This is a genomic window from Neoroseomonas eburnea, from assembly GCF_018129005.1.
Classification (GTDB): Bacteria; Pseudomonadota; Alphaproteobacteria; order Acetobacterales; family Acetobacteraceae; genus Neoroseomonas; species Neoroseomonas eburnea.
The window spans coordinates 55,449-153,383 of sequence record NZ_JAAEDL010000013.1 but is presented as its reverse complement, the minus strand read 5'-3'; the positions used below and the strand labels follow the sequence as shown (position 1 = coordinate 153,383).

General features: G+C 71.8%; 89 protein-coding genes, 2 tRNA genes and 2 pseudogenes (1 of these 93 cut by a window edge). 25 read left to right on the top strand and 68 right to left on the bottom strand.

Annotated features, from left to right (window positions below; translation table 11 throughout):
* A pseudogene (locus GXW74_RS14735) lies at positions 1-538 on the bottom strand (hypothetical protein); the annotation flags it as partial.
* Positions 539-772: 234 nt separating this feature from the next.
* On the opposite strand from GXW74_RS14735, the gene GXW74_RS14730 reads away from it, so the two are divergent.
* Positions 773-1,126 (top strand): hypothetical protein, encoded by a 354-nt coding sequence (locus GXW74_RS14730; protein WP_211847271.1) that lies wholly within the window; start codon positions 773-775, stop codon positions 1,124-1,126.
* Positions 1,127-1,360: 234 nt separating this feature from the next.
* Here GXW74_RS14730 and GXW74_RS14725 read toward each other — a convergent pair whose 3' ends face one another.
* Genes GXW74_RS14725 through GXW74_RS14715 form a run of 3 tightly spaced genes read right to left on the bottom strand, consistent with a single transcriptional unit; the run spans position 1,361 to position 3,938 of the window.
* Positions 1,361-1,774, bottom strand: a complete 414-nt coding sequence (locus tag GXW74_RS14725) for a Rieske (2Fe-2S) protein (RefSeq protein ID WP_211847270.1) — start codon at positions 1,772-1,774, stop codon at positions 1,361-1,363.
* Positions 1,774-2,880, bottom strand: a complete 1,107-nt coding sequence (locus GXW74_RS14720; RefSeq protein ID WP_211847269.1) for an amidohydrolase family protein — start codon at positions 2,878-2,880, stop codon at positions 1,774-1,776. Before GXW74_RS14720 ends, GXW74_RS14725 begins: the two co-directional genes overlap by 1 nt.
* Positions 2,877-3,938: an amidohydrolase family protein gene (locus tag GXW74_RS14715; RefSeq protein ID WP_211847268.1), complete on the bottom strand. Its 1,062-nt coding sequence runs from the start codon at positions 3,936-3,938 to the stop codon at positions 2,877-2,879. Before GXW74_RS14715 ends, GXW74_RS14720 begins: the two co-directional genes overlap by 4 nt.
* A gap of 98 nt (positions 3,939-4,036) precedes the next feature.
* Here GXW74_RS14715 and GXW74_RS14710 point away from each other — a divergent pair, with 98 nt between their 5' ends.
* The 5 genes from GXW74_RS14710 to GXW74_RS14690 all read left to right on the top strand — a co-directional run bounded on the left by GXW74_RS14710 (position 4,037) and on the right by GXW74_RS14690 (position 9,757).
* Positions 4,037-4,783, top strand: a complete 747-nt coding sequence (locus GXW74_RS14710; protein WP_211847267.1) for a tyrosine-protein phosphatase — start codon at positions 4,037-4,039, stop codon at positions 4,781-4,783.
* 62 nt (positions 4,784-4,845) lie between these two features.
* Positions 4,846-5,853, top strand: coding sequence for an MBL fold metallo-hydrolase (locus GXW74_RS14705; protein WP_211847266.1), 1,008 nt, complete (start codon positions 4,846-4,848; stop codon positions 5,851-5,853).
* Positions 5,854-5,856: 3 nt separating this feature from the next.
* Positions 5,857-7,491: a gamma-glutamyltransferase family protein gene (locus GXW74_RS14700; RefSeq protein WP_246523359.1), complete on the top strand. Its 1,635-nt coding sequence runs from the start codon at positions 5,857-5,859 to the stop codon at positions 7,489-7,491.
* Positions 7,491-8,540: an adenosine deaminase gene (gene add / locus GXW74_RS14695; RefSeq protein ID WP_211847265.1), complete on the top strand. Its 1,050-nt coding sequence runs from the start codon at positions 7,491-7,493 to the stop codon at positions 8,538-8,540. The genes GXW74_RS14700 and add overlap by 1 nt, the downstream gene beginning before the upstream one ends.
* Positions 8,537-9,757 carry a M20/M25/M40 family metallo-hydrolase gene (locus GXW74_RS14690; protein ID WP_211847264.1) on the top strand — a complete coding sequence of 407 codons (1,221 nt, stop codon included), beginning with the start codon at positions 8,537-8,539 and terminating at the stop codon, positions 9,755-9,757. Before add ends, GXW74_RS14690 begins: the two co-directional genes overlap by 4 nt.
* Before the next feature lie 168 nt (positions 9,758-9,925).
* Here the strand turns inward: GXW74_RS14690 and GXW74_RS14685 are convergent, their stop codons facing one another.
* From GXW74_RS14685 to GXW74_RS14555, 27 genes are all read right to left on the bottom strand, one after another.
* Positions 9,926-10,189, bottom strand: a complete 264-nt coding sequence (locus GXW74_RS14685; protein ID WP_211847263.1) for a ubiquitin family protein — start codon at positions 10,187-10,189, stop codon at positions 9,926-9,928.
* 4 nt (positions 10,190-10,193) lie between these two features.
* Positions 10,194-11,276 carry a WD40/YVTN/BNR-like repeat-containing protein gene (locus GXW74_RS14680; RefSeq protein ID WP_211847262.1) on the bottom strand — a complete coding sequence of 361 codons (1,083 nt, stop codon included), beginning with the start codon at positions 11,274-11,276 and terminating at the stop codon, positions 10,194-10,196.
* A gap of 13 nt (positions 11,277-11,289) precedes the next feature.
* A complete protein-coding gene (locus tag GXW74_RS14675; RefSeq protein WP_211847261.1) occupies positions 11,290-11,775 on the bottom strand; it encodes a DUF1579 domain-containing protein in 486 nt (161 codons plus the stop codon).
* A 30-nt stretch (positions 11,776-11,805) separates the two neighbouring features.
* Positions 11,806-12,249 (bottom strand): SRPBCC family protein, encoded by a 444-nt coding sequence (locus GXW74_RS14670; RefSeq protein WP_211847260.1) that lies wholly within the window; start codon positions 12,247-12,249, stop codon positions 11,806-11,808.
* The gene (locus GXW74_RS14665) at positions 12,246-12,578 is read right to left on the bottom strand and encodes an ArsR/SmtB family transcription factor (protein WP_211847259.1); all 333 of its coding nucleotides are present in this window, start codon (positions 12,576-12,578) and stop codon (positions 12,246-12,248) included. The genes GXW74_RS14670 and GXW74_RS14665 overlap by 4 nt, the downstream gene beginning before the upstream one ends.
* A gap of 48 nt (positions 12,579-12,626) precedes the next feature.
* Positions 12,627-13,019 (bottom strand): DUF4150 domain-containing protein, encoded by a 393-nt coding sequence (locus tag GXW74_RS14660; RefSeq protein ID WP_211847258.1) that lies wholly within the window; start codon positions 13,017-13,019, stop codon positions 12,627-12,629.
* A gap of 10 nt (positions 13,020-13,029) precedes the next feature.
* Positions 13,030-13,629 carry a DUF3540 domain-containing protein gene (locus GXW74_RS14655; protein ID WP_211847257.1) on the bottom strand — a complete coding sequence of 200 codons (600 nt, stop codon included), beginning with the start codon at positions 13,627-13,629 and terminating at the stop codon, positions 13,030-13,032.
* 25 nt (positions 13,630-13,654) lie between these two features.
* Entirely contained in the window at positions 13,655-14,716 is a 1,062-nt protein-coding gene (locus GXW74_RS14650; RefSeq protein WP_211847256.1) for a pentapeptide repeat-containing protein, read from the bottom strand.
* Positions 14,713-17,319 carry a DUF2169 family type VI secretion system accessory protein gene (locus tag GXW74_RS14645; protein ID WP_211847255.1) on the bottom strand — a complete coding sequence of 869 codons (2,607 nt, stop codon included), beginning with the start codon at positions 17,317-17,319 and terminating at the stop codon, positions 14,713-14,715. Before GXW74_RS14645 ends, GXW74_RS14650 begins: the two co-directional genes overlap by 4 nt.
* Positions 17,320-17,338: 19 nt before the next feature.
* Positions 17,339-17,692 (bottom strand): DUF3592 domain-containing protein, encoded by a 354-nt coding sequence (locus tag GXW74_RS14640; protein ID WP_211847254.1) that lies wholly within the window; start codon positions 17,690-17,692, stop codon positions 17,339-17,341.
* 14 nt (positions 17,693-17,706) lie between these two features.
* Positions 17,707-19,902, bottom strand: coding sequence for a type VI secretion system Vgr family protein (locus GXW74_RS14635; protein WP_211847253.1), 2,196 nt, complete (start codon positions 19,900-19,902; stop codon positions 17,707-17,709).
* A gap of 425 nt (positions 19,903-20,327) precedes the next feature.
* Positions 20,328-21,431 carry a glycoside hydrolase family 71/99 protein gene (locus GXW74_RS14630; protein ID WP_211847252.1) on the bottom strand — a complete coding sequence of 368 codons (1,104 nt, stop codon included), beginning with the start codon at positions 21,429-21,431 and terminating at the stop codon, positions 20,328-20,330.
* Positions 21,428-22,624: a polysaccharide pyruvyl transferase family protein gene (locus GXW74_RS14625; RefSeq protein WP_211847251.1), complete on the bottom strand. Its 1,197-nt coding sequence runs from the start codon at positions 22,622-22,624 to the stop codon at positions 21,428-21,430. Before GXW74_RS14625 ends, GXW74_RS14630 begins: the two co-directional genes overlap by 4 nt.
* Positions 22,625-22,705: 81 nt before the next feature.
* Positions 22,706-23,149 (bottom strand): hypothetical protein, encoded by a 444-nt coding sequence (locus GXW74_RS14620; protein WP_211847250.1) that lies wholly within the window; start codon positions 23,147-23,149, stop codon positions 22,706-22,708.
* Positions 23,150-23,196: 47 nt separating this feature from the next.
* Positions 23,197-27,078 (bottom strand): glycoside hydrolase family 99-like domain-containing protein, encoded by a 3,882-nt coding sequence (locus GXW74_RS14615; RefSeq protein WP_246523357.1) that lies wholly within the window; start codon positions 27,076-27,078, stop codon positions 23,197-23,199.
* 39 nt (positions 27,079-27,117) lie between these two features.
* Complete coding sequence (locus GXW74_RS14610; RefSeq protein ID WP_211847249.1) at positions 27,118-28,452, bottom strand: HlyD family type I secretion periplasmic adaptor subunit; 1,335 nt, start codon at positions 28,450-28,452, stop codon at positions 27,118-27,120.
* Positions 28,449-30,116, bottom strand: a complete 1,668-nt coding sequence (locus GXW74_RS14605; protein WP_211847248.1) for an ATP-binding cassette domain-containing protein — start codon at positions 30,114-30,116, stop codon at positions 28,449-28,451. The genes GXW74_RS14610 and GXW74_RS14605 overlap by 4 nt, the downstream gene beginning before the upstream one ends.
* Complete coding sequence (locus GXW74_RS14600; protein ID WP_211847247.1) at positions 30,113-31,834, bottom strand: ATP-binding cassette domain-containing protein; 1,722 nt, start codon at positions 31,832-31,834, stop codon at positions 30,113-30,115. Before GXW74_RS14600 ends, GXW74_RS14605 begins: the two co-directional genes overlap by 4 nt.
* Positions 31,835-31,836: 2 nt before the next feature.
* Positions 31,837-32,541, bottom strand: coding sequence for a hypothetical protein (locus GXW74_RS14595; protein ID WP_211847246.1), 705 nt, complete (start codon positions 32,539-32,541; stop codon positions 31,837-31,839).
* Positions 32,504-33,793 carry a glycosyltransferase family 4 protein gene (locus GXW74_RS14590; protein ID WP_211847245.1) on the bottom strand — a complete coding sequence of 430 codons (1,290 nt, stop codon included), beginning with the start codon at positions 33,791-33,793 and terminating at the stop codon, positions 32,504-32,506. Before GXW74_RS14590 ends, GXW74_RS14595 begins: the two co-directional genes overlap by 38 nt.
* Before the next feature lie 5 nt (positions 33,794-33,798).
* Positions 33,799-35,895 (bottom strand): glycosyltransferase, encoded by a 2,097-nt coding sequence (locus tag GXW74_RS14585; protein WP_211847244.1) that lies wholly within the window; start codon positions 35,893-35,895, stop codon positions 33,799-33,801.
* 89 nt (positions 35,896-35,984) lie between these two features.
* The gene (locus GXW74_RS14580) at positions 35,985-36,815 is read right to left on the bottom strand and encodes a calcium-binding protein (RefSeq protein WP_211847243.1); all 831 of its coding nucleotides are present in this window, start codon (positions 36,813-36,815) and stop codon (positions 35,985-35,987) included.
* Positions 36,816-36,918: 103 nt separating this feature from the next.
* Positions 36,919-37,626, bottom strand: a complete 708-nt coding sequence (locus GXW74_RS14575; RefSeq protein ID WP_211847242.1) for a response regulator transcription factor — start codon at positions 37,624-37,626, stop codon at positions 36,919-36,921.
* Between the two features lie 742 nt (positions 37,627-38,368).
* A complete protein-coding gene (locus GXW74_RS14570) occupies positions 38,369-41,563 on the bottom strand; it encodes a S8 family serine peptidase (protein ID WP_211847241.1) in 3,195 nt (1,064 codons plus the stop codon).
* Positions 41,564-41,678: 115 nt separating this feature from the next.
* The gene (locus tag GXW74_RS14565) at positions 41,679-42,377 is read right to left on the bottom strand and encodes a hypothetical protein (RefSeq protein ID WP_211847240.1); all 699 of its coding nucleotides are present in this window, start codon (positions 42,375-42,377) and stop codon (positions 41,679-41,681) included.
* Positions 42,370-42,702, bottom strand: coding sequence for a hypothetical protein (locus GXW74_RS14560; protein ID WP_211847239.1), 333 nt, complete (start codon positions 42,700-42,702; stop codon positions 42,370-42,372). Before GXW74_RS14560 ends, GXW74_RS14565 begins: the two co-directional genes overlap by 8 nt.
* A complete protein-coding gene (locus GXW74_RS14555) occupies positions 42,653-43,657 on the bottom strand; it encodes a radical SAM protein (RefSeq protein WP_211847238.1) in 1,005 nt (334 codons plus the stop codon). Before GXW74_RS14555 ends, GXW74_RS14560 begins: the two co-directional genes overlap by 50 nt.
* A 203-nt stretch (positions 43,658-43,860) precedes the next feature.
* Here GXW74_RS14555 and GXW74_RS14550 point away from each other — a divergent pair, with 203 nt between their 5' ends.
* The gene (locus tag GXW74_RS14550; RefSeq protein WP_211847237.1) at positions 43,861-46,740 is read left to right on the top strand and encodes an ATP-binding protein; all 2,880 of its coding nucleotides are present in this window, start codon (positions 43,861-43,863) and stop codon (positions 46,738-46,740) included.
* Positions 46,741-47,082: 342 nt separating this feature from the next.
* On the top strand, positions 47,083-47,970 hold the full coding sequence (locus GXW74_RS14545; RefSeq protein WP_211847280.1) for a LysR substrate-binding domain-containing protein: 888 nt from the start codon (positions 47,083-47,085) through the stop codon (positions 47,968-47,970).
* Between the two features lie 255 nt (positions 47,971-48,225).
* On the opposite strand, the gene GXW74_RS14540 is transcribed toward GXW74_RS14545, so the two are convergent.
* A complete protein-coding gene (locus GXW74_RS14540) occupies positions 48,226-49,257 on the bottom strand; it encodes a YeiH family protein (RefSeq protein WP_211847236.1) in 1,032 nt (343 codons plus the stop codon).
* A 463-nt stretch (positions 49,258-49,720) separates the two neighbouring features.
* Between GXW74_RS14540 and GXW74_RS14535 the strand changes: the two genes are divergently transcribed.
* A complete protein-coding gene (locus GXW74_RS14535; protein ID WP_211847235.1) occupies positions 49,721-50,530 on the top strand; it encodes a substrate-binding domain-containing protein in 810 nt (269 codons plus the stop codon).
* Positions 50,531-50,710: 180 nt separating this feature from the next.
* On the opposite strand, the gene GXW74_RS14530 is transcribed toward GXW74_RS14535, so the two are convergent.
* From GXW74_RS14530 to GXW74_RS14520, 3 genes are read right to left on the bottom strand one after another with little or no spacing between them, the layout of a single operon-like run.
* On the bottom strand, positions 50,711-51,193 hold the full coding sequence (locus tag GXW74_RS14530; RefSeq protein WP_211847234.1) for a periplasmic heavy metal sensor: 483 nt from the start codon (positions 51,191-51,193) through the stop codon (positions 50,711-50,713).
* Positions 51,193-51,600 carry a hypothetical protein gene (locus GXW74_RS14525; protein ID WP_211847233.1) on the bottom strand — a complete coding sequence of 136 codons (408 nt, stop codon included), beginning with the start codon at positions 51,598-51,600 and terminating at the stop codon, positions 51,193-51,195. The genes GXW74_RS14530 and GXW74_RS14525 overlap by 1 nt, the downstream gene beginning before the upstream one ends.
* 3 nt (positions 51,601-51,603) lie before the next feature.
* The gene (locus GXW74_RS14520) at positions 51,604-52,185 is read right to left on the bottom strand and encodes a sigma-70 family RNA polymerase sigma factor (protein ID WP_272877287.1); all 582 of its coding nucleotides are present in this window, start codon (positions 52,183-52,185) and stop codon (positions 51,604-51,606) included.
* Positions 52,186-52,360: 175 nt separating this feature from the next.
* Here GXW74_RS14520 and GXW74_RS14515 point away from each other — a divergent pair, with 175 nt between their 5' ends.
* The 6 genes from GXW74_RS14515 to GXW74_RS14490 are packed head-to-tail and all read left to right on the top strand — an operon-like array spanning position 52,361 to position 57,075.
* Positions 52,361-53,131: a DUF4410 domain-containing protein gene (locus GXW74_RS14515; RefSeq protein ID WP_211847231.1), complete on the top strand. Its 771-nt coding sequence runs from the start codon at positions 52,361-52,363 to the stop codon at positions 53,129-53,131.
* A 33-nt stretch (positions 53,132-53,164) separates the two neighbouring features.
* A complete protein-coding gene (locus GXW74_RS14510; RefSeq protein ID WP_211847230.1) occupies positions 53,165-53,416 on the top strand; it encodes a cysteine rich repeat-containing protein in 252 nt (83 codons plus the stop codon).
* 34 nt (positions 53,417-53,450) lie between these two features.
* A complete protein-coding gene (locus GXW74_RS14505) occupies positions 53,451-53,939 on the top strand; it encodes a hypothetical protein (RefSeq protein ID WP_211847229.1) in 489 nt (162 codons plus the stop codon).
* 60 nt (positions 53,940-53,999) lie between these two features.
* A complete protein-coding gene (locus GXW74_RS14500) occupies positions 54,000-55,226 on the top strand; it encodes an efflux RND transporter periplasmic adaptor subunit (RefSeq protein ID WP_211847228.1) in 1,227 nt (408 codons plus the stop codon).
* Positions 55,223-56,362, top strand: coding sequence for an ABC transporter permease (locus GXW74_RS14495; protein ID WP_211847227.1), 1,140 nt, complete (start codon positions 55,223-55,225; stop codon positions 56,360-56,362). Before GXW74_RS14500 ends, GXW74_RS14495 begins: the two co-directional genes overlap by 4 nt.
* Positions 56,359-57,075, top strand: coding sequence for an ABC transporter ATP-binding protein (locus tag GXW74_RS14490; protein ID WP_246523355.1), 717 nt, complete (start codon positions 56,359-56,361; stop codon positions 57,073-57,075). The genes GXW74_RS14495 and GXW74_RS14490 overlap by 4 nt, the downstream gene beginning before the upstream one ends.
* Before the next feature lie 266 nt (positions 57,076-57,341).
* Here the strand turns inward: GXW74_RS14490 and GXW74_RS27995 are convergent.
* From GXW74_RS27995 to gatC, 8 genes and pseudogenes are all read right to left on the bottom strand, one after another.
* A pseudogene (locus GXW74_RS27995) lies at positions 57,342-57,554 on the bottom strand (IS3 family transposase); the annotation flags it as partial.
* Between the two features lie 93 nt (positions 57,555-57,647).
* The gene (locus GXW74_RS14485; protein ID WP_211847226.1) at positions 57,648-58,196 is read right to left on the bottom strand and encodes a hypothetical protein; all 549 of its coding nucleotides are present in this window, start codon (positions 58,194-58,196) and stop codon (positions 57,648-57,650) included.
* A 119-nt stretch (positions 58,197-58,315) separates the two neighbouring features.
* Positions 58,316-58,408 (bottom strand) — tRNA-Ser (locus GXW74_RS14480).
* 93 nt (positions 58,409-58,501) lie between these two features.
* A complete protein-coding gene (locus GXW74_RS14475; protein ID WP_211847225.1) occupies positions 58,502-59,134 on the bottom strand; it encodes a glutathione S-transferase family protein in 633 nt (210 codons plus the stop codon).
* 73 nt (positions 59,135-59,207) lie between these two features.
* Positions 59,208-60,314, bottom strand: a complete 1,107-nt coding sequence (locus GXW74_RS14470) for an AI-2E family transporter (RefSeq protein ID WP_211847224.1) — start codon at positions 60,312-60,314, stop codon at positions 59,208-59,210.
* 62 nt (positions 60,315-60,376) lie between these two features.
* Entirely contained in the window at positions 60,377-61,828 is a 1,452-nt protein-coding gene (gene gatB / locus GXW74_RS14465) for an Asp-tRNA(Asn)/Glu-tRNA(Gln) amidotransferase subunit GatB (protein WP_211847223.1), read from the bottom strand.
* Positions 61,825-63,312 carry an Asp-tRNA(Asn)/Glu-tRNA(Gln) amidotransferase subunit GatA gene (gene gatA / locus GXW74_RS14460; RefSeq protein WP_211847222.1) on the bottom strand — a complete coding sequence of 496 codons (1,488 nt, stop codon included), beginning with the start codon at positions 63,310-63,312 and terminating at the stop codon, positions 61,825-61,827. Before gatA ends, gatB begins: the two co-directional genes overlap by 4 nt.
* Positions 63,312-63,608, bottom strand: a complete 297-nt coding sequence (gene gatC, locus GXW74_RS14455; protein WP_211847221.1) for an Asp-tRNA(Asn)/Glu-tRNA(Gln) amidotransferase subunit GatC — start codon at positions 63,606-63,608, stop codon at positions 63,312-63,314. The genes gatA and gatC overlap by 1 nt, the downstream gene beginning before the upstream one ends.
* Before the next feature lie 46 nt (positions 63,609-63,654).
* On the opposite strand from gatC, the gene ruvX reads away from it, so the two are divergent.
* The 4 genes from ruvX to GXW74_RS14435 all read left to right on the top strand — a co-directional run bounded on the left by ruvX (position 63,655) and on the right by GXW74_RS14435 (position 67,882).
* Positions 63,655-64,143, top strand: coding sequence for a Holliday junction resolvase RuvX (gene ruvX, locus GXW74_RS14450; protein WP_211847220.1), 489 nt, complete (start codon positions 63,655-63,657; stop codon positions 64,141-64,143).
* A 191-nt stretch (positions 64,144-64,334) separates the two neighbouring features.
* Positions 64,335-66,395 (top strand): methyl-accepting chemotaxis protein, encoded by a 2,061-nt coding sequence (locus GXW74_RS14445; protein ID WP_211847219.1) that lies wholly within the window; start codon positions 64,335-64,337, stop codon positions 66,393-66,395.
* 90 nt (positions 66,396-66,485) lie between these two features.
* A complete protein-coding gene (locus GXW74_RS14440; protein ID WP_211847218.1) occupies positions 66,486-67,424 on the top strand; it encodes an aspartate carbamoyltransferase catalytic subunit in 939 nt (312 codons plus the stop codon).
* On the top strand, positions 67,421-67,882 hold the full coding sequence (locus tag GXW74_RS14435) for a GNAT family N-acetyltransferase (protein ID WP_211847217.1): 462 nt from the start codon (positions 67,421-67,423) through the stop codon (positions 67,880-67,882). The genes GXW74_RS14440 and GXW74_RS14435 overlap by 4 nt, the downstream gene beginning before the upstream one ends.
* A gap of 318 nt (positions 67,883-68,200) precedes the next feature.
* On the opposite strand, the gene GXW74_RS14430 is transcribed toward GXW74_RS14435, so the two are convergent.
* From GXW74_RS14430 to ssb, 6 genes are all read right to left on the bottom strand, one after another.
* Positions 68,201-68,272 (bottom strand) — tRNA-Lys (locus GXW74_RS14430).
* Positions 68,273-68,395: 123 nt separating this feature from the next.
* The gene (locus tag GXW74_RS14425) at positions 68,396-68,899 is read right to left on the bottom strand and encodes a peptidylprolyl isomerase (RefSeq protein WP_211847216.1); all 504 of its coding nucleotides are present in this window, start codon (positions 68,897-68,899) and stop codon (positions 68,396-68,398) included.
* A 22-nt stretch (positions 68,900-68,921) separates the two neighbouring features.
* Positions 68,922-69,494: a peptidylprolyl isomerase gene (locus GXW74_RS14420; protein WP_211847215.1), complete on the bottom strand. Its 573-nt coding sequence runs from the start codon at positions 69,492-69,494 to the stop codon at positions 68,922-68,924.
* A gap of 14 nt (positions 69,495-69,508) precedes the next feature.
* Entirely contained in the window at positions 69,509-70,018 is a 510-nt protein-coding gene (gene coaD / locus GXW74_RS14415) for a pantetheine-phosphate adenylyltransferase (protein ID WP_211847214.1), read from the bottom strand.
* Positions 70,011-72,764, bottom strand: a complete 2,754-nt coding sequence (gene gyrA / locus GXW74_RS14410; RefSeq protein ID WP_211847213.1) for a DNA gyrase subunit A — start codon at positions 72,762-72,764, stop codon at positions 70,011-70,013. Before gyrA ends, coaD begins: the two co-directional genes overlap by 8 nt.
* A 117-nt stretch (positions 72,765-72,881) precedes the next feature.
* A complete protein-coding gene (gene ssb, locus GXW74_RS14405) occupies positions 72,882-73,403 on the bottom strand; it encodes a single-stranded DNA-binding protein (protein ID WP_211847212.1) in 522 nt (173 codons plus the stop codon).
* A 195-nt stretch (positions 73,404-73,598) separates the two neighbouring features.
* Here ssb and uvrA point away from each other — a divergent pair, with 195 nt between their 5' ends.
* On the top strand, positions 73,599-76,463 hold the full coding sequence (gene uvrA, locus GXW74_RS14400) for an excinuclease ABC subunit UvrA (protein ID WP_211847211.1): 2,865 nt from the start codon (positions 73,599-73,601) through the stop codon (positions 76,461-76,463).
* 137 nt (positions 76,464-76,600) lie between these two features.
* Here uvrA and GXW74_RS14395 read toward each other — a convergent pair whose 3' ends face one another.
* From GXW74_RS14395 to GXW74_RS14385, 3 genes are all read right to left on the bottom strand, one after another.
* Positions 76,601-77,392 (bottom strand): hypothetical protein, encoded by a 792-nt coding sequence (locus GXW74_RS14395; RefSeq protein WP_211847210.1) that lies wholly within the window; start codon positions 77,390-77,392, stop codon positions 76,601-76,603.
* 36 nt (positions 77,393-77,428) lie between these two features.
* Positions 77,429-78,052 (bottom strand): hypothetical protein, encoded by a 624-nt coding sequence (locus GXW74_RS14390; protein ID WP_211847209.1) that lies wholly within the window; start codon positions 78,050-78,052, stop codon positions 77,429-77,431.
* 76 nt (positions 78,053-78,128) lie between these two features.
* Positions 78,129-78,938, bottom strand: a complete 810-nt coding sequence (locus tag GXW74_RS14385) for a squalene/phytoene synthase family protein (RefSeq protein ID WP_211847208.1) — start codon at positions 78,936-78,938, stop codon at positions 78,129-78,131.
* A gap of 127 nt (positions 78,939-79,065) precedes the next feature.
* On the opposite strand from GXW74_RS14385, the gene GXW74_RS14380 reads away from it, so the two are divergent.
* Complete coding sequence (locus GXW74_RS14380; protein WP_211847207.1) at positions 79,066-79,707, top strand: superoxide dismutase; 642 nt, start codon at positions 79,066-79,068, stop codon at positions 79,705-79,707.
* A 77-nt stretch (positions 79,708-79,784) separates the two neighbouring features.
* Here GXW74_RS14380 and GXW74_RS14375 read toward each other — a convergent pair whose 3' ends face one another.
* Together GXW74_RS14375 and yajC are read right to left on the bottom strand one after the other, a co-directional pair.
* Positions 79,785-81,626 (bottom strand): ATP-binding protein, encoded by a 1,842-nt coding sequence (locus tag GXW74_RS14375; RefSeq protein ID WP_211847206.1) that lies wholly within the window; start codon positions 81,624-81,626, stop codon positions 79,785-79,787.
* 370 nt (positions 81,627-81,996) lie between these two features.
* The gene (yajC, locus tag GXW74_RS14370) at positions 81,997-82,350 is read right to left on the bottom strand and encodes a preprotein translocase subunit YajC (RefSeq protein WP_211847205.1); all 354 of its coding nucleotides are present in this window, start codon (positions 82,348-82,350) and stop codon (positions 81,997-81,999) included.
* 90 nt (positions 82,351-82,440) lie between these two features.
* Here yajC and GXW74_RS14365 point away from each other — a divergent pair, with 90 nt between their 5' ends.
* Both GXW74_RS14365 and GXW74_RS14360 read left to right on the top strand, forming a co-directional pair.
* Positions 82,441-83,304 (top strand): ATP-binding protein, encoded by an 864-nt coding sequence (locus GXW74_RS14365; protein ID WP_211847204.1) that lies wholly within the window; start codon positions 82,441-82,443, stop codon positions 83,302-83,304.
* Complete coding sequence (locus tag GXW74_RS14360) at positions 83,301-84,263, top strand: MBL fold metallo-hydrolase (protein ID WP_338148239.1); 963 nt, start codon at positions 83,301-83,303, stop codon at positions 84,261-84,263. The genes GXW74_RS14365 and GXW74_RS14360 overlap by 4 nt, the downstream gene beginning before the upstream one ends.
* Here the strand turns inward: GXW74_RS14360 and serS are convergent.
* From serS to GXW74_RS14305, 11 genes are all read right to left on the bottom strand, one after another.
* Entirely contained in the window at positions 84,247-85,515 is a 1,269-nt protein-coding gene (serS, locus tag GXW74_RS14355) for a serine--tRNA ligase (RefSeq protein ID WP_211847203.1), read from the bottom strand. The genes GXW74_RS14360 and serS overlap by 17 nt on opposite strands.
* Before the next feature lie 77 nt (positions 85,516-85,592).
* Positions 85,593-86,336 (bottom strand): twin-arginine translocase subunit TatC, encoded by a 744-nt coding sequence (tatC, locus tag GXW74_RS14350; RefSeq protein ID WP_211847277.1) that lies wholly within the window; start codon positions 86,334-86,336, stop codon positions 85,593-85,595.
* A 55-nt stretch (positions 86,337-86,391) separates the two neighbouring features.
* A complete protein-coding gene (gene tatB / locus GXW74_RS28405; protein ID WP_211847202.1) occupies positions 86,392-86,898 on the bottom strand; it encodes a Sec-independent protein translocase protein TatB in 507 nt (168 codons plus the stop codon).
* An 83-nt stretch (positions 86,899-86,981) separates the two neighbouring features.
* Positions 86,982-88,028 carry an ABC transporter ATP-binding protein gene (locus GXW74_RS14340; RefSeq protein WP_246523353.1) on the bottom strand — a complete coding sequence of 349 codons (1,047 nt, stop codon included), beginning with the start codon at positions 88,026-88,028 and terminating at the stop codon, positions 86,982-86,984.
* A gap of 13 nt (positions 88,029-88,041) precedes the next feature.
* Positions 88,042-89,055, bottom strand: coding sequence for an SMC-Scp complex subunit ScpB (scpB, locus tag GXW74_RS14335; protein ID WP_211847200.1), 1,014 nt, complete (start codon positions 89,053-89,055; stop codon positions 88,042-88,044).
* Positions 89,039-89,797, bottom strand: coding sequence for a segregation and condensation protein A (locus tag GXW74_RS14330; RefSeq protein WP_211847199.1), 759 nt, complete (start codon positions 89,795-89,797; stop codon positions 89,039-89,041). Before GXW74_RS14330 ends, scpB begins: the two co-directional genes overlap by 17 nt.
* A complete protein-coding gene (locus tag GXW74_RS14325; RefSeq protein WP_211847198.1) occupies positions 89,794-90,501 on the bottom strand; it encodes a site-2 protease family protein in 708 nt (235 codons plus the stop codon). Before GXW74_RS14325 ends, GXW74_RS14330 begins: the two co-directional genes overlap by 4 nt.
* A complete protein-coding gene (gene nagZ, locus GXW74_RS14320; RefSeq protein WP_338148238.1) occupies positions 90,501-91,532 on the bottom strand; it encodes a beta-N-acetylhexosaminidase in 1,032 nt (343 codons plus the stop codon). The genes GXW74_RS14325 and nagZ overlap by 1 nt, the downstream gene beginning before the upstream one ends.
* 16 nt (positions 91,533-91,548) lie before the next feature.
* Positions 91,549-92,277 carry an SPOR domain-containing protein gene (locus GXW74_RS14315; RefSeq protein WP_211847197.1) on the bottom strand — a complete coding sequence of 243 codons (729 nt, stop codon included), beginning with the start codon at positions 92,275-92,277 and terminating at the stop codon, positions 91,549-91,551.
* Between the two features lie 30 nt (positions 92,278-92,307).
* Positions 92,308-94,146, bottom strand: a complete 1,839-nt coding sequence (locus tag GXW74_RS14310) for an arginine--tRNA ligase (protein ID WP_211847196.1) — start codon at positions 94,144-94,146, stop codon at positions 92,308-92,310.
* A 7-nt stretch (positions 94,147-94,153) separates the two neighbouring features.
* Positions 94,154-95,302, bottom strand: coding sequence for a deoxyguanosinetriphosphate triphosphohydrolase (locus GXW74_RS14305; RefSeq protein WP_211847195.1), 1,149 nt, complete (start codon positions 95,300-95,302; stop codon positions 94,154-94,156).
* Positions 95,303-95,406: 104 nt separating this feature from the next.
* On the opposite strand from GXW74_RS14305, the gene GXW74_RS14300 reads away from it, so the two are divergent.
* Positions 95,407-95,760, top strand: a complete 354-nt coding sequence (locus tag GXW74_RS14300; protein WP_211847194.1) for a HesB/IscA family protein — start codon at positions 95,407-95,409, stop codon at positions 95,758-95,760.
* A gap of 141 nt (positions 95,761-95,901) precedes the next feature.
* Complete coding sequence (gene xth / locus GXW74_RS14295; protein ID WP_211847193.1) at positions 95,902-96,669, top strand: exodeoxyribonuclease III; 768 nt, start codon at positions 95,902-95,904, stop codon at positions 96,667-96,669.
* A gap of 110 nt (positions 96,670-96,779) precedes the next feature.
* Here the strand turns inward: xth and GXW74_RS14290 are convergent, their stop codons facing one another.
* The 3 genes from GXW74_RS14290 to ilvD form a co-directional block, all read right to left on the bottom strand.
* Positions 96,780-97,100, bottom strand: a complete 321-nt coding sequence (locus GXW74_RS14290) for a hypothetical protein (RefSeq protein WP_211847192.1) — start codon at positions 97,098-97,100, stop codon at positions 96,780-96,782.
* Positions 97,101-97,124: 24 nt separating this feature from the next.
* On the bottom strand, positions 97,125-97,355 hold the full coding sequence (locus GXW74_RS14285) for a hypothetical protein (RefSeq protein ID WP_211847191.1): 231 nt from the start codon (positions 97,353-97,355) through the stop codon (positions 97,125-97,127).
* 231 nt (positions 97,356-97,586) lie between these two features.
* On the bottom strand, positions 97,587-97,935 hold the end of the coding sequence (gene ilvD, locus GXW74_RS14280) for a dihydroxy-acid dehydratase (RefSeq protein ID WP_211847190.1). It continues 1,376 nt past the right edge of the window; 349 of the gene's 1,725 nt are visible here — the last part of the coding sequence; its start codon lies off the right edge, out of view; its stop codon occupies positions 97,587-97,589.

Below are 97,935 nucleotides of genomic sequence, written 5' to 3'. Positions count from 1 at the left end.
CGACGGGACGGGGCGGCGGCGGCGCGGCGCGCGGCGGCTCGGCGGCCGTAGCGCCCTCGGCGGCGAGCGCCGGCGGCAGGGCCGCGCCGTAGATTCCGCGCAGGTGCTGCAGCCGGGCAGCCGGGTCGCGCAGCGCGCCGGGTGGCGCCAGGCCCCATCCCGTCAGCAGCGGGCGGTCGTCGAGCGCGAGCACGGAGCCGGGACCGGCAAGCACCAGGGCAGCGCGCAGCAGCGGGTCCGCCATCAGCGGCGCCAGCGCGGCGAACTCGGCCTGGAGCTGCGCCTCCGCTGCCGCACGGCGCTGCGGCGGCAGGGCAGCGAGCGGCACCGGATCCCCAGCCCCTTCCGCATACCAGGACACCGAGCCGGCATTGCGCCCGTTGCCCCAGGTGACGACGGGCTCGGCGAACAGCGCCGCGCGCTCCGGCCCGAGCAGCGCGCGCAGCCGCGCATCCGCTTCCAGCACGGCGGTGCCGCCCACCGTGACGGGCTCGAGCCCCTGGAGGTCGGTCTTCAGGATGAAGCGCGGGCTCGCCATGGTTTCGTCGGCTCCGGGCGGTAGGCTGCAGGGGCGCGTCCGAATCCCGCGCCTCAGGTTGCGACTGTAGAGGCCAGGATGATGCGCGAGAATGGCGCCGCCGTGGCGATGGTCACCTTGCGACGGCGCAAGGCGGCCAGGCGGTGAAGCGCTTCACGCGGTGTGACGTGGTATCGTTGCGCTCGGCGGCGTGCCGACGCATCCCTTCGCACCGTCGCCTGAAGAGATCCGCCGATGCTTCGCATCCTTCCCCTGCTCCTGCTGTTGGCCGCACCGGCCTTCGGCCAGATGCTGCCGACGCAGAAGCCGGCGCCGCTCGGTGCCATGCAGGTGCCGCCGCCCGCGCTGGCCGCGCCGCCGCCCGCCATGGGCGCGCCCACGGAGCCGGCCGCGCCTGCCGCCGGCGGTCGCTGCGCGGCACCCCTCGCCCAGGGCTGCATGAGGATGCAGGCCTCCTGCCAGATGGCCTGCCCGGGGATCTGGAGCACCAACCCCGCCGCGCCGGCCTTCACGCCGACGGACCGCGCGGGGTGCATGCAGCGGTGCTTCCAGCAATACCTGTCGTGCCAGCGGACCTACGGGTGCTGACCAGGGAGGGCGCCGCCCTCCCCGGACCCCACCCGCCAAAGGCCGAAAGGCCTTTGGAAACCGGGACTTGGCACCGTGCGGTCAGGTCTCACCGAGCAGGCGAAGGCCATGGCGCGCGGCAAGCCAGGGCGCAGGCGGTCCGGTTCGGGTTCATCCGGGGATGATGCAAGGGGGTGGCGGCCGCCTCGGGCCATTGCTCCACAGTGACCAGGCGGCCGGGTCAGGGTCCAGGGCTCAGGCCTCGACCACGACATAGGCCTCCTCGACCCGCACCGACACTGTCTCGGCCTGGTAGGGGCCTTCGACCAGGGTCGCACCCTCCTCCACCCCGGCCGGGAAGGGCCGCACCTTGGTCCGGCGCGGATCGAACCAGGATTTCCCGGTGCGGATGTCGAATTCCCACTGGTGCCAGGGGCAGCGGATGAACTCCCCGGCGCGGGAGAAGCGATAGCTGCCCGGCTCCTCCGACTGCGTCAGCCCGCACAGGATCCCGCCCGAAAGCGGGCCGCCCTGGTGCGGGCAGCGGTCCAGCAGGGCGAAGAACTCGCCCTCCAGGTTGAAGACGACGATGCGCTTGCCCGCCGCCTCGACCACCTTGCGCCCGCCGGGCGGGATCTCCGCCACCGGCGCCACCACATGCTTCGCCATCAGGTGCCGTACAGCGCGCGCGCGTTGCCGCCGTAGATCGCCGCCCGCTTCTCCTCCGGGATGAAGGAGGGGATGGCGAGGCGCGGATCGTCGAAATCCCAGTGCGGGTAGTCGGAGGCGAAGAGGATCCGGTCCCACCCGATCCATTCCATGATGTCGAGCAGGTGCTCCGGCCGCTCCGGCTCCTCGATCGGCTGGGTGGAGACGAAGACGTGCTCGCGCATGTATTCCGACGGTGCCCGCCTCAGGTGCGGCACCTCGTCCTTCAGCCGCTTCCAGCTCGCGTCGAGCCGCCAGGCCAGCGACGGCATCCAGCCGAAGCCGCACTCGATCATCAGCACCCGCAGCTTCGGGAAGCGTTCGAAGATGCCCTCCACCACCATCGAGGCGACCTGCGCCTGCGCGCTGGTGGCGTGTTCCTGCACTTCCTCGACGTAGAAGGAAGGCCAGCCGCCATTGGTCATGGCATGGCCGGAATAGCCGAAGGCATGGATGCCGACCGGCAGCCCGGCCTCGGCCGCCGCCTGCCAGATCGGCCAGTAGCGCGTGCGGCCGAGCGGCTCGCAGGTGCGGCTCATCAGCAGCACCTGGCAGAAGCGCGGATCGCCGGCCCAGCGGCGGATCTCCTCGGCCGAGGCCGCGCCATCCTCGTAGGGCACGACGATCGAGGCCTTCAGCCGCGCATCATGGTCCACCCAATGCGCCACCTGCCACTCGTTCACCGCGCGGGCGAGCGCGATCGACAACCCATCGTTCACATCCCCCTGCCCCGAGGGCTGCAACGGGTTCAGCACGCCCATGTCGAGGCCGTAGCGGTCGAGCAATTGCTCCCGCAGGAAGGGCAGGTCCGAGGCCGGCGGCCCGCCGCCCGGCGGCCAGGCGTCCCGCCGGCAGGCGAGCGGCGCCGCCTTCGGGAAGGGATAGCCCTTGGCGAAGCCGTGCCGCGCATGGATGCCATAGGTCGCCAGCCTGTGCCAGGCGGCCTCCGACAGGAAGGGCCGGAACTCCGACAGGTCGCGCACGCGCGGATGGATGTCGCAGTCCACGAGGCCGAACGTGGCCGCCGCCGGGCGCCCCGGGGCGGCGATGGGCCGGACGAGGTTCATGCGCTTCCTCCCTCCCGCAGGCGAGCATAGGTCGCGCGCGGGTTGTCCACCATGATCTTCGGCAGCAGCCCCTCCGGGAAGCCGGGCGGGACCGTGGCGTCGCCCTCGAAATGCGCGTGCGGCCAGTCGGTCGCCCAGAGCAGCATCTCGTCCGAGCGCAGATGGTCGAGCAGGCGCCGGACGGTGTCGGCATCCTCCGGCGCGTCGAAGGGGCGGATGGTCATGCGGACGTGGTCGCGCACGATCTCGGCCGGCGCGCGGTCGATCCACGGGATCTCGAAACGCACGCCCTTCCAGGACTTGGTCAGCCGCCAGAGGAAGGCCGGCAGCCAGGAGACGCCGGATTCGATCAGCACCACCTTGAGCCCCGGGTACTTCTGGAACACGCCCTCGGTCACCAGGGAGGCCAGCGAGGCCTGGAAGCCGAAGGAATTCGAGGCGTATTCCTCGACATGCCAGGATGGCCAGCCCACCGAGGTCGGCGGATGCCGCCAGGCGCTGCCGGCGTGGATGCCGAGCGGCAGGCCGTGGCGTTCGAGCGCCGCATGCACCGGCCACCATTCGCGCCGGCCGAGCGGGATCTCCGCCATGCAGAGCACCATGCCCTGCACGAAGCGGGTATCGGGGGCGAGCCGCTCGATCTCCGCCACCGCCTCCTCCACCCCGTTGGGCAGCAGGATGGAGGCGCGCAGCCGGGCGTCGCGGTCGAGCCATTCGGCCCGCACCCAGTCGTTCACCGCGCGCGCCATCGCCGCGGACATGTCCCGGCTGAAAGGCAGTTGCACCGGGAAGAGCGGGTTCAGGATGCCGGCCGCCGCGCCCCAGCGGTCGAGCGCCTGGGACTGCACCTCGGCCACCGTGGACGGCGCGCCGCCCTTCGCCCCGCGCCAGTCCCGGCGCACCGTCGAGGGCGCGTTGGGCGGATAGGAGGCGCTCTCCAGCACCTCGATCCCGCGCTCGACCAGCGAGTGGCGCCAGTGCTCGTCCATGTAGGGCAGCAGCGCCGCCACACCGGGCACGCCCGGGTGCAGGTCGCAGTCGATGGCGGCCGTCGTCACGTTTCCTCCGCGCCGTTTGCTGGCGTCGCGCCCAGGTTCGACCCGATCGGCGCGCAGGGCAATGGGCAGGCGGGGCGCATCGGGCGATACTCGCGCCCATGGACCAGGACCTGCCTCGCGTGCTGCCCCTCGAAGGGGCTTCCAACCTGCGTGACCTCGGCGGCTGGCAGGCCGCCGGCGGGCGGCGCGTGCGCCACGGCATGGTGTTCCGCTCCGCCGCGCTGCACGGGCTCACGGATGTGGACCTCGCGCAGCTCGGGCGGACCGGCCTGCGCACCGTCTGCGACCTGCGCGGCGCGCGCGAGGCGACGCGCGCCCCGTCCCGCCTGCCTCCGGGCGCCGAGCCGCATCCCCTGCCGATCGAGCCCTTCGTCGGCGCCTCGCTCAAGGACATGCTGGAACGCGGCGCGGCGACCGGCGAAGGGGCGACGGACCTGCTGCGCCAGGCCTATCTCGCCTATGCCACCGACCACCTGCCGACCTATCGGCAGCTCTTCGCCCTCCTGCTGGAGGAAGAGCGCCGGCCGCTGCTGTTCCACTGCTCGGCCGGCAAGGACCGCACGGGGCTCGGCGCGGCGCTGATCCTGACGGTGCTCGGCGCGGACCGCGCCACGGTGATGGCGGACTACCAGGCGACGGACCGCTTCTGGCGCCGCGACCACCCGCTGCCGCAGGACGTGCCGCGCGCGGCGGCGGAGGCGATCCTCGCCACCCACCCCGCCCTGCTGCATGAGGCGCTGGACGCCGCCATCTCCCGCTTCGGCAGCGTCGAGGGCCTGGCACGGGAGGGCCTCGGCCTCGATCGCGCCGCCCTGGCCGAGTTGCACAGCGCCCTGCTGGACTGACGGCAGCCATGCCCGCGGGAGGGATTGAGCCCCCCGCCCCGGCGGGCCACGCTGCCGGGGACATGGACATCGACATCCCCCCGCCGGGCGAGGCCCGCACCATCCTGCCCGGCCTGCGATGGCTGCGCTTCCCGCTGCCCTTCGCGCCGCATCACGTGAATGTCTGGCTGCTGGAGGACGGCGCCGGCTGGCTGGCGGTCGACGCCGCCGTCGCCAATGACCAGACGCGGGACAACTGGCGTGCGGCGCTGACCGGCGAGGCCTTCGGCAACCGCGCGCTGACCGGCTTGCTGATCACCCATTTCCATCCGGATCACGCCGGGCTGATGGGCTGGCTCTCTGCCGGGCACGGCGTCACGCCGATGATGACGCGCATCGAATGGCTGCAGGCGCGGTCCCTGTGGTTCGACACCGGCGCGGAGATGCTGGAGCACCAGGCGGAATTCGCCCGCATCGCCGGCGCGCCGGCCGATTACTGCGCCTTCCTGCGCGGCCGCGGGCCGCTCTATGTCCGCGCCGTCTCGCCGCTGCCGCGCGCCTTCACCTGCATCGCCGACGGCGATGTCCTGCGCATCGGCGGACGGGAATGGCGCGTCATCACCGGCCAGGGGCATGCGCCGGACATGGCCTGCCTCTACTGCGCCGAGGCGAAGGTGCTGATCGCGGCCGACCAGATCCTGCCGCGCATCTCGCCCTATGTCGGGCTGCATGCGGGCGAGCCGATGGCCGATCCGCTCGGCGCCTTCCTCGCGTCGCTCACGCGCTTCCGCGACCTGCCGGAGGATACTCTGGTGCTGCCCTCCCATGGCGAGCCGTTCCGGCCGCTGCATGGGCGGCTCGATGCGCTGGACGCGCACCACGCGGACCGCCTGGCGGCGCTGGAGGAAGCCTGCCGCGCGCCGGCCACCGCGCATGCGCTGCTGCCGACGCTGTTCCGGCGGCCGCTCGACCAGGGCAGCCTGGGCTTCGGGCTGGGCGAGACGCTCGCGCATCTGCGCCGCCTGGAGGCCATGGGGCGGGTGGAACGCCTTCCCGATGCCGAGGGCATCATCGCCTGGGGCAGGAAGTAGCCCATGCCACGCCCCGCCCGCCGCATCCCGACACCACGCGCGATGATCGTCGCGCCGCAGCCCGAGGCGGTGGAGGCCGGCGCCGCCGTGCTCGCCGCCGGCGGCAATGCGATCGACGCGACGCTGGCCTGCGCCTTCACCCAGGGCGTGGTGGACCCGATGATGTGCGGGCTGGGCGGCCTCGGCGTGCTGACGGTCCATGATCCGCGCACCGGCACGCAGGTGGTGTTCGATGGGCTGTCCCCCTGCCCCGCCGGCGCGCATGCCGAGATGTGGTCGAACCTGTTCGAGCGCGAATGCAGCGACGGCTACGGCTTCGTGCTGAAGGGCGCGCCGAACGAGGTCGGGCACGGTTCGGTGACGGTGCCCTCCATCCTGCGCAGCTTCGCCGATGCGCATGCGGCCTTCGGGCGGCTGCCCTGGGGCGAGCTGTTCGGCGGCGCCATCGCCTGCGCGCGCGACGGCTGGATGGTCCGCCCGCATGTCCACATGATGATGGTGGCCGACGAGCGCGCCTATGGCCGGGTCAACATCGCGGACAAGCTCGCGGCGTCGGTCGACAGCGCGCGGCTGTACCTGCGCGCCGACGGCACGCCGAAGCGGCCGGGCGAGCGCGTGGTCAACCCGGACCTGGCGGCGACGCTCGGCATCATCGCGCGCGACGGCGCCGACGCCTTCTATACGGGCGAGATCGCCCGGCGCATCGCCGCCGACATGGCAGCGCATGGCGGGCTGGTCACCGAGGCCGACCTCGCCGCGATCCGCAGCCGCCGCGTGGAGCCGCTGCGCCTGCCCTATCGCGGTCGCACCCTGGTGCTGCCGCCGCCGCCGGCCGGCGGCATCTTCGTCGCCGAGGTGCTGCGCATCCTCGAACATTTCGACCTGCCGGCGATGGGCCACAACAGCCCGGCGATGATCGCCGCGCTGGCCGAGGCGCTGAAGATCGCCGGCATCGACAAGGATCGCCATGTCGGCGATCCGGATTTCGTCGCCATTCCGCTCCATCGGCTGCTCTCCGATGGCTACGCGGCCGAATGCGCGGCGCGCATCAAGGCGGGGGAACAGGCGTCGCTCGCGCGCCTGGGGGCGGAGCCGAAGGGGACGACCACCATTTCCTGCGTCGATGCGGACGGGCTGGTGGTGAGCGTCACCCACACGCTCGGCATGCCCTCCGGTGTCATTCCGCCGGGCCTCGGCTTCATGTTGAACGGGGCGATGAACTGGTACGATCCTCGGCCGGGGCGGGCGACCTCGATCGCGCCGGGCAAGCGGCGATTTTCGTCGATGTCGCCGCTGATCGTGATGGAGGGCGAGACGCCCGTCGCGACGCTCGGCGCGCCGGGCGGGGCCTGGATCGGGGTCGCGCTGGCGCAGGTGCTGGTGAACCTGCTCGATTTCGGCATGGGCATCCAGGAAGCGGTACTGGCGCCACGCATCAGCGCCACCAGCGAGACGCTGGACCTTTCGCTGCGCGTCCCGCGCGCGACGGAGGCGGCGCTCATGGCGGAGGGCTACAAGGTGAAGCGCGTGCCGACCACCTACGCCTTCGCGGGCGTGCATGGCATCGCCATGTGGGACGGCATGCTGGAGGGCGCCGCCGATCCGCAGCGGGACGGCTACGCGGCCGGCGTCGCCTGATGACCCTGTCGGAATTCTGCCGCGCGATGCCGAAGGTGGAACTGCATGTCCACCTGCTCGGCGCCATCCGCCTGGAGACCCTGGCCGAAATGGCCCAGCGCCAGGGCGCCGGCTATTCGCCGGAGGAGGTCGCCGAGCTGGCGCGGCGCGACGCCAGGCCGAAGGGCGTGCTGCACATCCTGCGCGCGCTGGAACAGCGCATCCTGCGCGGGCCCGAGGACCTGCACCGCATCGCCTACGAGTACCTCGAAGATGCGGCATCCCAGGGTGTCCGCCATGCCGAGATCTTCTGGAACCCGACCGGCACCGCGCGCGACAGCGGCATTTCCTTTGCCGCCGGCGCGGACGCCATCCTCGCCGCCTTCGACGACGCCAAGCACGACCACGGCATTTCCGCCCTGCTGATCCCGTCCATCGACCGCGAGGCCGACCCCGAGGACGCCGCGCAGATGGTGGAATGGATGGTCGCGCACCGCCACGACCGCATCATCGGCCTCGGCATCGACTACCGCGAGACCGACCACCCGCCCGAAGCCTTCTGGAAGGCATACCGGGCGGCGAAGCGCGCCGGCTTCCGCCTGACCGCCCATGCCGGCGAGTTCGGCTGCCACTGGCGCAACGTGGAAACCGCGATCGACCTGCTGGAGGTCGAGCGCATCGACCACGGCTACACCGTGCTGGACAACCCGGCGCTGGCGCGGCGCTGCGCCGAGCGCGGCATCGTCTTCACCGTGGTGCCGACCAATTCCTACTACCTGCGCACCCTGCCGGAGGACCGCTGGGCGCAGGACCACCCGATCCGCCGCATGCCGCAGGCCGGCCTGCTGATCCACCCGAACACCGACGATCCGCCGCTGCACCGCGTCGATCCGCAACGCTGCTGGCGCATGATGGTCGAGGATTTCGGCTTCGACCTCGACGATCTCCGCCGCTTCATGTTGAACGGCATCCTCGGCGCCTTCATCCCCGAGGACGACAAGCGCGGCCTCGCCGCCACCTTCACCGCCGAGTTCGATCACCTCCGCGCGCATATGGACCGCACTGCATGAACGCTTCCGAGACCATCGCCGCGATCCGCGCCGATGCCCGCTTCGCCAAGGCCGCCGAGACGCTCGCCGCGGAGCATGACCGCACCGTGGCCGACGTCATCACGCTCACGGAAATCCCCTCCCCACCCTTCGGCGAGGAGAAGCGCGCCGCGGCCTATCTCGGCATGCTCCGCGCCCACGGCCTTGAGGAGGTGGAGCAGGACGAGATCGGCAACGTCATGGGCATCCGCCGCGGTTTCGGCAACGGCGACATGCTGGTGGTCGCGGCGCATCTCGACACCGTCTTCCCCGCCGGCACCGATGTGCGCGTGCGGCGCGACGGCACGAAGCTGTTCGCCCCCGGCGTCAGCGACGACACCTGGTCGCTGGCGGTGAACCTCGCCTTCATCCGCGCGCTGGACGCGGCCGGCATCCGCACGCGGCACGACATCCTCTTCGTCGGCGATGTCGGCGAGGAAGGCCTCGGCGACCTGCGCGGGGTGCGGCACCTCTTCGCCCATTCGCGCCATCGCCCGCGCATCCGTGGCTTCCTGACGGTGGACAGCCCGCAGGTGGACCACATCGTCTCGGGCGGCGTCGGCTCCCGCCGCTACCGCGTGACCTTCCGCGGCCCCGGCGGGCATTCCTATGCCGCCTTCGGCCTGGTGAACCCGATGTACGCCATGGCGGAAGCCGCGCGCGGCCTCGCGGCGGTGGAGGTGCCGAAATCGCCGCCGACGACGCATTGCGTCAGCGTCGTCTCCGGCGGCACCTCGATCAACGCCATCGCCAATGCGGTGACCATCGAGGTGGACCTGCGCTCCGCCTCGGCCACCGAGCTCGACAGGCTCGACAGGCGCTTCCTGCAGATCGTGGACGAAGCCGTGGCGACCGAGAACGCCGCGCGCTCCACCAGCGCCGGGCTGATCACGGCCGAGCTCGTCCGCGTCGGCGACCGCCCGGCGGGCGAGACGCCGGCAGGCTCGCCGATCCGCGACGTCGCCGCCGCCTCGGTCGCGGCGGAGGGTTACACGCCGCAGTTCGAATTCTCCTCGACCGACGCCAACGTGCCGATGAGCCTCGGCATCCCGGCGCTCAAGGTCGGCGCCGGCGGGCGCAGCGGGCGGGCGCATTCGCTGGAGGAATGGCTCGACGTCGAGCCGCAGGAGAGCCTGCGCGGCATGCGCACCAGCCTCGCGACCATTCTCGCCCTGGCCGGCATGGACGGCATCGGCTGATGCCATCGGCCGCTATGTGCGGCCGCTGGTATCCGCCGTTTCGTGCCCTCAGGCGCCGGGCGCAAACCTCCGGCTTGCCGGGCTTCGCCGGACCACCGGCGGGCCGCAGTCGCGGCCTCGGCACGAGTCACAGCCTCGTGCCGCTGGTATGACGCGACGGCGGGGGGATCACCCCCCGCTCATCGCCGTCATCACCAGCATCTCCCCGCCGGGGCGCAGCGGGGTGGCGAGCGTCGCGCGCTCGCCCTCCACGAAGATGTTGAGGTGGCGCCGGATCGCCGGCGTGGAATCGCAGAGCCGGTCGCGCATGCCCGGCCAGCGCGCATCCAACGCGGCGATCGCCGCGGCGACGTCGCCCGCTTCGATCTCGACGACGCGCGGCGCGCCCGGGAACAGCCGCGCCAGTGCCGCCGGCAGCAGCACCGTCGCCACGGCGCTAGGCCTCGACCAGCAGCGTCTCGACCGAGGTGATGGTGGGCAGGTGCTGCGCGAGGCAGGTCCAGCTCTCGCCCTCATCCGCGCTGGCGTATAGTCCGCCGCCGCTGGTGCCGAAATAGACCCCCGCGGGCTCCAGCGTGTCGGTCGCCATGGCCTGGCGCAGCACGCCGAAGAAGGCGTTTTCCTGCGGCAGGCCATTCCGCAATGCCTGCCAGGTCGCCCCCGCATCCCGCGTGCGCCACACCGCCGCCTGCGCGTCCGGCACGAAGCGGCCGGCCGTGTCGCCGTTGAGCGGCAGCAGGAACAGCGTCTCCGGGTCGCGCGGGTGCGCCGCGGCGGGGAAGCCGAAGGTGGAGGGCAGCCCCTTCTCGATGCTGACCCATTGCCGGCCGCCATCCTCGCTGCGGTACATGCCGCAGTGGTTCTGCTGGTACAGCCGGTCGGGCCTGCCGGGGGCGAGCACCAGGGAATGCACGCATTGCCCGAACTCCGGATAGCGCTGGTCCTCCGGCGCGTAGTCCTGGCGCGTGCCGCGGTTGCGCGGTTCCCAGGTGGCGCCGCCGTCGCCGGTGTAGAAGACGCCGCCGGTCGAGATCGCCACCCAGACCCGGTCCGGATCCTCCGGATGCGGCACGATGTGGTGCAGGATCAGCCCGCCGCCGCCCGGCTGCCATTCGGGACGGGAGGGATGGTCGCGCAGCCCCGCCACATGCGACCAGGTGGCGCCGCCATCCTCGCTGCGGAACAGCCCGGCCGGCTCGACGCCGGCGAACAGACCGTCGGGCCCGCGCGCCAGACACCACACCGACTTGATCGGCGTCTCCCCGGCGGCATAAGCGAGGCCGGCGCTGGAATGCGTCCAGCTCGCCCCGAGATCGGGCGAGGTCCAGACCGCCGGCCCGAACCATTCATTGCCGCCGCCGGCGTGGATGGCGCCGGTCGCCGGGTCGGCGATCACGTGGTTGATCGGCCAGGCATCGCAGAAGGGGCCGCGCAGGCGCCACTCCTTCCGCGCCGCGTCGCCCTCCATGATGAAGGCGCCCTTCTTGGTGCCGATCAGCAGCAGGATGCGCTGTGCCATCTCCCTGCCCTCCTCAGCCCGCGCGGCGGTAGCGGGCGAAAATGATCTGCTGCCAGGTCCCGTCCGCGCCCTGCATGAGCGTCGTCAGCGTGCGGTTCCCCTCCGCATCCAGGGTGATGATGTCCTGGTAGGGCGCGATGCGGCCGGGCGTGCCCATGTCCGGCCCCTCGGTGTCGAGCGTCAGCGTCGTGCCGCCCGCGTCGAGGCTGCCGCGATAGATCCAGAGATACGTCATCATCGACGCCGCGAAGGTGCCGAGGAAGCGGCCCTGCGCCGGATCGTAGCCGAGCATCATGTGCGTGAGGCCGATGCCGCCGCCGGGCATCTCCGTCTCGCCCTCCGCGATGGCCCAGAACTCGCCGAGGCCGCGCACCCGCTCCCTCGCCTTCACCGCCATCGGCGGCTGGCCAGGGCCGGCGGGGCATTCGCCCTCCATGCTCCAGGCGCCGACCAGGCGCTGCAGCCAGCGATGCTCGGGGGTGCGTTCCGGTGCCTGCATGGTCGCCTTCCTGGCGTTGTTGGGGCTGTGTCAGGCCGCCGTTTCGAAGCTGGCGGCCAGGCGCTCGAAGGATTCCGTCCAGCCGCGGCGATGGCGCGTCGCGGTGGCTTCATTGGCGAAGCGGTCATGGACCAGCGTGACCTCGGTGCCCTCGGGCACGGGCCGGAAGGTCACGGTGACGCGGGAGACGAGCTCCGCCGTCGCCTCCCAGGCCCAGGAGAAGACCAGGCGCTGCTCCGGCACGATCTCGGCATAGGTGCCGGAGACGGTGTGGCGGGCGCCGCTGTCCTCGACCAGGCTGATGCGGAAATTCCCGCCGACCCGCGCATCGATCTCGGCGGTGTGCACCATGGTGTGGTGCGGGCCCCACCAGCGGGCGAGGATCTCCGGCCGGATCCAGGCCTCGAAGACCGCCGCCGGCGCCGCCTTGATCCGGCGGACCATGGTCAGGCTGGGAATGACGGCCTCGTTCACGCCTTGGCCTCCAGTTCGGCCGCGAGGCGGTCGAGGCTCTCCGACCAGAAGCGCGCATAGCGGGCGAGCCAGCCCATGGCGTCCTCCATCGGCTCCGCCACCAGGCGGCAGGAAACGGTGCGGCCGGATTTGTGGCGGGCGATCAGCCCGGCGCCCTCGAGCACGTCGAGGTGCTTCATCACCGCCGGCAGCGACATGGCGAAAGGCTTGGCCAGTTCGGAGACCGAAAGCCCGTCCTCGGCGGCCAGACGCTCGATCAACGCGCGCCGCGTCGGGTCGGCGAGCGCGCCGAAGACGCGATCCAGGGCGGGGCGTTGTAAGTCAACCATGCGGTTAACTTACGCCGCCACCCGCCCCCCGTCAAATGCCTTGCGCGGTCACGGTGCCAGGATCAGCACCAGGGTCTGGCTCGGCACCACCCGGCAGCCGGGGATGTTGGTGCTGTTCTGCAGCGACATCGAGGTCAGCCGGGTCGCCGGCATGCCCTCGATGAGAGTGGTGAAGGACCCGAGCAGGTGCCGCGACGGCCCCATCACAGTGCCGGAGGCGACGCCCAGCAGCACGCCGGGATTGTCACCATTGGTCATGGGAATCGTGGTGCCCATGTTGTGCATCGGCGCGCCGAGCACCAGCGTCGAGAACTGGTTCGGGATCGCCGTCGGCCCCATGGCGATGTTCGGATAGGGGATCGGCACCGGCGGCACGGCCGGCGTGATGCAGACATCGGGGAAGGCGAAGTCCATTCCCATCATCTGGGTGTTGGCGAACATCGGCCTGCCCTCAGCCCAGGTGGATCTGCGAGCCGTGCAGCTTCACCAGCACGCCGGCCTGCAGGTTCGCCGTCTCGCCGCGCAGGTGCAGGTGGCCGCTGGCGCGCTGGTCGATGTCGCGCGCGCGGAGCTGCTCGCTCTCCTCGATGAAGCGGTAGCTGCGGCGGAAGCGGCCGATGATGCGCTCGGCGAGGGATTCGATCGCCTCGGCGACCAGCGAGGCGCGGCCGAGATTCGCGTCCGCCTTGCGCGCTGTCACGCCGAGCGCCTTGGTGGCGAGCTGCGTGGTCTCCGCCTCCATCACCAGCGTCCCGGCGGAAAGGTTGAGCCGCCCGCCATCGGCGGCGAGCGTCGCCCCGTCCGGCAGCGCGAGGCGCATCGGCGCCGCGCCGGGGCGCTCCAGCACCGCGAGGATGTAGCGCACCGACCCGGCGCGGCCGAGCAGCACGATGTCGCCCGGCTCGGGTTCCACCAGGCAGGAGAAGGCGCGCCTCGCCGGAGCCTCGCGGCCTTCGAGACGGACGGCGAAGGCATCGCCATCCCGTGCCAGCACCTCCGCCGCTTCGGTGTCCGCCATGGCCAGGCCGGTCATCCCGGTGATCGCGTTCATCTGCCTCTCCTTCCCGTCCTTCGGCTCAACGCGGTGCGAAGCGTTCCTGCCATCGTTCGGCCTGCGCGCGGTCCTGGTCGGGCGGCAAGGCCGCGCGCCGGTCCGGGATACGCGCACCCGCATCGCGGATCATATGAAGGTTTGCACGTGTCAGCGTCGCGCCGGCGAGGTCGGCCTGTTCGAGCTCGGCGTGGCTGAGGTCGGCATAGGTCATGTCGCACTGGCCGAAGCGCGCCCGCGGCGCCTTCATCCGCACGCAGATCGCCTGGACCATCCGCGCGCCGGTGGCATCCGCCTCGGTCAGGTCGGCGTCCTGCAGGATGGCGTTCGACAGGTCCGCCCCGCGCAGCACGGCGCCGACCAGCGAGGCTTCGAGCAGCACGGCCTTGGCCATGCGCGCGCCCTCGAAATTCGTCCCCACGGCCTTGGCCTTCTGCAGCCCCGCCTGCGTCAGGTCCGCGCCCGAGAGGTCGCAGCCCGAGATATCGCAATCCTGGAAGAAGCAGCCGGCGACCGGGAAGCCCGGCAGCGCCCTGCCGGCGAAATAGACCTGGATGAAGGCGGTGCGGACGAAGCGCGTGCCGGCGATGCCGACGCGCGTGAAGTCGCCCTCGATGATGACCATGTCCTCGCACAGCGTACCGCCGAGATCGATCTCGTCGGTACGGCACTTCATCATGTTGACCTTGGCCATGGTGGCGCCGGCGAAGGAGGCGCGGGTCAGCCGGCACTGGATGATGTTCGCGCCGGTCAGGTTCGCCCTGGCGAAGTTGGCGCCGCGCAGGCCGCAGTTCACCGCGTTCCACATCGGCGCCTCGATCCCGCCGAGGTTCGCGCGCGTCATGCCGCATTCGACGAAGCTCGCCTGGGTCAGGTTGGCGCCCGCGAGGTTGGCGCCGTCCAGCCGCACGGCGTGCAGCATGGATTCACGCAGGTTGGCGCCGCGCAGGTCGGCATTGGCGAGGTCCGCCCCCTCGAAGATGCCGCCCGACAGATCGGCCCCGGCGAGGTTCAGCCCCGCCCAGCTCCGCGTGCGGTCGATCACCTCCCCGTCGCGCACCAGCGCCTCGATCTCGGCCCGGCTCATGTCGGCGTCCTGCGTGGGTTGAGGCGCACGCGGGTGCGCTGGATCCGCTCGTAGCGCGTCGCGCCGTCGCCGTGAATGCGCGCAAGATCGGCTTCGTAGAGGCTGCTGTCGCTGAGGTCGGCGCCGCGGAGATCGGCGCGCGCCAGGCTCGCGCCCATCAGGTCGGCGCGGGTGATGCGCGCCCCGCGCAGGTCGGCGACGACGAAGCGCGCCTGCCGCGCCCGCGCGAGATCGAAGGAGGCACCCTGCAGCCGGCAATCGGAGAAATCGGCCTCATCGAGCACCGCGCCGTCGAACACCGCACCTTCCAGCACCGTCCCGCGCAGGTTGGTGCCGACGCAGCGCGCGCGGGCGAAGCGCGCGGCGGTGAAGTCGCAAGCTTCGGCGAAGGCGCCGCGCGAGAGGTCCGCCCCCTCGAAGATCGCCCCGACCCCGCGCGAGCCGACGAAGGCCGCCTTGCGCAGAATGGCGTCGGTGAAATCCACCCCGTCCATGCGCGTCTTCACGAAGACGGCGCCTTCCAGCATCGCCCCCGCCGCCCGCAGCCCGGCAAGCGAGGCCTCGCTCAACACCAGGTTCGGCGCCACCGCGCCGCTCAGGTCGGCTTCCTCGAGCGAGGCATCGCCGAGCACCGCGCCGGTCAGGTCCGCTTGCACGAAGCGTGCCCGCCGCAGATGCGCGCCGCGCAGCACCGCGCCGTGCAGGACCGCCTGCGAGAGATCGGCGCCGGCGAGCATCGCGCGGCCGAGATTGGCTTCGTCGAGATCCGCCCGCGACAGGTTCGCGCCTTCAAGCTTCGCATGGGCGAGCACCGCGCGTTCCAGCTTGGCGCCGCGCAGGTTCGTCCCGGTCAGGTCGGCGCCGTCGAGCCAGGCCTCCGTCAGGTCGAAGCCCGAGAGGTCCAGCCCCGCGAGGTCCGCGCCGCACAGGTCGAGCCGCGGCCCCCCGCGACTGCCGTCGAACAGGCGGGCGCGCAGGGCCGCATTGGCGGCGGCATCGAGCCGCGGCGCCGGGTCCCGCTGGTCGGCGGCAAGCAGGTAGGCCTTGCGCTCGCCCTCCTCGGAATCGACCCACAGCTTGCCGATCGCGGGATCGGCGAGGGTGTTCCGCAGGACGGCGGCATCCCGCCCCTCGCGCTCCATCTGGTCCGCATCGGCCTCGATCTCGGCGCGCATCCGGGCGGCGGAGAAGGTCGGCGGGCCGGCAGGCCGCTTCTTCGGATCCGGCAGCGGCTGGCCGGCCGCCGCGGCGGCGGCCTCCGATTCCGCCATCTGCGCGGCCAGGAAGACCTCGTTCTCCTGCTTCGCCTTCTCCGCTTCCGCGCGCACCCGCTCGATGATGGCCGGCAGTTCGTCGAGCTTCGGGACCGGCTCCGCCTCCTGCGGCCGCGGCGGGCCGTGCTTGTCGGGGTCGAGGCCGTTCTCGGCCAGGACCTGGCGCTGCCGCTCGTATTCCTTCAGCCGCCGGGCATGGGCACGCTTGCGCAGCAGGCCCTGCTCCTCGTGGCGGAGGCGCGCCTCCTCCATGCCGGGATCGGGGACGATCAGTTCCTCGGGTACCAGCGCGCTGTCGCGCATCGCCTCGAGCAGGCCGTACTCGGGATCGAGGCGCGCGGCCATCACCGCCTCGAACTCCGAGACCGGACGCGGCGCGCCGAGGCGGTCGGCGCCGATGATCGCGAGCGTCACGTCCCGCGCATCCTCCTCCTCCACGCGGACGCGGCCGTGATGGATCATCACCAGCCGCTTCTGCGCGGGGAAGAACCACACCGTGGTCAGCGAGAGCGGCACGTCCTCGAGCCGGCCAGATCCGCGCCGCTCGATGAGGATGCGCGGCTGCACGCCCGGCAGCCGGCCGGTCAGTTCAGGCGCCTCGGGATGCATGTTGGTGAAGGCGTAATCCTCGTCGCCGCGCAGGAAGCCCGGGAAACGCTGGTCGGGGCTCGCCGCCATGAAGATGCGCCAGTCGATGTCGCGGGCGAAGCCGGGGAAATCCTCGTCGATCCAGCGCTGGTCGTGGGTGCCGGCGAGGCGCTGGCGCTGCGGCCAGGCGATGTCGATGGCGCCGAAATTCACCGGTTCGGGCGAACGCGGCCGTTCCGCGCCCTGGGGCAGCACGACATTGGGCAGGGTGACGCGGTAGCCGACGCCCGGGATCGGCATTTCCTCGATGCCGCGGCCGAGCGGGTTCTGCGCAAATTTCGGCCCGCCATAGGCGCGGTCCCAGCCCATCGGCATTTCGGTGAAGGGAATGGGCTGGGTCGGCACGCCGTCCTCGATGTGACGGTCGCCCACGGCGGCAAGGCGCTTGGTGACGCCGCCGAGCCGTGCCGAGACGGTCACCGTCTGCACCGGGCGCCCGCCCGGGGCAAAGGCGCTGCCGGTCACCAGGAACTCCGCCGCGGTCTTCGGCAGGCAGAGGTCGATCGCCTGGCCGGGCGGCAGCACCTCGGGCAGGAATTTCCACATGGCGATGTCGCCGAGCAGGCCCGGCCGCTCGCCCATCGGGCAGAAGGCCAGCGAGGCGACGCTCAGGAAGAAGCGGCGCTGGAACTCGACCGGCCGCGACAGCATGCCGAGGGCGAAAGGCTTGAGGATCTTCATGCCGGATGGCGGTCCAGGGTCACGGCATGACCGCGACGCGTTCGGGGTGGGCGGGATCGTAGCGCACCTCGAAGGTCCGCCCCGGCATGAAGAAGGGAACCTCCGCCGCGCCGGGAATCCGCACGATGGAGGCGCGCCATGGGGGCCGTCCCTGGGCGCGCACCTCGAAGTGGATGACGAGTTCGGGCACCAGCTCGATGCCGAAGCGCCGCCCGGTCTCCTCCATGCCGACGACAACCGCCGTCGCCGGCATGCCGTGCGCGCGAATGCGCCGTTCCTGCAGGCTGCGCAGGAGATTCGGTCCCATGATGGCGGCCGGCAGCGCGATGGCCAGCAGTACCAGCGCGCCCAGGATCCATGTCCAGGGCCCCATGCGCAGCAGATCCCTCACGCGGAGTAGAGCTTGAGGCCGCGCTTGGTCTCGAAGGCCTTGCTGCGCACGCCGAGCGCCTTGTTCTTGATCTCGATGCCGCCGGTTTTGATGGACAGGCCGAAATTGTCCATCTTGATGCCGGCGACGTCGAACTTGAGCCCGGCGACGATGCCGATCGAGACGCCCGAGACGTCGGTCTTCATCGCCGCGTTGCTGAGCTTGACCACGTAGGCGTCGCCCGTCTGGATGCCGGTCTTGAACCAGCTCGGTCCGATCTGCTTGATCGAGGGCGCGGTGAGCGTGATGGACGCGCCCGCCGTGACCGCGATGGACACGCCGGCGGTCTGCGCGATCGAGGCCCCGACGGTCTGGGCGACGGAGGCGCCGACGGTCTGGACGAAGGACGCGCCGATGGTCTGCGCCACGCTGCCGCCGATCGTCTCCGTCATCGAACCGGCGATGGTGCGCGTCTCGTTGGCCATGAAGGTCTCGGTCACGTCGCCGTTCACGGCGCGGAACTCGGTCTTCTGGACGAGCTCGGTGAAGTGGCCGTTGACCGTCGTGTTCTTGTCGTTGCCGACGGTGAGCGTCTCGTTGTTCTTGATCGTGGTGGTGCGGTCGCCGGTGCCCTTCAGGCCGACCTTGCGCGTCTCGTTGTTCTCGATCTCGGTGTCGTAGTCCTTCTCGGCGTGGATGTAGATCTGCTCCGAGCCCTTCTTGTCCTCGAAGCGGTACTCGTTCGATCCGCCGCCACCCTTGGAGGAATTGGTCTTGATGCCCGACTGCGTCTTGTTCCCCGGCAGGCCGTAGGGCACCTGGTTGTCGGCATTGTAGACGCGGCCGGTGATGATCGGCCGGTCGGGGTCGCCTTCCAGGAAGTCGACGATCACCTCATGCCCGATGCGCGGGATGTGGATCTGGCCCCAACCCTGCCCCGCCCAGCCCTGGGAGACGCGGATCCAGCAGGACGACTTCTCGTTCTTCTGACCCAGCCGGTCCCAGTGGAACTGCACCTTCACACGCCCATATTCGTCGGTGTCGATCTCCTCGCCCGCCGTGCCGACGACGATCGCCGTCTGCGGCCCGTGCACGAAGGGCTTCGGAGTCACCCGTTCGGGCCGGAAGGGCACGCGCTTCGGGATGCAGACGAAGGTGTTGTCGTAGGAAGGCTCGACCGGCTCGCGGCGGCCCCAGGCCTGCCTGGTCCAGTGGCTGTAGTCCTCGGCGCGGTGATGCACCTCGGTGATCAGCACCTCGGGGTCGTCGATGCCCTCGATCTTCACGCGCATGCCGGCGTCGAAGCCGGCGATGCCGCTCTCGCCGTGGCGCTGCTGGTAGAAGGCCTCCTCGCGCTCGATCTCGAGCCGCGCGGCCTGCCTGCCGAGGCCCTTGTCGGGGTAGAGACCGGGATAGTCGTAGCGCTCGCGCGACTTCATCTGCTCGACGTTGATCTGCGTCGGTTCTTCCACCTCGAGGTTGTTGGTCGGTGTCTCGAAGTTGAAGTCGCGCAGCGTCCACTTGCCCGAGCGGACGGCGAATTCCTCGTCGAGCCGCCGGATTCCGCTCGAATCCTGACGGCCGGTGACCGGCAGGTCGATGGCAAAGGGCGCCTGGAAGGTCGAGCCGTTGGCATCGGCCATGACCAGCGTGTGCCGGCTCATCTGGTGCTCGTGCCAGAAGAAGATGCCGCTCTGCTCCATCAGGCGGGAGATGAAGTCGAGCGCCGTCTCGCGGTACTGGACGCAGTATTCGAGCGGGTCGTGCTGCCCCGTCACCTTCATCTGAAAGTTGGTGACGCCGTGCAGCCGCAGCACCTCGCTGACGATGTCCGGCACGGATTTCTGCTGGAAGATGCGGCAATCGCTCGTGCGCGAGAGGAACCACAGCGCCGGCACGACCTCCGCCCGCCACTCCGTGGCGTCGCCGCGCTGCGCGAAGCCGCGCGTGAGGCGGCTGAAATGGCCATGCAGCGGACGACGTTCGAGCCCGGTCGGGCCGCCTTCGGTATCGCCCGGGCGGCCGAACCACAGCGTCACCTCGGTGCCGAGCAGAGCCTTGACCTTGTCGGCCGGCTCCTCGGTCGCGAACTTGATCCTGAACAGGAAGGGCTTCGAGATCGCGTCGTCACCCTCGAGTTCGGTGAGGACGGCCTTGTCCGTCCCGAGCTTCGTGTTGATCGCGAGGATGCGGTTGGTCTGGTCGTAGTTCACTGGCTTCGCCTCCGTCCCGCCCGATCTGCACGGTCGGGAAACATACTGCCCTGGGCAGGACCACGGAAGCCACCGCCCGCTCCGCTTCTCGCAGCATTTGCGGCGGCGTGTCCCTGAAGCCTTGCACAGCCCGGTCCCGTGCCGAAGCCACTGCCCGCCGGAGTGGCTTTCCAGGTCCGGGCGGCATGCAAGGATGACCGGCACGCCGATCCTACGAAGATACCCCGGCAGCAATGACAGCCCGATGACGGGGAGCCGATCCGGCTGCACGCGCCTCGGAGCGTCGCGAATCCGCGCGGCGGCCGTGACCCGGGGATGGCCACGGCATTCCGGCACGCCTGCCGTGCCGCGGCGCCGTAGCCCCGCCGCAACCTGCCCCCTGCCCGCGAGGCGCACGAGCCCCCCGAATCGCCGGGTTTCCGGGCCTATGGAGTTCCTCTCGACAGGCGGCGGGCCAGCGCCTCGATACGCGCATCGTCGAAGGGCAGGGTCGGCACCAGCCAGCCGCCCTCGTCATTCTCGTTCCACGCATAGACGAGGCAGGCGCCGGCCGAGGCCGGGCTCCGCGCCGCCCAGTCGCGGCAGCGCGCGACATGGGCGGCGATCTCCTCCGCGCTGCCCGGCAGATAGTGGCGGTCCAGCCCCGCGCCGGGACGCTGCCAGGCCTCCCACGGCACGGGGTTGGCGACGCGCGGCCGCCGGTCCCACCCCGCCATGGCGGTCGGCAGGACCCGCAACCCGGTCGCCGCCTGCTCCCGCCATCGCGCCTCCGCCAGCGCCGCGAGCGCGGCGTAGGACGCACCGCGCGCCTCGCCATCCGCATGGGTGTAGGCGCCGAGCGCATCCGCGCCGAGGCGTCGCGCCAGGCCCGCGAGCGAACGGCGCACCATCAGCACCAGCAGGGGATCGGCCCCCGCTTCCTCCCGCGCCCCGGCCCGGAAGCTGCGGACCTGCGCCGCAAGCCCGTCGATCCCGCCCCAGCGCTGCTCGACCAGTTCAGGCGTGATGAAGCCGAGGAAATAGACCGGCCGCCCGCCGAGGCGCAGATGGTCCGGGTGGCGCATCAGCGCGGCGTGGCGGCGGAGGATGGCCGCGGGCCGCTCCGCCGTGCCCCAGTTCCGCAACTCGCAGACCAGGCAGAAGCGGAAGCCCTCACGCGCCCGGCTCGCGAGGAAGAGGTCGAGCCCCCGTCCCATCGCGCTGCCTTCCGGATAGGCGACGAAGGCGAAGAAGCCGAGGCCGGCGCGGCGCGCGAGGGCGATCTCGCGGTCCATCACCTCCTGCCTTCCGCCATCGATGTGTGGCGTGCCGTCGGGGGCGAGTTCCGCGAAGAAGGGCAGCCGCGCACGGTACTCGGGCGGCGAAAGGCTGCGCTCCACGGCGCGCGTCTCGGCGCTGCCCGGCACCTGCCAGGCATCCCAGCGGATCGCGCCGACCGGCACTTCCGCCGCCGCGCGGGTCGCGCGCGGTGCCAGGAGCCCCGCCGCCGCCCCGGTCAGCAGCGCCCTGCGGCGCAGAATGGAGGTCACGCCGCGACCTGCTGCGGAACCTCCATCTGGTGGAAGCCGAGGCCGAGCCCGTTGCGTTCGAGGAAGAGCCGCCACTCGATGCCGAGCCGGCGGAACTGCGCCAGGAACGGCCCGTAGTCCACCTCCGCGGCGCGCTCGAGGATCTCCTCCGCCGGCAGGGGGCGGTCGAGCATCACATGCGGCACGCGCAGCAGCTCGCAGAGTTCCCGGGTGCGCATGTCGTGCACCAGGAACAGCGCCGGCGTCCCGGCCAGCAGCGCGGCGACATTGCCATGGAAGCGCGAGCCGATCGAGACGTCCATCGTCGCCATGCAGCCGACCCAGTCCTCGACCGAGAAGAAGACGCGGATGCGGCGCTCGACGAAGCTGCGGAAATCCTCGCGCGTCGCGGAGACGTCGAACAGTTCGGCGATGCTGCGTGCGGCGGCGGAGGCGCGGTCCGCCCGGCCTTCGGCCATCGCCGCGAGGAACTCCATCTCGGGCTGCTCGTTCTGCAGCACGTAGTAGGCGTTCTCGCCCAGCAGGCGCTGGAGCAGGGCGTTCTCGCAGGCGCGCATCGCCTCCGGGTGCAGCGCATGGCGCCGCACGTTGTTCGAGAAATTGACCGCCATCCGCCCGCGCGACGGCGTGGCGGCGGCGAGCCGCTCGAGCGTCGTCGTCCGCAGTCCGAGCAAGGAGGGGCAGCCGACGATGCTGGTGTTGCGGATGCCCATGTCCCACAGCACTTCCGCCGTGAAGGCGCCGCGCACGCCGATCGAGCCGCCGCGTTCGGCCATCAGGCGCAGGAACGCCTCCGTGCCGGGCTTGAGCGCGGGCGCCTCCCCCGGCCGCAGCTGCGAGCCGAGGCCGAAGCAGAAGATCGGCAGCTTCGTCCGCGCGAAATACTCCGCATGGGCGGTGAGATCGACGCCATTGCCCACGAAATTGGAGGCCGGCACGAAGAGCATGTCGAAATGCTCGTGCAGCCGTTCCGCCGGGATGGCGCCGAAGCCCGGGTGGAAGGCCTTGTGCGCGCAGTCGGTGCCGTGGAACAGGCCGTGGCCGATGAAGAGGTTGCCGGTATTCGCGCCGGTCGCCTCCAGCCCCTCGGCCAGGCTGCGGAAGGGCGGGACATGCGCCGGCGCCCCCCAGAAGCAGACGCGCTTGCCGGGCGCCGAGATGCGGAACAGCGCCGGCATGTCAGGATGGGTCATGGGGTCTTCCTCCCGGTTCGCGTCGTGCTGCGGGGCGGCGATGGCCGGGGCGTGCGATGCCGCCCCGGCCGGCTCGCCGTGTCAGGCGGCCTCGAGTGCACGCTTCCACTGCTGCGTATCGGCCTCGTAGCGGGGGCTCGGGCTGCGCCACTCGGCCGCGCCGATCATGCTGAAATGCTCGCGGCCGGAGGCGAGCTTGCCCGCCTTCACCGCCGCTTCCACGTCGGGGTAGGAGCGGAGGTACCAGCGCTCGTCGACATCCGGCGTGCCGCCCTGGCGGCCTTCAAAGTAGCCGAAGCCGATGTAGTGCAGGCGCGCATTCTCGATCGCGCCGGACTTCACCGCCGTGGCGACGTCGGGGTTGGCGGCAAGGTATCCGGCCTCGTTGAAGTCGCCGTTGGCGACCGCGATCTGCAGCAGGAAGCGGAAGAGGCTCAGCGGCACCGTCACGGCCTGCTCGCCCTTCAGCTCCTCGCGGGAGGTGCCGATGCTGCGGAGGACGGCGTCATAGGGCGGGATGTACATGGTCGTGGCTCCTGGGTTGGCGGTGGGTGTTGATGGTGATGGCCGCGTCAGACCGCGCGGCTCTTGCTGCGGCGCGTGCGCCGCCGCTTGCCGGCGGGGGAAGCCGGCGCCAGCCCGAGCTGGGCCGCGACCTCCGCCAGATAGGATTGCTGCGCCGCCGCGGCGCGCGCGGCCTCGGCGAAGGCCTCGCGCGCGAAGGCGTGGCAGCGGGCGATCTCCTCGACATGCCGCCCGGCATCGAGCGCATGCGTCACGCTCTGCGCATGGCGGCGGTGGACATTGAGCGGCGCCGCCTCATAGGCGACGCGCGCACCAGGGGCCGCGAGCGCCTGCAGGTACAGCCGCCAGTCGCCCGCCATGCGGAAGCCGGCGAGCGCATCCCCGCATTGTTCCAGCGCCTCCAGCAGGGCGCCGCGTCGCCAGACCACGGCGCTGACGTTGAGGATCAGGTTCTTCACCGCGAGGAAGCGGCGGACGAAGTCCGCTGCCTCGAACACCTCGGACCGCGCCAGCGCGCCGGGCTCCAGCGTCGCGTAGTACTGCTTGTAGTCCGGCCACATCGGCGTGCCGTCGGCATGGATGGTGCTGCTGTCGGTGAAGGCGAAGCGGATCGCCGGGTCCGACTTCAGCTGCGACACCGCGCGCAGCAGGAAGTCGGGGTCGGAGAGGTCGTCCGCTTCCGCGATCCAGAGGAATTCGCCCTGCGCGAGGCTCGCGGCCTTGCGCCACTGCGCGAAGACCGAGCCGGAATTGACCGTGTTCGGCTCGAACCTGGTGTCACGGCCGTGCCGCGCGGCGACCGCTGGGATGACCTGCAGGCTGTCATCCGTCGAGCAGTCGTCGAGGACGATCACCTCCCGCACCGGCAGGCTCTGACGGAAGACGGAGCCCAGCCGTTCCGGCATGAAGCGCGCATAGTTGTAGTTCGGCACCGCGACGGAGACCGAAGGCAGGTCCGGCACCGCGAGATGCAGCAGGTCCCGCACATAGGGCCGCCAACCGAAGCGCGAGGCGGCCAGGCGCTGGCGGGTCGCGGCGTCGCGCCGATGCCCGGGATCGTCGCGCTCTCCCCGCACCATGGTGGCGAGAGCCTCGGCCATCGCCGTCACGTCGCCATAGGGCACCACGGCGCCCACCCCGGTCTCGGACAGCAGATCCGGCACGCCGCCGCTGCGCTCGAAGGCGACGACGCCGACACCGCTCGCCAGCGCCTCCAGGGCGACGGAGGGGAACGGGTCCTCCCGCGAGGTCAGCGCATAGGCGTCCGCCGCGCGCAGGAAGGCGCCGACATCCTCCCGGTGCCCCGGCATATGGAAGGTGCCGGTCGCCCTGGCCGCGGCGATCTCCTCGGCGAGCCAGCCCTGCATGCCCGGATCCATGGCGCCGAGCCAGCAGAGATGCACCCGCCGCCGCCCGCGCCAGCGCAGCAGGCGCCAGAGCTGGAGAAAGAGGTCGAAGCCCTTGCGCATGTCGGCATAGCCCATGCCGAGGACGAGCCGGTCCTCCGGCGCCATGCCGAGTTCGGCGCGGATCGCCGCCTCCGCGCCCGGTGCGGCGGCGAGGTTCTTGTAGATCCCCTGATGCCGCAGCAGGACGCGCTCGTCCTCCGGCAGGCCGAGCAGGCCGAGCACCTCGTCCCGGACGAAGGGCGCCGGGAAGACCACGCGCCGCGCCGCGGCGATGCCGGCGCGCGCGGGATCGGCCAGGTGCTTCTCCCGGATCAACCGAGGGAGTTCGTGTACCAGGAGCACGGAACTGACGCCCGCCGATTTCAGCGCCGCGACCGCATGCCCGGCCGCCGTGGTGTTGACGATGGCATGGCCGAAGCCGCGCGCCGCCAGCGCGCCGGCGCGGGCGGCGAGTGCCGCCTCCCCCGCCACCACGGTGGTCGGCGCGACACGGCGATAGGCCGCCTCCATGGCACCGCCGCCGAGCAGCAGGAACTCGATCTCGACGCCGAAGGCGCGGCGCAGCGTGGTGCCGATCGACAGCAGCAATTGCTGCGCGCCGCCCGGGAAGGCGTCATGGCCCACCAGCAGCAGGCGCGGCGGCGTGTCCTGTCCGCGCCGCGTCGCCCCCGAGACGGCACGGCCCGTCGCGTTCAGGTAGGCGCTGCCGAAATGCAGGTCGGGCTCGAGATAGGCGCCCTCGCACCACTCGTTCCAGGCATTCACGCAGACGATGGATTCGCCGTGGAAGGGATGCTGCGCGGCGTGCTCGATCAGCGCGGCGAGCCAGGCCTCGTACTTCGCCGGCGTGCTGCCGGTGATGACGAGGCCGTTGCCCTGCCGCCGCGCGTCGTTGTCCCAGGACGGCACGGCGGTGCGGATCAGCGGATAGGGCGGCGCCGGTTCCTCGAGGGAGACGCGCACCACGCTTTCATACTGGTGCACCTTGCCGGTGAAGTCCGGGTCGAGGATGTCGAGCCCGGTCGCGATCGGCTGCAGGTCTTGCGTCAGCTTGTGCGGCGGGAACTCGATGGCGCCGTCGAGCCCGTAGGGCCGTGGGTCGGTGTCGCCGAAGCCCTGCGCCATGACCAGCAGCGGGTCCTCGCCATGCTGCTCGCGGAACAGGTGGCGCCAGCGGGCGATGGTGGCCTTGGTCTCGGGGATCAGCGCCGGGCGATAGACCATCAGCACCGGACGGCCTCCGACGCGGATGTAGCGGGCATCGCGGAAGTGGCGTGCGAATTCGGCGACCATCCGCTCGTCGTCGTCGGGGCGGTAGTCCTGCGAGATCAGCACCTCGCTCTCCGCCCCGTCCCAGCGGCGGGTCCAGTTCTCGTTCGCCCACATCAGGCAGAAGGGCATGTCGATCGACGGATCGGCGAGGAAGCGCTCGACCGGCTTCTCCATCAGCCGCGTGCCGTTGAACCAGTACCAGTAGAAGACGAAGCCGTGGACGCCGCCGGCCTTGGCCATCTCGACCTGGCGGCGGAAGGTCTCGTCGCCTTGCAGCGTGTAGAAGCCGAGGTCGCGCGGCACGCGCGGCTGGTAATGCCCCTTGAACCGCGGCAGGCCGCGCGGGACGTTGGTCCATTCGGTGAAGCCCCTGCCCCACCAGGCGTCGTTCTGCTCGAAGGCGTGGAACTGCGGCAGGTAGTAGGCGAGCAGCTTCACCCGCCGCGGCGCATCGGCGGGCAGCGGGCGGAACTCCTCGAAATCCGGGCCGGGCCTGGTGAAGCGACGCACCTCGCGCGGCACCGTCGCCTCGTCGTCCGGCATGCGCCCGTACACGCCGGCCTCATTCCGGTGCGCGAGCCAATGCGCGAAGGGGTTCTCCGAGAGATCGCCGCGCAGGTAGCGTTGCGCGTAGAAGCGCACGTCGAATTCCGCGGACGGATTGCGCCCTTCCTTGTAGCCCTGGCACCAGAAGTGCTCGAAAGGATCGACACCGGCCGCCGCCACGTCCGGGTTGCGCCCGAGGTAGTAGTCAACGTCGAATTCCGGCATCGGGCTGTAGCGGCCGCTCGCGCGATGCCTGAGCCAATGCGCCAGCGCGAGTTCCCCCGCCGGCAGCGAATAGCGTGTGCGATACCAGCCGGGATCGAAGAGCGGCCCGGGCTTCCGTCCCTCCGCATCGCCGTGCAGCGCGTAGTGCAGCAGCGGATTGAGCCCGCCCGCCACCACATCCGGATGCTGCCCGAGATACCAGAGCGGATCGAAGTACGGGTTGGGCCGGCGGCCCTCGCGATAGCCGTGGTCGTAGAAGTGCTCGAAGGGCTCGATGCCGGCGGCCGCGATGTCGGGATAGGTGGCGAGGTAGAAATCCGCGTCGAACAGTCCCGTCCGCGCCAGGCTCGCCATGTAGGCCGCGCGCAGCGCCTCGCCCGAAAGCGGCGCCGGCCCGGCATCGTGGCGGGGCGGTGCGGGCGGCGGCGGCCCTGCCTCGACGCGGCGCTTCTCGAGCAGGGCGAAGAAGTCGGTCATGTGAGGGGCCTCTTGGTATCCGGGGGCTTCAGACATGGCTCAGTCCCTCAGCGAGCGCCGCAGCGCGTCGGTGATCGGTCGCAGCACGTAGTCGAGCGCCGTGCGGCGCTCGCCGAGGACGAAGGCCTCGACCGGCATGCCCGGCGCGAGCGACGCGCCGGGGGGCAGGCTCGCCGCCGCATCCGGGTCGATCGCCAGGCGGGCGAGGAAGTAGGAATTGCCCTGCGCATCGGTCTGCCGGTCCGCCGAGACGTAGGTCACCGTGGTGTCCATCAGCGGCACCTCCCGCGTGCGGAAGGCAGCGAGCCGCAGCCGCGCGGGCTGGCCGACCGCGACGTTCTCCACATCGGTGAGCGCCAGCCGGACCTCGGCCACCAGGCGGTCGTCGAGCGGCACCAGGTCGAGCACCGGCTGCCCGGCGCCGATGCTGCTGCCGGGGGTGAAGAAGCGGATCTCGGTGACCACGCCGGCCTCGGGCGCGGCCACCGCGCGGCGCGCGAGCACGTCCTGCGCGCCGCGCAGGCGCTGCTCGGCATCGGCCCGCTGGGCGCGGGCGTCCTGCAGTTCGCGCGCCACCTCCTGCTGGCGGTTGAGCCGGGTATTGGCCATCTCGAGCTCGGCCTGGGCGATCGCCTCGCGCGACTGGGCTTCCTGCGCCTGGTACTGGCCGAGGTTGCCGGCGAGTTCCGCCTCGGTGCGTTGCAATTCCCACTGGCGCGTGCGCGTGGCGAAACCACGCTGCACGAGTTGCGTCACGCCGGCCAGCTCCTCGCGGATCGCCGCGAGCCGCGTCGCCGTCGCCTCCCGCTGCGCGGCATGGGCCGCCATCTGTTCCTGCTGCTGCGCGATGCGGGTGCGGCTGACGCCGATGGCCCCCTCATAGGCTTCCCAGCGTGCGGCGAAGAGCCGGCCCTCGGCCTCGATCAGGGAGGCGATCGCCGGGTCGGCGCGCCCGGCGGCGCCGGCACCCTCCGGCAGCACCATCTGGCGGCTGTCCTGCTGTTCGGCGGTCAGCCGCGCCGCGCGCACCGCCTGCGCCCAGAACAGTGCCCGCGCCTGCGACGCGGCAGCATCGGCCTGCGTCGTATCCAGTTGCAGCAGCGCCTGGCCTTCGGCGACGCGCTCCCCTTCCCGCACCAGCAGCGTGCGCAGGATGCCGGCTTCGAGCAGCATCACCGTCTTGCGCCGCCCCTCGGCGACGAGGCTGCCCTGCCCGATCACCGCGCGTTCCACCGGCGTGATCGCTGCCCAGCCGAGCAGCCCGCCGGCGCCGGCGACCAGCACCAGCAGCGCCGCGAGCACGAGGCGCCCGATGCGCGGCGGCGGCACCGCCGCATCGAAGGCCGCTTCCAAGGCATCTGCCGCGGCGCTCATGCATCCATCTCCAATGACCAGGACCCGTCGCCCTTGAGCGTCAGCACGCCGTCCGCCACCTCCTGCCAGGCCGACGGGGCGTGGGAGACGAGCAGCACCACCGCGCCTCCGTCGCGCGCGGCGGCGACGGCGTTGCGCAGCCCGGCGCGCGCGGGCGCGTCGAGCCCGGCCTCGGGTTCGTCCAGCACGATCAGCCGCGGCGCGCCGTGGAAGGCGCGGGCGAGGGCCACCAGCCGCGCCTGGCCGCCCGACAGACCGGCATCCGGACCGGCAGCGTTCTCGTAGCCGCGCGGCAGCCGCCCGATCGCGTCATGCGCGCCGACCATCCGCGCGGCCGCGACGGCGCCGGCGGCGCCATCGGTGCCGAAGCGGCCGATATTCTCCATCACGCTGCCTTCGAGAAGCTGCGCATCCTGCGGCAGGTAGCCGAGCCGCGGCCCGATCTCCCCGCGCGGCGCGCGCAGCGTGTCCCACCCGTCGAGCAGCACCCGCCCGCCCTCGGGCTCGGCCAGTCCCAGGATGGCGCGCAGCAGCGTGGTCTTGCCCGCGCCGTTCGGCCCCGCGATGACGACCGCGTTCCCCGGCGGGAGCGACAGCGACATCCCCTCCAGCAGTGACCGTGCAGCACCCGGCACGCGCAGCGTCAGGTCCTCGATGAGCAATCCGGACGGCGCGGAGACTTCCGGCGGCACCGGTGCCGGCGGCGCGCCGCGGCGAACGACGCCGGAAAGGCGGCGGGCCGCGGCCATGCCCTCGCTCCAGTCGCGCCAATGCCCGACCAGGTGCATCACCGGCTGCGTCGCGAGGTTCACCATCGACGTCGCGGCGATCATCGAACCGGGCGAGATGCGGTGGTCGAGCAGCAGCCAGACGCCGGTGCCGACGACCGCGATCTGCTGCGCGAAGCCGGCAAGCTGGAGCAGGCCCGCCAGCGCGCGGGCCTGCCGTTCGGCATCCCCCCGCCCGGCGATGGCGCGCGCCTGCACCGGCGCGAAGCGGGCCAGCACCGCCGGCAGCAGGCCGAGGCCGAGCACCAGGTCGCGCTGCCCCAGCCGCCCGATCAGTTCCCGCCGCCCCTGCCCTTCGGCGAGCATGGCGGCGGCGAGCGTGCCGCGCGCCGTGCGGTCCGCCAGCACGCCGATCACCGCCTGCGCCAGCGCAGCCGCGAAGGTCACGGCGAAGAACAGCGGATGCAGCATCCACAGGAAGCCGAGCGCCAGCGGGATGGAGAGCAGATCCAGCACATCCGCCGGAACCGTTCCGCCGAGCAGCCGCCGCAGCGCCGCGACATCCTGCAGCGCCCGCGCCGCTGCCACGCGATCGCCCGCGAGGCTCACGCGCACCGTCGCGGCCAGCGCGCGCAGTTCGAGCCGCCGGCCGACACGCTCGGCCATCGCCGCCAGCAGCGCCGCCCGCATGTGGCGCAGCGCGCCGCCGAGCATCAGCACTGCCAGGAAGGCCAGGGCCAGCACCCAGAGCGTGTCGAGGCTGCGGCTTTCCAGCACGCCGTCGAAGACATGCATGGTGAGCAGCGGCGTCGTCAGCATGGTCGCCTGCACCGCCATGGACAGCAGGATGCAGACCAGCAGGACCGGCAGCACCGTGCCGGCCGTCGCGCCGCGCGGGGCGGTCGCCGGCGCCGGGAGGGAGAGCACGCCGCTCACGTCGCCTCCGGCGCCGCGATGCGGCGCGGCGGCTGCGGCAATGCGCGCCGCGCGGCAGGTGCGGCGAGCAGGCGGCGACGCTCGCCGACCTCCGCGAGCGCACCGTCGCGCAGCGTCATCACCCGGCCCGCGGCGCGCAGCAGCCCCTCGCGGTGGGAGGTGAAGACCACGGCCTTCCCTGCCGCGGCGAGGGCCGCGATCATCGCCGCGACCGCAACCTCCCCCTCCGCGTCAAGAAAGGCCGCGGGTTCATCCAGCAGGACGAGGCGGGGGGTGCCATAGACCGCACGCGCCAGCGCGATGCGCTGCCGCTGCCCCATGGAGAGCACGGCGCGCCCGCCGATCCGCGTCGAAAAGCCCTGCGGCAGCCCGGCGACCATGCGCAGCGCCCCGGCCAGGCGGGCGGCTTCCATCACCGCCTCCATGTCCGGCGCGTCCTCGAGCCGCGCGATCGCTTCCGCCACCGTGCCCTCGGCGAGCACCGGCTCCTGCGGCAGGTAGCCGATGTGCCGCGCGAGGTCCGTGCGGTCCCACTGCGCCGTGGCGTGGCCGTCGAGGAAGACCTCGCCCGCATTGCTGCCCTGGAGGCCGAGCAGCACGCGCAGCAGGGTCGACTTGCCGCAACCCGGCGGGCCGGCGAGACCGACCACGTCGCCCGGCCCCACCACCAGGTTGACGTCGCGCAGGAGCGGTCGCGCCGCGCCGGGAAAGACGAGCGTGATGTGCTCCACCACCAGCCGCCCTTCCGGGCAGGGGAAGGCGCGGGTGGCCGGCGCCGGTGCCGCCTCATCCGCGGCCAGGAGGCGGTCCAGCCGGCGCCAGGCGGCGCGCGCGGCGGCCGCGTCCTCGAACTGGCTGCCGATGCGGGAGAAGGGTTCCATCACCCGCGCCGTCAGCAGCAGGCCGGCGAGGATGCCGTAGCCCACGGAACTGCCGCTCTCGATGATCACCAGCACGCCGACCGCGACCGCGCCGCCCTGCGCCACGCCGAACAGCGTGGCCGTCGCCGCCTGCGCCATGCGCGCCGTGCCCTGCGCGCGCCGCAGCCCGCCGGCGCCGCGCGCCAGCATCCGGGCCCAGCGGCCGACCAGCGCGGGCAGCATGCCCATCGCCTCCACCGCCTCGGCCGCGCGCGCCGCGTCGGCGACCAGGCGCGCTCCGCGCGCCGACGCGTCGTTCGCCTCGACCAGCGCCTCGCGCGTCGCGCGCTCCGCCGAAAGGCCGAGCAGCAGCGCCACCACGGCGGCGGCGACGGCGAAGAGCGCGAAGGCCCAGTGGAAGATGGCGAGCAGGATCAGCACCGCCGGCACCAGCACGGCATCCAGCGCGATGGCCGAAAGCGGCCCGACGACGCCGCGCCGCACCGCGTCGATGTCGCGCAACGCCTGGTCGGCCGCCGCGGCGGGCACCGCGGCGCGCGCCGTCGCCGCCGGCAATGCGCGGGCGGTCAGGCGGCGCACCAGGCGCTCGGCGCTCGCCAGCAGCAACCGCTCGCGGATCAGCGTCAGCGCCACCACCGCCACCGCCACCAATGCGAAGCCGGCGCCGAGGCCAACCGCGGTGGACAGGCTGCCGGTCGGCACCACCAGCGAGTAGAACTGCACCGTCAGCATCACCAGCGCGAAGGGCCCGAAGGCCCCGGCCAGGCCAAGCAGCGCCGAGGCGCGCGCGGTGCGCGCCAGCTCGGCGGACAGCCCGGCCATGGCCGCGGAGGCCATGCTCAGTGCACCCCGAGGTCACGCGAGGCGACCAGCGCGGCGACGCCGATCGCCGCGAGCAGCACCACCAGCGCGAAGGTCCAGCCGCCGGCGCGGCGGCGCGGCGGACGCGGCGGCGCGACCGGGATCGCCGCCAGCCGCTCGTCGAGACGTGTCAGCCAGAGCGTCAGCGTCGCCAGCCGTTCAGTCAGGTCGCGCTGCCCGCGTTCCAGCGCCTCCAGCGCCGCACGCTCCCCGGCCTCGGGGACACGGGCGGCGATGGCGCGGAGTTCCTCATGCAGGCGCCGCTGGCCGGCGGCGACGGCCTCCAGCAGCCGTTGCGGTGCCGCCTCGGTCCGCTCCTCGGCGGGCGGGCGGGGGATGCGCATGGGCATAGGCACCTCGGTGCCGTCGGCCGCGCGCGCGACGACGGCGAGATCCGACCGCCGCTGCGCCCATTCCGGCTCGAGCGGGATCTCGAAGGCGTGGGAACCGTCGCCGATGCCGGCCTTGGCGAGGTCCGCGCGGGCGAAATCCGCGACGGTGCGGAACACGGTCGCGCTGCCGAGGCGCAGCTCGATCGCCACGCGTTCCTGCGGCGCCGCGGCGTTCCACGCCCAGCCATAGAGCTTGTCGGCCGCCGCATTGTCGACGAGCCCACGCAGCTCGGCGCCACGCGCGGGTGCGGCCTCAGCACGGGGCGGCGGGGATGCGAGATCGGATGGCATGTGGCGTCCTCCTGGTTCGGGACGAGACGAGGTCGCGGTAGAGCTCGAGATGCGCCGCGGCGGCGGCCGCGAAGTCGGGCGGCGGGCGGATGCCGGCGCGCAGGCGTTCCCACAGGCCGGGGGTGTCGGCCGCGTGCCGCAGCACGCCGGCGAGGCCCGCCGCATCGCCGACGGGCGCGTGCAGTCCATCGACGCCATCCCGCACCGATTCGGCCATGCCGCCGACATCGCCACAGATCACCGGGCGCCCGTGGCGGAAGGCCTCCAGCACGACGAGGGGCGCGTTCTCCCACCAGATCGAGGGCACCACGACCCAGTCCGCGGCGGCCATGCGCGTGGCCATCTCCTCGGGCGCGTAGGCGCCGCGATGGGCGGCTTCGGGCGCGGCGTCCAGCGCGGCGGCGAACTCCGCGCGGAACTCCTCGGACGTCCAGGTGGTGCCACCATGGATGTCGAGGCGATGCGCGACGCCTTCCCGCGACAGCCGCGCCGAGGCAACGAGCGCGGCGAGCGTGCCCTTGAAGCGGTTGACATTGCCGAAGACGGCGAAGCGGTCGCGCCGGCCATCGGGTGACGCGCGCGGCGGCGCCGGCTGGGCCGCCGCGACGGCATTGCGCATGACGCGGATGCGCGCGGCATCCCAGCCGGCGGCGGCGAAGCGTCCGCGCAGGAACTCGCTCGGCGCCAGCAGCGCGTCGAAGGCGGCGAAGGAACTGCGGATGCCGAGGTCGCGCAGGGTGAAGTCGCTGCCGTGCCGATCGGGCAGGCAACGCCGGCACGAATCCGGCGACGGGCCATGGCAGAGCCGGCCATCCGCCGTCAGCAACTGGCCCTCCCGCGGGCACAGGCAGAAATAGTCGTGCAGCGTCGCCACCATCGCCGCGCGCGGAGCCGCGCGGCGCAGCATGTCGATGCCTTCCATGCCCCAGAGCAGCGGGTGGTGCAGGTGCACGACATCCGGCGCCAGCCGCTCGATCATCGGCGCAAGGGAAGCGAGGCCGTACACATCGCCCTGCGACAGGTAGAAGCGGTCGAAATGGTCGAGCGAGACGAGCATCTCGTCCGACGCCGCCCCCGCCGCCTGCAGCAGCGTGCCGGGCCGCCTTTCGCGCAGCAGCTCCGTGGTGCCGGCGAGGAAGAGACCCTGCACGCCGATCATGTCGCGCAGCGCGCGGAACAGGCCGTGGGCGAAGGCCTCCGTGCCGCCCGGCTGCAGGCGCGGATGGTTGTGCGTGAGGAAGAGCACGCGCATTGCCCTCACGCCTCCGTGAAGCGCGCCATCAGCGCGGCGATGGCGCCATCCCAACGCCGGTGATGCAGGCGCCGGTTCACCGCGCCTGCGAGGGTGCGCGCATGCCCGTCGTGCAGCGCGATGGACTGGCGTTCGAAGTGGTACAGCTCGGCCGCCGGCTCGTAGGCGATCTCCCCGCCGTCGGCACGGAAGCGCAGGCAGAGATCGGAATCCTCGAAGTCGCCGACGATGTAGTCGGTGCAGAATCCGCCGGCGCGCTCGAAGGCGGCACGGCGGGCGAGCATCGCCGCGCCGGTCACCGCCGGCACGCGCCGCGGGCGCGCGGCTTCCGCGTGGTGGCGCGGATAGCCCTTGCAGTAGTGGTCGTTCAGCCAGACCTCGTCCTGGCCGCGCCGGAACAGCAGCCCGGCATGCTGGATCGAGCCGTCGTCGAAGAGCAGCCGCGGCCCGACCGCGGCGAGCCGCCGCTCACGCCCGAGGCGGCCGAGCATCGCGCCGAGCCAGCCCTCGCCCGCCGGCAGGACGTCGGAATTCAGGAACAGCAGCGCGGGGGCGCGCGCCGCCGCGGCGCCCGCATTGCAGGCTGCCGCGTAGCCGCCGTTGCGCGGCATCACCAGCAGGCGCATGGGCAGGCCGAGCATCGTCGCCATGCCGCGCAGCAGGTGATCGACCTCGTGCCGCTGCTCCGGGCTGTCGAGCACGTAGACCAGATCGGTGCCGTGCGTCTGCGGGTCGCGCGCGAAGGCGGCGACCTGGAAGCGCAGGAAGCGCAGGTTGCGGTAGAGCGGGATGATGAGGCTCACGCGCGGGCGCGCGGGGGCGGTGCCGTAGGCAAGTTCCTCGACCGACCCGGTCGCCTCGCGCAGAGCGGCTGCGTGCAGCAGCGACGCGGCCGGGGCGATGCAGGCGTCGAGCAGCGCGGGTTCCACCGCGGAGGGATGCGCCGCGCGCAGCACCAGGTCCCGCGCGACCGCCGGCGGCATGAGTCCCGGCGGCGCCGTCACCTCGACCGCGCCGCCGCCGCGCAGTTGCAGCGCGAGGCGCCACTGCGCCATGCCGACCGGATCGATGCCCGCCAGATGAGCGAGGAAACCCGGCCGATCCCCTGCCCCGCCGAGCGGCGCGCGCGCGAAGGTCGCGGCGAGGTCGGGCCGCGCGACACGGTGCAGCCGCTCCGCCGGGACGGCGATGTCGAGACCGGGAGCGAGCAGCGACATGCGCTCGACGAGGCCGAGCGGATCGCGCAGCCAGCCGCAGAGGAAGACACCACCGCCATGGTCGGACAGGGCGAGTTCGAGCGCCGCGCCGAGTGGCCCCGCCGCATCCTCGATGCGCGTCGTGCGGGCGGGGCGCAGCAGCGCCTCCTGTTGCAGCAATGCGCGCAACCGCGGGTGCTCGGCTGCCCGCGCTGCGAGTGCCGCCGGCAGCGAGACGGCAGTTCCGCGGCCGGCCAGAGCCTCGCGCAGCGCGGCGCGCAGGGGCGCCGGGGTGCCGGCGGCGGCGAAACGCAGGGCGGACAGCGGCGCGGGCGGCAGCAGCACCGCGCCCGGCGGCGGCGCGCCCTCCGTCACGAGCACGTCGCCGACCGGCGGGCGCAGGGCCCGGATGCCGGCAGGCGAGATCAGCCGCCAGGCTCCCTTCGGTGCCGTCGGGACATGCCAGAAGAACAGGCCGGCCTCAGGCCGCGCGAGCAGGGTCGCGGCCCGGGACGGCACCGCGAGGGCGAGGCAGAGCGCGGCGAGATCCGGATCGGGCGCCGCGCGCATCGCCGATGCGCCGGTGCCGACGAGGAAGCGCAGCAGGCGCTGGCGTTCCCGAGGCGCGAATCCGAAGGCAAAGTCTGCCGCGGGCAGCGGCTCGGGCATCGTGAAGGCGATCGCCTCACCGGCATCGAAGCCGAGCTCCGCCGCGGCGCCGCACTGCGCCCCGGCCGGAAGGCGGGCGAGATGAACGAGGCGCGGCGCCTCCGCCGCGTCCAGCACCATCGTCGCGCCGGGCGGCGGCAGGACCCTGCCGCCCAGCGCCAGGCGGGCGCTGCCGGAGGGCACGCCGCCCGGCAGCATCAGGTCCAGCACCAGCAGGCCTGCTGCCGAGACCAGCATCCGCGGTGCGGCCGAGAGATGCTGCCGGCGAGGGCGCGTGGCCTCCGCCGGCAGGCTTCGCGTGGCGAGTTCGCCGTTCAGGGGCGGCCTCAGACGATCTTGACGTAGCTGGACAGGTTGTTCAGCAGGTCCTCGCTGGACACGCCGACCAGCTTGATCTGGTCGCCGTCGCCGAGGTCGATGACCGCGCCGGTGCCGCTGCTCGAGATGCGGTCCGCGAGGTCGTCGGCACTGTTGATGCCGGTGCCGTTGATGTTCGCCTGGATCGCGATCACGTCGTCGCCGGGGCGGAAGTCGAGCACCACGTCGCGGCCGAAGCCGCTCTCGAAGTAGAAGGTGTCGGCGCCGCCCTGGCCGGCCAGCGTGTCGGCGCCCGCGCCGCCGAGCAGCGTGTCCGCCCCAGCGCCGCCGACGAGCAGGTCCTTGCCCTTGCCGCCGTAGATGAGGTCGGCGCCGGCATCGCCGGAGAGCACGTCATTGCCCTCGTCGCCGAACAGGATGTCGTTGTCGGCGCCGCCGCTCATCACGTCGTCGCCCTTGCCGCCGAAGAGGATGTCGTTGCCCTCGTCGCCGAACACCCAGTCGCTGTCACCGCCACGCGCCGGCAGCGCCGGCCCTCCGTGATGATCATCGCCACCACGCGAGCCGCCATGGCCGTGGTCGTCGTCGCGGCCACGGCCACGGCCATGGTCATCGTCGTCGCGGTCGCGGCCACGTCCGCGACCGCGGTCGTCGTCACCGCCGCCGCTTCCGCCGGCGAAGACGATGTCGTCACCCTGCCCGGCGTGGATCGTGTCCGAGCCGCCGAAGGTCATGATCAGGTTGTCGAAGCTGCCTGGAATGTCGGCATCTGCATGAACCAGGTCGGCTCTGTCCGTTCCGAACAGCAGGCCGCCGGGAAGGGTCGCGAAATCGGCCATCATGAGCTCCCTATCGAGGGGTTTGGTCGTTTCGACCGGTACGCCACACGTATAGGTTGTGCTCTATCGGTTCAGAAGTTGGATTTGGGTGCAGTGCACAAGTTTACACACGCGCTTCCGTGAACTCGACCGGCACGGCGAGCGCATAGCCGACATTGCGGATGGAATTGATCGCATCGAGCGGAAGCTTCCGTCGCAGTCGGCGCACCAGGCTGTCCACGGCGCGATCCTCTGTGCGCCAAGGACGTCGGAAGACCTCGATGGAGAGAGTTTCGCGATCCACCGGCGCACCCTCGGCCGCGGCGAGCAGAGCGAGGAATTCGAACTCGGCGCCGGTCAGGCGCACCTCGTCGCCGACAGGCGGCAGGAGGCGGCGGCCAGCGCGGACCAGCCGCCACGGCGCCAGCGCCCCCGCGGGCGGACCGACCCGGCGCAACACCGCGCGGATGCGCGCCACCGCCTCGATGGGCGGAATTCCGACGTGCAGCACTTCGTCTGCGCCGGCTTCGAGCGCGTCGATCCGCTCCTCGATGCCTTCGCTCGGAGGCGCGATGACGACGCAGGGAACGCCGGACAGATCGCGCAGGCGGCGTACCGCCTCGGCCGCAGGCAGTCCGGAGGTGCTGCCGGACGCCAGCAGCACCGCGTCCGGCGATCCATCCGCGACGGCGCGCATGAGCGCCTCGGCGGACGGCGTGACGGTGACGGTGAACCCCCGCCGCGCGAGATCGCCGGCGAAGGTCCTGACATCATCATGATCCACCGCCAGGATGACATGGCGTCGCAGAACAAGAGCGCTCGTGTCGTGCATGTGGTTCACCTGTAGCCCTTGGTCGACACAACCAATCGGATGGGTTTCTGACCAAAATACGACCCAGAGCTGTGTGAATGAATCATCATAAGCGCATTAGGCGAGTTCCTGCCGCCTTCTCGCGCATCGCTCCCCGGTCTCGGGATGCAGGCGCTAGCAGCACCCTGCGCAAGGCGCTCACCCGCGCGTCACGGACGGCATCGGCGAAACGGGCCGGAAGCGGACCGGCCCGCCGCAACGCGCAACGGAAGTTCGGATGCGGGGCGGGGATCGCGCGGCGACACGCGTTGTCGTGAGCGATCGGTCCTCGACGTCGAATGCTTCGCGCTTGCCCGAAGAGCCTCGAAGGGCATGCCCGCCGCATGCCGCAGTTCATGCGACCGCAGGGCTGCTCGTCCGCTTCCTGCCATCGATCCGCCGGCTAAGGATGGCGGGACGGGCGACGGCGCGAGAACGCTGATCCCGCGTCGCTCGAACAAGAACTCACTCACAAGTGAATCCGGGCACCAAGTGCCGCATCAAATTTCCATGATCGCTAGCGGCCAGGGCCGATCGTCATCCGGAGGCCTCAACCCAACCGTCGCTGTTCGCGACCGTTGGCATTCGTCCTTTCGTGCCCTCGAACGCCGGGCGCAAACCCGCTGTTTGCGGGGCTTTGCCGGACCTCCGGCGGCGCCCCTGCGAGCGCCCGGCGGGGCTCAAAGCCTCATGCCGTCGGGATCAGCACATCACGGCGCGCTGATCAGTCCGACGTCCGCGTGATGCGAAGACTGCCGCCGCCGACACGACGTCCACCGGAGAAATGGACAGCGTGCACCCATCCTACCGGCTGGTCGCTCCGCAGCCTCGCGTCCGCATAGGTCACGTCAAACGGCAGTTGCTGGTCCTGCGCCAGCCGCAGGCGCGGAATCCACAGCCTGTTCCCCGCAGCGGCAAAGCCGAGGCGGGCGTATGCGTCCCCCTCGCTTCGACGCAACTCCATGCCGTCGGCGCCGACGACCCCAGTGAGTCCTGCGATGGCGTCGGCCAGGTTGCCGCGATCATGCATGTCGGATTCGCGTGCAAGCTGGTTTGCGGGATCCGCCGCGGCGTCGTCCTGCTGCCCGAAATAGGGACGCTTCCAGGAGCGAAGGCGGCTGCACTCCAGGAACATTCGCATGGCGCGCCATGGCAGCGCGGTGATCGGCAGCCCGCCGAGGCGCAGCTTCCCGCTGATGTTCTCGCCCCATACCAGCAGGCTATCGACGTCCTCGCTGCCGATGATGGAGAAGACCGGGGCATCGATGGTGCCATCGAGGTTCAGCTTCGCCTCATGGGTCGCGAGGACGGCGACATTGTTGCGCATGCCGAGCGTCGCCGCGGGTTCGTAGCGATCGTCATCGTGATCGAGCACCGCCGCGATCACCCCGGCGCTGCGCGAGAGATCGATGTCGGCACGGGTGGAGACCTCGACCGCCTCGCCCGGCATGACGCTCACGAAGGCCGGCGAGCCGTCCTCCCTGGTCAGCAGCGGCTCCCACGCGCCGCGTGCCGAGCGGGCGCCCTCGAGACGCGGCAGCGGATGGACGGCGCCGAAGGGCGCGCGGAACAGGTACAGCCGGGCCGGGCCGGCGATGGGCTCGCGGCCTCGCTGCAGTGTCTCCACGCGCAGGCGGTGCGGGCCGATGGGCGTGATGCCCGGCGCATCCCACAGCACGGCGCCGACACAAGGCTCACGCCCGTCATCGCCCGCCGACTTGCGCAGCCAGACATCGAAGCGTGGCGGCGGCGGAGACAGCGTGCGCGCGACATCCATGCGGCCATAGCCAAGCGCGCGGTCCCAGCCGATCGCACGAATGCCGGGTTCGGGTGGCAGGGCTTCCAAGGCGCGTGACGCCGCCGCGCCGAGGGGCGTCGGCGCGGCATCGCCCTCCCCCGCATCGCCGGCGATCCAGTGCTCGGGCCTCACAGCGCCTTCCACGATGGCCTGGCGGATATCGGCCCAGGTCGCGTCCGGCCACTTCTCGAACAGCAGGGCCGCAAGGCCTACCACCTGCGGGGCAGTGAAGCTCGTCCCGGCGATGGTGGCGCCGTAGGCGTGCCGCTCCAGCAGCTCGGGCCTGGCGGCGAAGGCGGCGGCGAGATTGCGGTGCGCCTCCGGCGAACGCTGCGGCACCGGCACCGCCACCGAGGCGCCGATCGCGACGAGATCCGGCTTGAAGCGCCCGTCCCGGGTCGGTCCGCGGCCGCTCGCCTCGGCGGCGTGGAAGCCGGTCGCATCGTCCTCGCACTCGCCGACGACGATGACGCGATGCGCCGTGGCCGGCGTCGTCAGCGTGGTGACGTCGTCCTCGCGGCCGGCGGGCGGCTCGCTCCAGTCCCGCTGCGTCGCGTTGTTCCAGTCGCACCAGGCGTGCAGCTCGCCGACCACGCCGGCAATCTCGAAGCGCAGGGTGTCGATGGGCATGGCACCACGTATCGGCAGCAGCAGGATGTGCAGCCGCCAGAGGCCGCGCTCCATCGCACGGCCGAGTTCGGCGATCACCGTCGCCCGCGCATCGCCGTCGATGAGGGAGAGCACCCGGATCGGCCTGCCCTCGTCGCCGCGGAGAGGCTCGATCGGCGGCTGCGCCGGTTCGACGCGCACCGTCGCGGTCGGCGTATCCTGCGCCCGGAACCAGATCTCGATGGTGTCGGCCTTGCTCGCCCGCGTCGTGTAGCTGAAGGCGAGCCGTTCGAGCCTCGGTTCCGTCATGCTGCCCGGAATGGCGAGATGCGGCACGATGCGCGTCTTGCCGGCGCCTACCGTCTCGGTGTTGCCGACATTCTGGTTGCCCGCCGGCAGCACGATGGCGCGGCCCGGGTGCAGCAGCAGTTCGTCGAGCATCAGCTCGCCCAGCAGCGTGCCGTCATGCGCGCCGAGGCAGTCGCCGTTGTTGAGCAGCAGGGCGAGCGGCGTGTCGGACTCCTCGACCATGCGGACGACGGCGGTGACGACATCGAGGCTGTCGGCGAGCGCCGCATTGTCCTGGATGCCGGCGATCGCGCAGGCGATGCGCGCCGCCGGGGCGATGCCCCGGTAGCGCCCGCCAATCGAGGCGTTGCCGCTGCCGGCCGCGATGCCGGCGCAGAAGGTGCCGTGATTGGCGAAGAGCTGCCTCCGGGTCGCCTCGGTGTCGCCGCCGGCCGCGGCATCCCGCTGCGCGAGCCGCAGCGGCCGGTCATCGCCCGCCGCCAGGCAATCGGCGATGTCCTGCGCCAGTTCGGAGCGCGTGTGGCGCACGCCGAAGCCGCCCGCCGCGCGCCTCGCATAGGGATCGAAGAGGCTGACGACGCGCAGGGCCTCGTTCGGCGGCGGCGGTGCCTCGAGCGTATGGCCGGGTGGCAGCATGGCGACGTGCGCGTAGTCGAAGACCGTGTCGATGATGCCGATGGTGACGCCGGCGCCCTCGGCCGTGACCTCGGCGCGCGCCACGTCGCGCACGGCCCGGCGGCCGCCGGTGGGCTGCCCGGCCTGGCCGGAGGCGACACGGGCCGCGCGGCCGAGCGAGGCGCGCCGGATCGCGCCCGCAGCCACCAGCCCCGCCAGGCTGTCGCCATCGGCCATCTCCGGCGGCGGCGGCCCGTCGTCGTTCCACCGATCGAGCAGGTCGAGCTGGCCGCGGAGGTACTCGGCGTCGATGCGGACGGCGAAGAGGCTGCCGACCTGCGCGACGAACTGCACCGGCCGCGCGCCATCCGCCGACCGCAACCCGGCAAGATCCGCAGGATGCCCGTCGAAGTCGAGCAGCAGGTCGCATTCGCTGCGAGGCCCGGCGGAACGGACCGCCTCGATCCCCGGGCCTCTCTCCGTCGCCTCCGCCGCCAGGAGGATGGCGAGCAGCGTCGCCCGGAGGGTACGCAGATCCGCCCGCCCCCAGGGGCCGACGGCCTCCCCGCGCCGCGGCTTCGGGTTCATCCCGCCGGCGGCTGAAGCAGATCCCGATCAGGTGGAATCACCTGATCGGGCGAAGGTGCTCGCAAGAGCACGGGGCGAGGGCGATTGCCGTGAGCCAAGGCGAACGAAAGCCGCCTCAGAGCGCGGCGATCGGGTTCGCCGGCGCCTTCAGCGGGTCCTTGGTGAAGTCGATGCTCGCCAGGGACTGCCCCAGCATCAGCCAGGACTGCTCCGGCGCGGCGCCGGCGATCATCCGCCAGAAGCTCCGCAGCACCGGGACATACGGGTTGTTCGGCCCGAGCGTGGCAAGGCCGGCGGCCCAGCTGTCCATGCAGGTGGCGGGCTCATTGCCGGTGGCGAAGACGAAGACGCTGCGGAACTCGATCATGTCCGCGACGAAGGCGGCGATGAAGGTGCCCAGGTAGAAGCAGGGCACGGTGGTCGCCTTCGTCTGGAAGAAATGCGCCATCAGCGCCTCGTTCGTCACGCGGCCGGCGTGCGGCCCTTCCTTCGTGACGTAGCTCGTGCCCGGCGGAAGCTTGAGCTCCTCCGGCGTTCCGGCCGGCTCGCGCAGCCAGGCGAGGAGCGTGCTCGCCTGCTCGTTCCGGCCTTCCTGGTGCGGCAGCCGGAAGCGCCATTCATGGTAGAGGCCGAGCTCGTTCTTCAGGGCGTCGCGATCGACCCAGGCGGCCATCGGCGCGTTCTTGTCGTGCGGGATGGTGCCCGGGGTCCGCACGACAGGCGTGGTGCGCGCCGCGCGCGGCGCGGCGCCGGCGGACAGGCCGAACTGGCGAAGCAACAGGCGCGCCTGCGCCCTCCCGCTCTCATCATGCATTCTGGCTTCCTTCCGTTGCAGGTGTCGCAAGTTTCCCGACGATTCCGAGCTCGATCAGGCCGACGAGAGCAGCCTCGACATCCGACAGCTTCGCCTCGCCGCCGATCTCGGCCATCGCCTCCCCAAAATCCGCGGCGATCGCCGCCAGCGGGCGCCCGTCCGCCAGCTCCGCCAGCAGCCAGGCCGAAGGGTTCAGCCGGTGCAGCGCCGGCCGTGCCGGCGTATAGGCCAGGCAATGCCCGAGCTCCGGCACCGGCCGCAGCCGCACACCCGGTTCAAGCCGGAAGCAGTCGGTCGGGCAGAACACTGAGATCGACACCGTCATTGAGGGTCACGTCGAAGGGATCCGGCGCCGTCCAGCGACCATGCCAGGCATAGGCGGTGGCGCGGCAGCCGCCATGGCTGCCCTCGGCGGCGCTGCAATCCGGGCAGCTCCGCTCGACCGCGCCGGCCCGCAGCACCTGCCACAGCGGGGCGGTCCGCCAGGCTTCGAGCAGGGTCGTGCTGCGCAGGTTGCCGTGGCTGACATATTCGCGGAGGTAGGGGCAGCCGACGATCTCGCCGTTCGCGATCACCGCCGCCGACTGCCAGCAGCAATTGTGGTCGTTCGGGTGCCAGGACTGCATCAGCGTCAGCCCCGCCGGCACGCGCAGCGCCCCGAGGGTCCGCATCTGATCGGCGAGCGGCAGCGCGATCTCCTGCCAGATGCGCTTCGCCCGTCCCAGCGGATAGAGCCGCAGCACGCCCACCCGCTCGGCCCCGAGGCCGGCGGCGAGGTCGAGCAGGTCCTGCACCTCGGGCGCGTTCTGGCGGGTGAGGATAAGGAGCATGTCGGTCGCCACGCCGCACGCGACCAGGTGCCGCACCGCCGCCACCGAGGCATCGAAGCTGCCCGGGGCCCCGGTGAACCACTCATGCGTCGGCCCGGTGGCGCCCATCACGTCCACCAGGACCCGCCCCACCCCGGCATCGCGCAGCGCCCGCGCCATCGCGGCGTCGATCAGGGTGCCGTGCGTGCGCACCATGGTGAACATGGAGCGCGAGGCCTCCGCGAGCAGGTCGAGGAAGCCCGGCTTGAGCAGGGGCTCCCCGCCCTCGATGTGCAGGCTGATCACGCCATCGGCGGCGAGCCGCGCGATCGCTTCGCGCCATTCCCCGATCGACAGCTCCGCCGGCCGCGCCTCCCGCCCGCAATCGCCGTAGCAATGCTTGCACGACAGCGGGCAGGCCTCGGTGATCGAGATCGCCACCTTGGGGGGAGCGGTCAGCCTTGGATTCAAGTCATTGAACCTTCACGCGATGGGAAGCATTCGTTCCGATCGTGCAGCCTGCGGCTTGGCGCGGCAATACCTGCGCAACCCGGGCGTGGAGCGCGTTGCACTTTTCGCGTGGCCGTGCTGCGATCCAGGTCACAATGTATTGCACCGCTTGCGGTTCGCGGACCCCTCCCCTGGCACGCTTCTGTCCGCATTGCGGAGAAGCGGTGCGGTCGGCCATCTCCTCTTCCGTCGTGACCCCGCCGGCATCCAATGGCGAGGCCGACCGCCGCATCGTCACCGTGATGTTCATCGACATCGTCGGCTCGAGCGCACTGACCGCCTCGATGGATCCCGAGGCCTTCGCCACGCTGCTGCTTGCCTATCGCGAAACCTGCGCGGCCATCATCTCCCGGCACAACGGCCATGTCGCACGCTATGTCGGCGACGGCATCCTGGCCTGCTTCGGCTATCCCCGCGCACGCGGGCGGGATGCGCAGTCGGCGGTGGCCTGCGGCCTCGCCATCGCCGCCGAGATGCCCAACCTCAACAAGAGGCTCAACGCGAGCTCGTCCGACCATCCGAGGGTCGCGGACCTCCAGCTCCGGGTGCGCATCGGCATCGAGACCGGCATGGTCGTCGCCGGCCGGCTCGGCCCGGGGGCCGCCACCGAGATCGACGCCCTGATCGGCACCGCGCCGAACGATGCGGCGCACCTCCAGCACAGGGCGCCGCCGAACGGCGTCGTGATCGGCACCGCCACCCATGCCGTCGTCGCGGCCGAGTTCACCTGTGCCCCTCTGCCCGCGACGAACGCAGCGGACATGCCGCACGGCTTCGTCGTCACCGCGGCCCTGAACCGGGCGCGCGGGCGGACCGCGCCGATGGCGGGCCGCGACGTCGAATTGTCGCTCCTCCGGGAACGATGGGCGCTGGCGGGGGGGAAGAACGGTCAGATCGTGCTGATCGGCGGCGAACCCGGCATCGGCAAGACCCGCCTGGTCGATGAATTCATCCTGCGCAACGGGGTGGAGCCCGGCCAGGTCCTGACCATGAGTTGCGCGCCCCAGACCACGGCGACGCCGCTGCTGCCGGTCCTCGCGACGCTGCGCGAGGAACTCGACGCCTCGGGCACCCCGGTCGAGGCGTGCGTCGTCGCTCTCGGCCTGGCGCCCGACCCCTATGCGGGCGTGCTGCAACGGGCGCTGTCCGGGGCCGGGCCGTCCGGCCCTTCCGAAGCCTCGCCCCCCATGCGCGAGGACCTGACGCCCTTCGAGCGCCGGCGCGCCCTGCGCGAGACCCTGCTCGCCTGGATCGTGTCCCATGCCCGGGAGCAGCCCGTCCTCGTCCGCGTCGAGGACATCCAATGGGCCGATGCCAGCCTCCTCGACTTCCTGCAGTTCGTCGCCAACGCCGTCGGCTCGCTGCCGATCCTGCTGGTCGCGACCTATCGCAGCGACTTCGTCCTCTCCTGGCCCGACCGCGCCAATACCCTGCGGCTGACGCTCAGCCGCCTGAAGATGGAGGAGGCGGCCGCGCTGCTCGGTGACCTGGCGCCGCAGATGAGCCCGCTCATGCAGGACATCATCCTGCTGCGCAGCGAGGGCGTGCCCTTCTTCGTCGAGGAATTCGCCCTCGCGGCCGAGGTGCCGACCCTGCCGCACACGCTGCAGCAGCTTTTCGTCGCGCGCCTCGATGCGCTCGGGGAGGTCAAGGATCTCGCGCAGCGCGCCGCGGTGCTCGGTCGCGAATTCGACCGCGACTCGCTCGCCGCGATGACCGATCTCGACCCCGAGGCGCTCGACCGCGGCATCCGCCGCCTGCTCGACGCCGACATCGTCGTGATGGACAGCGGGCGCGACGCCAGGGGCCTGTCCTTCCGGCACATGCTGCTGCAGGAGGCCGCCTACGAATCCCTGCTGCTGGCCCAGCGCCCCGCGCTGCATCGCCGCGCCGCGGAGGTGAGGCTGCGCCTGAGCCCCGAGATCCGCGAACAGCAGCCTGAGGTCCTGGCCCGCCACTACGAGCTCGGGCGCCGGCCGGCGGATGCCCTGCCGCTGCTCGACCGCGCGGCGGAGATCGCGCTCAGCAACAACGCCCATCGCGATGCGGAGAACCTCCTCGCGCGCGCCGCCGCCCTCACCAAGGACCTGGCCGGGCAGGCGCGCTGCGCGGCCGAGTTGCGGGTCTGGCTGCTGCGCGGCTACGTCCTCGTCGAGACCGAGGGCTATGCCTCCGCGGCGGTGCAGGAAGCCTTCGACCGCGCCCATGAGGCGGCGGAAGGGCTCGAGGACCAGGCCGGCCTGCTCTCCCTGCTTCCAGGCATCATCGGCTTCTACCAGGTGCGCGGGCCGCTTTCGGTGGCGCAGCGGCTGACCGGCCGCCTTCTCACGCTGACGCGCGAGTACGGCGATGCCATGGCGCGCGCCGATGCCCATCGGCGGGCCGGCTGGTGCCTCTTCTGCATGGGTCAGACCGCCAAGGCCCGCAGGCACCTGACCGCCGCGATCCGGCTCGCGGGGCAGCCCGCCGAACGGAGCCGGACCCTCGTGCTGAGCCAGGATCCCTTCGTCACCGGCCTGTCGAACCTCGCCTGGCTCGCCCTCGACACCGAGGGCCCGGCGGCGGCGACGCCGATCGCCCGTGCCGCCGAGGAGGCGGCGAGAAGCTCCGGCAACGCCATCCTTCAATGCTACGCGTTCCAGCTCGCGGCACGGGTCCATGCGGCGGCGGACGACCACGCCAAGGCCTCTGCTCTCACGGACGAGGTGCACGACATCGCCACCTCCCGCGGCATCACCTACTGGACCGCGATGAGCAACGTGGCGCGCGGCGAGGAGAAGGTGCGGCTCGGCGAGCACGCCGAAGGCGTGGCCCTCATCGAGGAGGGGCTCGCGGCCTATCGCCGCGCACAGGGCGAGCTGCTGCGGCCGCTGCTGCTCCTCGGATTGGCCCGGGCGCGGCTGGCTCTCGGGGAAAGGGAGCAGGCCATCGCCGAACTCCATGAAGGCATCGCGGTCGCGAAGCGGGTGGAGGCGTGGCTGTTCGCCTCGCAACTGCAGCGATTTCTCGAGGAGGTCCAGGAAGCGATCCCGTGCCCCGCATGATCGCCTGACAACACCCGCGCGGCACCGCCGCCGAGCTCCCCCCCGCAGGCCGCGCCGAGCGGCCCGGTCGCGAGTGCAGGCCTATGCCGGCCGGCATTCCCGAACGGCTTCCGCGGCCACGGCGGATCAGGCAACCGCGCCGCCCGGCCATGGCCACCGCGAGCGCCGGACGCCGTCCCCTCCCTCGCGAGCGGCCCTTGACCACGCCTTTGACGGCCCCGGCGCCGCGCGCGCATGTAGGGCGGATCACCCCCCGTCGCGACGGCACCGCCATGCGCTGCCGGCGGCGCCGCGAGGTCTTCTTCCCGCCACCGCAGCCATGGACCATCAAGCGCGATGAGGATGACCCTGGACCAGCTCCGCGTCTTCGTGGCGGTGGCGGAGCGGCAGCATATGACCCGGGCCGCGGCTTCGCTCGCCATCGCCCAGTCGGCCGCCAGCGCGACCATCGCCTCGCTGGAGGCGCGATACGGCATCCGGCTGTTCGACCGGGTCGGCCGCCGCATCGAGCTGACCGAGGCCGGGCGCGGCTTCCTGGCCGAAGCGCGCGCGGTGCTCGCCCGCGCCGAGGCGGCGGAGCTCGCCCTGTTCGAATTGGGCGGCCTCGCGCGCGGCGTGCTCACGGTCCATGCGAGCCAGACCATCGCCAGCTACTGGCTGCCCCGCCATCTCGTCGCCTTCCGGCGCGCGCATCCCGGCATCAGCATCCGGCTGGCCATCGGCAACACCGCGCAGGTCGCCGCCGCGGTGCATGAGGGGCTGGCGGAGCTCGGCTTCATCGAGGGCGCGGTGGAGGATGACGGCCTGGTCGCCACGACGGTCGCGCACGACCAGCTCGTGCTGGTGGTGGCGCCGGATCATCCCTGGGTCGCCGTCCCCGGCCTCACGCTGCCGGACGCGGCAAGGACGGGCGAATGGGTGCTGCGGGAGCCCGGCTCCGGCACCCGCTCCGCCTTCGAGGCGGCGCTGGCCGCCGCAGGCGTGCCCCCGGGCCGGCTGCGGACGGTGCTGGAACTGCCGTCGAACGAGGCAGTGCGGGCGGCGGTCGAGGCCGGGATGGGCGCGACCGTGATCTCCGCCTCGGTGGCGGCGCCGAGCCTGGAGGCCGGGCTGCTGCACCAGGTCCGGCTGCCGCTGCCCGAGCGTGCCTTCCAGGCGCTGCGCCACCAGCAGCGGCAACCGAGCCGCGCGGCGGAAGCGCTGCTCGCGCGGATCGCCGGCCGCGGGTGACGTCATACCAACGGCCGCTGCTCGCGACCGCTCGCATTGGAGCGGTTCCGTTCGCCTTGGCTCCCGGAGGCAACTCCAGCCTTCTGTTCTTGCGAGCATCCTGACCCGGTCAGGCGACTCCACCTGATCCGGACCTCCGGTGGCTTATCCTGCCCTCATGCGCCGGGCGCAAACCCCCGGTTGCCTGGCTCCGCCGGACGAACGGCGTGCCGCATTCGCGGCCTCGGCACGACGCAGGACCCCGCCCCGCCGCCATCAGGCGATGCCGAGCAGGTGGATCAGCGCAAGGCTGGCGAGACCCAGCGTGAGCATCGACGCGAGCACCGCCGCCGTCACCCGCCCGCCGGCGCGCGTCACCGCGCGCAGATCGACACCGAGGCCGAGCGCCGCCATCGAGATGAGCGTCAGCATGCCCGCCGCGGTCGCCGCCGGCGCCAGCACCGCCTGCGGCAGCAGCCCCACGCCCCGCAGCACGGCCAGCGCGAGGAAGGCGAGGACGAACCAGGGTACGAGCCGGTGCAGCTTCGCGGCATCGGCCTCGCCCCGCCGGCCGCGCGCCAGCACCGAGAGGCCCACCACCACCGGGCCGAGCATCAGCACGCGCACCAGCTTGACCAGCGTGCCGAGATGGATCGCGACGGCGCCGCCGGACGCGGTGGCGGCGAGCACCTGCGGCACCGCATAGACGGTCAACCCCGCCAGCACGCCGAACTGCGCCTCCGACATGCCGAGTGCCGACGCCGCTGGCGGCAGGCCAAGCACCAGCAACACGCCGAGCACCGCCGTGAAGGCGATGGAGGATGCGATCTCCTGCCCCCTCGCGCCGATCACCGGAGCCACCGCGACGATCGCCGAATTGCCGCAGATGGCATTGCCGCAGGCGACCAGCAGCGCGAGGCGCCGCGGCAGGCCAAGCAGCCGGCCGATGCCGTAGCTGCTCGCCAGCGCCACCGCCACCAGGCCGGCGATGCCGAGCAGCAGGGCGGGGCCGAGCGCCGCGAGCGCCTCGGCGCCGAGCGAGGCGCCGAGCAGCGCCACGGCGATTTCGAGCAGCGTCCTGGCGCTGAAGGCGATGCCGGCCTGCCAGCGTGCGGGCGGGGTCCAGGCGGTGCGGATGGCGGTGCCGATCAGGATGGCCAGCACCAGCGCGCCGAACCAGGCACGGCCGAAAAGTGCCGCCTCCGTCCATTCGACGGCGAGCGCCGCAAGGCTGACGGCAGCGCAGAGCGCGATGCCGGGCAGGAGTCGCGCGGCACGGGCGCCGGCGGATGCGGGTGGCGGTTGCATGGCGAAGTCCAGCGTGTCTCGGGGGGCGGGAAACTGGCCGCGACCCGAAAACGACTCCAACGCTGGATTGCGATGGGTTCGATCAGCGGTCGCGATCGGTTCGGAAGCCGATGGATCGCGGGCGGACCATGGGCGGTCCGACGCCGTCAGCCTCTTCGGCGCTGCTCCTCACCACGGGCGGCCCAGGCCGAGGGCGGCGACGACGCGGCTTCACGATGGATTGATCCTGGTGGAGCCGGCATCCGCCACCGCCCGGCGCGCGCCCGCAGCACCTACGTCGCGCGCCGTGCAGGGCCGCCGAAGCTCAAGCCCCTGGCGCGCCGGCACGGTACCGCGTCGCCTGCTCGCCGGGGATACCCCCCTTGGCGCCATTCATACCCGTTCCCTAATGGATGGGGCCGCGATTCTCTGCCATTCCGGTACGATGCCGCGCGGCGAGAGCTCGACCCCATGGAGACCGCTCATGACGCCTGACAGTCGCGGCACTGCTCGCCGCCTGCCGTCCCTGCCGCGGCGCACCCTGCTCGTCGCCGCGCTGACGGCGCCGGCCCTCGCCCGCGCACAGGCGCCGGCCCCGATCCGCTGCTTCGGGCCAGGCGGGCCTGCCCCGGCGATGCGCGTCGCGGCCGAGGCCTTCCGCGCGTCCCAGGGCATCCCGGTCGAGATCATCGCCGGCCCCACGCCGCAATGGGCCGGGCGCGTCGCCGGCGAGGCCGACCTGGTCTTCACCGGCGCCGAATACATGATGGACGAGTTCCTCGAGCGCTTCCGCGACACGCTGGATCCGGCGACGCGGCGCTCGCTGTACCTGCGCCCCTCGGCGCTGCTCGTGCGTCCCGGCAATCCGCGTGGCTACGCCGGGCTGCGCGACCTGCTCTCACGCCCGCCGGCAGAGGCTCGCATCCTGGCCACGGGCGGCGCCGGGCAGCTCGGGCTGTACGAGGACATCGCCGGCCGGACCGGGGATGTCGCGCTGCTGCGCGCGATGCGCGAGCGCATCGTCGTGGTCGCGCCGAACACCGGCGCGGCGCAGCAGGAATGGCGCGGCAAGCCCGATGCCTATGATGTCTGGCTGGTGTGGAACCACTGGCAGATCGCCGCCCCGGACCATGCGAGCCTGGTCGAGATCGAGGAACCCTTCCGCATCTGGCGCTCGGCCGGGTCGGTGCTGTCGCGCGGCGGCGCCCAACGCGCCGAGGTGCGCCGCTTCGAGGCGTTCCTGACCGCCGATGAAGGCCGCGCCGCCTTCCGGCGCTTCGGCTGGAGCGGCTGACGCCGGCAGCGATCCGGACGATGGCATGGTGGCGGCGGACGCGGGACGAAAGCGCGCCCGCCGCCCGGAGCAGATCCCGCTCGGGTGGAATCACCTGATCAGGCCGAAGATGCTCGCGAAGACAGGAGGCCGGAGTGGTTGCCGCGCGCCAAGGCGAACGGAGACCGCTTCAGGATCCCGTCATCGCCGAGGGATGGCGCGGAACTGCGCCAGCACCCTCCGCCCTTCCGGCGACATGCGCGGCACGGCCTCCAGCAGCACCGCCTCCAGCAGCGGACCGAAGCGCAGCCTCTGCCGCCGCGCCTCGGCGATCGCGGCCTGCAGCGCCGCGGGGTTCACCGGGTCGCGCGCCACTTCCTCGCGCGCCGCGGCCGCCGCCTCGACGAAGCCGCGCCGCGCGTCGAGAAGCTCGAACATGCGGGCACGGACCGACGCGCGCAGGATCGCGGCATCCGCCGGCGGCAGCGCCCGCACGAGGTGCGCCAGGGTGCCCTCCGGGTCAGGCGCGCCCTGCTCCATCAGGCCCGGCCCCGGCTGCAGCGCCAGCATCTCGAGCCCTCGCGCGCGCCACCGCTGCCCCCCCACGAAGGCCGCGAGGAACAGGTTCAGCGCGATGGAGACGCCGAGGATGAGGCGGAGCCGCCGGGGCGTGAGCTGCAGCATCACTGGATCAGATCCTCGAACCGAAAGCCGCCGGCGAGGTGATGCGGCGGCACCTCCCCGGGCAGCCCCATGCCGACCAGCCAGCCGACGACGACGCTCGCCGCAAGCGCCGCCCCCATCGACCGGGTGAAGAACCAGCGCCAGTCGAGGACAGGCTCGGCCAAGGCGCGGATGCGCGCCATCGCGCCGGCGACGATGCGGGACTCGCGGGCCGGGTCGCGCGGCATCGACCGCCCGGCGGCAAGCTGCGCATCGAGCCGCCGCGCCGCCGCCCACTGCCTGCGCGCGGCGGGCGAGGCCTCGCACAGCCGCCGCGCCGCGGCGCGCGCTTCCTCCGGCCAGCGTTCGGCATCGGCGCCGTAGGTATCGAGAAGGCGAGTGAATTCCTGGGGGGTCATCGTCGTCATTCCTCACATCCTCTCATCGGACCCGGTGGCGCGCTGCATCTGCTGCTGCACGGTGCGGCGCGCCCGCTGCAGCAGCGACCAGAAGGCGCTCAGGCTGAGGCCCAGCGTCCGCGCCGCCTCGGTGCCGGCAAGCTCTTCCTGGTAGAAGAGGACCAGCGCCGCGCGCTGGCGGCGCGGCAGGGTGGCCATCGCGGCCCGAAGCTGGCGCTGCTCGTCCCTCGACGACAGCGACTCGAGCGCGCCCGGCGCCGGATCGGGCACCTCCATCGCGGCGTCGATCGGCTCGTGCCGGCGCAGCCGGAGCCGGTCGACGCAAAGCCGCACGACGATGGTGTGGATCCAGGTGCCGAGCTGCGCGCGCGACGCGTCCCAGCGCGCGGCATGGCGCCAGACGCGCAGCAGCGCCTCCTGCGACACCTCGTCCGCTTCCGCCGCGGAGCCGAGGATCGACTGCGCGACGCGCAGCATCCGCCCGACATGGCGGGTGGCGAAGAGGCGGAAGGCGGCCTCGTCCCCCTCGGCGATGCGCGCCATCAGCGCGGCATCGTCCGGCTCGGCCATCGAGGCGTTCAGGGCGGTCCGCATGGCCGGGGCGGCAAGAGGATTGGCATCACGCCCATGCTACGGGGCGAGCCGGCAGAGTTGTCGCACTCCCCTCACGAATATGTCGCTCGCGGCGCCGACAACTTCCTCCGCGCCCCTCCGTATCAGGCCGCGAAGACGGGATGCCGAAGGGGCAACCCGGACGGAAGCGGAAGCGATGACAGCAGCGACGCATGCCTTGGCGGCAAAGACGGAGGCCGGTGCGGGCCGCCGGGAGTGCTTCGCGCCGATCCTCGTCCTGCTGCTGCTCACCGGCTGCGGCGGAGCGCGGCTGACGGAGACCGCCACCGCCGCCCACCAGGCCGGACCGCCGCCCGCCCGGCTGCTCGTGGTCACCGAGGCCGCGCAGGCCGCGACGGAGGGGGCGGATCCCCTGCTCGCCGGCCGCACCGCGACCCAGCTGACCGCGGCGATCGTCCAGGGGCTGCAGGAGCGCGGCATTCCTGCCGAGACGGCGACCGTCGACCGCGCCGGCCCCGACGCCGCACGCCTTTCGCTCCGGTTGCTGCGCGTCGAGGAAGGCAGCCGGCTCCAGCGCATCGCCCTCGGCTTCGGGCTGGGGCAGTCGCGGCTCGAGGTGCAGGCGCGGCTGCTGCCGCCTGGCGGCCAGGCCGCCTCGCAGGACCTGCTGTTCCTCCATGGCAGCTCGCACAGCGGCTACCGCCCCGGCCTCGTCATGCCGCTGGGCGTCGGCCTGGGCACGCGAAGCGTCTTGGCCGTGGCCGGCGCGGCCGGCACCGCCGCGGCCGAGTTCCGCGGCCGCGGCCCGTCGCGGGACCTGCGCGACCTGGCCGAGGCCGTGGTCGAGCGGACCGTCACCTACTTCCGGCAGGTCGGCTGGGATCGCCAGGCCGAGCCGCTGTCCGTTCCCGCCGTCGGCGGACCGGCCATCGCCGGCCCTGGCGACGTGACCCCGCGGCGCGGCTGATCCGCCCGCTCTTGCTGAAAGGAGATTCCGCCCATGACCCCTCCCCTGATCCTGCGGCTCGGCCTGCTGGGGCTGACCGCCCTGCCGCTCCTCGCGACGCCGGCGATGGCGCAGGGCCGCATGACGCAGTCGCAGCGACAGGCCGCGCAGGCCTGCATGCCGGACGTGCGCAGCTACTGCTCCGGCGTGGAACGCGGCGGCGGCCGCATCCTCGCCTGCCTGCAGCAGAACAGCGAGCGGCTGTCGCCGAACTGCCGCCAGGCGATGAGCAGCCTGCAGCGCTGACGGCACACGACAACCGACCGGGAAACCCGACCTCATGCGCAAGATCCTCCTGGCGTCCGCGATATTGGGCGTCGCCGCCTTCGCCCCCGCCATCGCCTTCGCCTGGACGGCGGAGAGCACCGTCACCGGGCCGCAGGGCCAGACCGTGACCCGCTCCGGCTCGGCGAGCTGCGAGGGCGGCAACTGCACCCGCACCGGCACGGTCACCGGGCCGCAGGGCCAGACCGTGACCCGCTCCGGTTCGGCAAGCTGCGCGGGTGGCGATTGCACCCGCACCGGCACCGTCACCGGGCCGCAGGGCCAGTCCGTGACCCGCTCCGGCTCGGCAAGCTGCGAGGGGGGCAACTGCACCCGCACCGGGACGGTCACCGGGCCGCAGGGCAACAGCGCCACGCGCAGCCGCAACGTGACGCGCAACGCTCCCGGCCAGTGGTCCGTGCAGAGCACGGCCACCGGACCCCGGGGCGGGACGGTGACGCGCTCGGGCAGCGTCTCCGGCACGCGACCGCGCCGCGCGTGGTGATCCTGCATCCGGGCGGACGGTCGCGCCGCCCGGATGCCACACGGACAGGAGACGCAACGCATGGATGATGGAGCAGCCGCGCACCAGGGTGCCTTGCCCAGCCTGTCGGAGGCCCGCCCGCCCCCGCCGCCGCGCCGGCGCCGTGGGCGGCGATGGCTGCTGCTCGCCGCCGCCGCCGGCCTCGCGCTGTTCGGCTGGCGCTATGCGGTGCCGGCGCGGGCGGATGCCGTCCTCGTCCGCGCGGCACCCTTCACCCGCAGCGTGACCGGCCCGGCGCTGCTCGATGCGCTGGTCAAGGTGGAGGTCAGCGCGCGCATCCAGGGCCGCATCCTCGACCTCCCGGTCGAGGAAGGGGCACGCGTCGAAGCCGGGGAGATCCTCGCCCGGCTCGACGTCGCCGATGCCGCGCATCAGCTTGCCCAGGCACGGGCGGAGACCGAGGCGGCGCGCCGCGCCGTCACCGAAGCCGAAAGCGACCGCGACGGCGCCGAGGCCGCGCTGCTGCGCGCGCGCGCCGATCACGGGCGCAAGGCGGAGCTGCTGCCGCGCGGCTTCGCGACACGGGCGGAATTCGACGCCGCGCGCGCCACGCTGGACCAGGCCGTGGCCAGCGCCGAGCGCAGCCGCAGCGCGGTGCTGCGTGCGCGCGACAAGCTCGCCGCCACCGAGGCCGCGGAGCGCGTGGCCGAACTGCGGGTCGCGGACGGCACCGTCGCCGCGCCGGTCGGCGGCATCGTCACCGACCGCCTGCACAGCGTGGGCGATGTCGTCGCCGCCGGCACCACCATCCTGCGCCTGGTCGATCCGGCGAGCATCGTCCTCGCCGCGCGGCTCGACGAATCCGTCATGGCCATGGTGGCGCCCGGGCAGGCGGCGGAGATCCGCTACGTCTCCTATCCGGGGCGCGTCTTCCCCGGCACGGTGCTGCGGCTCGGGCGCAGCGTGGACACGACGACGCGCGAATTCACCATCGAGGTCACGCCCGGGACCCTGCCGCCGCACTGGGCGATCGGCCAGCGGGCGACGGTCAGCCTCGTCACCGGCAGCGCGCCGGCGGTGATCGCCGTGCCGCAGGATGCGCTCGCCCCGCGGGGCGGCCGCACCGGCCTCTGGATCGCCGAGGGCGGACAGCGCGCGCGCTGGCGCGAGGTGCGGCTGGGGGCGGCGGCGCAGGGACGGATCGAGGTGCTGGAGGGGCTCGGCGAGGGCGAGATCGTGCTGCGCCGGCCGCGCGGGCTCTATGCCGCCGCGCCCGTCGCGCCGGTGCTGGAGGGAGAGCCGCGATGAACTACCTCGCCTGGCGCGATCTCTCGGCCAATATGCTGCGCTTCGTGCTCGCCGCCGCCGGCGTCGGCTTCCTGCTCACCGGCTGCATGGGCATCACCGGCCTCTATCGCGGCGTTCTGCACGACGCGCTGCTGACCATCGAGGAGATCGGCGCCGATCTCTGGGTGGTGCAGGGCGGCCGCGCGGGGCCCTTCGCCGAGGCCTCCACCGTCTCCGCCAGCCTCGACCGCCGGGTGGAGGGGGTGGCGGGGGCGCAGGCCGTGCGCCGCTTCGTGCAGAACAACCTGCAGTTCGAGATCGGCGGACGGCGCCAGCGCATCGCGGTGACGGGGCTCGACTTCCCCAAGGACCAGGGCGCCTGGGTGGGGCTGACGGCAGGTCGGCTGATCGAGGAGGCGCGCGGAGAGGCGATCGCCGATGCGAGCCTCGGCCTCGCGCTGGGGCAGGAGGTGCGGCTTGGCCGCGACCTCTACCGCGTGGTGGGGCTGACGGAAGGCCAGGTCGACATGTCGGGCGACGGCCAACTCTTCGTCACCGTCCCGGACACGATGGACATCGCCGACAGCCGCCGGCCGGAGGCGGTGCTGCTCGACCGTGCGCAGGGGCTGGGAACGACCGCCGACCGGCCGAGCCGCATCGCCGCCGTGATCGTGACGACGGCGCCGGGTATGACGGACGAGGTCGCGACCATCATCGAGGCCTGGGGCGACGTTGCCGTGCTGTCCCGCTCCCAGCAGCGCGACGTGCTGGTCGATGGCCGGCTGTGGCGGCTGCGCCTGCAGATCCTGTTCTTCGCGGTCCTGCTGCTGACGGTGACCGGCGTCGTCATCGCCATGACCATCTACAACAGCACGATCGAGAAGCTGCACGAGATCGCGATGCTGAAGCTGATCGGCGCGCGCGACGGCTTCATCCTGTCGATGATCCTGCAGCAGGCGGTGCTGATCGGTCTGCTGGCCTATGGCGTCGCGCTGGCGCTGTCGGTGCTGCTGTTCCCGCAATTCCCGCGCCGCGTCGTGCTGCTGCCCGAGGATCTCGCGCTGATCTTCTGCGGATTGATGCTGGCCTGCGCGTTCGGAAGCTGGATCGGCATCGCGCGCGCGCTGCGCGTGCGCGCGAAGGAGGTCCTGGCATGATGCCGGGGGCCGGCGTGCCGGTGCTCTCGCTCGATGCCGTCAGCATCCGTTATCGCGGCGGCGACGGCAGCCTGGTGAATGCGCTCGAGGATGTGACGCTGCGTCTCGTCGCGGGCGAGATGCTCGGGATCTTCGGTCCCTCCGGCTGCGGCAAGACCACGCTGCTGATGGCGGCGGGGCTGCTGGAGATTCCGACCGAGGGCACGGTGCGCTTCAGCGGCACGCAGGCGGACACCATGGCCGGGGAGGCCGCGCTGCGCGACTTCCGCCGCCGCCACATCGGCTTCGTCTTCCAGAAGCCGAACCTGGTGCCCTTCCTGACGGCGGTCGAGAATGTCGCGCTCGCCATGGTGATCGACGGCGTGCCGGCGGGGGAGGCGGAGCAGCGTGCGATGGGGCTGCTCGCCGCCCTCGATATCGCGCACCGGGCCGGCAATCGGCCGGCCGGGCTGTCAGGCGGGGAACAGCAGCGCGTCGCGGTGGCCCGCGCCCTCGCGAACGACCCGGTGCTGCTGCTGGCGGACGAGCCCACCGCAGCGCTCGACAGCCGTCGCGGCCGTCAGGTGATGGAACTGCTGCTGGGCATCGCCCGGCGACGGCTGGCTGCCGTTGCGGTGGTGACGCATGACCCGCGATCGATCGATCTGTTCGACCGGATGATCGAAATGGAGGATGGGCGGATCGTGAACGAAAGCCGGGCCGCGGCGGCGTAGGCGGTCAGTACGGTCACGGGCTCCCGCGTCCGGTTGCCGTGGTCGCTCGTGGGCGTTGACGAGGCGGGGCCGACGGTTCGGGGAGATTGCCCCGAATGCGTTGCCGCCTGCGATGCTTGGGGCGTGCGATACTGGGGGATATCTCCCGGTCCCTTCCGTTGCAGCCGCGACTGCACCGTAAACCGCTCCCGAAGTTGGATTGGTCGGGAGTGCAGGAGATTCGCGGCAGCTCGCCCGGGCCCCGTCCCCATGCTCGGTCCCTCGGTCTTCGGCCCCACTTCATGAGGGCGAGAACGTGAGGTGTCACGCTCCGACTGTTTCACCCATTCGTTCAGCGTCTGGCCCGTGCAGCCAATCTTGGCCGCGATCGAGACGATCGTCGTCCAGCGCCACGCGTGCTGCGCCTCGTGATCGAGCACCATTCGCACCGCACGCTCGCGAACCTCAGGCGAAAACTTGTTCGTCGTCTTGCTCGTCATCGCTCCAGCCTCTCAGGTGTTGGAGCCTCCGACAAACCCGGGGCGGTTCAGGTCGCTATTGGCGTCGGGGCGCAATGAAAAGCCCCGAGGCCATCAACTCCCCAGTTGCTTCGCAAGGTCCGCGAGCCGCCGCACGTTGGGAATTTCAGCCTCCTGAAAGCCCGCCGGCGCCTCAAAGGATGTGATGCCTCCCGCCGCGAGAACCCGAAACCCGGACTTAGTGACACGGATTTCCGTGCCCCCCTCGTAGCCCAGTTCGCAATCTGGATCGCTCACCCAGGCGGACAATGCGCGGAGGCTGGACGGAGAAAGAAGTTCGGATGCGTCTCGAAAGGCGGCGCGACAGCGTTCCAGCGGGGCGGCGGCTCGCACCAAGAGGCCTCGCAGGTGACGGAGCTTCATGCCGGCTTGACGGTCTGCCAGAAGTTCCCAGGCGGTGTCCTCGATTGTGCGCTTAGCCTCTATGATCGCGATCCGAGCGTCGTTCGCGTCGGACCAGGGGGACCGCTCTTCAAACAGCGCCGACAATCCATCCCATTGTCCAACTGACACCCTCTCCCACCGGCGCTTCGGCTCCCGCCTCTCATCCGGTCGGCCATCGTCGCGGCGCAGGGCTTCACGGAAGCTCGTGTCAACGGTCACTAACCGCTCGACGATGAAGCGCAAGCGCCGAAAGGAAGGCGGCCTAACGCAGAACCCCAAGAGGTTAACCTGTGTGGGGACAGGCTATAAGTCGTTGATTTTCTTGAGATAAATAGGAATGGCGGAGGGGATGGGATTCGAACCCACGATAGGACTTGACATCCTATAACGGTTTAGCAAACCGCCGCCTTCGGCCACTCGGCCACCCCTCCGCAGGAGTGGAAAGTCACACGGCGTTGCAGGGCGCTGCTTCTACCGGCGGGGGCGCGGATCGTCAAACATCCCGCGCCGCCCGCCGCGCAAGCCTAGGACAGCGCCACCTCGAATCCGCGCTTCGTCGCCGGACGGGCCATCATCGTCTCGTACCAGCGCTTCACGTTCGGCAGCGCCGCCAGGTCCACCTGGTGCCGCTCATGCCGCCAGGCCCAGCCGAGAATCGCGAAATCGGCCACGCTGGGCTCGCCAGTCGTCGCCACGAAATCCCGCCCCGCCAGCCGCCGGTCCAGCACCCCGTACAGCCGCACCGTCTCCTTGTGGTAGCGGCTGAAGCCGTAGTCCCGCGCAGGCCCCTCCGGCTGCATCAGGAAATGGTGCACCTGGCCGGGCATCGGCCCGAACCCACCCATCTGCCACATCAGCCATTCATAGACCGGCACACGGTCTCGCAGGCTCTTCGGCAGGAACTTCCCGGTCTTTTCAGCGAGGTACAGCAGGATCGCCCCGCTCTCGAACACCGTGATCGGCTTGCCGTCAGGCCCATCGGGGTCCTTGATCGCCGGGATGCGGTTGTTCGGGCTGAAGGCGAGGAACTCGGGATTGAACTGCTCATCCTTGGAGATGTTCACGGTCTTCACCGTGTAGGGCAGCCCCATCTCCTCGAGCGCAACGCTGATCTTGCGCCCGTTGGGCGTATTCCACGTCCAGAACTCGATGCTCATCCGCGCATGTCCTCCGCAGGCTTCGACGGCAGGCTTCGCATGGCGACCCCTGCCCGTCCACCGCCCCAGGCGGTCATGCCTCCGGGTGAACGCCCCCTGCCCCTGCCCGGCGCCAGGCGTCGAGCAACCCGTGCCCGACCGCCAGCAGCGCCGGCCCGATGAAGAGCCCCAGGAAGCCGAAGGCGATCAGCCCCCCGAAGACGCCCAGGATGATGAGGCCCAGCGGCATCGCGCTGCCCCGCTGGATCAGCAGCGGCCGCACGATGTTGTCGCTGCCCGAGACCGGTATCGCCCCCCAGACGAGCATGAACAGCGCCCAACCGGTCTCCCCCTGGCCGTAGAGCCAGGCGGCGGCCGCCACCCAGGTCACGATCACCAGCGGCCCGAGAACCTGGCTGATCGAGAAGATCATGGTCAGGAACGCCAGCACAGCGGCGCCGGGCACGCCCGCGACAGCCAGGCCGATCCCCATCAGCACCGCCTGCAGCATGCCGGTGCCGACCACGCCCCATGCCACGCCGCGCACCGCGCCGCCGGCGGCTTCCACCGCCGCGACACCGGTCGTCCCGCCCAGCCGCCCGGCGATGTCCTTCAGTTGCTCCGCCATCCGCTCACCGCTCGTCCAGAACATCGTCGCGACGATCAGGGCGAGCAGGATCTGCAGCAGGCTTGCCGCCGCCTGCTGGCCGATCTCCACCAGCAGCCGCGCAATCTGCCCGCTGTAGGGGGCGAGCAGCGAGTTGATGTCCCCCTGCAGCGCCTGCAGCCGCGGCCAGCCCGCGGCGATGCGCCCGCCGACCAGCGGCAGATCCGCCAGCCAGGCGGGCGCCTCAGGGGGCAGGTTCTCGAGCACCGTGCGCCCCTTGGCGACGACGCTGCCGATCTGCTCGGCAAGGCCCGGTGCCATCAGTACGGCCGGCACGGCAATCAGCAGGATCACCGCGATCAGCATCGCCGCCGCCGCCGCGCCGGGCCGCACCCCGCGGCGGACCAGGGCAGCCCGCATCGGCCAGGTGCCGATGGCGATGAAGGCGCCGAAGGCGATCGCCATGCCGAAGGGCTCGAGCACCCGCAACACGCCGTAGAGCAGGACGGCGAGCAGGATCAGCACTGCCGCCCGCTCGGCGAGCAGCACCGTCGCGGCGTAACGTTCGTCGGGTACTGGCGACTCGGGCTGCATGGCGCTTCCCCTGCTGGGCGGCGCAGCGAAGCATGCCACGCCGCCCCGGGGAAAGCGCGCCGTCAGGCGAGTTTCTTCTTCAGGACCTCGTTCACCAGGGCCGGGTTCCCCTTGCCCTGCATGGCCTTCATGGTCTGGCCGACGAAGAAGCCGAACAGCTTCTCCTTGCCCGACCTGAACTCGGCGACCTTGTCGGCATTGGCGGCGAGCACGCCATCCACCACCGCCTCGATCGCGCCGGTATCGGTCACCTGCCTGAGGCCGCGCTCCTCGACGATGGTCCCCGGCGCGCGGCCGGTCTCGACCATCACCTCGAAGACTTCCTTCGCCAGCTTTCCCGACAGCGTGTTGTCCGCCATCAGGTCCAGCAGCGCGCCGAGATCGGCCGCGCTGACCGGCGGCTCGGCGATCGAGGTCTTGGTCCGGTTGATGGCCGCGAACAGGTCGCCCATCACCCAGTTCGCCGCCAGCTTGGCGTCGCGCCCCCTGGCGACCGCCTCGTAATAGGCGGCGGTCTCCTTCTCGAGCGTCAGCACATGCGCGTCATAGGGCGTGACACCGTAGTCGCGGACATAGCGTGCCCGGCGCTGATCCGGCAGTTCCGGCAGCGCGGCCTTGAGCTGATCGACCCAGGACTGCTCGATCACCAGCGGCGGCAGGTCGGGGTCCGGGAAATAGCGGTAGTCGTGCGCGTCCTCCTTGGACCGCATCGACCGCGTCACGCCGCGGCCGGTGTCGAACAGGCGGGTTTCCTGCTCCACCGTGCCGCCGGATTCCCACACCTCGATCTGGCGGCGCGCCTCGGCCTCCACCGCCTGCATGACGAAGCGGATGGAGTTGACGTTCTTCACCTCGCAGCGCGTGCGATAGCCTTCGCCGGGCTTGCGCACGGAGACGTTCACGTCGGCGCGCATGGAGCCTTCCTCCATGTTGCCGTCGCAGGTGCCGAGGTAGCGCAGGATCTGCCGCAGCTTCGTCAGATACGCGCCGGCCTCCTCGGGGGACCGCATGTCCGGTTCCGACACGATCTCCATCAGCGCCACGCCCGAGCGGTTCAGGTCGATGAACGACTTGGTCGGGTGCTGGTCGTGCAGCGACTTGCCGGCGTCCTGCTCCAGGTGCAGGCGCGTGATGCCGATCGTCTTCGTGCTGCCATCCTGCAGCTCGATCTCGATCTTTCCCTCGCCGATGATCGGATGGGCGTACTGGCTGATCTGGTAGCCCTGCGGCAGGTCCGCATAGAAGTAGTTCTTGCGGTCGAAGCGCGACCACAGGTTCACCTGCGCGTTCAGCCCCAGCCCGGTGCGCACGGCCTGCGCCACGCATTCGCGGTTGATCACCGGCAGCATGCCGGGGAAGCCGGCATCGATGAAGGAGACCTGGCTGTTCGGCTCGGCGCCGAAGGCTGTCGCCGCGCCGGAGAACAGCTTCGCGTTGCTGACGACCTGCGCGTGGACTTCCAGCCCGATGACGAGTTCCCAGGCGCCCGTCTCGCCGTCGATGGTGTAGCTCATGCCCCGGCCCTCATGCTCGGAACTGCCCTGAAGTCGGCGGCGCGCTCGATCGCCGCGCCCACCGCGAACACCGTCTCCTCGTCGAAGGGCCGCCCGATCACCTGCAGCCCGAGCGGCAGCCCCTGCGGGTCGAGCCCCGCCGGCACCGAGAGCCCAGGCAGCCCGGCGAGGTTCGCCGTCACCGTGAACACGTCGTTCAGGTACATCTTGATCGGGTCGTCGGTGTTCTCGCCTTCCGCAAAGGCGGCGGAGGGCGTCGCCGGCGTCAGGATCGCATCCACCTTCCCCCAGGCCTCGCGGAAGTCGCGCGCGATCAGCGCCCGCACCTTCTGCGCCTTGAGGTAATACGCGTCGTAGTAGCCGGCGCTCAGCACATAGGTGCCGATCATGATGCGCCGCCGCACCTCCTGCCCGAAGCCCGCGGCGCGGGTGCGCTCATAGAGGTCGCGCAGGTCGGAATTCTGCTCCGCCACCCGCAGCCCGAAGCGCACGCCGTCATAGCGCGCGAGGTTCGACGACGCCTCCGCCGGTGCGACGATGTAGTAGGTCGGCAGCGCGTATTTCGTATGCGGCAGGGAGATATCGACGATCTCCGCCCCCGCCTCGCGCAGCCAGTCGAGCCCCTGCCGCCACAGCTTCTCGATCTCCGGCGGCGTGCCGTCGAGCCGGTATTCCTTCGGCACGCCGATGCGCAGCCCCTTCACGCTCCGCCCGCAGGCCTTGGCGAAATCCGGTACCGGGCGGTCGGCGGAGGTCGAATCCTTCGGATCATGCCCGGCCATCGAGCGCAGCAGGATGGCGCAGTCCTCGACGGTGCGGCCGAACGGCCCCGCCTGATCGAGCGAGGACGCAAACGCCACGATCCCGAAGCGCGAGCAGCGCCCATAGGTCGGCTTGATGCCCGCGATGCCGCAGAAGGCCGCCGGCTGGCGGATCGACCCGCCGGTGTCGGTGCCGGTCGCACCCAGGGCCATCCGCGCCGCCACGGCGGCGGCCGAGCCACCCGAGGAGCCGCCCGGCACCAGCCGGACATCAGGGTCGTTGCGCCGCGACCAGGGATTGGCCACCCCGCCATAGGCCGAGGTCAGGTTGGAGGAGCCCATGGCGAACTCATCGAGGTTCGCCTTGCCCAGGAACACCGCCCCGTCGCGCTTCAGCCGCGATGTGACCGTGCTCTCATAGGGGGGGATGAAGCCGCCGAGGATCTTCGACGCGGCGGTGGTCTGCACCCCCTCGGTGCAGAACAGATCCTTGATGGCGATCGGGATGCCTTCCAGCGGCCCGGCATCGCCCCGCTGGCGCTTGGCGTCAGAGGCCTTGGCGGCCGCCATCGCCTGCTCGGAGGTCACGGTGATGAAGGCGTTGAGCCGCGGGTTCAGCGCCTCGACCGCCTCGACATGGGCGCGGGTCAGCTCCTCGGAGCTGATGACGCCTTCCTCCAGCGCCGCCACGGCGCCAGCCAGGGTGAATTCCGTCGGATGCATCACTCGACCACCTTCGGCACGCCGAAATACTCGCCCTCGCGGTCCGGCGCATTCGCCAGCACCGCTTCCGCCTGGCCGCCATCGGTCACGACGTCCTCGCGCATCGGCATGGCGGCGATGCCCTCCGGCGTGCCGCCCGCCATCGGCTCCACGCCGTCGGTGTTCACCGCCTGCAATTGCTCGATCCAGCCGAGGATGCCGTTGAGCTCGCCCTGGACACGGGCGACCTCCTCCTCCTCCAGGCGGATGCGGGCAAGGGCGGCGACACGCCGCACGGTGGCGGTATCGAGGGACATTACTCTCTACTTCCAGGGAAACGGGTCGCGGACCATAAGGCCCGGCATGGCCATCATCAACCTGAAGGACCTCCGCGCCGCCCTGCCCCGGCATGCGCGGCTCATCGGCCTCGATCCCGGAACGAAGACGATCGGGGTCGCGCTGTCGGACGTCACCCTCATGCTGGCCAGTCCCTATGGTGCCCTGAAGCGGGGGAAGCTGGCGGCCAATGCCGCCGAGATCGCCGCCATAGCCAGGAAGGAAGGCGCGGCCGGCCTGGTCGTCGGCCTGCCCTTGTCGATGGACGGCAGCATGGGCCCGGCCGCCCAGGCGGCCAGGGACTGGGCGCGGGCGGTCTCGGACGCCACCGGCCTGCCCGTCGCCCTGTTCGACGAGCGCCTTTCCTCCGCGGCGGTCAACCGCATGCTGGTGAGCGAGGCCGACCTGACGCGGGCGAAGCGGGCCGAGGCCGTGGACCGGGCGGCGGCGGCCTACATGCTGCAGGCGGCCCTCGACGCGACGCGCGACCGAAACAGTGGTCGGGAGCCCCTTTGAGAATGCCGCCACCGGCCCGCACCGCCCCGCTCATCGCCGCGTCCATCGCCGCACGAGCCCGGCCCTCCCGCGCCCCTCGGAAGGCATGCGACGGAATGAAGCCCCGGCGCCGGAACAACCGACTCGCATTAGGCGTCCCGTAAGGCCGGCGACAGCATCCTGACGGCCCCACCGCCAGAGGCTGCCAGAGCATGCGCATCACCAAGGTCTTCCTGATCGGCTTCGCGTCCGTCGCCGCGCCCGGCCTCCTTGGATCGGCCTGGTTCGCGCAGAATGCCTGGCAACGGATGGATCGCGCCGCGGAAGCCTATGCGGCAACCGAGGTGCTGCGCGCGACCATGCAGGCGCAGACCGCGCTCGCAATCGAATCCGGCGATCTCAATGCCGCCGGCAGCACCCGCCGCGCCGACGCCGCGGCCATGCGGCGCTCGTCCACGCAGACCGACATGAGCCTCGCCAACGCCGCCCGCGCCGCCGCTGCCGCCGGCCTCGACGCCAGCACCCCGCGCGAAATCGCGGCCCGGCAGACCGCCCTGCGGGAACGCGTCGCCGCCGTGGTCGCCGCGCCCGCCGCCCCCGCCGACGGCAACCTGGCGCGGGACATCATGGCGGCGCGGGATGAATCGGTCGCGCAGCTCGGGCGCCTGGGCGCCGGTGCGGAACAGCGCATCCAGGACCTCCAGCCCGCGATCACGCCGCTGATCCGGATGGCCTCCCAGATCATGCAGGCGCGCACCCTCGCCGGCGGCCGCAGCCTGATGATCAACAGCGTCATGGACGTGGCCACGATCCCGCCCGAGACGCTCGAGCAGCTCCTGATCACAACCGGCAGGATCGAGCAGGCCTTCGCGACGACGGAACAGCTCTCCGTCGGCACCGGGCCCGAGGTTGCCGCCGCGCTGGAAGCCTTGCGGTCCGGCTTCATTGCCCGGTCGGAGCCGCGCTACCGCAGCTGGGTCCGCCTGATCCAGGCGCGCATGGCCGGCGCCACCACGCCCTGGCCCGAGGATCTGCAGACCTTCCGCGCCTGGAGCGTGCCTGCCCTCGCCTCCCTGATGCCGGCGCGCGACGCGATGCTCGACCAGGCGGTGACCCGCGCGGAGGAACTTCGGCAGGTGGCGCAGACCCAGCTGATCGCGGCCCTCGCCGTGCTGTTGCTGGCGCTCGCCGCGGCCGCCGGCGGCGTGGCCGTGGTGCTGCGCCGGGTGGTCTCGCCGGTGCGCGAGCTGACCGATACCGTCACCCGCATCGCCGGTGGCGACCTCGCGCTCGAGGTGCCGCAGCGCAACCGCTCCGATGAGCTGGGCGAGATGGCCGGCGCGGTCGAGGTGCTGCGCGCGGCTTCCGTCGAGCGCAACGCCATGGCGGCCGCCGCCGCGGCGGAGCAGGAAGCGCGCGCCGCCCGCGGCGAGCGTCTCGAGCGCCTGCTCAAGGGCTTCGAGAGCGAGACCGCCGGCGTGCTGCGCGGCGTCGCCGCCGCGGCGACGGAACTCGATGCCACCGCGGCGGGGATGACCTCCACGGCCGAGGATGGCGCGACCCGCGCCGCCTCCGTCGCCGCGGCGGCGGAGCAGGCCAGCGCCAATGTGCAGACCGTCGCGGCTTCGGCGGAGGAACTCGGCGCCAGCATCCGGGAGGTGACGCGCCAGGTGCAGACGAGCGCCACCATGGCCCGCCGCGCCGCGGAGACCGCCGGCGCCACCGACCAGACGGTCCGCACCCTGGCCGAGGCGGCGAGCCGCATCGGCGACGTGGTGCGGCTGATCAGCGACATCGCCGGGCAGACCAACCTGCTGGCGCTGAACGCGACCATCGAGGCCGCGCGCGCCGGGGAAGCCGGCAAGGGCTTCGCCGTGGTGGCGAGCGAGGTGAAGCAGCTCGCCGCCCAGACCGCCAAGGCGACCGAGGACATCGGCGCCCAGATCAGCGCCATCCAGCAGGAAACCGGCCGGACGGTGGAGGCCATCGCGACCATCGCCCAGGCCATCGCCGAGTTGGACAGTACCACCACCCAGGTCGCCGCCGCCGCTGAGCAGCAGGCGGCTGCCACGCAGGAGATCGGCCGCGCGGTGGCCGAGGCGGCGAACGGCACGCGCGACGCCTCCCGCCACGCCGCAGGCGTGCGGGAGGGCGCCGAGCGCACCGGCGGGGCGGCGGCGGAACTGCGCAGCGCCTCCGCCGAACTCGCGCGGCAGGCGGAATCCCTGCGCGGCCAGGTGGAGCACTTCCTCACCGATATCCGCGCCGCCTGACCGGGCTGCGCCACCCCGTCCGCCCGGCCGATTTCAGCCGGGCGGAACTTGCTCTAGGGTGGCGCGCCCCCGCCCCCTGGACGAATCGCGATGGTCGCCTTCCCCGCCAAGCACCTGCTCGCCATCGAAGGCCTTGAGCCGCCGCATATCGCGGATCTGCTCGACCTCGCGGAATCCTATGCGCTGCTCAATCGTTCCGGGAAGACGCAGCGGGACCTGCTGAAGGGCCGCACGCTGATCAACCTGTTCTTCGAGGACAGCACGCGCACCCGCACCTCCTTCGAACTGGCCGGCAAGCGGCTGGGCGCGGACGTGATCAACATGTCGGTCAGCACCTCCTCGGTGAACAAGGGCGAGACGCTGCTCGACACCGCGAGCACGCTGAACGCCATGCAGTGCGACCTGCTGGTCATCCGCCACGCCCAGTCCGGCGCGCCGGCGCTGCTCTCCCAGAAGGTCGATGCGGCGGTCATCAATGCCGGCGACGGCACGCACGAGCACCCGACCCAGGCGCTGCTCGATGCGCTCACCATCCGCCGCCACAAGGGCCGGCTGGAGGGGCTGACCGTCGCCATCTGCGGCGACATCACCCATTCCCGCGTCGCAAGGTCGAACATCCACCTGCTGACGACCATGGGCAGCCGCGTGCGCATCGTCGGCCCGCCGACGCTGATCCCGGCGGATGCGGCGCGGCTCGGCGTCGAGGTCTTCCACGACATGAAGGCGGGCCTCAAGGACGCCGACGTGGTGATGATGCTGCGCCTGCAGCGGGAACGCATGTCGGGCGGGCTGGTGCCCTCGGCGCGCGAATTCTTCCGCTTCTACGGGCTGGACGCGGAGAAGCTCGCGGTCGCCAAGCCGGACAGCATCGTCATGCACCCCGGCCCGATGAACCGCGGCGTCGAGATCGACAGCGCCATCGCCGACCACCCGACGCGCAGCGTGATCGGCGAGCAGGTGGAGATGGGGGTCGCCTGCCGGATGGCGGTGCTCGACATCCTGGCGCGGCGGCTGCCCCGCAACAGGTGACGAACCCCCGCCCCGCACGACCCGAGGACGCCGCCGCGCTGCGCGATCTGGTCCGCGCGGCCTACGCGCCCTGGGTGGCCATCATCGGCCGCGAACCCGCGCCGATGGCCGATGACTATGTCGCCCGCATCGGCAGCGGACAGGCCTGGCTGGTCGAGGAGGACGGCGTGCTGCAGGCCGCGCTGATCCTCGAGGACACGCCGACCGGATTGCTGATCGACAACGTCGCGGTGGCGCAGGGCGCGCAGGGCAAGGGTCTCGGCCGTGCCCTGCTGGCCTTCGCCGAGGCGGAGGCGCGGCGCCGCGGCCAAGGCCGGGTCTGGCTCTATACCCACGAGAAGATGGAACGGAACCTCGCGCTCTACCTGCGCCTCGGCTTCATCGAGACGGGTCGCGAGGAGCAGGCCGGCTTCCTCCGGGTGTTCATGGAGAAGCGGCTGGACCGACGCGGGGGGTGATCCGATTGCGCGCCGCCGGCATCCGGGCGCGGCCTGCCCCGGGGCGGATTGTCATCAGGCGGCCTGAAGCGACCCGCGCTCGAACTGGCGCACGGCAACCGCCTTCGCCTGCTGATCCCGCCCGGACTTTCGGCCGCCTCGCCACAGGGTTACGGCTTCGCGTGCGGCGACCCCACCAGCCTTGCGCGCAGCGCCACTGCGCCGCGCCGACGAGGTCGTCGGCCATGCTCGGCGGTACGACTTCGCGAGCAGTTCCAGCCGATCGGGCCGTTCCACCCGGTCGGAATCGGCTCCCGGCGATTGCGGCGCGGGCGGGAATGAGCCGGGAGGGATTCGAACCCTCGGCCATCCGATTAAAAGTCGGATGCTCTACCGCTGAGCTACCGGCTCCGAAGCTCCATGCCCGGGGAGGCACGGAACGCCGCGCGGACCTTGCCGGGCATCACCGGCCCGGCGCGGCCGGGACACCGCCTGCGCCGCCGGCCAGGTGGACCCGGCGCCGGGGTGATAGCGTCAGGCGGCGTCCGCCGCCACCCTGATGCTGCGGATCTTGTCGGGGCCCTGGACCATGCCGGACATCCCCGCGCCGCGCTTGATCTTGTCCACCGCCTCCATGCCCGCGGTGACCTGGCCCCAGATGGTGTACTGGCCATCGAGGCTCGGCGCCGGGGCGAACATGATGAAGAACTGGCTGTTCGCGCTGTTCGGGTCCTGGGTGCGCGCCATGCCGCAGGTGCCGCGCAGGAAGCGCGCCGTGCCGGGCTGGCTGAACTCGGCCTCGATATCCGGCAGGTCGGATCCGCCGCGGCCGGTGCCGGTCGGGTCGCCGCCCTGCGCCATGAAGCCCTCGATCACGCGGTGGAAGGGCACGTCGTTGTAGAAGCCGCGGCGCACCAGCGCCTTGATCTGCTCGACGTGCCTGGGCGCCAGGTCGGGCCGCAGCGCGATGGTCACGGTGCCGTGCTCGAGCTCGAGGATCAGGGTGTTCTCGGGGTCGGCGGCGGTGGTCTCGGTCATCGGTATCTCGTCCTGGAGAATATCAGCGGATATCGGCGGCGATGCGCGCCGTGCGGATGCGGTCGGCCGGCGCCGGCACCATGCCCATCTGGCCCGATCCACGCTTGATGCGGTCAACGGCGTCCATGCCGGCCACCACGCGGCCCCAGATGGTGTACTGGCCGTCGAGGCCGGCATTGGGCGCGAACATGATGAAGAACTGGCTGTTCGCGCTGTTCGGGTTCTGCGAGCGCGCCGCCCCCACCGTGCCACGGATGAAGCGCGCGCGGGAGGGCGGGCTGAACTCGGCCGGCAGGTCCGGCAGGTCGGAGCCGCCGCGGCCGGTGCCGGTCGGGTCGCCGCCTTGCGCCATGAAGCCCTCGATCACGCGATGGAAGGGCGTGTTGTCGTAGAAGCCGCGGCGCACCAGCAGCTTCACCCGCTCGACATGGCGCGGCGCGAGGTCGGGCAGGAGCTGGATGGTCACGCGCCCGGCGGGCAGTTCCAGGATCAGCGTGTTCTCGGGGTCGAGCGCGGCCTGCGCCCGCGCGTCACGCGCGCATGCAGAGAGCCCGAGGACGGCGATGCTGCCGCCGAGAAGCGTCCTGCGTTCCATGTGGGGGGTCCTCTTCAGCCCTGTGTTGCGCGCAGCTTCGCAAGCGTGCGCTCCAGTGTCGTCCTGGGCACGAAGCCCGCGATGTCGCCGCCCAGCCGCGCGATCTCTTTCACGAGGCGCGAGGCAATGAACTGGTTGGTCTCGGACGCCATCAGGAAGACGGTCTCGATCTCCTGGTCCAGGCGGCGGTTCATGCCGACCATCTGGAACTCGTAGTCGAAATCGGAGACGGCCCGCAGGCCGCGGATGATCATGCGCGCCCCGATCTCGCGCGCGTAGTGCACGAGCAGCCCCTCGAAGGGTCGGACCTCGATGATGGTGCCGTTGCGCGCAGCGATCGCCGCCGTCTCGGCACGCACCAGCTCCACCCGCTCCTCGAGCTCGAAGAGCGGCCCCTTGCCGATGTTGATGGCGACGCCGACCACCAGCCGGTCCACCAGCCGCGCGGCACGGCCGATGATGTCGAGATGCCCGTTGGTCACGGGATCGAAGGTGCCCGGGTAGAGGGCGATGCGCTCAGCCATTGTTTTCTGCCGTTTCCTCCGGCGGCGTGTCTTCGCCGCCTTCATCCTCGTCGGCCACCGGGAAGCAGGAGATGACCCGCTCGCCCTCGGCCAGGCGCATCAGCGTGACACCCATGCCCTGCCGGCCCGTGATGCGCACCGCATCGGCCTCGATGCGGATGAGCTGCCCGCCATCGGTGACCAGCATGAGATGGTCGCCCGCGCGCACCGGGAAGGTCGCGACGACCTCGCGCCCCGTGCGGCGCGACAGGGTGATGCCGTTGATGCCCTGCCCGCCGCGACCGGTGACGCGATACTCGTGGGAGGAGGTGCGCTTGCCGAAGCCGCCATCGGTGACGGCAAGGATCAGTTCCTCGGCCTCGGCCAGCGCGTCGAAGCGCTCGGGGCTCAGCGCGATGTCGGCGACGGCCTCCTCGCCATCCTCGGCGGGCGCGGCCTCGGCCTCCTCATCGGCGGCGCGGCGGCGGGCGGCAGCGGCCTTGAGATAGGCCACGCGATCCTCCGGCGATGCATCGCTATGGCGCAGCACCGACAGCGCGATCACGCTGTCGCCCTCGGCCAGGCGGATGCCGCGCACGCCGGTCGAATCGCGGCCTGCGAACAGGCGCAGCGTGTCCGGTTCCGCCTGGAAGCGGATGCACTTGCCGAGGCGCGTCGCCAGCAGCACGTCGTCGCCCTCGCGGCAGGTGGCGACGCCGACCAGGCTGTCGCCCTCGTCCAGCTTCATGGCGATGAGGCCGGAGGAGCGGACGTTCCTGAAGTCGGACAGCCGGTTGCGCCGGACATTGCCCTGCACCGTCGCGAAGACCAGGTGCAGTCCGTCCCACAGCGATTCGTCGAGCGGCAGCGGCAGCACTGCCGTCACGCTCTCGCCTTCCTGCAGCGCCAGCACCTGGCGCAGCGACCGCCCGCGGCCGGTGGCGCCACCTTCCGGCAACTGCCAGACCTTCTCCCGGAAGGCCATGCCGCGGCTGGTGAAGAACAGCACGAACTGGTGGGTATGCGCGACGAAGGAACGGATGACGACGTCATCCTCCCGCGTCCCCGCGCCCGTCCGCCCCTTCCCGCCGCGCCCCTGGGCGCGGAAGGTGTCGAGCGGCGTGCGCTTGACGTAGCCGTCGCGCGTCAGCGTCACCACCATGGTGCCCGGCTCGATCAGGCTCTCGTCGTCCACATCGGCGAGGCCGTCGACGATCTGCGTCAGGCGCGGCGCCGCGATCTTGGCGCGCACGGCGAGCAGTTCCGCCGACATCACCTCCATGCGGCGGGTGCGGGAGCCGAGGATGTCGAGCAGCTCGCGGATCTTCTCGCCGACCTCGCCGAGCTCGCCGGTGATCTTCTCGCGCTCGAGGCCCGTCAGGCGCTGCAGGCGCAGGTCGAGGATGCCGCGCGCCTGCTCCTCGGTCAGGCGCACCGTGCCCGCCGGGGTGATGACGTTGCGGTAGTCATCCACCAGTTCCAGCAGCACGCCGACATCGCCCGCCGGCCAGTCGCGCTCCATCAGCGCGGCGCGCGCCGTCGCGGCGTCGGCGCTGGCGCGGATGACGCGGATCACCTCGTCGATATTGGCGACCGCGATGGCGAGGCCGATCAGCAGGTGGCCGCGTTCGCGCGCCTTGGCGAGGCGGTGGCGGGACCGGCGCAGGATCACGTCCTCGCGGAAGCCGATGAACGCCATCAGCGCGTCCTTCAGCCCCATCTGCTGCGGGCGGCCGTTGTGCAGCGCGAGGAAGTTCACCGCGAAGGAGGTCTGGAGCTGCGTCATGCGGTAGAGCTGGTTCAGCACCACTTCCGCCGTCGCGTCGCGCTTCAGCTCGATGACGATGCGCATCCCCGAGCGGTCGGATTCGTCGCGCAGGTCGGAGATGCCCTCGATCGCCTTGGCGCGGACCAGTTCGGCGATCTTCTCGAGCAGCGTCGCCTTGTTCACCTGGTACGGAATCTCGGTGACGGCGATGGCCTGGCGGTTGCCGCGCATCTCCTCGATCTCGGCGCGCGCGCGCAGCGGGATGGAGCCCCTGCCCGTCTCGAAGGCCGCGCGGATGCCGGACCGGCCGAGGATCAGCCCGCCGGTCGGGAAATCCGGCCCGGGGATGATCTTCATCAGGTCGTCGAGCGTCAGCGAGTTGTCGGCGACCAGGGCCAGCGTCGCGTCGATGACCTCGGTCGGGTTGTGCGTCGGGATATTGGTCGCCATGCCGACGGCGATGCCGCCCGCACCGTTCACCAGCAGGTTCGGGAAGGCGGCCGGCAGGACGCGCGGCTCGTCCGCGCTCTCGTCGTAGTTCGGCTGGAAGTCGACGGTGTCCTCGTCGATGCCTTCCAGCAGCGCCATGGCGGAGGGCGCGAGGCGCGCCTCGGTGTAGCGCATCGCCGCCGGCGGATCGCCGTCGACCGACCCGAAATTCCCCTGCCCGTCGATCAGCGGCACGCGCATCGAGAAGGGCTGCGCCATGCGCACCATGGCGTCGTAGATCGAGGCGTCGCCGTGCGGGTGGTACTTACCCATAACGTCGCCGACGACGCGGGCCGACTTGCGGTACGGCTTGTCGGATGTGTAGCCGGCCTCCTGCATCGCAAACAGGATGCGGCGGTGCACCGGCTTGAGGCCGTCGCGCGCATCCGGCAGGGCGCGCGCGACGATCACGCTCATCGCGTAGTCGAGGTAGGAACGGCGCATCTCCTCCTCGAGCGCGACGGGCGTCGTGTCCGAGGGGGTCTCGCCGGGGGTGCTGGGGTCGCTCACGCGGGGGGGATCTCGATCCGATGTCGTGGTTCACGCGGCGCGACGCGGCGCGATGCGGGGCGTCGGCGCCATAGGCCCCGCGCGGCGGCCTGCGTCAACCGCCGCGCGGGCATGGGGTCAGAAGGGGATCTCGTCGTCGAGGTCGGTCTTCCTTGAATCCCAGCCCCCGCCGCCGCGGGCACCGCCGCCGGGCCGGCCGCCGCCACCGCCTTCGTAGCCGCCGCGGGAGGCGCCGCCGCCGCTCGCCGGCCGCTCGGAATACCCGCCACCCTCATCGGCCGAGGAGCCGCCACCGCGCCCGCCGACGAGCTGCAACTCGCCGCGGTACTGGCGCAGCACGATCTCGGTCGTGTAGCGGTCCTGGCCGTCCTTGTCCTGCCACTTGCGGGTTTCGAGCTGGCCCTCGATGTAGACCTCGCTGCCCTTGCGCAGGTACTTTTCGGCAACCTCGCCCAGGCGATCATTGAAGATCGCGACCGAGTGCCACTCGGTCCTCTCCTGCGGGTTTCCTTCGCGATCCTTGTATCGCTCGGAGGTTGCAAGGCGCAGATTCACCACCTTGCCGCCGTTCTGGAAATTCCGGACTTCCGGATCGCGGCCGAGCCGCCCGAGAATAATGACCTTGTTGACACCAGCCATGCCGCTGTTTCCCAGGATTTGAGCCGGACAAAATACCCTCTCCGCACCGCCGCGGCCATACCCCCCGGCGGGGCCGCTGCCGTCTCGGCGGCGCAGCGAACCCTTCCCAGGCGACGACGCAGGGGGCATATATGGTGAGAACATCACCGGAACACCACCGGCCGGCCCCGCCGCGCCGCGTGCGGAGCCCCTTGCATGACCGGCCACATCCGTATCCGCGGCGCGCGACAGCACAACCTCAAGGACGTGGACCTCGACATCCCGAGGGACACGCTGACGGTCGTCACCGGCCTGTCGGGGTCGGGCAAGTCGTCGCTCGCCTTCGACACCATCTATGCCGAGGGCCAGCGCCGCTACGTCGAGTCGCTTTCGGCCTATGCGCGGCAGTTCCTGCAACTGATGCAGAAGCCCGACGTGGATTCGATCGAGGGGCTCAGTCCGGCGATCTCCATCGAACAGAAGACCACCAGCCACAACCCGCGCTCGACGGTCGGCACGGTGACGGAGATCAACGACTACATGCGCCTGCTCTGGGCGCGCGTCGGCGTGCCCTATTCGCCCGCCACCGGCCTGCCGATCGAGGCGCAGACCGTCTCCCAGATGGTCGATCGCGTGATGGCGATGGAGGAGGGCACCCGGCTGCTGCTGCTGGCGCCGATCGCCCGCGGCAAGAAGGGCGAGTTCAAGAAGGAGATCGCCGAGCTCCAGCGCCGCGGCTTCGAACGCGTGAAGGTCAACGGCGCGCTGCACCTGATCGCCGAGGTACCGAAGCTCGACAAGAAGCTGAAGCACGACATCGAGGCGGTGGTGGACCGCATCGTGGTGCGCGAGGGCATCGCCGCGCGCCTCGCCGATTCCTTCGAGACGGCGCTCGGCCTGTCCGACGGCATCGTCTATGCCGAGAATGCCGACACCGGCGAACGCACTGTGTTCAGCGCGAAATTCGCCTGCCCGGTTTCCGGCTTCACCATCGAGGAGATCGAGCCGCGGCTGTTCTCCTTCAATTCGCCGCACGGCGCCTGCCCGGCCTGCGACGGGCTCGGGACCGAGACCTTCTTCGACCCGCAGCTTGTCGTCCCGCAGGACGACGTCTCGCTGAAGGATGGTGCCGTCGCGCCGTGGACCGGCGCGCAGTCGCCCTACTACACGCAGACGCTCGAAAGCCTGGCGAGGCACTTCAGGCTGCCGATGAGCACCGCCTGGCAGGACATCCCCGCCGCCACGCGCGATGCCATCCTGCACGGCACCGGCGATGAGGTGGTCACGCTGCGCTACAAGGACGGGCTGCGCGCCTACGAGGTGAAGAAGCCCTTCGAAGGCGTGATCCCGAACCTCGAACGCCGCTTCAAGGAGACCGACAATCCCTGGGTGCGGGAAGACCTGTCCCGCTACCAGGCGCAGAAGCCCTGCCAGGCCTGTTCCGGCTACCGGCTCAAGCCGCAGGCGCTGTCGGTGAAGGTCGCGGGCAGGCACATCGGCGAGGTCAGCGACCTTTCCATCCGCCGCGCGCGGGAATGGTTCGCGACGGTGATGGAGACGCTGACGCCGCAGCGCCAGGAAATCGCCCGCCGCATCCTGCGCGAGATCGAGGAACGGCTGCAGTTCCTGGTGGATGTCGGCCTCGACTACCTCACCCTCGGACGCTCTTCGGCAACGCTCTCGGGCGGCGAATCGCAGCGCATCCGCCTCGCCTCGCAGATCGGTTCGGGGCTGACGGGCGTGCTCTACGTGCTGGACGAGCCCTCGATCGGCCTGCACCAGCGCGACAATGAGCGCCTGCTGACGACGCTGCGGCGGCTGCGGGACCTCGGCAACACCGTGCTGGTGGTGGAACACGACGAGGACGCGATCCGCCAGGCCGATCACCTCATCGACATCGGCCCCGCCGCCGGCAAGGGCGGCGGCCGCGTCATCGCCCAGGGCACGCCCGCCGAGGTCGCGGCCAATGCCGCCAGCCTGACCGGGCAGTACCTCTCCGGCATCCGCCGCATCGAGGTGCCGGCGACGCGCCGCAGGCCGGACCGGAAGAAACAGCTCCGCGTCGTCGGCGCCACGGGCAACAACCTGAAGAACCTGACCGCCTCGATCCCGCTCGGCACCTTCACCTGCATCACCGGCGTCTCCGGCGGCGGCAAGTCCACGCTGGTGGTCGAGACGCTCTACAAAGCCGCCGCCCGCCGCCTGATGGGCGCCGGCGAGGTTCCCGCCCCGCACGACCGCATCGAGGGGCTGGAGCACCTCGACAAGATCATCGACATCGACCAGTCGCCGATCGGCCGCACGCCGCGGTCGAACCCCGCGACCTATACGGGGCTGTTCGCGCCGATCCGCGACTGGTTCGCCGAGATGCCGGAATCCCGCGCCCGCGGCTACAAGGCCGGCCGCTTCAGCTTCAACGTGAAGGGCGGCCGCTGCGAGGCCTGCCAGGGCGACGGCCTCATCAAGATCGAGATGCACTTCCTGCCCGACGTCTACGTCACCTGCGACACCTGCAAGGGCAAGCGCTACAACCGCGAGACGCTGGAAGTGAAGTTCCGCGGCAAGTCGATCGCCGATGTGCTCGACATGACGGTGGACGAGGGCGTGGAGTTCTTCTCCGCCGTGCCGTCGATCCGCGACAAGCTGACCGTGCTGCGCGATGTCGGCCTCGGCTACATCCATCTCGGCCAGCAGGCGACGACGCTGTCGGGCGGGGAGGCGCAGCGCATCAAGCTGTCGAAGGAACTCTCCCGCCGCGCCACGGGGCGGACGCTCTACATCCTCGACGAACCCACCACCGGCCTGCATTTCGAGGATGTGCGCAAGCTGCTCGAGGTGCTGCATGCGCTGGTCGAGCAGGGCAATACCGTGGTGGTGATCGAGCACAACCTGGAGGTCATCAAGACCGCCGACTGGGTGCTCGACCTCGGCCCGGAGGGCGGCGAAGGCGGCGGAAGGCTGGTCGCGGAAGGCACGCCCGAGGACATCGCGGGGGTGGCGGAAAGCCATACCGGGCGCTTCCTGGCGCCGCTGCTGGCGCGCCTGCAGGTGCCGGCCACGGCGAAGCGCCGGCGGGCCTGACGGACCGGGAGGAGCGCCGCCCCTCGCGGGCTCACCCCGCCAAGGGCCACAGGGCCTCTGGAAGCCGATACTTCAGGTCATCGCGGGTGCAGGGGACCGTGTCCCCTGCTGGGGGAGTTTGAGGGGGCAAGGCCCCCTCAACCGGGCCGCCAGCGCGCCGCCTCGATGCGCGCACGCTCCTCGGCCGTCAGTTGCACGAAGCGCAGCTTCTCATCCAGCGGAAAGGCCGGCCCGCCCGCGGGATCGCGCAGCGCCAGCACCAGGCCGCGCGCCTCATCCAGCACGAAGGGCTTGTCGGATTTGCGCACCGGCCATTCGAAGGTCGCGCCGTGCTCGTCCTGCACGCGCCAGCTCGGACCATCCCCCCAGCCGGCGAAACGCACCGGCACCGCCCTCAGGGCGCGGCCGGACAGCGCCTTCACCTCCCGCTTCTTCGCCTGCGCCTTCCGCGCCACGAGAAAGAGGCCGAAGATGAGCACGAGCGCGAAGATCGCGCCGCCCACCAGCGTCGCGATCCGGTTCCACAGCCGATCCAGCCCGAGATCGGTGCTGACGAGGTCCGGCCGCGACGGGTCCATCATCGCCTGCACGGACCACGAGCCCATGTGCGGCTCGACGAACATGTAGGACACCTTGCGCGTGCCGGTGCCGTCCTTGCCGCGCCAGCTCAGCGTCACCTCGCAGCTCTGGAAGAGAAAGAGGCGCGACCGGCAGCGCCCATCGGTCACGCGCACCTGGGGCGCCGGCACCGCCTGGTCGCGGATCTGCAGGTCGGTGCGCAGCGCCGGGCCGATCTCGATCGCCAGCATCGCGAGGAAGGCGCCGAAGAGCAGCAGGCCGGCAAGCGTGGTCATCCAGCCGCCGAGCGCGCCGCGCCCGGGCTTCAGCGTGAGGGGACGTTGCGGAAAGGCGGCAAGCACGGGGGTCAAGGTCAGGCTCCGTCGGTTCCGGTCACGGATGAAGCATCACGGCAGGGGAAACGGTACCGGGGCGAAGTTGCCGTCACGCAATGAGCTCCAGGAGGCCAGCGGCATCTTCGGCAGCACGTCGAAGCTCCCGAGCGCGAGCGGCGAAGGCCGCCCGGCGGCGAAGTCACGCAGCCCGGGGATGAAGTTCTGCGAGATCTCGTAGCCGCCATGCCAGGCCAGCGGCACGCCCTGCTTCTCGCGCACCGCCGGGTCGGGATCCTCCAGCACCGGGAAGCCGCGCCCGTTCCAGGCCCGCAGGGTCTGCCGGACGATCACCCAGAACAGCGTATCCGCCACGCCGAAATCCGGCGTCAGCGCAAGCTTCATGCGCACCATCTGCCCGATGCCGGTGCCGGAATCCTCGCTGCGCCCGCCGATTTCGAGGAAGGTGCTGCTGGTCATCCACCAGGGCGAGGTCAGGTTCATCCAGTCCGGCAGCGGATTGCCCGCCTGGTCCACCGAATGGCCGATGCGGATCAGGATCTCGCCGGGCCGGATCTTGACCTGCTGCGGAAAGGAAATGCCGCCCCGGGCCGACCGTGTGCCGGGATTCCAGCCCTGGGCGAAGGCCAGGTTCCGCTGCCCCGCGTCGCCGCCGAACTCGGCGTCGTTCGCTGCCATGCTCCGTCGCTCCTGTCGCTCATTCGGATGCGGCGGGACTGCTAGCGCCTCCCTCCGCGCCGGGCGACGAAGTGGATCACACCCGATGCCGCAGCCCGGCCCACGACACCGCGAGCCGGTCGCCCAGGCCACGCCCGCCCGGCCCATGCCCGCGCGCGATGCGCGCGAGGTCGCGGCGCGCCAGCACGACGGGCAGCGCCGCGGCGATGGCGCCAGGCGGCACGTCGCGCCGCGCACCGGCCAGGGCGGCGAGGCCCTCCGCCGCCATCTCACGCAGCAGCGCTCCGAGGGCCGCATCGCCAGGCTTCTCCATCACCTGCGCCGGCCGCAGACCGCTCGCCGCCAGCCGGTCCACCGGCAGCAGGCAACGCCCCTGCGAGGCATGCGCGGCGACCGACCGCAGCACGCCCGCGAGTCCGTATGCGGCACCAAGCGCGCGCAGCACCTCGCAGGCCTCGGCATCGGCACCCAGCGCGGCGCCGGCCGCCGCCGACCATCCTCCGGCGGTGCCGCGCAGCCAGGCGACGAAGGCTTCCTCGGTTGCGAGTCCGCCCTCCTCCGTCTCGGCATCGCGCGCATCGACCAGGGCGATCAGCGCATCGGCGTCGAGCAGGCCGGCGGCAATCGCGGCATGCAGCGGCGCCGCGACCTCGTGCCGTCGCGCGGGGCGGCCGGCGCGCGCCTCCTCCACCGCGTCGCGCCACCATTGCAGGCGGATCAGCGCGGCCATCGGGTTGCTCGTCGCCTCCCGCGCGCGGGCGAGCTCATGGTTGAAGGCGATCAGGGCGAAGATCGCCTCGCGCTTCTCCGCCGGCGCGAACAGCGCGCAGAGGAAGCGGTCGGGATCGTGCGCGCGCGCGAAGGCGCCGATGGCAGAGGGGCTCACCGCGCCGATATGCGCGAGCCTGGGGCGCCGCGATAGCCCGCGCGGCGCGGTTGACGCGCATCAAACCCCCGCCTACCTCGAACCGTGGCGCGGCCCGCGCTTCGTCCGACGATCGGGAGAGACCCCCATGGCCTTCAGCCTTCCTCCTCTGCCCTACGCCACCGGCGCGCTCGCCGCCAACGGCATGTGCCAGGAGACGCTCGAACTCCATCACGGCAAGCACCACAACGCCTACGTCACCGCGCTCAACGGCCTGGTCGAGAGCAAGGGCCTCGCCGGCAAGTCGCTGGAGACGATCTGCGCGGAGGCCGGCAAGGCGGGCGCCGACGGCCTGCCGGTGCTGAACCAGGCCGGCCAGCATTGGAACCACTGCCTGTTCTGGCAGGTGATGGCGCCCGGCGGTTCGCATGGCGAAAGCCTGCCCGCCGCGCTTGCCGCGAAGATCGACGCCGACCTCGGCGGCCTCGCAGCCTTCAAGGAGGCCTTCAAGACCGCCGGCGCGACGCAGTTCGGCTCCGGCTGGGCCTGGCTGGTGATCGGCGCCGACGGCAAGCTGAAGGTGACCAAGACGCCCAACGGCGCCAACCCGTTGAGCACCGGCGAAGGCCAGCCGATCCTCGGCTGCGACGTGTGGGAGCACGCCTACTATCTCGACTTCCGCAACGTCCGCCCGAACTACCTGGCGAACTTCCTCGACAAGCTGGTGAACTGGGAAGTCGTGGCCGACCTGCTCGCCAAGGGCAGCTTCACCGCCGGCCAGTCGGCCTGAATATCGCCGGGGGGGGCTGCGGCCCTCCCTGCCACGCCGAAGGCGCCGGGGCAGTGGCCTGCCCGGCGCCTTTTTCGTCACGCGGTCTCCGACAGGGCGCCACGCCTCACAAGCGTTACCTCCGCGATGGCGGCGAGCAGGGCCTGCCGGTCGATCGGCTTCGAGACATGCCCGTCCATGCCCCTGTTGAGGCAGGCGCGCACCTCGTCCGGCGCCGCCTCGGCGGTGACGGCGAGCACCGGCACATGGCCCGCGGGGCCCGGCAGCGCACGGATTCGGGCCGTGGCGGCGAAGCCGTCCATGTCGGGCATGTGCACATCCATCAGCACCACGTCGGGCAGCGGCCCGCGCGCGATCGCGGCGACCGCCGAGGCGCCGTCGGCGCAACACTGCACCCGGTGGCCGGCCTGGGTCAGCAGGGCCTCGGCCACCATCCGGTTGGCGGCGATGTCGTCCACCACAAGGATGCGCAGGCCATCGGCGGGGCGGGGCGGTTCCGGCGCCGTCCGCTCGACCGCCGCCGGCAGCGTCGCGGCGGGCAGGGGCAGCGTCACGCTGAAGCAACTTCCCTTGCCTTCCGGGCCGGGCGCATAGGAGGCGCCGCCGCCCATTGTCCGGGCGAGCGCGGCGGTGATGGCGAGGCCAAGGCCGGTGCCCTCGGTTCCCGCGGCTTCGGCGCCCATGCGCTCGTAGTCCCTGAACAGGCGTTCGCGCTGGTCGGCCGGCACGCCGGGCCCGGTGTCGGTCACGACGAATTCCAGTGCGGCCGGCCCCGGGCGGACGGAGAGCGTCACCTGCCCGCCATCGGGCGTGAACTTCACCGCATTGCCGAGCAGGTTCAGAAGGATCTGGCGGAGCCGGACGGGGTCGACGAGCACGGCCGCGGGCAGCTGCGGATGCATCCGCAGATCGAGCCTGATTCGCTTCATCACGGCGGCCGGCCTTGCCAGCTCGACCGCCTCCTCCAGCAGGCCGCGCAACTCGGCCGGACGGGGGGCGAGTTCCAGCCGCCCGGCCTCGACGCGCCCGAGGTCGAGAATGTCGTTCACGATGGCGACCAGATGCCGGCCGGCGCGCTCCAGCGTCGCCGCGCGTTCCCGCTGGACGATGTCGAGCCTGGGGTCGCGGGCGAGCAATTGCGCCATGCCGAGCACCGAGTTGAGCAGCGTGCGCAGCTCGTGGCTCATGCGCGCCAGGAAGCGGGACTTCTCCTCGCTGGCCCGTTCGGAGGCATCCCGCGCCGCCGCCAGCGCGGCATTGGACCGCTGCTCCGCCTGCTCCTTCGCGAGCGCGACCATCAGCATCGAGATGCCGACGATCACGACGATCGACGACAGGGAGATGAAGGCGAACCAGGCGGAGGTGGTCGGCAGGAAGTTCCCCTCCTCGCGGATCGGGGAGAGCACGAGCAGCGGGGCCCTCATCGCGTGCAGCAGCGCGTTGACCAGCAGCAGCAGGGCGAGCGGGCGGCGTGAGGGCAGCCGCCGGCTGACATCGCCGCGCAGCAGCTCGATGGCCGCGGCGGTGCAGTAGGCCCCAACGATGATGGACATGAGCGCGACACGGGCCGGCAGGCTCTCATAGAAGGGTGGCACCTGGCAGGCGCCAAGCCAGGCCAGCGCGCCGGCCAGGGCAGGGAGCGGCAGCGGCCGGCGCCGCTCGAACTGCCGCATGCCGGTCCAGACCAGGCCGTAGCCGCCCGCGATCAGCGCATTGGCGATGTCGATCGAGACCCGGTCGGGGATCTGCCCGCGGCACGCCACCAGGATCGCGCCGAAGGCCCCCACCAGATAGGCGGCGCCGATCGACGCTAGCGCGTGCTGCTGGCGGTCCTGGTACCAGAGCCAGAGCTGCACGCATCCCAGGATCAGGGCGAGCAGGCAGCCAATTGCGAAGGCGGTTGTAGGATCGAAACTCATGCCCGTATATCGGGCCATTACCACCGCATGGTGAACCGCCGGTAGTAGGGCGTGGCCCCTACACTACAAATCCTTACATGCATCCGGCGGCGGACCAACATGCATCGGATCGCTGACGGAGCGCTCGCCCCGGGCACCGCCGAAGCCGCAGCCACGGCACGGCCCCGTGCCCGCCGGGCCAGATGGCCGGTCGGCACGTGCCGTCAAGCGGTGCACGGCGCGCCATCGGCGACGCCACGCGCGGGACGCGGCGCGGTGTACGCCGCCGCCGCCGGCCCTTGCGGAGGACGATCGGAGGGTGGGTGCTTTACCGGCCCGTGCGGCCGGCCGATCCAGTCACGGACGAATCCGCGAGGCCCGGGAATGCCTCTCAGCCCGCCTTCTCGTCATTGGCCGCCTGCGGGCGGATCACGCTGGTGATGGTGCCGCGCACGAGGCTCACGCGCACATTCGGCGCGATCTCGGCCTCGATCTCGTCCGAGCCTTCCTTCACCTTGGTGATGGTCGCGACGATGCCGCCCGCCGTCACCACGCGGTCGTTGCGCTTGAGCTGGCCGAGCATCTCCCGGTGCTCCTTCATCTTCTTCTGCTGCGGACGGATCAACAGGAAGTAGAAGACGACGAAGATCAGCACCAGCGGCATGAGCTGCATCGCGATCCCGGCGGCGCCGCCGGCGGCGGCATCCTGGGCGTGGGCGGTCGAGATCCCGAAGGGGGTCCACATGTGGCGTTGTTCCGTCTACCGGCGTGAAGGCGCGGCAACCTAGCCGCCCGCCCCTTCCCGTCAATAGCGTCCGGGCCTATTCGGCGGAGCATGGACGACGCCACCCTCCTCCCTGCCCTGACCCGAATCGCCGAGGCGCTGGAGCGCCTGGCCCCGCCGCCGGCTGCCGCGCCGCGCCTGGAAGGTGCGGATGCCTTCGTCTGGCACCCGGAGCCGCATGCGCGGCTCGCCCCCGTGCCGCGCGTCGCCGCCGTGCCCATCGCGCTGCTGCGCGGGGTGGAGCGCCAGAAGTCCCTGCTGCTCGAGAACACGATGCGCTTCGCGCGCGGCTTCACCGCCAACAACGCCATGCTGTGGGGCGCCCGCGGCACCGGCAAGTCCTCCCTGGTCAAGGCCGCGCATGCCGCGGCGAACGGGGAGATCGCGGGCAGCCTGGCGCTGATCGAGATCCACCGCGAGGACATCCGCACCCTGCCCGACCTGCTCGGCCTGCTGCGCGCCCAGCCGCGCCGCTGCCTGGTGTTCTGCGACGACCTCTCCTTCGAGAAGGAGGACGCCGACTACAAGGCGCTGAAGTCGGTGCTGGACGGCGGCATCGAGGGCCGGCCCGAGAACGTGCTGTTCTACGCGACCTCCAACCGCCGCCACCTGATGTCGCGCGACATGATCGAGAACGAGCGCAGCACGGCCATCAACCCGGGCGAGGCGGTGGAGGAGAAGGTCTCCCTCTCCGACCGCTTCGGCCTCTGGATCGGCTTCCACAATGCCGACCAGGACACCTTCTTCGCCATGATCGAGGGCTACGCGGCGCATTTCGGCCTGCCGGTCGAAACCGAGGAGCTTCACCGCCAGGCGGTGGAATGGTCGGTGACGCGTGGCGGCCGGTCCGGGCGCGTGGCCTGGCAGTTCATCCTCGACCTCGCCGGACGGCTCGGGGTGAAGATCGCGGCGTGAGCCGGCCGGCGCAGCGCGACGCGGCCGGACGCTTCCTGAACCCGGACGGTTCGCCGGGCGGCAAGCGGCTGCCTGAGGTGCTGCGGCTGATGCTGGGCGGGGACGGCGCTCGCTGGCCGCGCCGCCTGACGGACCCGCCGCACCCCCCGCCCGCGCCGCCGCCGCCCGGTCACGTGGCGGTGACGGCGATCGGCCATGCGAGCTTCTGCATCGCCTTTTCCGGCGGTCCCGTGCTGCTGACCGACCCGGTCTGGAGCGAGCGCGCCAGCCCCTTCCGCTTCATCGGTCCGCGTCGTGCGAGGCCACCCGGGCAGCAGTTGGAGGCCCTGCCCCGGCCCGATGCGGTGCTGGTCTCCCACAATCACTACGACCATCTGGACCTGGCGACGCTGCGGCGCATCGCCCGGCTCTGGGCGCCGCCGGTGCTGACCGGTCTCGGCAACGCGGCGCTGATCGCCCGCGCGGGGCTCGACCCGGTTCGTGAACTGGATTGGTGGCAGACGCATCGGCTGCCCGGCGGGCACCACATCACCTACCTGCCGATGCGGCACGGCTCGGCGCGCGGCCTGGGCGATCGCTGCCGCGCGCTGTGGGGCGGCTTCGCGGTGGAAACCTCGGGCGGCGTGCGGGCCTTCTTCTGCGGCGACAGCGCCTGGGGTCCGCATTTCGCCGAGATCGGCGAACGGCTCGGCCCCTTCGACGTGGCGATGGTGCCGATCGGTGCCTACGATCCCCGCTGGTTCATGCGCACCGTCCACATGGACGTGACCGAGGCCCTGCAGGCGCACCACACGCTGCGCGCCCGCACCTCGATCGCCATGCATTTCGGCGTCTTCAAGCTGACGCGCGAGCCGATCGGCGAACCCGCCCAGCGCCTGATCGCGCTTCGCGGGGATGCCGATTTCCGCATCCCCGCCTTCGGCGAGACGCTGACGATCCCGCTCAGCCGATCCGGCTGACCCCGCCCATGAAGGGCAGCAGCACATCGGGGACGCGGATGCTGCCGTCCTCCTGCTGGTAGGTTTCCATCACCGCGATCAGCGCGCGCCCGACCGCGACGCCCGAACCGTTCAGCGTGTGGACGAAGACGTTGCCCTTGCCTTCCTTCGGCTTGAAGCGCGCATTCATCCGCCGGGCCTGGAAGTCGCGGCAGTTGGAGCAGGAGGAGATCTCCCGCCAGGCCTGCTGGCCCGGCAGCCAGACCTCCAGGTCATAGGTCCGCGCCGCCCCGAATCCGGTATCGCCGGAGGACAGGATGATCCGCCTCCAGGTCAGGCCGAGGTCGGTCAGCACCCGCTCGGCGCAGCGCGTCATGCGCTCGTGCTCGGCGGCGCTTTCTCCCGGAGTGGTGATGGAGACCATCTCCACCTTCCAGAACTGGTGCTGGCGCAGCATGCCGCGCGTGTCGCGCCCGGCGCTGCCGGCTTCCGAGCGGAAGCAGGGCGTCAGCGCAGTCAGGCGGATCGGCAGTTCGGCCTCGGACAGGATCTCGTCCCGCGCGAAATTGGTCAGCGGCACCTCGGCGGTCGGCACCAGCCAGCGGCCGTCCGTGGTGCGGAACAGGTCCTCGCTGAACTTCGGAAGCTGGCCCGTGCCGTACATGGTGGCGTCGTTCACCAGCAGCGGCACGGAGGTCTCGCTGTAGCCGTGCGCCTCGGTGTGCAGGCTGATCATCCACTGCCCCAGCGCGCGTTCGAGCCGCGCCAGCGCGCCCTTCAGCACGGTGAAGCGCGACCCGGCGAGCTTCGCCGCCATGCCGAAATCCATCAGCCCGAGCGCCTCGCCGAGCTCGAAATGCTGCTTCGGCAGGAAGGGATGGTTCGGGATATCGCCGTGCTGGTGCAGGACGACATTGGCGGTCTCGTCCGCGCCGTCCGGCACCTCGGCGTCGAGGATATTGGGCAGGGCCTCCAGCAGCGCGGTCTGTTCGCCTTCCGCGGCGGCGGCGGCGGCCTCCAGCGCGGCCATCTCGTCGCGCAGCGCGACGGCCTCGGCTTCCAGGGCGGCGGTGTCGCCGCCCTGGCGCTTCGCCATGCCGATCTCCTTGGCGATGGCGTTGCGGCGGGCCTGCCTTTCCTGCAGCGCGGTGTGGGCCGCGCGGCGCGCCTCGTCATGCCGCAGGATCGCCGCGGACACCGGATCCACCCCGCGCCGCGCCAGCGCCGCGTCGAAGCCCGCGGGGTCCGCCCGCACCGCCCTGATGTCATGCATCGCGAAAAGCCTCTCGAACCGAGCTGGGGGTATCCCGTCCTCGCGCGGCGCGCCACCGGCACGCCGCGCCGCGGGGATCAACTGTCGTCGCGCTTCGGCGCCACCCAGCGCGCCGCGAAGATGGAGATCTCGTAGAGCAGGATCAGCGGCACCGCGAGGCCGATCTGGCTGATGATGTCGGGCGGCGTGATCACCGCCGCCACCACGAACATGCCGACCACGGCGTAGCGCCGCCCCTTGCGCAGCGTCTCGACGTTGAGAATGCCGACCTTGACCAGCAGCGTCAGCAGCACCGGCAACTGGAAGGCAATCCCGAAGGCCAGGATCATGTGCATGACGAGGGAGAGGTACTCGCCGACCTTCGCCTCGAGCTGGATCGGGATGCCGCCCGACCCCGGCGGCGTCTCGAAGGAGATGAAGAACTGCCAGGCCAGCGGGAAGATGAAGTAGTAGGCGAGCGCCGCACCCATCACGAACAGGAAGGGCGAGGCGATGAGGAACGGGTAGATCGCCCGCTTCTCGCTGCGGTACAGCCCCGGCGCGATGAACAGCCAGAGCTGCGTCGCCCACATCGGGAAGGAGAAGAACACGGCGCCGAAGAAGGCCACCTTCAGGTAGGTGAAGAAGGCCTCGTAGAGCGCGGTGAAGATCATCCGCCGCTCGCTGCCCGATTGCCGATGCAGGATGTCGGCGAGCGGCTGCGCGAGGAAGGCGTAGATCTGCTGCGAGAAGTAGTAGCAGACGGCAAATGCCAGGATGAAGGCGCCGACCGACCACAGGAGCCGCTGACGCAGCTCCTTGAGGTGGTCCATCAGCGGCATCGGCTTGTCGTCGATGGTGTCTTCTTCAGGGGAGAGAGCCAAGGCTGCCGGTCCCTCAGACGCTCGGAGTGGCGGTGGGCTTCGGCGGCTCGGTCGACGGCGGCACGAAGGCGGGGGCAGGCGCGGGCGGCGGCGGCTCGGGCAGCGGGGGCGGCGGCGGCGCGGACCACCGCGCGACCTCCGGCGGCACGAAGGGCGGCGCATCGGGCACCGGCGGCGGCGCCCAGGGCTCGGGTGTCGGCCCGCTGCTCAGCGGGTCGTCCTGGAAGGTCTTGCGGACCGTGCCGTCCGCATCCACCGCCTTCTCGATCTCGCCCTTGATGTCGAAGTTGCGGATGTCGCTGATGGTGCTGCGTACTTCGGCGATCTGGTTGCGCACGTCGTCGAGCTTGGCCTCACGCACCAGCTCGTCGGCCTGCTGCTGGAACTCCGCCACCTTGCGGCGCAGCGACTGGATGCCCTTCGCCACGCCCTTGATGGCGTCGGGCAGGTCCTTGGGCCCGATGACGACAAGCGCCACCACGGCAATCAAGGCGATCTCGGACCAGGCCAGGTCGAACATGCGCTCCCTTCCCCGGCTCCATGCGCCTCGGGGGACGCCCCGTTAGCAGGAAGCCGGCAAGCCGCCAATGCGGCCACGTCTATCTAGGTAGCCTCGGGCGGAAAGACGAAGGCCCGCTCGGGGTCGATCGCGACCGTTACGCGCTCGCCACGTGCGAGGCGCCGCCCCGGGGGCAGCCGGGCATGCAGGTGCAGCAGCCCCCCCGCCCCATCCGGTAGCGCCAGGTGGACGAGCGTGGTGGCGCCGAGCAGACGGCAGGCCTCGACCTCCGCCTCGTGCGCATTCTCGGCGCCGAGGCGCAGGCCTTCGGGGCGGACCAGCACCTCGACCACCGTGCCGTCGGCCATCTCCCGCGCCGGCAGGGTGCCGATCGCGGTTTCCGCCTGGCCATCCTGCACGCGGGAGGGCAAGCGGTTCACCTCGCCGAGGAAGGTCGCCACATAGCGGTCCACCGGGCCGAAATAGAGCGCTTCGGGCGGGCCGAGCTGCAGGATCCGCCCTTCCCGCATCAGGGCGATGCGGTCGCCCATGAACATCGCCTCCTCCGAGTCGTGCGTCACCAGCAGGGTGGCGATGCCGGAGGTCTGCAGCACATGCAGCGTGTCGTCGCGCACCTGTTCCCGCAGGCGCGCATCGAGGCTGGCGAAGGCCTCGTCCAGCAGCAGCACCGAGGGGCGCGGCGCCAGCGCCCGGGCGAGCGCGACGCGCTGCTGCTGCCCGCCGGAGAGCATGTGCGGGAAGGCCGCCTGGTAGGCTTCAAGCCCCACGCGCGCGAGCGCGTCCATCACCCGCCAGCCGCGTTCGCCCTTGGGTGCGAAGCGCAGGCCGAAGGCGACGTTTTCGGCCACCGTGAGATGCGGGAACAGCGCGTAGTCCTGGAAGACGAAGCCGACGCCGCGGCGTTCCGGCGGCACGTCCCGTCCTGGCTCGGCAATGACCTGGCCGCCGAGTTCGATGCGTCCGGCCTGCAAGGGCTCAAGCCCGGCGGCGAGACGCAGCAGCGTCGTCTTGCCGCAGCCCGAGGCACCCAGCAGGCAGACGATCTCGCCGGGGGCCACCGAGAGATCGATGCCGCGCAGCACCTCGCGGACACCATAGGCGTGGTGGATATCGTGAAAGATGAGAGACAAGTCTGCTTCGCCCTCAGGCGCCGGGCGGGCTGTCGGCCGCCAGGGGGCGCGCATCGGCGGGCGCGCCCGGCTCGGCCGCGACCGGTGGCGCTTCCGACCCGATCGCGGGCGATACTTCCGCCGCCTCGGAGTCGGCATCACCATCGGCTGGCCCCGGGACCTGCGCCGCCGCAGTCGCCAGGCCCGGCAGGGCGGGGCCGGTCTCGGCGGTAACCAGTTCCTCCTTGCGCGGCAGGTCGGACAGCGCCTTGAGGCCGAACTGCTCGAGGAACTTCGGCGTGGTGCCCCACAGGGTCGGCCGCCCCGGCACCTCGCGCCGTCCCCGCGGGGCGATCAGGCCAAGTTCCAGCAGCGCCTCGAGCGTCGTCTGGGCGAGACTCGCGCCGCGGATCTCCTCGATCTCGCCGCGCGTGCAGGGCTGGTGGTAGGCGATGACGGACAGCGCCTCCATCGCCGCGCGCGGCAGGCGGCGCGGCGCCTGCACCACCTTGGTCAGGCGCTGCGCCAGGTCCGGCGCGGTACGGAAGGCCCAGCCGCCGGCGACCTCGGCCAGCACCACGCCACGCCCTTCGCAGGCGGCGGCGAGGGCCGCGACCGCCACGGCCGCGGAGAGCCCCTCCGGCAACACCGCCGACAGCACCGCCGGGGTCACAGGGCGGTCGGAGGCGAAGATCAGCGCCTCGGCGATGCGCACGCCGGCGGCGAGCAGCGCGGGGTCGGGCGCGTCCGCCAAAGGCGAGATCTCATCGGCGGAGGCGACGGGCACGTCACCGACGCCCTCGGTCCCGGGTGCCGTTTCCGGCCCATCCCCGGGCGCCGGGCCGACCGCGTGCTCGCTCGCGGCCTCGTCCGTCTCGGGCCGACAGCCCGCATCGTCGCCCGCTGCGGCGAGCGATGCCTCGCCCTGCGGCAGGGCCTCCGACGGCACGGGCGCGACCGGCGCCAGGGCGGGGGTGTCCTCCCCTCCCTCGCCCCGTTCCGGCGCCGGGGCGGGCCCCTCGCCCGCCGCCTCAGGCCGTCCGTTCATCCGATGAATCCTCCTCCGGCCGGCGGCGGAGCAGGATGGGGCCGAAGGCCTCCTCCTGGCGGATCTCGATCCCGCCGCCGCGCGCCATCTCCAAGCCTGCCACGAGCGTGCTGGCAAGGGCCGCGCGACGTTCCAGCGGGTCGAGGATGGTATCCGGCAGGAATCCCTGCAGCACCGACCAGGAGGGCAGCGCGCCGACCAGCCGGGTCAGGCGGTCGAGCGCCTCCTGCACGGTGAAGAGCTTTCGCGGCTTCGGCCGGTACGGGCGGCGGGCCAGGGCGCGCCGGCGCGCCGCCACGTAGGATTGCAGCAGCGCCGGCAGGTCGGCATGCAGCCCGGTGCGGTCCTCGACGCGCAGGCTTTCCGGCGCGCCGCGGGCGAAGACGTCATGCCCCAGCCAGGGCCGGCGGTTCAGCCACAGGGCGGCGGCGCGCATGCGTTCCAGCTCGGCCAGCCGGTCGGCGAGCTGTTCGGCCAGCGCCTCGGCGTCCTCGCCCTCGGCCTCCTCGGGCGGCACCAGCAGGCGGGATTTCAGCCAGGCGAGCCAGGCCGCCATCACCAGCCAATCCGCGGCGAGTTCCAGGCGCACCCGCCGCGCCCCCTCGATCACCGCCAGGTACTGGTCTACCAGCGCGACGATGGAGATCTTCGCGATGTCCACCTTCTGCGCGCGAGCGAGTTCCAGCAGCAGGTCGAGCGGCCCCTCGAACCCTTCGAGATGGAGCTGGAGCGACTCGCTCATCCTCCGCCTCCATGCCCGGCCGCCAGCAGCACGAGGTCGAAGGCGGGTGCCACGACATGCCGGACGAACCAGGCCATCGGGTCCCAGGCCGGCACCGCCATGGGCAGCACGAACAGCACCAGGATCACGATCATCATGCCATAGGGCTCGGCGCGCGCCAGCGCGATGGCCGGCGCCCGCGGCAGGATCCCCACCATGATCCGCCCGCCGTCGAGCGGCGGCACCGGCAGCAGGTTGAACAGGCCGAGCACCAGGTTCGCCACGATGGACAGCGCGACGAAGCGCAGCAGGAACTGTGTCAGCTCCGGCCCGATCATCCCCTGCGCAGCCAGGACGAGATGCGCCAGCAGCGCCGCCGAGAAGGCCAGCAGCGCATTGACCCCCGGCCCCGCCGCGGCGACCAGCACCATGCCCCAGCGTGGGCTGCGCAGCCGCCAGATATCCACCGGCACGGGCTTCGCCCAGCCGAACATCGCCTGCACCTGCCCGATCGTCAGCAACTGGCCGAGCACCATCAGCCCCGGCACGATCAGCGTGCCCAGCGGGTCCACATGGCGCAGCGGATTGAGGCTGATCCGCCCGGCCCGCTGCGCGGTGTCGTCGCCCAGCGCCAGCGCGGCATAGCCGTGCGCGGCCTCATGGATGGTGATGGCGAGCACGGCGGCGAGCACCGCCGCCGCGGCTTCCGGCAGCCAGTCGGGCATCAGGCCTCCCGGGCGGTCGGGTCGGCGCCGGCCGGGCCGGCGGTGCGGGCACCGAGCATCGCATCCCGCAGGGCGCGCAGGCTGCCCGGGTCGCGGTCGCGGAAGGCGTCGCGCGCGGCGCGGGCGGCCGCCATGCGCGCCGCGGCGCGGTCGGTCAGCCGCGGGCAATCGGCCAGCAGCGCGGCGGTATCCGCCAGCCGTCCCGTGCAATGCAGTACCAGGTCGCAGCCGGCCGCCAGCGCCGCCGTGGCCAAGTCGTTCGAGGCCCCCTGCAGCGCGCCCATCGCCAGGTCGTCGGTCACCAGCACCCCGTCGAAGCCGATCTCGTCACGGATCACGTTCCGTACCACCGCGGGAGAGATGGTGGCGGGCAGCGCCGCATCCCAGGCCTCGTAGAGCACATGCGCCGTCATTGCCCAGGCGCCGCAACACGCGAGCGCCCGGAACGGTGCGATGTCGGCGGCAAGCTCCGCCGCCGGGGCGCCGACGCGCGGCAGTTCATGGTGGCTGTCGGCGAGCGCGCGGCCATGGCCGGGAATGTGCTTGATCACCGGAATGGCGCCGGCATCCTGCAAGCCGGCGACGAAGGCGGCGCCGAGCCGCGCGATCTCCGCCGGCTCGGCCGAGAAGGCGCGGTCGCCGATCACCCCATGGGCGCCGGGCAGGCGCAGGTCGAGCACCGGCGCGCAGACCACGTCGAGCCCTTCCGCCACGCAGGCGGCGCCGAGCAGCAGGGCATTGGCGCGCGCGGCGGGCGCCGGGGCGCCCTCGAAGGCGGCGGCGGCGGGGAAGGCCTCCCAATGCGGCGGCTTCAGCCGCGCGACGCGGCCGCCTTCCTGATCGACCAGGATCGGCGCGTGTTCGCCCAGCGCCTCCCGGATCGCCGCCGTCAGGGCACGGAGTTGCGCCGGGGCCACGACATTGCGGGCGAAAAGGATGGCACCGGCCGGGCGGCGGGCGCGCAACAGCGCCGCCTCCTCGGCCGTCAGGGAGGGCCCGGACAGGCCGACGATCGCCGCGCGGGGGGTCACGATGCAGCGCGGCGGATCAGCGGATGACGACGCAGGGCATGCCGCGGGCGCGCGCCTGCTCGCAGAACGCCTGCGCGGCCGCGACATCGGCGAAGCCGCCGGTACGCAGGCGGAACAGCGTCGCCTGCCCTTCCCGCTCGAAGCGCACCACCTGCGGGCGGAAGGCGCCGAGCAGCTCGGCATGGCGCCGCGCCAGGCGGTCCCATTCACCCTGCGCCGCCTCCTCGCTCGTCAGCGCGCCGAGCTGGACGCGGATACGGCCATTCGGTGCCGGTGCGGGCCGGGCGGGTGCTTCCGGGGCGGCAGGGGCCGTGGCCTGCGGTGCGGCCGCCTGCGGGGCCAGTGCCTGCGACCCCGGTACGGCTGCCTGCGGTGCGGGTTCGGCCGGGCGCGGCGCCGGCTGCGCCACCTGGGCGCGCAGCGCGTCGAGCCGCGGCGCCTCGGGCTCGGGCGCAAGCTGGCCGCCGCCGGACTGCGCCGGGCCACGGTTGCGCTCGAAGATCAACTCGTCCTGGTTCGGCACCCGCAGCCCGCCCGGATCGTCGGGCCGCACCTTGAACGGGCGCGGATCGGGTTCGATCAGCGGCACGGAGCGGGACCCGCCCATGCGCGATACGCCCCAGACCACGCCGGCCCCGACGAGAAGCGCCATGGCAAGCCCCCCGCCGACCGCGATCATCCGCCAGGGCGGCCCGCCGTCCCCCGACGGGCGCACACGATAGGACGGTACCGGAATGTCGTTCACGCCCCACCCCCTGGGCCGCGCATCAGCCCGTCAGCGCATCTCCTCGACCGGCGTCACCCCCATGACGCCGAGGCCCGAACGGATCACCGTCGCGGTCGCCGCGACGAGGGCCAGCCGGGCCCGGGTCGCTTCCGGTTCCTCCGCGCGGATGAAGCGCAGCGTCGAATCGTCGCGACCACGGTTCCACAATACATGAAAGTCCCCGGCCAAGTCCCCAAGATAGAACGCGATCCGATGGGGCTCACGGGCTGTTGCGGCGGCTTCGACCGTGCGCGGCCAGGCGGCGATCCGGCGGATCAGGGCGGTCTCCGCCGGGTCGGTCAGCGCATCGAGCGGCGCGCCCGCCAGATCGGCCACCGCGGGGTCCCCGGCCTGGCGCAGCACCGAGCGGCAGCGCGCATGGGCGTACTGCACGTAGAAGACCGGGTTGTCGCGCGACTGCTCGACCACCTTGTCGAGGTCGAATTCCATCTGCGCATCCGACTTGCGCGTCAGCATCGTGAAGCGCACGGCGTCGCGGCCGACCTCCTCGATCAGGTCGCGCAGCGTGACGTAGGTGCCGGCGCGCTTCGACATGCGCACCGGCTCGCCCGCCTTCATCACGTGGACGATCTGGCAGAGCACCACCTCGAGCGGCACCTTGCCGTCCGAGACCGCGCGCACCGCCGCCTGCATGCGGGAGACATAGCCGCCATGGTCGGCGCCCCAGACGTCGATCAGCAGATCGTGCCCGCGCGCGATCTTGTCCGCGTGGCAGGCGATGTCGTTGGCGAAGTAGGTGTTGGAGCCGTCGGACTTGCGCAGCGGCCGGTCCACGTCATCGCCGAAATCGGTGGCGCGGAACAGCGTCTGCGGGCGCGGTTCCCAATCCTCCGGCGTCTTGCCCTTGGGCGGTTCGAGCACGCCCTCGTAGATCAGGCCCCTGTCCTCGAGCAGCTTCACCGCGCCCTCGACGGCGCCGGCCTCGACCAGCGAGCGCTCGGACAGGAAGACATCCTGGTTCACGCCGAGCAGCGCGAGGTCCTCGCGGATCTCCGCCATCATCATCGCCACCGCCGTCTCGCGCACGGTGTCGAGCCAGGCGGTCTTCACCAGCCAGCCGCGCTCCAGCGCCGGGGCGAAGGCGGAGAGCGTCTCCTCAGCCGGCACCTTGGTGCCTTCGATGCGCCGTGCGGCGAGGCTGTCGCCGAAGCGCTCGGCCAGCGCATCGCCCACCGCGACGAGGTAGTCGCCCCGGTATTGCAGCGTGACGCCGAAGCGGCGCTCGGTGGCTTCCGCGGTCCAGTCCTCGCCGTTGAGGGTGATGGCGCGCATGTACCGCCAGTAGGCCGCCCAGCCGAGGGCCGCGACCTGGTTGCCGGCGTCGTTGACGTAGTATTCCTTGGTGACGTCCCAGCCCGCCTTGGCGAGCAGGTTCGCCAGCGCATCGCCCACCACGGCTCCGCGGCAATGGCCGACATGCATCGGCCCCGTCGGATTGGCCGAGACGTATTCGACATTCGCCCGCACGCCGGCGCCGAGCCTGCTGTCGCCGTAGCGTTCCCCGACGCGCAGTACGGTCGGCACCTGGGCGCGGAGGAAGTCCTCCCTCAGCCGGAGGTTTACGAAGCCGGGACCGGCGGGTGCCGCCTCGCTGACCATCGGCAGGGCCATCAGGCGCCCGGCCAGCGCCGCAGCGAGCTTGGGCGGCGGCATGCGCGCCGGCTTGGCGGCGACCAGCGCGGCATTGGTCGCCATGTCGCCATGCGCGGCGTCGCGCGGCGGCTCGACCTGTACGCGCGCCAGGGCTTCGGCCGGCAGTTCGGGCACCAGGGCCGCCAGCGCGCCGCGCACCTCCTGCGTCAGCAGGGTGAAGATGTTCTCGGTCATGGGGTGCTCAGCCAGGGATGTCGGGGTCGGTCATGCGCCGGTGTTCCTCCAGCGCGTAGCGGTCGGTCATGCCGGCGATGTAGTCGCACACCACCAGGGCGCATTGGGCGCTGCCGGGGTCGCCGGCGCGGGCGCGCCACATCGGCGGCAGCATCTGCGGCCCGCCGTGCAGCAGGCTGAACAGCAACTGCACCACGCGCTTCGACTTCGCCATGGTGCGGTTGACCCGCCAATGCCGGTACATGCGGTGGAACAGGAAGTCGCGCACCGCGAGGTTCGCCTGCGTCATCGCTTCGGAGAAGGCGATCACCGGGTGGCCGGCGCGGCGGATGTCGTCCACGCCTTCGGGCGCCAGGGCGGCGAGCCGCCGGCGGCTTTCCGCCACCACGTCGCCCACCATGTGGTTGATGACGCGGCGGATCATCTCCGGCGCCAGCCGCTCGGGGGCGACGTCGGCGGCGCAGGCGCGGGCTTCCGCCAGCGCCTCCCCGATCAGGGGCAGCCCGGCGACTTCCTCGAGCGCGAAGAGCCGCGCCCGCAGCCCGTCATCGAGGTCGTGGTTGTTGTAGGCGATGTCGTCGGCCAGCGCGGCGACCTGCGCTTCGGCCGAGGCATGGGTGTCGAGGTCGAGCGGGTGCCGCGCGTCATAGGCCGCGATATAGGGCGATGGGCGGCGCAGCGGGCCGTTGTGCTTGGCGAGGCCCTCCAGCGTCTCCCAGGTGAGGTTCAGCCCGTCGAAGCCGGCGTAGCGCGTCTCCAGCGCCGTCACCGCCTTGAGCGACTGCGCATTGTGGTCGAAGCCGCCATAGGGCTTCATCGCGCTGTTCAGCGCGTCCTCGCCGGCATGGCCGAAGGGCGGGTGGCCGAGGTCGTGGGCGAGCGCGAGCGCCTCGGCCAGGTCCTCGTCCAGCGCCAGTTGCCGGGCGATGGAGCGGGCGATCTGCGCGACCTCGATGGAATGGGTCAGGCGCGTCCGGAAATGGTCGCCTTCATGGTAGACGAAGACCTGCGTCTTGTACTGCAGGCGCCGGAAGGCCGTGGCATGGATGATGCGGTCGCGGTCCCGCTGGAAGGGCGAGCGCGCATCACCCCCCGCTTCCGGATGGAGCCGGCCGCGGGAGGTCTCGGGCCGGACGGCATAGGGCGCGAGAGTCATGGCCGGGGGCCGTAGCACCCGGGCGCGCCCCCCGGCAACCGCACCCCTGCGTTGGAACGGAGCGCCGAAGCGCCTATCTTCGGGTTCCGAGGAGTGACCCCACCATGCCCGACGGTGCCAGCACCGCCCCAGCCTTCCGTGTGACCGACCGCGCCCGCGCCCAGGTGGCCGAGATCGCCGCGCGCGAAGGGCGCCCCGCCGCGGGTCTGCGCCTTGCGGTGGAGGCCGGCGGCTGCTCGGGGTTCCAGTACAAGTTCGGACTTGAGGATTCGCCGGCCGAGGATGACCTGGTGGTGGGCGAGGGCGAAGGGCGGGTCTTCGTGGATCCCGTCTCGCTGGACCTGCTGGCGGGGGCGGAACTCGACTGGGCCGAGGAGCTGATCGGGGCGCATTTCGCCATCCGCAATCCGCAGGCAGTGTCGGCCTGTGGATGCGGGACGTCGTTTTCGGTGGGATAAGGGTGGGGGAGGAGAACCTCCCCCACGCCCCCTCCCTTCTTTGTCCTTTGGGAACTGACAGCCAAAGTCAGGTCCCAGGTGCCAAAGAAGGTTGGGGGGTTCGGGGGGAAGTTCCCTTCCCCCCGACCTTCTCGAGGCCCCATGAAACTCGGCACCTTCAACGTCAATTCGATCCGCCAGCGTGCCGGCCATGTCGTGCGCTTCCTGGAGCGTGTGCAGCCTGACCTGCTCTTCCTGCAGGAGACGCGCTGCACGGCGGAGCAGGTGCCGACGACGGAATTCGAGGCGCTGGGCTACAGGACCCATGCCGTCGGGCAGCCGGGCGGGCGCAATGGCGTCGCGGTGATCGCCCGCATCCCCTTCGAGGTGGTCGCCGAGCACCTGCCCGGCGACGAGGAGGACACCCAGGCCCGCTACATCGAGGTGCGCGCGGGTGGCCTCAATGCCGCCGGCATCTACCTGCCCAATGGCAATTCCGGCGGCGAGGCCGGCTTCGCCTTCAAGCTGGCCTGGATGGACCGGCTGCGGGCAGTGGCGGCGGAGCGGCTCGACAGCTTCACGCCCTTCGCGATGCTCGGCGACTTCAACGTCTGCCCGACCGATGCGGACCTGGCGCCGGGCGCCCTGCCGCCCACCGACGCGCTGGTCCGGCCGGAAAGCCGCGCGCGCTTCCGCGCCCTGCTGCATCTCGGCCTGACCGACGCGCTGCGGGCGCTGCACCCGGCGGAGACGCTCTACACGTACTGGGACTACGGCGCGGCCTTCGAGATCAACCGCGGCCTGCGGATCGACCATGTGCTGCTGAGCCCCGAACTGGCCGAGCGCCTGGACTCCTGCGAGGTGGACACCGCTCCGCGGTCCGAGCCGCAGCCTTCCGACCACACGCCGGTGATCGCCACGCTGCGCTGACCGGGCCTGGAGCGGTTTCCGTTCGCCTCGGCTCACGGCAACCGCTCCAGCCTCTTGGTCCTGCGAGCGTCTTCACCCGATGAGGCGATGCCACCTGACCGGCATCCGCTCTACCACCGGCGCCTGTAGTAGGGCCGGCCCCAGTAGCCGCCGCGCGGCCCCCAATAGCCGCGACCACCCCATCCCCAGCCCCAGCCCCAACCCCAGCCAAGGCCAATTCCGATCGACGGCGACACCACCACCGGCGGGGGCGGCTGCGGGACCACGTAGATCGGCACGCCTTCCTCCGATGCGCCCCCGTAGCCGTAGCCATAGGCGGGCGGCGCGTAGGGCACGACCGGAGCCGGCGGCGGCGGCAACGGCCCTATGGCGCCGTCCGGGTAGACGGCGCAGGCGCCAAGCAGCATGCCAAGCCCAATGGCAGCGCGCATCCGGGCCATCGCTCCCTCCCGCGCTCAGCGCCAATAGCCGCCCCAGCAGCGTCCCCAGGCGTCGCAGCGCCGCGGCACCCAATGCCGCCGCGGGGGCGGCGCCACATAGACCCGCGCTGGCGGTGGCGCCGGCTCAACATAGACCGGTGCCGTCCCGTAGGGTCCCGCCGCGTAGGGTACCGGCGCGGGATAGGCGATGCAGCCGACCAGCCCGAGGCCGGCGCAGAATGGAAGCAGCAGACGCATGCCCAACATGGCAGCCTCCCGACGGCGGGGCAGCGTGCCGCCCCGCCGAACGGGAATTCTGCCATCGCCGGCATGGCAAAGGCGTGGCGGATCATGCCAAGCGGACGGGGGTTCCGCCTTCGTCCGCCTCGGACGCCCGGCCGGCCGCAGGCGCGGCCCTCGGCTTCACGGCATGCGCCGCGTCGCGCGACCGCGCGCCCGGCTCCGCGGGCCGGAGGTCGATCCTGCGTGCGACGAGCACTACTGGTCCGCGTAGCAATGCGTCTCGGCGGCCGCGCCGGGGTTCGTCACGGCGCCGAGATAGGCCGGCCCGACGAGCTGGCCATACTTCCACAGGGCTCCGGAATTGTAGTCCGTCCCGCGCGGCGTCCAGGCGGCGCGCCGGCGGGCGATCTCCTCCTCCGGCACGATCATGTCGATGGTGCCCGCTTCCGCGTCGATGACGATGCGATCGCCGTTCCGCAGCAGGGCGATCGGCCCGCCGACCGCCGCCTCCGGGCCGACATGGCCGATGCAGAAGCCGCGCGTGGCGCCGCTGAAGCGCCCGTCGGTGATCAACGCCACCTTGTCGCCCATGCCCTGGCCGTAG

Bases quoted from the DNA above. Each gene is read 5' to 3' on its own strand.
- GXW74_RS14700 (WP_246523359.1), top strand. From the start codon at position 5,857: ATGCCACGCCCCGCCCGCCGCATCCCGACACCACGCGCGATGATCGTC.
- gatA (WP_211847222.1), bottom strand. From the start codon at position 63,312: ATGCATCCGACGGAATTCACCCTGGCTGGCGCCGTGGCGGCGCTGGAG.
- GXW74_RS14505 (WP_211847229.1), top strand. From the start codon at position 53,451: ATGCGCAAGATCCTCCTGGCGTCCGCGATATTGGGCGTCGCCGCCTTC.
- GXW74_RS14640 (WP_211847254.1), bottom strand. From the start codon at position 17,692: ATGGGGCCCTGGACATGGATCCTGGGCGCGCTGGTACTGCTGGCCATC.
- GXW74_RS14720 (WP_211847269.1), bottom strand. From the start codon at position 2,880: ATGAACCTCGTCCGGCCCATCGCCGCCCCGGGGCGCCCGGCGGCGGCC.
- GXW74_RS14530 (WP_211847234.1), bottom strand. From the start codon at position 51,193: ATGCTGCAGCTCACGCCCCGGCGGCTCCGCCTCATCCTCGGCGTCTCC.
- GXW74_RS14620 (WP_211847250.1), bottom strand. From the start codon at position 23,149: ATGTACATCCCGCCCTATGACGCCGTCCTCCGCAGCATCGGCACCTCC.
- ruvX (WP_211847220.1), top strand. From the start codon at position 63,655: ATGGCCATCATCAACCTGAAGGACCTCCGCGCCGCCCTGCCCCGGCAT.
- GXW74_RS14570 (WP_211847241.1), bottom strand. From the start codon at position 41,563: ATGAACCCGAAGCCGCGGCGCGGGGAGGCCGTCGGCCCCTGGGGGCGG.
- GXW74_RS14540 (WP_211847236.1), bottom strand. From the start codon at position 49,257: ATGCAACCGCCACCCGCATCCGCCGGCGCCCGTGCCGCGCGACTCCTG.
- GXW74_RS14310 (WP_211847196.1), bottom strand. From the start codon at position 94,146: ATGACCGAGAACATCTTCACCCTGCTGACGCAGGAGGTGCGCGGCGCG.
- GXW74_RS14725 (WP_211847270.1), bottom strand. From the start codon at position 1,774: ATGGCGAAGCATGTGGTGGCGCCGGTGGCGGAGATCCCGCCCGGCGGG.
- GXW74_RS14575 (WP_211847242.1), bottom strand. From the start codon at position 37,626: ATGCACGACACGAGCGCTCTTGTTCTGCGACGCCATGTCATCCTGGCG.
- GXW74_RS14610 (WP_211847249.1), bottom strand. From the start codon at position 28,452: ATGAGCGCCGCGGCAGATGCCTTGGAAGCGGCCTTCGATGCGGCGGTG.
- GXW74_RS14330 (WP_211847199.1), bottom strand. From the start codon at position 89,797: ATGAGCGAGTCGCTCCAGCTCCATCTCGAAGGGTTCGAGGGGCCGCTC.
- GXW74_RS14520 (WP_272877287.1), bottom strand. From the start codon at position 52,185: ATGCGGACCGCCCTGAACGCCTCGATGGCCGAGCCGGACGATGCCGCG.
- GXW74_RS14590 (WP_211847245.1), bottom strand. From the start codon at position 33,793: ATGCGCGTGCTCTTCCTCACGCACAACCATCCGCGCCTGCAGCCGGGC.
- GXW74_RS14490 (WP_246523355.1), top strand. From the start codon at position 56,359: ATGATGCCGGGGGCCGGCGTGCCGGTGCTCTCGCTCGATGCCGTCAGC.
- GXW74_RS14515 (WP_211847231.1), top strand. From the start codon at position 52,361: ATGACAGCAGCGACGCATGCCTTGGCGGCAAAGACGGAGGCCGGTGCG.
- GXW74_RS14495 (WP_211847227.1), top strand. From the start codon at position 55,223: ATGAACTACCTCGCCTGGCGCGATCTCTCGGCCAATATGCTGCGCTTC.
- serS (WP_211847203.1), bottom strand. From the start codon at position 85,515: ATGCATGACATCAGGGCGGTGCGGGCGGACCCCGCGGGCTTCGACGCG.
- GXW74_RS14730 (WP_211847271.1), top strand. From the start codon at position 773: ATGCTTCGCATCCTTCCCCTGCTCCTGCTGTTGGCCGCACCGGCCTTC.
- GXW74_RS14420 (WP_211847215.1), bottom strand. From the start codon at position 69,494: ATGGAACGCAGGACGCTTCTCGGCGGCAGCATCGCCGTCCTCGGGCTC.
- GXW74_RS14585 (WP_211847244.1), bottom strand. From the start codon at position 35,895: ATGCTGGTCTCGGCAGCAGGCCTGCTGGTGCTGGACCTGATGCTGCCG.
- GXW74_RS14390 (WP_211847209.1), bottom strand. From the start codon at position 78,052: ATGGCAGCGAACGACGCCGAGTTCGGCGGCGACGCGGGGCAGCGGAAC.
- GXW74_RS14665 (WP_211847259.1), bottom strand. From the start codon at position 12,578: ATGGTTGACTTACAACGCCCCGCCCTGGATCGCGTCTTCGGCGCGCTC.
- GXW74_RS14425 (WP_211847216.1), bottom strand. From the start codon at position 68,899: ATGACCGAGACCACCGCCGCCGACCCCGAGAACACCCTGATCCTCGAG.
- GXW74_RS14305 (WP_211847195.1), bottom strand. From the start codon at position 95,302: ATGACTCTCGCGCCCTATGCCGTCCGGCCCGAGACCTCCCGCGGCCGG.
- GXW74_RS14535 (WP_211847235.1), top strand. From the start codon at position 49,721: ATGACGCCTGACAGTCGCGGCACTGCTCGCCGCCTGCCGTCCCTGCCG.
- GXW74_RS14545 (WP_211847280.1), top strand. From the start codon at position 47,083: ATGACCCTGGACCAGCTCCGCGTCTTCGTGGCGGTGGCGGAGCGGCAG.
- scpB (WP_211847200.1), bottom strand. From the start codon at position 89,055: ATGAACGGACGGCCTGAGGCGGCGGGCGAGGGGCCCGCCCCGGCGCCG.
- gatB (WP_211847223.1), bottom strand. From the start codon at position 61,828: ATGAGCTACACCATCGACGGCGAGACGGGCGCCTGGGAACTCGTCATC.
- GXW74_RS14580 (WP_211847243.1), bottom strand. From the start codon at position 36,815: ATGGCCGATTTCGCGACCCTTCCCGGCGGCCTGCTGTTCGGAACGGAC.
- GXW74_RS14680 (WP_211847262.1), bottom strand. From the start codon at position 11,276: ATGGCACAGCGCATCCTGCTGCTGATCGGCACCAAGAAGGGCGCCTTC.
- GXW74_RS14525 (WP_211847233.1), bottom strand. From the start codon at position 51,600: ATGACGACGATGACCCCCCAGGAATTCACTCGCCTTCTCGATACCTAC.
- GXW74_RS14660 (WP_211847258.1), bottom strand. From the start codon at position 13,019: ATGTTCGCCAACACCCAGATGATGGGAATGGACTTCGCCTTCCCCGAT.
- GXW74_RS14470 (WP_211847224.1), bottom strand. From the start codon at position 60,314: ATGCAGCCCGAGTCGCCAGTACCCGACGAACGTTACGCCGCGACGGTG.
- GXW74_RS14690 (WP_211847264.1), top strand. From the start codon at position 8,537: ATGAACGCTTCCGAGACCATCGCCGCGATCCGCGCCGATGCCCGCTTC.
- GXW74_RS14285 (WP_211847191.1), bottom strand. From the start codon at position 97,355: ATGTTGGGCATGCGTCTGCTGCTTCCATTCTGCGCCGGCCTCGGGCTG.
- GXW74_RS14600 (WP_211847247.1), bottom strand. From the start codon at position 31,834: ATGGCCTCCGCGGCCATGGCCGGGCTGTCCGCCGAGCTGGCGCGCACC.
- GXW74_RS14500 (WP_211847228.1), top strand. From the start codon at position 54,000: ATGGATGATGGAGCAGCCGCGCACCAGGGTGCCTTGCCCAGCCTGTCG.
- GXW74_RS14625 (WP_211847251.1), bottom strand. From the start codon at position 22,624: ATGACCCATCCTGACATGCCGGCGCTGTTCCGCATCTCGGCGCCCGGC.
- GXW74_RS14445 (WP_211847219.1), top strand. From the start codon at position 64,335: ATGCGCATCACCAAGGTCTTCCTGATCGGCTTCGCGTCCGTCGCCGCG.
- tatB (WP_211847202.1), bottom strand. From the start codon at position 86,898: ATGTTCGACCTGGCCTGGTCCGAGATCGCCTTGATTGCCGTGGTGGCG.
- GXW74_RS14380 (WP_211847207.1), top strand. From the start codon at position 79,066: ATGGCCTTCAGCCTTCCTCCTCTGCCCTACGCCACCGGCGCGCTCGCC.
- GXW74_RS14615 (WP_246523357.1), bottom strand. From the start codon at position 27,078: ATGACCGACTTCTTCGCCCTGCTCGAGAAGCGCCGCGTCGAGGCAGGG.
- GXW74_RS14365 (WP_211847204.1), top strand. From the start codon at position 82,441: ATGGACGACGCCACCCTCCTCCCTGCCCTGACCCGAATCGCCGAGGCG.
- yajC (WP_211847205.1), bottom strand. From the start codon at position 82,350: ATGTGGACCCCCTTCGGGATCTCGACCGCCCACGCCCAGGATGCCGCC.
- GXW74_RS14650 (WP_211847256.1), bottom strand. From the start codon at position 14,716: ATGAGCCGGGCCGAGATCGAGGCGCTGGTGCGCGACGGGGAGGTGATC.
- GXW74_RS14300 (WP_211847194.1), top strand. From the start codon at position 95,407: ATGCCCGACGGTGCCAGCACCGCCCCAGCCTTCCGTGTGACCGACCGC.
- coaD (WP_211847214.1), bottom strand. From the start codon at position 70,018: ATGGCTGAGCGCATCGCCCTCTACCCGGGCACCTTCGATCCCGTGACC.
- GXW74_RS14645 (WP_211847255.1), bottom strand. From the start codon at position 17,319: ATGAAGATCCTCAAGCCTTTCGCCCTCGGCATGCTGTCGCGGCCGGTC.
- GXW74_RS14475 (WP_211847225.1), bottom strand. From the start codon at position 59,134: ATGAGCATCGAGTTCTGGACGTGGAATACGCCCAACGGGCGCAAGATC.
- xth (WP_211847193.1), top strand. From the start codon at position 95,902: ATGAAACTCGGCACCTTCAACGTCAATTCGATCCGCCAGCGTGCCGGC.
- GXW74_RS14675 (WP_211847261.1), bottom strand. From the start codon at position 11,775: ATGCAGGCACCGGAACGCACCCCCGAGCATCGCTGGCTGCAGCGCCTG.
- GXW74_RS14560 (WP_211847239.1), bottom strand. From the start codon at position 42,702: ATGACGGTGTCGATCTCAGTGTTCTGCCCGACCGACTGCTTCCGGCTT.
- GXW74_RS14440 (WP_211847218.1), top strand. From the start codon at position 66,486: ATGGTCGCCTTCCCCGCCAAGCACCTGCTCGCCATCGAAGGCCTTGAG.
- GXW74_RS14510 (WP_211847230.1), top strand. From the start codon at position 53,165: ATGACCCCTCCCCTGATCCTGCGGCTCGGCCTGCTGGGGCTGACCGCC.
- add (WP_211847265.1), top strand. From the start codon at position 7,491: ATGACCCTGTCGGAATTCTGCCGCGCGATGCCGAAGGTGGAACTGCAT.
- GXW74_RS14710 (WP_211847267.1), top strand. From the start codon at position 4,037: ATGGACCAGGACCTGCCTCGCGTGCTGCCCCTCGAAGGGGCTTCCAAC.
- uvrA (WP_211847211.1), top strand. From the start codon at position 73,599: ATGACCGGCCACATCCGTATCCGCGGCGCGCGACAGCACAACCTCAAG.
- GXW74_RS14565 (WP_211847240.1), bottom strand. From the start codon at position 42,377: ATGCATGATGAGAGCGGGAGGGCGCAGGCGCGCCTGTTGCTTCGCCAG.
- GXW74_RS14290 (WP_211847192.1), bottom strand. From the start codon at position 97,100: ATGCGCGCTGCCATTGGGCTTGGCATGCTGCTTGGCGCCTGCGCCGTC.
- tatC (WP_211847277.1), bottom strand. From the start codon at position 86,336: ATGCCGCTGATGGACCACCTCAAGGAGCTGCGTCAGCGGCTCCTGTGG.
- gatC (WP_211847221.1), bottom strand. From the start codon at position 63,608: ATGTCCCTCGATACCGCCACCGTGCGGCGTGTCGCCGCCCTTGCCCGC.
- GXW74_RS14375 (WP_211847206.1), bottom strand. From the start codon at position 81,626: ATGAGTTTCGATCCTACAACCGCCTTCGCAATTGGCTGCCTGCTCGCC.
- GXW74_RS14325 (WP_211847198.1), bottom strand. From the start codon at position 90,501: ATGCCCGACTGGCTGCCGGAAGCCGCGGCGGCGGTGCTCGCCGCCGTG.
- GXW74_RS14705 (WP_211847266.1), top strand. From the start codon at position 4,846: ATGGACATCGACATCCCCCCGCCGGGCGAGGCCCGCACCATCCTGCCC.
- GXW74_RS14655 (WP_211847257.1), bottom strand. From the start codon at position 13,629: ATGAACGCGATCACCGGGATGACCGGCCTGGCCATGGCGGACACCGAA.
- GXW74_RS14595 (WP_211847246.1), bottom strand. From the start codon at position 32,541: ATGCCATCCGATCTCGCATCCCCGCCGCCCCGTGCTGAGGCCGCACCC.
- ssb (WP_211847212.1), bottom strand. From the start codon at position 73,403: ATGGCTGGTGTCAACAAGGTCATTATTCTCGGGCGGCTCGGCCGCGAT.